The sequence below is a fragment of the Streptomyces sp. C36 genome (assembly GCF_040932295.1).
GTDB lineage: Bacteria > Actinomycetota > Actinomycetes > Streptomycetales > Streptomycetaceae > Streptomyces > Streptomyces triculaminicus.
The window spans coordinates 743,345-834,984 of record NZ_JBFQGI010000003.1 but is presented as its reverse complement, the minus strand read 5'-3'; the positions used below and the strand labels follow the sequence as shown (position 1 = coordinate 834,984).

Annotated in this window: 79 protein-coding genes and 1 pseudogene (1 of these 80 cut by a window edge); 49 read left to right on the top strand and 31 right to left on the bottom strand. The window is 73.7% G+C overall.

The window, feature by feature from the left end; genetic code table 11:
• Window positions 1-152: 152 nt before the first annotated feature.
• The 3 genes from AB4K12_RS13470 to AB4K12_RS13460 all read left to right on the top strand — a co-directional run bounded on the left by AB4K12_RS13470 (window position 153) and on the right by AB4K12_RS13460 (window position 2,941).
• Window positions 153-830: a uracil-DNA glycosylase gene (locus AB4K12_RS13470; RefSeq protein ID WP_368434424.1), complete on the top strand. Its 678-nt coding sequence runs from the start codon at window positions 153-155 to the stop codon at window positions 828-830.
• A gap of 81 nt (window positions 831-911) precedes the next feature.
• The gene (locus AB4K12_RS13465) at window positions 912-1,898 is read left to right on the top strand and encodes an N-acetylglucosamine kinase (RefSeq protein WP_368434423.1); all 987 of its coding nucleotides are present in this window, start codon (window positions 912-914) and stop codon (window positions 1,896-1,898) included.
• Window positions 1,899-2,005: 107 nt separating this feature from the next.
• Window positions 2,006-2,941: a hypothetical protein gene (locus AB4K12_RS13460; RefSeq protein WP_362261410.1), complete on the top strand. Its 936-nt coding sequence runs from the start codon at window positions 2,006-2,008 to the stop codon at window positions 2,939-2,941.
• A gap of 187 nt (window positions 2,942-3,128) precedes the next feature.
• Here AB4K12_RS13460 and AB4K12_RS13455 read toward each other — a convergent pair whose 3' ends face one another.
• The 3 genes from AB4K12_RS13455 to AB4K12_RS13445 form a co-directional block, all read right to left on the bottom strand.
• Window positions 3,129-4,184, bottom strand: a complete 1,056-nt coding sequence (locus tag AB4K12_RS13455) for a lactonase family protein (protein ID WP_368434422.1) — start codon at window positions 4,182-4,184, stop codon at window positions 3,129-3,131.
• 80 nt (window positions 4,185-4,264) lie between these two features.
• Complete coding sequence (locus AB4K12_RS13450) at window positions 4,265-5,770, bottom strand: FUSC family protein (protein WP_368434421.1); 1,506 nt, start codon at window positions 5,768-5,770, stop codon at window positions 4,265-4,267.
• A gap of 220 nt (window positions 5,771-5,990) precedes the next feature.
• Window positions 5,991-6,998, bottom strand: coding sequence for a glycosyltransferase family 9 protein (locus tag AB4K12_RS13445; protein WP_368434465.1), 1,008 nt, complete (start codon window positions 6,996-6,998; stop codon window positions 5,991-5,993).
• 387 nt (window positions 6,999-7,385) lie between these two features.
• On the opposite strand from AB4K12_RS13445, the gene AB4K12_RS13440 reads away from it, so the two are divergent.
• The 10 genes from AB4K12_RS13440 to AB4K12_RS13395 all read left to right on the top strand — a co-directional run bounded on the left by AB4K12_RS13440 (window position 7,386) and on the right by AB4K12_RS13395 (window position 17,261).
• Entirely contained in the window at window positions 7,386-8,348 is a 963-nt protein-coding gene (locus tag AB4K12_RS13440) for a UDP-glucuronic acid decarboxylase family protein (RefSeq protein WP_368434420.1), read from the top strand.
• 92 nt (window positions 8,349-8,440) lie between these two features.
• Window positions 8,441-10,096 carry a carbamoyltransferase gene (locus tag AB4K12_RS13435; protein ID WP_368434419.1) on the top strand — a complete coding sequence of 552 codons (1,656 nt, stop codon included), beginning with the start codon at window positions 8,441-8,443 and terminating at the stop codon, window positions 10,094-10,096.
• Window positions 10,093-11,163: a glycosyltransferase family 2 protein gene (locus AB4K12_RS13430; RefSeq protein ID WP_368434418.1), complete on the top strand. Its 1,071-nt coding sequence runs from the start codon at window positions 10,093-10,095 to the stop codon at window positions 11,161-11,163. The genes AB4K12_RS13435 and AB4K12_RS13430 overlap by 4 nt, the downstream gene beginning before the upstream one ends.
• The gene (locus tag AB4K12_RS13425) at window positions 11,160-11,717 is read left to right on the top strand and encodes a D-glycero-alpha-D-manno-heptose-1,7-bisphosphate 7-phosphatase (protein WP_368434417.1); all 558 of its coding nucleotides are present in this window, start codon (window positions 11,160-11,162) and stop codon (window positions 11,715-11,717) included. Before AB4K12_RS13430 ends, AB4K12_RS13425 begins: the two co-directional genes overlap by 4 nt.
• A complete protein-coding gene (locus tag AB4K12_RS13420; RefSeq protein WP_368434416.1) occupies window positions 11,714-12,748 on the top strand; it encodes a glycosyltransferase family 9 protein in 1,035 nt (344 codons plus the stop codon). Before AB4K12_RS13425 ends, AB4K12_RS13420 begins: the two co-directional genes overlap by 4 nt.
• A complete protein-coding gene (locus AB4K12_RS13415; protein WP_368434415.1) occupies window positions 12,749-13,711 on the top strand; it encodes a glycosyltransferase in 963 nt (320 codons plus the stop codon).
• A complete protein-coding gene (locus AB4K12_RS13410; RefSeq protein WP_368434414.1) occupies window positions 13,708-14,922 on the top strand; it encodes a glycosyltransferase in 1,215 nt (404 codons plus the stop codon). Before AB4K12_RS13415 ends, AB4K12_RS13410 begins: the two co-directional genes overlap by 4 nt.
• On the top strand, window positions 14,919-15,539 hold the full coding sequence (locus AB4K12_RS13405) for an SIS domain-containing protein (RefSeq protein WP_368434413.1): 621 nt from the start codon (window positions 14,919-14,921) through the stop codon (window positions 15,537-15,539). Before AB4K12_RS13410 ends, AB4K12_RS13405 begins: the two co-directional genes overlap by 4 nt.
• Window positions 15,536-16,972: a PfkB family carbohydrate kinase gene (locus AB4K12_RS13400; protein ID WP_368434412.1), complete on the top strand. Its 1,437-nt coding sequence runs from the start codon at window positions 15,536-15,538 to the stop codon at window positions 16,970-16,972. The genes AB4K12_RS13405 and AB4K12_RS13400 overlap by 4 nt, the downstream gene beginning before the upstream one ends.
• A 61-nt stretch (window positions 16,973-17,033) precedes the next feature.
• On the top strand, window positions 17,034-17,261 hold the full coding sequence (locus tag AB4K12_RS13395) for a DUF6480 family protein (RefSeq protein WP_362261385.1): 228 nt from the start codon (window positions 17,034-17,036) through the stop codon (window positions 17,259-17,261).
• A gap of 64 nt (window positions 17,262-17,325) precedes the next feature.
• Here AB4K12_RS13395 and AB4K12_RS13390 read toward each other — a convergent pair whose 3' ends face one another.
• Complete coding sequence (locus AB4K12_RS13390; RefSeq protein WP_368434464.1) at window positions 17,326-18,651, bottom strand: MFS transporter; 1,326 nt, start codon at window positions 18,649-18,651, stop codon at window positions 17,326-17,328.
• A 476-nt stretch (window positions 18,652-19,127) separates the two neighbouring features.
• Between AB4K12_RS13390 and AB4K12_RS13385 the strand changes: the two genes are divergently transcribed.
• Both AB4K12_RS13385 and AB4K12_RS13380 read left to right on the top strand, forming a co-directional pair.
• On the top strand, window positions 19,128-19,613 hold the full coding sequence (locus AB4K12_RS13385; RefSeq protein WP_362261383.1) for an Lrp/AsnC family transcriptional regulator: 486 nt from the start codon (window positions 19,128-19,130) through the stop codon (window positions 19,611-19,613).
• 129 nt (window positions 19,614-19,742) lie between these two features.
• On the top strand, window positions 19,743-20,669 hold the full coding sequence (locus AB4K12_RS13380) for a D-alanyl-D-alanine carboxypeptidase family protein (protein WP_368434411.1): 927 nt from the start codon (window positions 19,743-19,745) through the stop codon (window positions 20,667-20,669).
• A gap of 120 nt (window positions 20,670-20,789) precedes the next feature.
• Here AB4K12_RS13380 and AB4K12_RS13375 read toward each other — a convergent pair whose 3' ends face one another.
• Window positions 20,790-21,212, bottom strand: a complete 423-nt coding sequence (locus tag AB4K12_RS13375; RefSeq protein WP_368434410.1) for a YjbQ family protein — start codon at window positions 21,210-21,212, stop codon at window positions 20,790-20,792.
• A gap of 247 nt (window positions 21,213-21,459) precedes the next feature.
• Between AB4K12_RS13375 and AB4K12_RS13370 the strand changes: the two genes are divergently transcribed.
• The 6 genes and pseudogenes from AB4K12_RS13370 (at window position 21,460) to AB4K12_RS13345 (ending at window position 27,157) form a co-directional block, all read left to right on the top strand.
• Window positions 21,460-22,575: an NAD(P)-binding domain-containing protein gene (locus AB4K12_RS13370; RefSeq protein WP_368434409.1), complete on the top strand. Its 1,116-nt coding sequence runs from the start codon at window positions 21,460-21,462 to the stop codon at window positions 22,573-22,575.
• A 137-nt stretch (window positions 22,576-22,712) separates the two neighbouring features.
• A complete protein-coding gene (locus AB4K12_RS13365) occupies window positions 22,713-23,477 on the top strand; it encodes a (Fe-S)-binding protein (protein ID WP_368434408.1) in 765 nt (254 codons plus the stop codon).
• A complete protein-coding gene (locus tag AB4K12_RS13360) occupies window positions 23,474-24,943 on the top strand; it encodes a lactate utilization protein B (protein ID WP_368434407.1) in 1,470 nt (489 codons plus the stop codon). Before AB4K12_RS13365 ends, AB4K12_RS13360 begins: the two co-directional genes overlap by 4 nt.
• Complete coding sequence (locus tag AB4K12_RS13355) at window positions 24,940-25,620, top strand: lactate utilization protein C (RefSeq protein WP_368434406.1); 681 nt, start codon at window positions 24,940-24,942, stop codon at window positions 25,618-25,620. Before AB4K12_RS13360 ends, AB4K12_RS13355 begins: the two co-directional genes overlap by 4 nt.
• Window positions 25,617-25,751: pseudogene (locus tag AB4K12_RS13350) on the top strand (CoA transferase); the annotation flags it as partial. The gene AB4K12_RS13355 and the pseudogene AB4K12_RS13350, both read left to right, overlap by 4 nt.
• 233 nt (window positions 25,752-25,984) lie before the next feature.
• Window positions 25,985-27,157: an SGNH/GDSL hydrolase family protein gene (locus AB4K12_RS13345; RefSeq protein WP_368434405.1), complete on the top strand. Its 1,173-nt coding sequence runs from the start codon at window positions 25,985-25,987 to the stop codon at window positions 27,155-27,157.
• A gap of 102 nt (window positions 27,158-27,259) precedes the next feature.
• On the opposite strand, the gene AB4K12_RS13340 is transcribed toward AB4K12_RS13345, so the two are convergent.
• The gene (locus tag AB4K12_RS13340) at window positions 27,260-29,056 is read right to left on the bottom strand and encodes an ABC transporter ATP-binding protein (RefSeq protein ID WP_086566246.1); all 1,797 of its coding nucleotides are present in this window, start codon (window positions 29,054-29,056) and stop codon (window positions 27,260-27,262) included.
• Window positions 29,057-29,195: 139 nt separating this feature from the next.
• Between AB4K12_RS13340 and AB4K12_RS13335 the strand changes: the two genes are divergently transcribed.
• Window positions 29,196-29,633: a MarR family winged helix-turn-helix transcriptional regulator gene (locus AB4K12_RS13335; RefSeq protein ID WP_368434404.1), complete on the top strand. Its 438-nt coding sequence runs from the start codon at window positions 29,196-29,198 to the stop codon at window positions 29,631-29,633.
• A 108-nt stretch (window positions 29,634-29,741) separates the two neighbouring features.
• On the opposite strand, the gene AB4K12_RS13330 is transcribed toward AB4K12_RS13335, so the two are convergent.
• Complete coding sequence (locus AB4K12_RS13330; RefSeq protein WP_368434403.1) at window positions 29,742-31,355, bottom strand: peptide-N4-asparagine amidase; 1,614 nt, start codon at window positions 31,353-31,355, stop codon at window positions 29,742-29,744.
• 148 nt (window positions 31,356-31,503) lie between these two features.
• Between AB4K12_RS13330 and AB4K12_RS13325 the strand changes: the two genes are divergently transcribed.
• Window positions 31,504-33,309, top strand: a complete 1,806-nt coding sequence (locus AB4K12_RS13325) for an ABC transporter transmembrane domain-containing protein (protein WP_368434402.1) — start codon at window positions 31,504-31,506, stop codon at window positions 33,307-33,309.
• A 72-nt stretch (window positions 33,310-33,381) separates the two neighbouring features.
• On the top strand, window positions 33,382-35,163 hold the full coding sequence (locus tag AB4K12_RS13320; protein ID WP_368434401.1) for an ABC transporter ATP-binding protein: 1,782 nt from the start codon (window positions 33,382-33,384) through the stop codon (window positions 35,161-35,163).
• A gap of 50 nt (window positions 35,164-35,213) precedes the next feature.
• Here the strand turns inward: AB4K12_RS13320 and AB4K12_RS13315 are convergent, their stop codons facing one another.
• Window positions 35,214-36,005: a metal-dependent hydrolase gene (locus AB4K12_RS13315; RefSeq protein WP_368434400.1), complete on the bottom strand. Its 792-nt coding sequence runs from the start codon at window positions 36,003-36,005 to the stop codon at window positions 35,214-35,216.
• A 73-nt stretch (window positions 36,006-36,078) separates the two neighbouring features.
• Here AB4K12_RS13315 and AB4K12_RS13310 point away from each other — a divergent pair, with 73 nt between their 5' ends.
• A complete protein-coding gene (locus AB4K12_RS13310; RefSeq protein ID WP_368434399.1) occupies window positions 36,079-38,652 on the top strand; it encodes a DEAD/DEAH box helicase in 2,574 nt (857 codons plus the stop codon).
• Window positions 38,653-38,701: 49 nt separating this feature from the next.
• On the top strand, window positions 38,702-39,565 hold the full coding sequence (locus tag AB4K12_RS13305; protein ID WP_368434398.1) for an acyl-CoA thioesterase: 864 nt from the start codon (window positions 38,702-38,704) through the stop codon (window positions 39,563-39,565).
• Between the two features lie 29 nt (window positions 39,566-39,594).
• Here the strand turns inward: AB4K12_RS13305 and AB4K12_RS13300 are convergent, their stop codons facing one another.
• Together AB4K12_RS13300 and AB4K12_RS13295 are read right to left on the bottom strand one after the other, a co-directional pair.
• A complete protein-coding gene (locus AB4K12_RS13300; protein ID WP_368434397.1) occupies window positions 39,595-40,533 on the bottom strand; it encodes a DUF6397 family protein in 939 nt (312 codons plus the stop codon).
• A gap of 66 nt (window positions 40,534-40,599) precedes the next feature.
• Complete coding sequence (locus AB4K12_RS13295; protein WP_368434396.1) at window positions 40,600-41,028, bottom strand: roadblock/LC7 domain-containing protein; 429 nt, start codon at window positions 41,026-41,028, stop codon at window positions 40,600-40,602.
• Window positions 41,029-41,152: 124 nt separating this feature from the next.
• Between AB4K12_RS13295 and AB4K12_RS13290 the strand changes: the two genes are divergently transcribed.
• The 5 genes from AB4K12_RS13290 to AB4K12_RS13270 all read left to right on the top strand — a co-directional run bounded on the left by AB4K12_RS13290 (window position 41,153) and on the right by AB4K12_RS13270 (window position 45,382).
• Entirely contained in the window at window positions 41,153-41,581 is a 429-nt protein-coding gene (locus tag AB4K12_RS13290; RefSeq protein WP_362261347.1) for a PPOX class F420-dependent oxidoreductase, read from the top strand.
• Window positions 41,582-41,696: 115 nt separating this feature from the next.
• Window positions 41,697-42,002 carry a hypothetical protein gene (locus tag AB4K12_RS13285; RefSeq protein WP_242705291.1) on the top strand — a complete coding sequence of 102 codons (306 nt, stop codon included), beginning with the start codon at window positions 41,697-41,699 and terminating at the stop codon, window positions 42,000-42,002.
• Window positions 42,003-42,168: 166 nt separating this feature from the next.
• The gene (locus tag AB4K12_RS13280) at window positions 42,169-43,062 is read left to right on the top strand and encodes an alkaline phosphatase family protein (protein WP_368434395.1); all 894 of its coding nucleotides are present in this window, start codon (window positions 42,169-42,171) and stop codon (window positions 43,060-43,062) included.
• 2 nt (window positions 43,063-43,064) lie between these two features.
• Window positions 43,065-44,348, top strand: a complete 1,284-nt coding sequence (locus AB4K12_RS13275; protein WP_368434394.1) for an MFS transporter — start codon at window positions 43,065-43,067, stop codon at window positions 44,346-44,348.
• On the top strand, window positions 44,345-45,382 hold the full coding sequence (locus tag AB4K12_RS13270; RefSeq protein ID WP_368434393.1) for a TolB family protein: 1,038 nt from the start codon (window positions 44,345-44,347) through the stop codon (window positions 45,380-45,382). The genes AB4K12_RS13275 and AB4K12_RS13270 overlap by 4 nt, the downstream gene beginning before the upstream one ends.
• Here the strand turns inward: AB4K12_RS13270 and AB4K12_RS13265 are convergent.
• Window positions 45,366-46,418 carry a fatty acid desaturase gene (locus tag AB4K12_RS13265; RefSeq protein ID WP_368434392.1) on the bottom strand — a complete coding sequence of 351 codons (1,053 nt, stop codon included), beginning with the start codon at window positions 46,416-46,418 and terminating at the stop codon, window positions 45,366-45,368. The genes AB4K12_RS13270 and AB4K12_RS13265 overlap by 17 nt on opposite strands.
• Before the next feature lie 266 nt (window positions 46,419-46,684).
• Here AB4K12_RS13265 and AB4K12_RS13260 point away from each other — a divergent pair, with 266 nt between their 5' ends.
• Together AB4K12_RS13260 and AB4K12_RS13255 are read left to right on the top strand one after the other, a co-directional pair.
• Window positions 46,685-49,624 (top strand): DEAD/DEAH box helicase, encoded by a 2,940-nt coding sequence (locus tag AB4K12_RS13260; protein WP_368434391.1) that lies wholly within the window; start codon window positions 46,685-46,687, stop codon window positions 49,622-49,624.
• Window positions 49,621-50,865, top strand: coding sequence for an SWF or SNF family helicase (locus tag AB4K12_RS13255; protein WP_368434390.1), 1,245 nt, complete (start codon window positions 49,621-49,623; stop codon window positions 50,863-50,865). The genes AB4K12_RS13260 and AB4K12_RS13255 overlap by 4 nt, the downstream gene beginning before the upstream one ends.
• A gap of 22 nt (window positions 50,866-50,887) precedes the next feature.
• On the opposite strand, the gene AB4K12_RS13250 is transcribed toward AB4K12_RS13255, so the two are convergent.
• Window positions 50,888-51,298 carry a hypothetical protein gene (locus AB4K12_RS13250; RefSeq protein ID WP_368434389.1) on the bottom strand — a complete coding sequence of 137 codons (411 nt, stop codon included), beginning with the start codon at window positions 51,296-51,298 and terminating at the stop codon, window positions 50,888-50,890.
• Between the two features lie 165 nt (window positions 51,299-51,463).
• The gene (locus AB4K12_RS13245) at window positions 51,464-52,321 is read right to left on the bottom strand and encodes a phosphatidylinositol-specific phospholipase C/glycerophosphodiester phosphodiesterase family protein (RefSeq protein ID WP_368434388.1); all 858 of its coding nucleotides are present in this window, start codon (window positions 52,319-52,321) and stop codon (window positions 51,464-51,466) included.
• Between the two features lie 200 nt (window positions 52,322-52,521).
• On the opposite strand from AB4K12_RS13245, the gene AB4K12_RS13240 reads away from it, so the two are divergent.
• The 3 genes from AB4K12_RS13240 (at window position 52,522) to AB4K12_RS13230 (ending at window position 56,885) form a co-directional block, all read left to right on the top strand.
• Window positions 52,522-53,760 carry a phosphodiester glycosidase family protein gene (locus AB4K12_RS13240; RefSeq protein ID WP_368434387.1) on the top strand — a complete coding sequence of 413 codons (1,239 nt, stop codon included), beginning with the start codon at window positions 52,522-52,524 and terminating at the stop codon, window positions 53,758-53,760.
• Window positions 53,761-53,940: 180 nt separating this feature from the next.
• Window positions 53,941-55,353 (top strand): family 2B encapsulin nanocompartment shell protein, encoded by a 1,413-nt coding sequence (locus AB4K12_RS13235; protein ID WP_368434386.1) that lies wholly within the window; start codon window positions 53,941-53,943, stop codon window positions 55,351-55,353.
• A gap of 125 nt (window positions 55,354-55,478) precedes the next feature.
• Window positions 55,479-56,885, top strand: coding sequence for a family 2B encapsulin nanocompartment shell protein (locus tag AB4K12_RS13230; RefSeq protein ID WP_368434385.1), 1,407 nt, complete (start codon window positions 55,479-55,481; stop codon window positions 56,883-56,885).
• A 30-nt stretch (window positions 56,886-56,915) separates the two neighbouring features.
• Here AB4K12_RS13230 and AB4K12_RS13225 read toward each other — a convergent pair whose 3' ends face one another.
• Window positions 56,916-57,110 (bottom strand): hypothetical protein, encoded by a 195-nt coding sequence (locus tag AB4K12_RS13225; RefSeq protein WP_086571502.1) that lies wholly within the window; start codon window positions 57,108-57,110, stop codon window positions 56,916-56,918.
• 230 nt (window positions 57,111-57,340) lie between these two features.
• Here AB4K12_RS13225 and lysX point away from each other — a divergent pair, with 230 nt between their 5' ends.
• The gene (gene lysX, locus AB4K12_RS13220) at window positions 57,341-60,727 is read left to right on the top strand and encodes a bifunctional lysylphosphatidylglycerol synthetase/lysine--tRNA ligase LysX (protein WP_368434384.1); all 3,387 of its coding nucleotides are present in this window, start codon (window positions 57,341-57,343) and stop codon (window positions 60,725-60,727) included.
• A gap of 27 nt (window positions 60,728-60,754) precedes the next feature.
• Here lysX and AB4K12_RS13215 read toward each other — a convergent pair whose 3' ends face one another.
• Genes AB4K12_RS13215 through AB4K12_RS13195 form a run of 5 tightly spaced genes read right to left on the bottom strand, consistent with a single transcriptional unit; the run spans window position 60,755 to window position 65,826 of the window.
• Complete coding sequence (locus tag AB4K12_RS13215) at window positions 60,755-61,432, bottom strand: ABC transporter ATP-binding protein (protein WP_368434383.1); 678 nt, start codon at window positions 61,430-61,432, stop codon at window positions 60,755-60,757.
• Window positions 61,425-62,342, bottom strand: a complete 918-nt coding sequence (locus AB4K12_RS13210; protein WP_368434463.1) for an ABC transporter ATP-binding protein — start codon at window positions 62,340-62,342, stop codon at window positions 61,425-61,427. Before AB4K12_RS13210 ends, AB4K12_RS13215 begins: the two co-directional genes overlap by 8 nt.
• A 38-nt stretch (window positions 62,343-62,380) precedes the next feature.
• Window positions 62,381-63,208, bottom strand: a complete 828-nt coding sequence (locus AB4K12_RS13205) for an ABC transporter permease (protein WP_368434382.1) — start codon at window positions 63,206-63,208, stop codon at window positions 62,381-62,383.
• Window positions 63,209-63,223: 15 nt separating this feature from the next.
• Window positions 63,224-64,192 (bottom strand): ABC transporter permease, encoded by a 969-nt coding sequence (locus tag AB4K12_RS13200; RefSeq protein WP_368434381.1) that lies wholly within the window; start codon window positions 64,190-64,192, stop codon window positions 63,224-63,226.
• Window positions 64,193-64,227: 35 nt separating this feature from the next.
• Window positions 64,228-65,826 (bottom strand): ABC transporter substrate-binding protein, encoded by a 1,599-nt coding sequence (locus tag AB4K12_RS13195; protein WP_368434380.1) that lies wholly within the window; start codon window positions 65,824-65,826, stop codon window positions 64,228-64,230.
• A gap of 263 nt (window positions 65,827-66,089) precedes the next feature.
• Here AB4K12_RS13195 and AB4K12_RS13190 point away from each other — a divergent pair, with 263 nt between their 5' ends.
• Window positions 66,090-66,287, top strand: a complete 198-nt coding sequence (locus tag AB4K12_RS13190) for a hypothetical protein (RefSeq protein ID WP_368434379.1) — start codon at window positions 66,090-66,092, stop codon at window positions 66,285-66,287.
• Window positions 66,288-66,830: 543 nt separating this feature from the next.
• Here AB4K12_RS13190 and AB4K12_RS13185 read toward each other — a convergent pair.
• The 7 genes from AB4K12_RS13185 to AB4K12_RS13155 form a co-directional block, all read right to left on the bottom strand.
• Window positions 66,831-67,541, bottom strand: a complete 711-nt coding sequence (locus tag AB4K12_RS13185; protein WP_368434378.1) for a hypothetical protein — start codon at window positions 67,539-67,541, stop codon at window positions 66,831-66,833.
• A 112-nt stretch (window positions 67,542-67,653) separates the two neighbouring features.
• The gene (locus AB4K12_RS13180) at window positions 67,654-68,340 is read right to left on the bottom strand and encodes a pentapeptide repeat-containing protein (RefSeq protein WP_368434377.1); all 687 of its coding nucleotides are present in this window, start codon (window positions 68,338-68,340) and stop codon (window positions 67,654-67,656) included.
• Window positions 68,341-68,412: 72 nt separating this feature from the next.
• Window positions 68,413-68,607 (bottom strand): multiple cyclophane-containing RiPP AmcA, encoded by a 195-nt coding sequence (gene amcA / locus AB4K12_RS13175; protein WP_368434376.1) that lies wholly within the window; start codon window positions 68,605-68,607, stop codon window positions 68,413-68,415.
• Window positions 68,604-69,758: a cyclophane-forming radical SAM peptide maturase AmcB gene (amcB, locus tag AB4K12_RS13170; protein WP_368434375.1), complete on the bottom strand. Its 1,155-nt coding sequence runs from the start codon at window positions 69,756-69,758 to the stop codon at window positions 68,604-68,606. Before amcB ends, amcA begins: the two co-directional genes overlap by 4 nt.
• 60 nt (window positions 69,759-69,818) lie before the next feature.
• Window positions 69,819-69,983 (bottom strand): hypothetical protein, encoded by a 165-nt coding sequence (locus AB4K12_RS13165; RefSeq protein WP_368434374.1) that lies wholly within the window; start codon window positions 69,981-69,983, stop codon window positions 69,819-69,821.
• Window positions 69,984-70,066: 83 nt separating this feature from the next.
• Window positions 70,067-70,342, bottom strand: a complete 276-nt coding sequence (locus tag AB4K12_RS13160; protein WP_368434373.1) for a hypothetical protein — start codon at window positions 70,340-70,342, stop codon at window positions 70,067-70,069.
• Window positions 70,343-70,485: 143 nt separating this feature from the next.
• Window positions 70,486-70,770: a hypothetical protein gene (locus AB4K12_RS13155; RefSeq protein WP_368434372.1), complete on the bottom strand. Its 285-nt coding sequence runs from the start codon at window positions 70,768-70,770 to the stop codon at window positions 70,486-70,488.
• Window positions 70,771-71,433: 663 nt separating this feature from the next.
• Between AB4K12_RS13155 and AB4K12_RS13150 the strand changes: the two genes are divergently transcribed.
• The 3 genes from AB4K12_RS13150 to AB4K12_RS13140 all read left to right on the top strand — a co-directional run bounded on the left by AB4K12_RS13150 (window position 71,434) and on the right by AB4K12_RS13140 (window position 74,084).
• On the top strand, window positions 71,434-72,432 hold the full coding sequence (locus AB4K12_RS13150) for an XRE family transcriptional regulator (protein WP_368434371.1): 999 nt from the start codon (window positions 71,434-71,436) through the stop codon (window positions 72,430-72,432).
• A 20-nt stretch (window positions 72,433-72,452) separates the two neighbouring features.
• Window positions 72,453-73,028, top strand: coding sequence for an HD family hydrolase (locus AB4K12_RS13145; RefSeq protein WP_368434370.1), 576 nt, complete (start codon window positions 72,453-72,455; stop codon window positions 73,026-73,028).
• Between the two features lie 537 nt (window positions 73,029-73,565).
• A complete protein-coding gene (locus tag AB4K12_RS13140; protein ID WP_368434369.1) occupies window positions 73,566-74,084 on the top strand; it encodes a hypothetical protein in 519 nt (172 codons plus the stop codon).
• A gap of 122 nt (window positions 74,085-74,206) precedes the next feature.
• Here the strand turns inward: AB4K12_RS13140 and AB4K12_RS13135 are convergent, their stop codons facing one another.
• The 3 genes from AB4K12_RS13135 to AB4K12_RS13125 all read right to left on the bottom strand — a co-directional run bounded on the left by AB4K12_RS13135 (window position 74,207) and on the right by AB4K12_RS13125 (window position 77,286).
• A complete protein-coding gene (locus AB4K12_RS13135) occupies window positions 74,207-75,112 on the bottom strand; it encodes a helix-turn-helix domain-containing protein (RefSeq protein WP_368434368.1) in 906 nt (301 codons plus the stop codon).
• 818 nt (window positions 75,113-75,930) lie between these two features.
• Complete coding sequence (locus AB4K12_RS13130) at window positions 75,931-76,092, bottom strand: hypothetical protein (protein ID WP_368434367.1); 162 nt, start codon at window positions 76,090-76,092, stop codon at window positions 75,931-75,933.
• A 144-nt stretch (window positions 76,093-76,236) separates the two neighbouring features.
• Window positions 76,237-77,286 carry a LacI family DNA-binding transcriptional regulator gene (locus AB4K12_RS13125; protein ID WP_368434366.1) on the bottom strand — a complete coding sequence of 350 codons (1,050 nt, stop codon included), beginning with the start codon at window positions 77,284-77,286 and terminating at the stop codon, window positions 76,237-76,239.
• Window positions 77,287-77,435: 149 nt separating this feature from the next.
• Here AB4K12_RS13125 and AB4K12_RS13120 point away from each other — a divergent pair, with 149 nt between their 5' ends.
• From AB4K12_RS13120 to AB4K12_RS13085, 8 genes are all read left to right on the top strand, one after another.
• The gene (locus AB4K12_RS13120; RefSeq protein ID WP_368434365.1) at window positions 77,436-78,731 is read left to right on the top strand and encodes an extracellular solute-binding protein; all 1,296 of its coding nucleotides are present in this window, start codon (window positions 77,436-77,438) and stop codon (window positions 78,729-78,731) included.
• Window positions 78,732-78,738: 7 nt separating this feature from the next.
• Window positions 78,739-79,614, top strand: coding sequence for a carbohydrate ABC transporter permease (locus AB4K12_RS13115; protein WP_368434364.1), 876 nt, complete (start codon window positions 78,739-78,741; stop codon window positions 79,612-79,614).
• Window positions 79,614-80,444, top strand: a complete 831-nt coding sequence (locus tag AB4K12_RS13110) for a carbohydrate ABC transporter permease (protein WP_368434363.1) — start codon at window positions 79,614-79,616, stop codon at window positions 80,442-80,444. The genes AB4K12_RS13115 and AB4K12_RS13110 overlap by 1 nt, the downstream gene beginning before the upstream one ends.
• A gap of 16 nt (window positions 80,445-80,460) precedes the next feature.
• Window positions 80,461-81,705 (top strand): glycosyl hydrolase, encoded by a 1,245-nt coding sequence (locus AB4K12_RS13105; protein WP_368434362.1) that lies wholly within the window; start codon window positions 80,461-80,463, stop codon window positions 81,703-81,705.
• Window positions 81,702-83,807: an endo-beta-N-acetylglucosaminidase gene (locus AB4K12_RS13100; RefSeq protein ID WP_368434361.1), complete on the top strand. Its 2,106-nt coding sequence runs from the start codon at window positions 81,702-81,704 to the stop codon at window positions 83,805-83,807. The genes AB4K12_RS13105 and AB4K12_RS13100 overlap by 4 nt, the downstream gene beginning before the upstream one ends.
• A 59-nt stretch (window positions 83,808-83,866) precedes the next feature.
• Window positions 83,867-86,893 (top strand): alpha-mannosidase, encoded by a 3,027-nt coding sequence (locus tag AB4K12_RS13095; protein ID WP_368434360.1) that lies wholly within the window; start codon window positions 83,867-83,869, stop codon window positions 86,891-86,893.
• 110 nt (window positions 86,894-87,003) lie between these two features.
• Window positions 87,004-89,715 (top strand): alpha/beta fold hydrolase, encoded by a 2,712-nt coding sequence (locus tag AB4K12_RS13090; RefSeq protein WP_368434359.1) that lies wholly within the window; start codon window positions 87,004-87,006, stop codon window positions 89,713-89,715.
• On the top strand, window positions 89,712-90,596 hold the full coding sequence (locus tag AB4K12_RS13085) for an ABC transporter permease (RefSeq protein WP_368434358.1): 885 nt from the start codon (window positions 89,712-89,714) through the stop codon (window positions 90,594-90,596). Before AB4K12_RS13090 ends, AB4K12_RS13085 begins: the two co-directional genes overlap by 4 nt.
• 19 nt (window positions 90,597-90,615) lie before the next feature.
• On the opposite strand, the gene AB4K12_RS13080 is transcribed toward AB4K12_RS13085, so the two are convergent.
• A complete protein-coding gene (locus AB4K12_RS13080) occupies window positions 90,616-91,524 on the bottom strand; it encodes an SDR family oxidoreductase (RefSeq protein WP_368434357.1) in 909 nt (302 codons plus the stop codon).
• 1 nt (window position 91,525) lies between these two features.
• Window positions 91,526-91,640: the 3' end of an SDR family oxidoreductase gene (locus tag AB4K12_RS13075; RefSeq protein WP_368434356.1), read on the bottom strand. 671 nt of this gene lie beyond the right edge of the window; 115 of the gene's 786 nt are visible here — the last part of the coding sequence; its start codon lies off the right edge, out of view — the gene reads right to left on this strand; the stop codon is at window positions 91,526-91,528.

Sequence of the window (91,640 nt, the reverse complement as noted above, 5' to 3'; positions counted from 1 at the left end):
GCACATGATGGGCGCCTAGCACCCCGTGCGGAAACGGTCGGCGGCGCGCACATGATGGGCGCCTGAGCGTACGTCCGGAACCCGGCCCTCGGCGGTTGCCGCCGAGGGCCGGGTTCGTGCGTGTGCGGGGTGAGCCACTAGAGTGACGCTCCGTGGCTGCACGACCATTGAACGAGATCGTCGAACCGGGCTGGGCCAAGGCGTTGGAGCCGGTGGCCGGGCGCGTCGCCGCGATGGGCGACTTCCTGCGGGCGGAGATCGCCGCGGGCCGGACCTATCTGCCCTCGGGGGCGAACGTGCTGCGGGCCTTCCAGCAGCCGTTCGACGACGTGAGGGTGCTGATCGTGGGGCAGGACCCCTACCCCACCCCCGGCCACGCGGTCGGGCTCAGCTTCTCCGTGGCGCCCGAGGTGCGCCCACTGCCCGGCAGCCTGGAGAACATATTCCGTGAACTGCACACCGACCTCGGCCTGCCCCGGCCGTCCAACGGCGACCTGACGCCGTGGACGCGGCAGGGCGTCCTGCTGCTCAACAGGGCGCTGACCACGGCCCCGCGCAAGCCCGCCGCACACCGCGGCAAGGGGTGGGAAGAGGTCACCGAGCAGGCGATCCGCGCGCTGGTGGCGCGCGGCCGGCCCATGGTGGCGGTGTTGTGGGGGCGCGACGCGCGCAATCTGCGGCCGCTGCTGGACGGGGTGCCGTGCGTGGAGTCCGCGCACCCCTCCCCCATGTCCGCGGACCGCGGCTTCTTCGGCTCACGGCCCTTCAGCCGGGCCAACGACCTTCTGACGCGCCAGGGTTCGGCCCCGGTGGACTGGCAGCTGCCCTGACCCCGTCCGGGGCGGTAGGGTGCGCGCCATGTCGCTTCGTACGGGCGCGCACCGCGCCCACGGCCACGGGTGACCGGCGCCGTGGCGGCCGTCCCCGGCGTGGCCGGGCATGTCCTGGGAATCGACTCCGGGGGCTCGGGCCTGCGGGTCGCCCTGGCTCCGGTCGGCGCCGGCGGGCGAACCCTGACCTGGTCCTCGCCGGTGCCGGTGACCACCGGCGAGCGCGGCATCGACGCGCGGTCCCTGCTCGGGCGCGTGCTGCCCATGGCGGACGGACTGCTGCGCGAGGCGGGCGCCCGGGGCTGCGTCGCCGTCTGTGTGGGGGCGGCCGGGATGGCCATGCTCGGGGACGATCTGCGGGCCGTGCTGCCCGCCGCCCTGCGCGACGCGCTGGGGACGGACCACCTCGCCCTGGCCTCCGACGCCGTGACCGCCTACGCGGGCGCCCTGGGGCAGCGATCCGGCGTCGTCGTCGCGGCCGGCACCGGGCTCGTCGCGCTCGGCACGGACCTCTCGACGGGGAGCGGCTGGCGGCGCGCGGACGGCTGGGGGCATCTGCTCGGCGACTGCGGGGGCGGGGCCTGGATCGGCCGGGCCGGGCTCGAGGCGGCGCTGCGCGCGTACGACGGCCGCGCGGGGGGCTCATCGGCGCTGCTGGCCCGCGCGGAGGCGGTGTTCGGGCCGGCTCCCGGGCTTCCCGGGCTGCTCTACCCACGGCCTGACCGGCCCGCGGTGCTCGCCTCCTTCGCCCCGGAGGTGGGGCGCCTCGCCCCCGGCGACCCGGTCGCCGCCGGCATCCTGCGCGCGGCCGCCCGTCACATCGCCGCGGCGGCCGCGGCGGCGTGTCCGGCGCCGGCGGCGGACGTGGCGCTGACCGGTGGCCTGTTCGGCCTGGGCGAGCAGTTGATCACGCCATTGCAAGATGAGTTGCGATTGCAAATTCCACGGGCCCGACCGGTCGCCGCCGAGGATGATCCACTGGCCGGCGCGGTGACCTTGGCCACGGCACTCGCGAGGAACGATCTGAGGCTTCCCGTCGACGACACGCTGCTCCGGGTCGTTTGCTGATCACATCTGCGCTTATCGTATGAGCCATCGAATAAAACCGGACAGACGTTGTTCAGTTACCCCCCGCCCGAACGTCCGAGCTCCATGAACGACTAACATGCGGCGCCATGAGTTCCCCCACTGGGCCCGAGTCCGGCCTGCCTGTACGAATGCCACGTCCCCGCCAGCCAGGGCGGCATCGGCGGCCGGAGCCCCTGGCCGCACCGGTCGGGGCGCCCCCGCTGGTGCTCGCCGTGCCCGGCACCCCCGACCTCGCCACGCGCCGCCTCGCCGAGGAGACCCTGAGCATCGCCCGCTCCGAGCTCCCCGGACTCGACGCGCGCGTCGGCTACGTGGACGCCGAGGCGGACAGCGAGGGCTTCCCGCCCCTGGACGCCGTCCTGGCCTACGCGGCCTCCCAGCGCGCCGCTCGCGCGAGCGAAGCGCGCGAAGAGGAGTCCGCCGAGGACATCTGGGCCCAGGCGCCGGACGCCGTCGTGGTGCCGCTGCTCGCCGGACCGGACAGCGCCGCCCTGCGGCGGATACGTCAGTCCGTCATGAACAGCGGTTCCGCGAGCGAGCTCACGGACACCCTCGGCCCGCACCCGCTGCTCGCCGAGGCGCTGCACGTCCGCCTCTCCGAGGCCGGCCTGGCCCGCGCCGACCGCGCGCGACTGTTCACAGTCGCAACGGCAGCCGACGGAATCGTGCTCGCGACGGTCGGCGGCGACGAGGCCGTGCAGGCCGCCGGCATCACCGGCATGCTGCTCTCCGCCCGCCTCGCCGTGCCGGTGCTGGCCGCCGCGCTCGACGAGGACGGTGCCATCGCCCGCGCCGCCGAGCAGCTGCAGGGCTCCGGTTCGCGGAACCTGGCGCTCGCCCCCTGCCTGATCGGACCCGAGGTCGACGAGACGCTGACGGCGATGGCCGCCAAGGAGGCGGGCTGCGCGGCGGCCGAGCCGCTCGGCGCGTACCCGGCCGTCGGCAAGCTCGTGCTGGCCAAGTACGCCTCGGTGCTCGGGATCGCCACCCAGCCGTCGCCTCAGGGCGCCTCGGCCCACTGACGCCCGCCGCGGCCGGTCCCACCCCGCCGCCCGTGCGCCCGTGAGCCGCGCGGACGCCCAGGAGCCCGGCAGACGCCCGGGAGCCCGTACGTCGCGTGAACGCCCGCCTCTGGAGGGGCCTCCGTCACAGGAGGCCCCTCCAGGCGTTTCGGGCCCGGAAGCTCCCGCCCCGGCGTGCGGGACGCCGTCAGGCGAAGAGCACGCAGGAGGCCGCCGGCAGCGCGAGCGCACCGGCACGCGCCGGTACGCCCGTGTCCGGGTCGACGGTGAACCAGGTGACGTCCCCGGAACGCTCGTTGGCGGCGTACAGCAGCCGTCCGTCCGGGTGAGCGGTCAGGTCACGGGGCCAGTGCCCGCCGCAGTCGGTGGTGGCCCGCAGCTCGAGGCCGTCCCCCGCCGCGTCCAGGGCGAGGGTGGCGATGGTGTCGTCGCCGCGGTTGGCCGCCCACAGGAACCGGCCGTCGGCGGAGACGACGGGCGCCGACGGATGGCTCGGCGAGACCGCTCCCGGGGGCAGGACGCGGGTCCGCGAGACCGGCTCCAGCGTCCCGGCCGAGGCGTCCCACCGGCAGACGGTGACGGTGGGCTCCAGCTCGCCCAGGACGTACACCCGGCGGCCGTTCGGATGGAAGACGAGGTGCCGGGGGCCGGTGCCGGGGCGCAGCGGCGTCTCGCCGTGCGGGCTCGGGGCGCCGGTCACGGGGTCGAGGGCGTGGATCCACACCGAGTCCGTGCCGAGGTCGACGGCGAGCAGCCAGCGCCCGGAGGGGTCGGGCACGACCGCGTGGGCGTGCGGAGAGGCCTGTCGGTCCGCCACCGGGCCGCGGCCGCGGTGCGGGAGCACCGCCGAGGGTGCGCCGAGCGAGCCGCCCACACGGACCGGCAGGGCGCTGACGCTGCCGGAGCCGTAGTTGGCGGTGAACAGCCACGGCCCGGCGACGGCGAGGTGGGTGGGGCCGTCGCCGCGCACCGCGACGGGCACGCCGAGGAGCTCGGGGCGGGCCGGGTCGGCCAGCGAGAACGCGGCGGCGGCGCCCTCGTCCGTCTCGCTGACGGCGTACAGCACGTCGCCGCCGGGCGAGAGCGCCAGATACGAGGGGTTCACCACCGCGTCGGTCGTGTGCACGGGCTTCAGCACGCCCGTGGCGTCGTCGGTCTCGGCGACCGTCAGTCCCGGGCCGCCCGCGTCGGTGAACGATCCGATGTACGCCCACCGGCGTCCGTGCTCCGTCGTGCCTGCCATTGCCCGCCCCTCCCGTCGAACCGGCCCGCCGCACCCGACGCTACAAGGTGCCACTGACCGTCACGGAACGTGGCCCGGGGTCAGGCGTCCGCGAAGACCCCGCGCGGCCGGTCGCGCAGGGGCGTGGCCAGCGAGGCGAGCGCGGCCTCGAGGTCGTGGAGGTGGGCGAGGGCGCGCTCGGCGCCGGGGTGGTGCGGCACGCCGTCCGCCGGGGCGGCCGGCACGGTCTCCTCGGGGGCGGCGAGGGCGAGCAGCGCCGTCTCGACCCGCAGGCAGGCGGCCGTCAGCCGGGCGTCGTGGGAGGCGTCGGGGTCGGCGGCCACCTCCGCCAGGCCGCGGACCTGCCGGACGCAGTCGTCCAGATGCGCCATGACCTCGGCCGCCCGGGCGCGGCGCGCCCGCAGCGGGCTGAGCGGGTGCAGCAGCGGCGCCAGCGACACGCGCACCTTGGCGAGGAGGGTCTCCAGCTCGGCGACGTGCGGGGCGGGGTCGGCGGCGTCGTCCCCCGCGAGCCGGCGCGCGGACACGGCGGTGCAGTGCCGCACGGCCAGCAGCGCCCGGCGGATCCAGGCGTCGGTGGCGGCGTGGGTGGTGACGGGCAGGACGAGGGCCACCGCGAGTGCGGCGGCGCCCGCCCCCACGAGGGTCTGTTCGAAGCGCAGGGCCAGCAGACCGGGGTGGAGCACGCCGAGCAGCCCGTAGAGCAGGCCGGCCATGACGGTCACGAAGAACATCATCCAGCTGTACGAGGGGGCGGCGGTGTAGAAGATGCCGAAGACGCAGACGGCGAGGAGGGCGGCGGTGGGCACGGGGGCGCCGTGCAGCGGGACGGCGACCAGGAGGCCCACGACGATGCCGGCGAGGGTGCCGACGACGCGGCGGAAGCCGCGCACGAGGGTCTCGCCGCGCGACGCGGTGTTGACGAAGATCCACCAGGCGGTGCCGACGGCCCAGTACCAGCGCTCGTCCGAGACGAGCTGGCCCACGCCGAGGGCGATGGCGCAGGCGAAGGTGTTCTGGAACGCCAGCCGGGTGGTCGGCCGGGCGAGGCCGCGTCCCGCGAGCGGTGCGGGCCCCGCGGGCGGCGGGGTGCGGCGCTCCACGCACCACAGACCGAAGCGGACGAGGGCGGACGCGCCGATGGCCATGGCCACGGCCGCGTACAGCCCGGGCAGCCGGTCCGGGACGGCGTGCAGGAACTGCGCGGCGAAGAACATCATGAAGGCGAAGATCCCCAGCGCCTGCCCGCGGGCGCCCCAGCGCCGGGCGTAGACGCCGGCGAGGACGACGGCGAGGAACGCCGCGTCGCGCACCAGGGGGAGGCCGTGCAGCGCCGCCGCCAGGGCGAGCACGGGGAGGCCGACGGCCGGCAGCAGGGCGGTGGTGACCGCCTGGCGCCGTACGGTCGGGTCGCCGACCGTGAACAGGGCGAGGAGCGCGGCGAGGCCGCCGAGGATCACCGCGGGCAGCGGCAGTCCGGCGAGCTGGGCGGCGGCGACGGACAGGCCCACGCCCAGCACGGCGCGCACGCCGGTGCGCAGCCTGAGCCGGCCGGGATCCGGCGCCACGAACAGCCTCTTGAGCACCTCTTCCGGTCCCCCCTCTGTGAGTACGTCTCTGTGAGTACGCGCAATAAAAGAGGCGCCGCGGGGATCCGCAGCGCCATCGACAAGGGACATCAAAACATCCGGTCGCCAGCTGGCTCAACAGACCGCACTTCGACTGTGCCATTGGCTCAGCGGCAGGTCCGCTCGGCCCGCCACCGAGAGGCCAACGGACCAAGGCGCTGACCGGGGGGACGAAGGCTCACCCGCGTACGGCCCGGCGCTCGTCCAGGGCGTCCAAGGCGTCCAGGGCCCCCAGGACGTCCTGAGGGCCGATGCGCAGCAGGAGGGGGTCGGGCACGGGCGCGTGCGGGTCGCCGGGCAGGCCCGGGTGCCACAGCACGCGGTGGCGCGGCGAGGGCGGCGGTCCCCACAGGGCGGGTGCCACCGGACCGAACAGCGTCACGGTGGGTGTGGCGTGGGCGACGGCGAGGTGGGCGATGCCGGTGTCGCCGCTGACCACCGCGCGCGCGGCGGCCACCAGCGCGGAGAGCGCGGCGAAGGACAGCCCTCCGGCGAGGGCCCGCGCGCCGGGCACGGCGACGCGGGCCACCAGCTCCTCCTCGCCCGGGCCGCCGGTGACCGCCACGCGGTGCCCGCGCTCCAGCAGGCCGCGCGCCACCGCGGCGTAGCGCTCCGGGGGCCAGCGGCGCGAGGGTGAGCCCGCGCCGGGGTGGAGGACGACCGCGCCGGGCGCCGGGGAGGGGGTGCGGGGCGGGGCCAGGGCCAGGTCGCGGGGGTCGCCGGGGATGCCGTAGAAGCTCAGCAGGCGGCACCAGCGCTCGCGTTCGTGCTCGTCCGGCCGCCACCGTGGCCCCTGGACGCCGGGCGTGCCGGGGTGGGCGAAGGCCAGGAGCCGGCGGGGGGCCAGGGCGGCCAGCAGCCGGTGGCTGGGCGGGCCGTTGCCGTGCAGGTCGACGGCGATGTCCGGTGGCGGCGCGGCCCAGGGCAGCGCGGAGGGTACGGCCCGGCCGGGAGCGGCGGCGGGCAGCAGGGTGTCGACGGCGCCGCAGGCGGCGGCCGGGCCGGCCAGGCCGCCGGGCGCGGCGAGCACGATCTCGTGGCCGGGGTGGGCCGCGCGCAGCGCCCGCAGCGCGGGTACGCCGGCGAGCAGGTCCCCGAGGCCCAGCGCGCGCAGGACCAGCAGGCGGGGGCGGCCGTCGGCGACGGGCCCGGCGAGGGGAATCGCGGAGGGATGACAGAGCGTCATGTCCTGGGCGGACGAAGGGGGTTCGGCGCGTGGTGAGCGAGGGGCCGGCACACGGCACCTCCTTCCGCACCGGATCGCGGGGACGTCGCCCGCCTCCCCAGGCTGGCCCGCACGGGCGGCGGGGGCAAGCGGGCGCCTCGAGTGGAGGGATCGACGGCCGTGTGCGACGCTGCTGTGTGAGTCGTTTCGGCTACGGGCGGTATGCGAGCAAGGGCTCCGACCGCCCTCGGCGCCACGGACGAAGGCCGCGCGCCGGCCGCCCGGTCACGGACCGGCGGATCCCAACTCCACTCGGTCGAAAGGTTTCTCCCGCCCCGGACGATCCGCGGAAGGGACGAGGCCTGCCCGCAGTGCGCGAAGGAACCGGGGCCCGTAAGGAGCGTGACCATGGACGAGCGACGCTGGAACCGTGCGGTGGTCACCGGCGGGGCCGGTTTCATCGGCTCCCACCTGTGCGAGCGGTTGCTGGCCGAGGGCTCCGAGGTGTGGTGCGTGGACAACCTGGTCACGGGCTCCCGGTCCAGCATCGCCCATCTCGAGGGGCGGCCGGGCTTCGTCTTCGTGGAGGCCGACGTCACCGAGCCCGGCGGGCTCGCCTCGATACCCGGGACCGTGAGTCTGGTGGCGCACCTGGCCTGCCCGGCCTCGCCCGCCGACTATCTGCGGCTGCCGATCGAGACGCTGGAGACGGGCAGCAGCGGCACCCGCGCCGCCCTGGAGCTGGCCCGCCGCGACGCCGCGCGCTTCCTGCTCGCCTCCACCTCCGAGGTGTACGGAGACCCGCTGGAGCACCCGCAGAGCGAGCGGTACTGGGGCAACGTCAACCCGGTCGGGCCGCGCAGCGTCTACGACGAGTCCAAGCGGTACGCCGAGGCCCTCGTCTCCGCGTACCGGCGCACCCACGGCACCGACACCGCCATCGTCCGCATCTTCAACACCTACGGTCCGCGCATGCGGGCCGGGGACGGCCGTGCCGTGCCCACGTTCATCCGGCAGGCACTCGACGGCGACCCGCTGACCGTGGCGGGGGACGGCGGCCAGACCCGTTCCCTGACGTACGTCGACGACACCGTGGACGGCATCGTCGCCCTCGCCGCCAGCGGCCGTCCGGGCCCGGTGAACATCGGCGGCGGCGAGGAGACCACGATCCTCGAACTGGCCCGCCGCATCGTGGACCTGACGGGGTCGGCCTCCACGATCCGCTTCGTGGAGCGGCCGGCGGACGATCCGGCCAGGCGTCGCCCCGACACGGAGACGGCCCGTCGGCAGCTGGGCTGGGCGCCCCGGGTGGACTGCTCGGTGGGCCTCAAACGGACCGTGGAGTGGTTCATGCGCTCCGCCCTCCCCTAGCGCGTTCCCCACCGTTCCCAGCCGTTCCGACGGTTTCGCGGCCCCGTCCCGGCAGCCCCGGCGCCACCGTCCCGACAGACTCGGAGCACGCCATGCGCATCCTCGGTATCAACGCCCTCTTCCACGATCCGGCCGCCGCGCTGGTCGTCGACGGGCGGATCGTCGCGGCCGCGGAAGAGGAACGGTTCTCCCGGCGCAAGCACGGCAAGCGACCCGTCCCGTTCGCCGCGTGGGAACTGCCCGCGCTGTCCGCCCACTGGTGCCTGGAGCACGCGGGACTGCGCCCCGGCGACCTGGACGTCGTCGCGTACTCCTACGACCCCGCGCTGGCCCGGGCCCCGGAGTCCATGGGCCTGCACGACCCCTGGGACGCCATCCGCCAGACCTACGCCCGCGAGGCGCCCGGCTTCCTCGCCGAGGCCCTGCCGGGCCTGGACCCCGAGCGGGTCCGGTTCGTCCCGCACCATGTCGCCCACGCGGCGTCGGCGGGCCTCGCCACCCCCTACCCCGACAGCGCGGTGCTGGTGCTCGACGGGCGCGGCGAGTGCGCCTCCCACCTGGCCGGGCGCTACGCCGGCGGCACCCTGGACGTCCTGGCCGCCCAGCGGCTGCCGCACTCCCTGGGCCTGGTCTACGAGGAACTGACCGAGCACCTGGGCTTCCTGCGCAGCAGCGACGAGTACAAGGTGATGGCCCTCGCCGCCTACGGCAAGCCGCGCTTCCTGCCGGTGCTGCGGGAGCACCTTTACGCCACCGGCGACGGCGGCTTCCGGGCGCACGCGGTGCCGTGGGCCGCGCTGACCGAGCCGCGCGTGCCGGGGCAGGAGTGGACGCAGGACCACGCGGACCTCGCGGCGAGCACGCAGGCGTGCCTGGAGGAACTGCTGCTGGACCTCACGCGGTGGCTGTTCAGCCGCACCCGCGCCGAGTCGCTGGCCATGGCCGGCGGGGTGGCCCTCAACTGCGTGGCCAACTCGCGGATCGCCGCCCAGAGCCCCTTCCACAGGGTCTGGGTGCAGCCGGCCGCCGGTGACGCGGGCACCGCCCTGGGCGGGGCCCTGCACCTGGCGGCGGAGGGCGGCGAGGCGGCGGAGCCGATGACGGGCGCCGACCTGGGCCGGGGCTGGTCGGACGAGGAGCTGCGCGGCTGGCTGGATCGGGCGCGCGTGCCCTACGAACGCCCGCCGGACATCGCCGAGGCGGTGGCCGAGGAGCTGGCGCGCGACGGCATCGTCGCCTGGTTCCAGGGGCGCGGCGAATACGGGCCCAGGGCGCTGGGCCACCGGTCGCTGATGGCCCACCCCGGCCGCGCGGAGAACCTGGAGCGGCTCAACCACGTCAAGGGGCGCGAGGAGTTCCGGCCGGTGGCCCCGATGGTGCTCGCCGACCGGGCGGCGGAGATCTTCGAGGGGCCGCTGCCGAGCCCGTACATGCTGTTCGTGCACGGCGTGGTGCGGCCGTGGCGGGACCGGATACCGGCCGTGGTGCACGTGGACGGCACGGCCCGGATCCAGACCGTGGATCCCGGGCGGGAGCCTCTCCTGGCCCGGACGCTGGCCGCCTTCGAGCGGCGTACGGGCCTGCCGGTCGTCGTCAACACCAGCTTGAACACGGCGGGCCGGCCGATGGTCGACGACCCCCGCGACGCCCTGGAGTGCTTCGGCTCGGCACCGGTGGACCTGCTGGCGATCGGCCCGTACGCGGTGCGGCGCGGCCGGGCGTACGCGGGCGGGAAGGAGTCGGCATGAGCACCGGCGGCTCCCCGGCGTACGCGGTCGTCGTGCCCACGATCGGTCGTGCGTGCCTCGCCGACTGCCTGGCCTCGCTGGCCGCGTCGGCCGGCCCCGCCCCGTGCGAGGTGGTCGTCGTCGACGACCGGCGCGGGCCCGCGGCCGGGCACGCGCCGCTGCCCCTGGAGTCGCTCGGCCGGCTGCGCCCGCGGGCCAAGGTGCTCAGCAGTGGCGGGCGGGGGCCGGCCGCCGCGCGCAACACCGGCTGGCGGGCGGTGGACGCGCCCTGGGTCGTCTTCCTGGACGACGACGTGCGCGTCGGTCCCATGTGGCGCGCCGAACTGACGGGCGAACTGACCTGCGCCGCCGCGGACGTGGGCGGCGTACAGGGGATCATCGAGGTGCCGTTGCCGGCCGGGCGGCGGCCCACCGACTGGGAGCGCGGTACGGCGGGCCTGGCCGTGGCCCGCTGGGCGACCGCCGACATGGCCTACCGGCGGGCGGTGCTGGCGGCCGTGGGCGGGTTCGACGAGCGCTTTCCGCGGGCCTTCCGCGAGGACGCCGACCTCGCGCTGCGAGTGCTGGCCGCGGGCTGGCGGCTGGAGCCCGGCATCCGCGTGATCCGCCATCCGGTGCGGCCGGCGGACCGCTGGGTGTCGCTGCGCACCCAGGCGGGCAACGCCGACGACGCCCTGATGCTGCGGCTGCACGGCCGCCGGTGGTGGGGGCGGGCGGGCGCCCCGCGCGGTCGGCTGCGCGCCCACGCCGCGGTCACCGCGGCCGGGGCGGTGGCGGCGGGCCTCGTGCTCGCCGGGCGCCGCCGCGCGGGCGCGGCGGCGGCCCTGGGATGGGCGCTGGGCACGGCCGAGTTCGCCTGGTCACGGATCGCGCCCGGGCCGCGCACGCCCCACGAGGTCGCCACCATGCTGCTGACCAGCGCCGCCATTCCCCCGCTGGCCGTCTGGCACCGGCTGCGCGGGACGTGGCGGCACCGGGACGCCGGGCCGCTGCCCGGCGCGCGGGGGCCGGCCATCGTGCTGCCGGCCCCCGCGCCGCCCTCGCCGAGGGAAGGACCGGTCTCATGAACGGCGACCGGCCGCCCGCCGCCGTGCTGTTCGACCGGGACGGCACGCTGGTCGAGGACGTCCCCTACAACGGCGACCCCGGCCGGGTGACGCCGATGCCCGGCGCCGGCTCCGCGCTCGCGCTGCTGCGCCGGCACGGGATACCCGTCGGTGTGATCACCAACCAGTCGGGGGTGGCCCGGGGGCTGCTGACCATGGATCAGGTGCGGCGGGTGAACGCGCGCGTGGACCGGCTGCTGGGACCGTTCGACGTCTGGGCGGTGTGCCCGCACGGACCGGACGACGGCTGCGGCTGCCGCAAGCCCGCCCCGGGCCTGATCGTGGCCGCCGCCCGCGAGCTGGGAGCCGACCCCGGCGACTGCGCCGTCGTCGGCGACATCGGCGGCGACATGGAGGCGGCCGAGGCCGCCGGCGCGACGGGCGTGCTGGTGCCCACGGCGCTGACCCTCCCCGAGGAGGTGCGGCGGGCCGGGCGGCGCGCCCCGGACCTGCTGAGCGCGGTCCGGGGGCTGCTCGGGGACGCGGTGCCCGCGGCCGGCGGGAGCGGGCCGTGAGGGCGCTCGTGGCACGCCTCGACAGCTTCGGCGACGTACTGCTCGCCGGGCCGGCGGTACGCGCCGTGGCCGCGCGCGCGGACCGCACGACGATGCTGTGCGGTCCGCGCGGCGCCCCGGCGGCCCGGATGCTGCCGGGGGTCGACGAGGTGATCGTGTGGGACGCCCCGTGGGCGGGCTTCGACCCGCCGCCCGCCGACCGGGCCGGCGTCGACGACGTCGTGCGCCGCGTCGCGCGCCGGGCGCCGGACGTGGCGCTGGTGCTCACCTCGTTCCACCAGAGCCCGCTGCCCACGGCGCTGGTGCTGCGGATGGCCGGGGTGCCGCGGGTGGCGGCGGACTGCGCGGACCATCCGGGCTCGCTGCTGGACGTACGGCACCGCCGGGCGCCGCGCCGGCACGAGGTGTGCGCGGCCCTCGACCTCGCCGAGGCGGCGGGCTTCCGGCTGCCGGAGGGCGACGACGGACGCCTCGCCGTGCTGGAACCCCCCGCGCCCGGCGGGCTCGTGGGCGAGCCGGGGTACGTGGTCGTCCACCCGGGCGCCGCCGTGCCCGCCCGGCGGTGGGGGCGCGAACGGTGCGCCGCCGCGGTGCGGTCGCTGGTGCGGGCGGGCTACCGGGTGGTGGTCACCGGCGGCCCCGGCGAACGCGAGCTGACGGCGGCGGTGGCCGGCGGCGGCGCCCTCGACCTGGGCGGGCTGACCGGCCCGGCCGAGTTGGCCCGGGTGCTGCGCGACGCGGCGGCCGTGGTCGTCGGCAACACCGGGCCCGCGCATCTGGCGGCGGCCGTGGGCACCCCGGTGGTGTCGCTGTTCGCTCCCGTGGTGCCGGCCGAGCGGTGGGCCCCCTACGGCGTGCCGCACGTGCTGCTGGGCGACGAGCGGGCGCCGTGCGCGGGCAGCCGCGCCCGGGTGTGCCCCGTGCCGGGTCACCCGTGCCTCGGCGGCGTCCTCCCCGAGGACGTGCTGGCCGCCGTGGAGAAGCTCACCGGGCGCGTCCCGGGCCTCGACCCCGCTCCGGAGGCGACGTAGATGAGGATCCTGTTGTGGCATGTGCACGGTTCGTGGACGACGGCGTTCGTCCAGGGCCGTCACACCTATGTGGTGCCGGTGACCGAGGACCGGGGGCCCGACGGGCTCGGCAGGGCGCGCACCTTCGACTGGCCGGACACCGTGGTCGAGCTGCCGCCGGAGCGGCTGCGCGACGCCGGCGCGGACCTGCTGGTGCTCCAGCGGCCGCACGAGTTCGCGCTGGCGCGCCGGTGGCTCGGCCTGCGACCGGGAGTCGACGTGCCCGCCGTCTACCTCGAGCACAACGCGCCCGGCGGCCCCGTCCCGGGCACCCGGCACCCCGCCGCCGGACGGCCCGGCCTGACCATCGTGCACGTCACCCACTTCAACCGGCTGATGTGGGACTGCGGTTCCACGCCCACCACGGTGATCGAGCACGGCATCGTCGACCCGGGTCCGCTGTGGACCGGCCGCCTGGCGCGGGCCGCCGTCGTCGTCAACGAGCCGCTGCGGCGCGGCCGTACGACCGGCACCGACCTGTTGCCGTACTTCAGCGAGGCCGCGCCCCTGGACGTCTTCGGCATGGGCACCGACGGCCTGGCCGGCCGGCTGGGCGTCGCGGCGGAGCGGTGCCGGGACCACGAGCTGGTGCAGAGCGCCCTGCACCGGGAGATGGCCGAACGCCGCGTCTACCTGCACCCGGTGCGCTGGACGTCGCTGGGGCTGTCCCTGCTGGAGGCCATGCACCTGGGCATGCCCGTGGTGGCCCTGGCCACCACCGAGGTGTGCGAGGCCGTGCCGGCGCGCGCCGGGGTGGTCTCCAACCGGATCGAGCTGCTGCACGACGCCGTCCGCGCGTTCGTCGCCGACCCCGCCCGGGCCCGCGAGACGGGCCGGGCGGCACGGGCGGCGGCACTGGCCCGGTACGGGCTGCCGCGGTTCCTGGACGACTGGGACCGGCTGATCAAGGAGGTGACCCGATGAGGATCGCCATGGTGTCCGAGCACGCGAGTCCGCTCGCCACGCTCGGCGGCCCCGACGCGGGAGGCCAGAACGTCTACGTCGCCCGCCTGGCGGGGCTGCTGGCCGGCCGCGGCCACGAGGTGACGGTCTACACCCGCAGGGACGACGCGACACTGCCCGACCGGGTGCCGCTGCCCTCGGGGGCCGTCGTCGAGCACGTACGGGCCGGCCCCGAGCGGGCGCTGCCCAAGGACGAGCTCCTCGGCCACATACCGGCCTTCGGCGACCACCTCGCCCGCGCCTGGGCCCGCACCCGCCCGGACGTCGTGCACGCCCACTTCTGGATGTCCGGCATGGCCTCGCTGCCGGGCGCCGGGGACCTCGCGGTGCCCGTCGTCCAGACCTTCCACGCGCTGGGCACCGTCAAGCGGCGGCATCAGGGCGCGGCGGACACCAGCCCGCCCGAACGCCTGGACGTCGAGCGGCGCCTCGGCGCCTCCTGCGCCAGGGTCCTGGCCACCTGTTCGGACGAGGTCCGCGAGCTGGAGCGGATGGGCGTCGGTCCGGAGCGCTGTTCGGTGGTGCCCTGCGGGGTGGACACCGCGCACTTCACGGCCCGCGGCCGGATCGCCCTCGTCCCGGGGCGGCGGTCCCCGCACCGGCTGCTGTGCGTCGGCCGGCTCGTCCCCCGCAAGGGCGTGGACCTGGCGCTGCGGGCGCTGACCCGGCTGCCGGACGCCGAGCTGCTGGTGGCCGGCGGCCCGCCCAGGGACGGGCTCGGCCGCGACCGCGAGGCCATGCGGCTGCTGTCGCTGGCCCGTCGGCTGCGGGTGGCCGAGCGGCTGGTCCTGCTGGGCTGCGTGCCGCACGAGGACATGCCGGCCCTGATCCGCAGCGCGGACGTGGTGCTGTGCACGCCGGTCTACGAACCCTTCGGCATCGTGCCGCTGGAGGCGATGGCCTGCGGTGTACCGGTCGTGGCCACGGACGTCGGCGGCCACCGCGACACGGTGGCGCACGGCGAGACGGGCCTGCTGATCCCGCCGGGCGAACCGGACCGGCTCGCGGGCGCGGTGCGCGCCCTGCTCGCCGCCCCCGGGCGGCTGGAGTCCTTCGGCCGGGCCGGCCGGGCGCGGGTGGTCGCCCGCTTCACCTGGGACCGGGTGGCGGACGGCGTGGAGCGCGTCTACGACCGGGTCGCCGCCCCCGTACCGTCAGGAGCCCCGCGATGACCGTCACCGGAACGACCGACGCCACCGCCGCCGTCTCCGACGGCGACCATTGCGGCCGGCTGCTGACGGCACTGCGACGGTTCCGCGAGGACAACGCCGACACCGCCCGGCGGTGGGGCACGCGCCTGGCGGCCGGCCTCGGCGCCGGCGGGAGGCTGCTGGCCGCCGGCAACGGCGGCAGCGCGGCGCAGGCCCAGCACCTGACCGCCGAACTGGTGGGCCGCTACCGCGAGGACAGGGCGCCGTTCTCCGCCCTCGCCCTGCACACCGACACCTCCAGCTGCACCGCCATCGTCAACGACTACGGCCCGGACGAGCTGTTCGCCCGTCAGGTGCGCGCGCACGCCCGCCCCGGCGACGTGCTCATCCTGCTGTCGACGAGCGGCGCCAGCACCAACCTCCTGCGGGCCGCCGAGGCCGGGCACGCCGCGGCCGCCGACGTGTGGGCCCTCACCGGGCCCGCCCCCAACCCGCTCGCCGAGGCGGGCGACGAGTCGCTGTGCGTGGCCGCCGGCACCACCGCCACCGTGCAGGAGCTGCACCTGGTGGCCGTGCACCTGATGTGCGACGCCTTCGACGCGGCCCTGGCCGCCACCCCCGGAGGGACGACGCCATGAGCACCGGCACTCCCCTGCTGGTCGTCGGCGACGCCCTGCTCGACCGGGACCTGGTCGGCACCGCCGAGCGGCTGGCCCCCGACGCGCCCGTGCCCGTACTGGACGACTGCCGGGAGCAGCTGCGCCCGGGCGGTGCGGCGCTCGCGGCGTACCTCGCCGCGCGGTCGGGACGGCCGGTGACCCTCGTCGCCCCGCTGGGCACCGACTCCGCGAGCCTGCAGGTGCGGGCGCTGCTGGAGCCGTCGGTCACGCTGGTGCCGCTGCCGCTGGACGGCCCGCTCGCGGAGAAGACGCGGGTGCTGGCCGGGGGCCGGCCGGTGGTCCGCCTGGACCGGGGGGCCGGGCGGGCCGCCGGGGCCACCGGACGGGCCCGGCGCCTGATCGCCGAGGCGCCGGCCGTGCTGGTGGCCGACTACGCGCGGGGCACCGCCGAGGTGCTGCGTCAGGCGCTGGCCGCCCGCGCCCCCGGCACGGCGCTGGTGTGGGATCCCCATCCGCGCGGCGGCCCGCCGGTGCCGGGCGCGCGCCTGGTGACGCCCACGAGCGAGGAGGCCTTCCTGTTCGCCGGGGCCGGCGGACAGGAGGGCGAGGCGCTCGGCGCGGTCGCCCACACGGCGGAGGAGCTCGTGCGGCGGTGGCGGGCGGTGTGCGTGGCGGTGACGCTGGGCGCGCGCGGCGCGCTGCTCTCCCAGGGCGAGCGTCCCATGCTCGTCCCCACGGCGGCCCGGCACGGCGGCGACCCGTGCGGCGCGGGCGACTGCTTCAGCGGCACGGCGGCGGGACTGCTGGGGGACGGGGCGCTGCCGGTGGAGGCCGTGCAGGGTGCGGTGGCGGCGGCCACCCGGTACGTCGCCGAGGGCGGCGCCCGGGCCGTGGCCCGCGGCCCCTACCCGGGCCCGGATCGCCGCGGGACCATGGAGGGGGACGCCCTGCAGCTCGCGCGGCACGTCCGGGCGGCGGGCGGGACCGTGGTCGCGGCCGGCGGCTGCTTCGACCTGCTGCACGCCGGGCACGTCGGCCTGCTCCAGCAGGCCAGGGGCATCGGCGACTGCCTGATCGTCTGCCTGAACTCCGACGCCTCCGTCAGCCGCCGCAAGGGTCCCGGACGGCCGCTGGCCCCGCTGGCCGACCGGATCCGGGTGCTGCGGGCCCTGCAGTGCGTCGACGCGGTGGCGGTGTTCGACGAGGACACGCCCCAGCGGCTGCTGCCGTGCCTGCGGCCGCACATCTGGGTCAAGGGCGGCGACTACGCGATGGAACAGCTGCCGGAGGCGGCACAGCTCGCGGAGTGGGGCGGCCAGGCCGTCCTGCTGCCGTACCTCGACGGCCGGTCCAGCACCCTGCTGGCCACCCGGGCGGCGGACAGCCTCGCCGTCGCCCGCCGCACCACCGCCCCCGGTGGTGCGGCCGTTTCCCGCACGAGGCGGAGATGACCGTGCCCGGCGGCGGGGCGGTGCCCCGTCCGCCGGCCCGGCAGGAAGGTCAGGTGGCACCATGACCGCACCCAATCCCGACCCGGACCCGGACCGCACCGCCGGTCTCGAGCCGGGCGGAGGCGTCCCGCCGGGAGAGACGCCTCCCGGTGAGAGCAGCATGTCCGGCGCCGGCCCCCGCCAGCCGGACTACAACCAGCGGGGCTGGGCCACGGCTCCGGTCCTGGTGATCGGCCTGTGCGTACTGGTCTTCGCCGTGACCGTCTTCATCTGGGCCGCGCTCGTCTGAGTGCCGTGGGCCGCGCTCGTCCGAGTGCCGTGGGCCGCAATCGTCCGGGTCCCGGCCCACGGCCTCACGCGGCGGTCCGGAAGGCCGCCCCGGGGGCCGGCAGCACGGCGCTCGTGCGGCCGGCGGGCCTACGCCGCCGCACGAGCGCGCCGGCTCCGATGACGACCGCGATGACGGCGCCGCCGAGGATCAGCGCGCCGCGCTCGCCCGCGCCCTGCACCAGCAGACCCAGCAGGGGCGGCCCGGCCAGGCCCCAGCCGGTGCTCACGCTGCGCCAGACGCCGAGGACGCGGCCGCGCATGTGGGCGGGCGGGTCGGTCTGCAGCACGGTGGTGGTCGCGGTGTCGCACACCGACTCCACGATGGCCATCGGCACGACCATGACCAGCAGCAGCGACAGCACCGGGCTGGAGCCCGCCGCGATCTGCAGCACGCCTCCGGCGGCGGCCAGCAGGGCGACCAGGCGGACCGTCGGCTTCTGCATCCGGCCGGCCAGCACGGCGCCCACGATGCCGCCGACCGCGAGGAGGGCGGAGACCAGCCCGTAGGCGCCGGCGCCGCCGTGCAGCGGGCCGGTGACCAGGGTGGCGAGGGTCAGCTGGTAGTTGCGGCCCAGGACGGCGCTCAGCGCGGCGATCAGGGCGAGCGCGACCAGGCCGCGGCGGCTGAGGAAGAAGGACAGGCCCCCGCGCTCCCGGCCGGCCGCGCCGCGCGGGCGGGCGGCGGCCGCCGCGGCCTCCGCGCGGGCGTGCGGCTGCAGCCGGAGGAAGGGGATGACCGCGGTCACGAACAGGAACGACACGCCGTTGACCGCGTACGCGCCGGCGGTGCCGATGGTCGCGATGCCCACCGCCGCGAGGGCGGTGCCGGCGAGCCGGCCGACGCTGTGCACGACCGAACCCAGGGCGATCGCCGAGGGCACGTCCTTCTCCGGCACCAGGTCGTTGCCGAGCAGGGCCGTGGCCGGGCCGTCGACGGTGGCGATCAGGCCGGTGATCCCGGCGAGCACCATGAGCAGCGGCACGTTGAGCATGCCGAAGGCGACCAGCAGCGCGGTGGCGAAGGCCACCAGGGCCAGCAGCGCCTGGCTGACGGCGGCGGTGAGCTTGCGGGGCAGGCGGTCGACCACCGCGCCGCCCAGGAGGCCGAAGAGCAGGCCGGGCGCGGCCTGGACCGACAGCGACAGGCCCGTCGTGGCGGCGGAGCCGGTGAGCTGCAGGACGAGCAGGTTCTGCACGGTGAGCTGCATCCACGTGCCGAGGTTCGACACGAGGTTGGCGGCGGACCACCAGCGCATGCTGCGGCTGCGCAGGCAGCGCCAGGGGGACCGGTCGCCGGCCGTGCCCGCGGCCGCCCCGCGGCGGGCGAGCAGACCCCGCACCGGCCGCACGACGGGCGCGGCGGTGACGGGCGCTGTGGTGGAGGACGGGGGCGTGGCCGGAGCCGGGGACGAAAGGCGCAAGGGTCCGTTTCCGTGGTCGGGGGTGCCGTGGTCGGGAGCGCGTACCCGGCGCCTCCGGCGACCGTGGGCGCGCCGTCCGCCGGGGGCGGAGGGGCACGACGGCTGTGGGCGTCGAAAACCCCGCCGGGTGGAACCCTCGGGCGGGGGCCGGGGACGTCGCCGGTCCGCGCTTCGCCGCGCCGGTCGCGATGACGTCTCCGCCATCGTCACAAGCGCTTCCCTGCGCTGAGAAGTTCGTACGCTGTGCGGTCGGTCACCATGCGGTGAAATGCGGGTCCGCTCCGTGGTGGGCTGCCTCACACACCGCCTCGCCCGGCCCGCCGACGGGTGAACCGGGGGCCGGAACGGTGGGCCATTGGTACAGTGCGAGGCCGCCGATACCGACCACGAGAGAGCCGGTGCCCATGGCCGTGGACGCGCTGGACGCCAGGATCCTGCGGCTGCTGCTGGAGCAGCCGCGGACGAGCGTGCGCGAGTACGCCCGCCTGCTGGGCATCGCGCGGGGCACGCTCCAGGCGCGGCTCGACCGGCTGGAGCGCGACGGCGTGATCACGGGGACGGGCCCCCGGCTGTCCCCCGGGGCCCTCGGTCACCCCGTGCTGGCGTTCGTCCACATCGAGGTCACCCAGGGCCATCTGGACACGGTGGCGGACGGCCTGGGCGGCGTGCCCGAGATCATCGAGGCCTTCTCGATAACGGGTGGCGGGGACCTGATGGCCCGCGTCGTCGCTCGGGACGCGGCCCATCTGGAGGACGTGATCCAGCGGCTGGTCCAGCTGCCCGGGGTGGTGCGCACCCGTACGGAGATGGTGCTGCGCGAACGGGTGCCGTACCGGATGGTGCCGCTGGTGGACGCGGTGGGCCGGGCGGCTGGCCGGCGGCCCGCCTGACGGGGCGTCCGAAAAGTACGGCCGGACGACGCCGGTCGTGGCGAGGACGACGGACCCGGCTTCTCACCAGGGATGAACTGGTGCGATTATCTGCTCGCTCATCCCAACCAGCGAGAAAAAGGTCCGTACATGGAGCGAAGTGGGAGAAGAACCGCGCGCCGCTGGGGCGTCGCCGCGGTCGCCTCGACCGCGGCCGTGGCCGTCGCACTGCCGGCGACCACGGCCCAGGCCGCGAACGGCCCGTCGGGCATAGCCGCCAAGGGCGCCTTCCTGCTCGACAGCGGCCCCAACCGCACCCTGTGGGGCAAGGACGCCGACACCAAGCGGCAGATGGCCAGCACGACCAAGATCATGACCGCGGTCACGGTCCTGGGCGTCAAGAACGTCGATCTCAACAAGAAGATCACCGTCAAGCAGTCCTACCGCGACTACGTGGCCCGCACCGGCGCGAGCACGGCGGACCTGCGCACGGGCGACCAGCTGACCGTCCGCCAGATGCTCTACGCCCTGATGCTCCCCTCCGGGTGCGACGCCGCCTACGCGCTCGCCGACACCTTCGGCAGCGGCAGCACGGAGGCCGCCCGGACGAAGTCGTTCATCGCCAAGATGAACAAGAAGGCCGCCGACCTCGGCATGAAGAACACGCGGTACGACTCGTTCGACGGCATATCGCGTGCGGGGGACAACTACACCACCCCGCGCGACACCGCCCAGCTGGCCCGCAAGGCCCTGACGAGCAGGACCCTGAGCACGGTGGTGCGCACGACCACCACCAAGCAGAAGGCCGCGAACGTCAACCGCACCTACTACTGGGACAACACCAACAAGCTGCTCGGCTCCTACCAGGGCGCGATAGGCATCAAGACCGGGACCGGCACGGCCGCCGGGCCGTGCCTGGTCTTCGCGGCCCAGCGCGGCAAGCGCACGGTGGTGGGCGTCATCCTCAACGACCCCACGAACCGCTACCCGGACGCCGTGAAGATGCTGGACTGGTCCTTCAAGTCCAAGTCGAAGGTGACGCTGCGCCAGCTGCCGCCGTCGGCCCAGAAGGACTGACCCACCGGCACGCCCAAGGGCTGTGACCCGAGCGCTCCGGCCCGATCGCGGCCGGAGCGCTCGCCGTTGCCGGAGCGCTCGCGGTTGTCGTGACGGCCCCGGTCAGCCCGGTCAGCCCGGTCAGCCCAGGAAGGTCAGCCGGACCTGGCGCTCGGGGTTGTCGCGGTTGGTGTCGACCAGGCACACCGACTGCCAGGTGCCCAGCTCCAGCCGTCCGCCGATGACCGGAAGCGTCGCGTGCGGCGGCACGAGCGCGGGCAGCACATGGTCGCGGCCGTGGCCGCGGCTGCCGTGGCGGTGACGCCAGCGGTCGTCGGCCGGCAGCAGGTCACGCAGGGCCGCGAGCAGATCGTCGTCGCTGCCGGAGCCCGTCTCCAGGACCGCGACGCCGGCCGTGGCGTGGGGCACGAAGACATTCAGCAGGCCGTCGCGGCCCGCGGCGGCCTCGCGCAGGAAGGCCTCGCAGTCGCGCGTGAGGTCGTACACCGTCTCGGCGGAGCCTGTGGTGACGTCGAGGACGTGGGTGCGGAAGGTGTCGGTCATGGCTCCATCCTCGTACGCGCCCGGCGCCCCCCGCACCCGCCCCTAGGGGGTGTCCGATGGGTCGGCGCAGACCCCACGACGCCTGGCACGGCACCTCGCCGCGTTGTCGCATCACCCGAGTACGCCCAGTACGCGGGAGATGCTCCGCCTTGCGATCCACCGCACCAGACGCCGCGGGGCCCGCCCCGACCCATCGGACACCCCCTAGGGCGGGAAGTGATCCACGGCCTCCGGCGTTGGCAGAGGCATGAACGACTCAGGGACGCCGGAGACCCAGGTCGAGGTCGTCGTCGCGGGCGCCGGACAGGCGGGCCTGGCCGGCGCGTACCACCTGCGGCGCGCGGGCTACGCACCGGACCGGGACTTCGTCGTGCTGGACGGTTCGCCGCGGCCGGGCGGGGCCTGGCAGTTCCGCTGGCCGACGCTGACCTACGGCAAGGTGCACGGCATGCACGCGCTGCCGGGGATGGAGCTGACCGGCGCGGACGACCGGCGCCCCTCCTCCGAGGTGATCGGCGACTATTTCGCGGCGTACGAGCGCGCCTTCGACCTGCGCGTCCGGCGGCCCGTGCGGATCCGGGCGGTGCGCGAGGGCGGCGGCGGCAGGCTGCGCGTGGAGACGTCCGAGGGCGTGTGGTCGGCCCGGGCGCTGCTCAACGCGACCGGGACCTGGGACCGCCCGTTCTGGCCCCGCTACCCCGGCCAGGAGACCTTCCGCGGCCGGCAACTGCACACCGCCGGCTATCCGGGGCCCGCGCCCTTCGCCGGGCGGCGCGTGGTGGTGGTCGGCGGCGGTACCTCGGCCGTGCAGCACCTGCTGGAGATCGCCGAGGTCGCGGCCTCGACGACCTGGGTGACGCGGCGGCCTCCCGTCTTCCACGAGGGCCCCTTCGACGAGGCCCGTGGCCGTGAGGTGGTCGCGCGGGTCGAGGAGCGGGTGCGGCGGGGGCTGCCGCCGCGGAGCGTGGTGTCGGTGACCGGCCTGCCCATGACCGAGGCGATGCGGCGCGCCCGCGCCGCCGGGATCCTCGACCAGCTGCCGATGTTCGACCGTCTCACCCCCACCGGAGTGGCGTGGGACGACGGCCGGGTCGTCGAGGCGGACGTCGTCCTGTGGGCCACCGGCTTCCGCGCCGCCCTCGGCCATCTCGCGCCGCTCGGGCTGCGGGAGCCCGGCGGGGGCGTCCGCGTCGAGGGCACCCGCGCGGTCCGCGACCCGCGGATCCACCTGGTGGGCTACGGGCCGTCGGCGAGCACCATCGGCGCCAACCGGGCCGGCCGGAACGCCGTGCGGGAGATCCGCGCCCTGCTCGCCGACGCGCCGGCGCGACCTTCCCAACCGGCCCTCGCTGCGGCAGTATGAGGCGCCGGACGATCAACCGCCGCCCCGTCGACGGGTCGTCCGCAACGATCCGCAGGTCCGCCCGCCGATCCGTGGTCCGGTCGATCCGCCGGTGACCGGCCGGGCGGCCGACGGCCGCCGGGAGGTGCCGAGGTGTCATGCGCGTAGGGCTGTTCGTCACCTGCGTCAACGACACGCTCCACCCGGGCACGGGCCGCGCGGTCGTCACCCTCCTCGAACGGCTCGGCGTACGGGTCGGCTTCCCCGCCGAGCAGAGCTGCTGCGGCCAGCCGCTGTTCAACACCGGCTACCGCCGCCGCACCGAGCCACTGCTGCTGAGGCACGCCGCCGCCTTCCGCGACTACGACCACATCGTGACCCCCTCGGCCTCCTGCGCCGCCATGGTCCGCGAGCACTACCCCCGCATCGCCGCGCGGGCCGCCGCCGAGGGGCGGGGCGGGCGGGAGAGCGTGGCGCTGGCCGAGGCGGCCGCGAGCGTGGTGCCCAGGACGTACGAACTCACCGAGTTCCTTCTCGACGTGCTGGGCGTGACCGACGTCGGCGCGTACTTCCCGCACACCGTCACCTACCACCCCACCTGCCACGGACTGCGCGCGCTGCGCCTGGGGGACCGGCCGCGCCGGCTGCTGGAGCACGTGAGAGGGCTCGAACTGCGCGAGCTCGCCGGCGCCGAGGAATGCTGCGGCTTCGGCGGCACCTTCGCCGTCAAGAACGCCGCGGTGTCGGCCGCGATGGGGGCCGACAAGGCCCGCGCCATCGGGGACACGGGAGCCCGCGCCGTGTGCGCGGTCGACAACTCCTGTCTCCTGCACATCGGTGGCACCCTCGCCCGCGCCGGTTCGCGCGTACGGCCGTTGCACATCGCCCAGATCCTGGCGAGCACCGACGGGAGCGTTCCATGAGCCGTACGTACGTCGGCATGCCCGCGTTCCCGCGCGCCGCCGCGCGGGCGACCGAGGACGCCACCCTGCGCTCCAACCTGCGGCGCGCCACCCACACCATCCGCGCCCGGCGCGCCCGGGCCGTCGCCGAGCTCGCCGACTGGGAGGAGCTGCGCGCCGCCGCGGCCGCCGTCAAGGACCGGACACTGCGTCATCTCGACCACTATCTGACGCTGCTGGAGGAGAACGTCACCCGGGCGGGCGGCACGGTCCACTGGGCCGCCGACGCCGACGAGGCCAACCGCATCGTCACCGAACTCGTCCGGGCCACCGGGGAGCGCGAGGTCGTCAAGGTCAAGTCCATGACCACCCAGGAGACCGGCCTGAACGACGCCCTCGAGCGGGCCGGCATCCGGGCGTACGAGACCGACCTGGCCGAGCTCATCGTGCAGCTCGCCGACGACCTGCCCTCCCACATCCTGGTCCCGGCCATCCACCGCGGGCGCGGCGAGATCCGCGACATCTTCCGCGACCGGATGGCGGACTGGGGCCGCCCCGCCCCCGAGGGGCTCACCGACCGGCCGGCCGACCTGGCGGAGGCGGCCCGCCTGCACCTGCGCGAGAAGTTCCTCACCGCGAAGGTCGCCGTCTCGGGCGCCAACTTCCTCGTCGCCGAGACCGGCACGGCGGTGGTCGTCGAGTCCGAGGGCAACGGCCGGATGTGCCTCACGCTGCCCGAGACCCTGATCTCGGTCGTCGGCATCGAGAAGGTCGTCCCCGCCTGGCGGGACCTGGAGGTCTTCCTCCAGCTGCTGCCCCGCTCCTCCACCGCCGAGCGCATGAACCCCTACACGTCCATGTGGACGGGCACCTCCGACGCCGACGGACCGCGCGCCTTCCACCTGGTCCTGCTCGACAACGGCCGCACCGACGCCCTCGCCGACCGGGTCGGCCGCCAGGCCCTGCGGTGCATCCGCTGTTCCGCCTGCCTGAACGTCTGCCCCGTCTACGAGCGCGCCGGCGGCCACGCGTACGGCTCGCCCTACCCCGGCCCGATCGGCGCGATCCTAACGCCCCAGCTGCGCGGCCCGGCCTCCGCCCTGGAGGAGTCGCTGCCGTTCGCCTCCACCCTGTGCGGCGCCTGCTACGAAGTGTGCCCGGTGGCCATCGACATCCCGGAGGTCCTGCTGCACCTGCGCGAGCGGGTCGCGGAGGGCGGCGAGGTGACGGTCCGTGGGGTGCGCACCCGCGTCCGGCCGGCGAAGCGGCGCGCGGTGGAGCGGACGGCGATGCGGGCGGCCGGCTGGACCTTCGACCACCCGGGGGCCCTGCGCCGGGCGCAGCGCCTCGCGGGGCGCGCCCGCCGGCTGCGGCCCCGGCGGCTGCCCGGCCCGCTGGGTGCCTGGACGGACAGCCGGGAACTGCCCGAGGTGCCGGCCGAATCGTTTCGGGACTGGTGGTCGCGGACCCGGGGGGACGCTCCATGAGCGGCGGTACGAGCAGGGAGCGCGTCCTGGGGCGCGTACGGCGTGCGCTGGCCGACGTCCCGCGCCACGAGCGCCCGCGCGACCACCCCGTACCGCGCGACTACCGGCTCCCGCACGGCACCCGCACCCCGGCCGACGCCGCCGCGCTCCTCGCCTCGAACCTCACCGACTACCGGGCCGTCGTGCACCGCACGGACGAGGGAGGGCTGCCGGCGCTGGTCGCCGGGCTGCTCGGCCGGCGCGGCGCGCGCCGCGTGGTCGTACCGCCCGGGCTGCCGGACGCCTGGCTGGCCCACGAGCTGCTGGCGGCCGCCGGAGTGGAGCAGGTGGCCGACTCCCCCGCCCTGACGACGCGTGCCCTGGACGGCGTGGACAGTGTCGTCACCGGCTGCGCGCTGGCCATCGCCGAGACCGGCACGATCGTGCTGGACGCGGGCCCGGGGCAGGGGCGCCGCGCGCTGACGCTCGTGCCCGACCACCACGTGTGCGTGGTGCGCGTCGCCGATCAGGTGGTGGACTCGGTGCCGCGGGCCCTGGCCCGACTGGCCCCGGACCGGCCCCTGACCTGGATCTCCGGCCCGTCGGCCACCAGCGACATCGAACTGGACCGCGTCGAGGGCGTGCACGGGCCGCGCACCCTGGAGGTGGTCCTCCTCGACGGGACCGGACCCCGGTGACCTCCTCCCCGGGCGAAACCGCGTCGGGGCCGCCCCTGCGCGGCGTCACGGTCGTCGCGCTCGAACAGGCCGTCGCGGCGCCCTTCGCCACCCGGCAGCTCGCCGATCTCGGGGCCCGGGTCATCAAGATCTGAGCGAGCAGAACGACCGAGGTGCCGTGCCAGGCGCCGCAGGGCCCGTGCCGACCCATCGGACACGCCCTACGCCCCAGGGTGACCCCGGCAGGGGTAGGCACGGCGTGCGTAGGCGGCGCACGGGGCTGGGTGGCTCCCCGGCCGCGCGGCAGGCTCTTTCCCGACAGCGAAAACCGTCACGAGACGGCTCGCGGAGCACCTCGCGACGTCTTCAGGAAAGGCCCGCTCATATGACGAACCCGGCAGTCTCCTGGTCCACCGGCTGGTCCGCCCCGGTCCAGCGACCCAGCGACGGCTTCGAGGAGAACTGGTCCGAGACCGGATTCGACGACCAGTCCGTGCGCCAGGTCGTACGGGTCGGCGGAAGCGGCGACGCGGCACGGATCCGCCTGTCGAACCGTTTCGGCACGGGACCGCTGACCGTCGGCGCCGCGACCGTCGCCCTGGCGGCCGGGGGCGCCGCCGTGCGGCCGGGCACGGTCCGGTCCCTCACCTTCGGCGGGGCGGCGTCCGTGGTGATACCGGCGGGCGGTGAGGCCGTCAGCGACGCGGCGCCGCTGCGGGCCGAGCGCTTCGACGCCGTCACGGTGACTCTGTACTTCCCCCGCCCGACCGGGCCCGCGACGTTCCACGCGCAGGCCTACACCGACAGCTACCGCGCGCCCGGCGACCGTACGACCGCCGTCGACGACTCGGGGTTCGACGAGCGGACCCGCTCCTGGTACCACCTCGCCGGCGTCGAGCTGGCGGGGGACGGCTCTTCGCCCCGCGGGACGGTGGTGGCCTTCGGCGACTCCCTCACCGACGGCTTCGGCTCCACCGCCGGCGCCGACCGCCGCTACCCGGACGCCCTCGCCGAGCGACTCGCGGCGGCGGGGCGGGAATGGGCCGTGGTCAACGCGGGGATCGGCGGCAACCTCGTGCTCAACGACTCGCTCTGGTACGGCGAGGCGGCCCTGGCGCGCTTCGAGCGCGACGTGCTCGACACTCCGGGCGTCCGGTCGGTGATCGTCCTCGCGGGTCTGAACGACATCGGCTTCAGCGAGGTCGACCTGCCGACCTACAAGCCCGCCCCGGATGTTTCCGTGGAGGAAGTGACGGAGGGCTACCGGCAGCTGATCAAGCGGGCGCACGACCGGGGCGTCAGGGTGATCGGGGCGACGCTCCTGCCCTTCAAGGGAGCGGAGTACCACACCCCGCGCTCCGAGGAGAAGCGCGCCGCGCTCAACGCGTGGATCCGCACCTGTGGGGAGTTCGACGCGGTGGCCGACTTCGCCACCGCGATGGCCTCGCCGGACGACCCCGAGACGCTCCACCCCGCCTACGACTGCGGCGACCACAAGCACCCCAACGACGCCGGCTACCGCGTCATGGCCGGGGCCGTCGACCTGGGCTCCCTCTGAGCGCTTCTCGCGCAGGCGAGGGGGCGGCGAGGACGCTACGGGACGTGGTGCCGGGCCGCCGGATCGGCCGCCCGGCACCACGTCCGGTCCCGGGCCGCCTCCTCAGACCTTCGCCGTCAGGTGCGTGTCCCGGCGCACCAGCGCGGCGTAGTGCCCGTCGTCGGCGAGGAGTTCCTGGTGGGTGCCGCGTTCGGTGATGCGGCCCCGGTCGAGGACGACGATCTGGTCGGCGTGGCGGATCGTGGAGAGCCGGTGCGCGATGGTGATCGTGGTGCGCCCGGCGGACAGCGCGTCGATCGCCTGCTGCACGGCGTGCTCGGTGTGGGTGTCGAGCGCGCTCGTCGCCTCGTCGAGGATGAGCACCGGCGGGTCGCGCAGGATCGTCCGCGCGATGGCCAGGCGCTGCTTCTCCCCTCCGGAGAAGCGGTAGCCGCGCTCGCCGACCAGGGTGTCGTAGCCCTCGGGAAGGCCGGCTATGTAGTCATGGATCTGGGCCGCCTCGGCGGCCGCCTGGATCTCCTTGTCGGTGGCGTCGGGCTTGGCGAAGCGGAGGTTGTCGGCGACGGAGGCGTGGAAGAGGTAGGTCTCCTGCGAGACCACGCCCACCGCCCGGGAGAGGGTGTCGAAGTCGAGGTCACGGACGTCGACGCCGTCCAGCAGGACCCGCCCGCCGGTGACGTCGTAGAGCCGGGGCACGAGATAGCTCAGGGTGCTCTTGCCGGAACCCGTCGGGCCGACGACCGCCAGGCTGCCGCCGGGCGGGACGTGGAGGTCGATGCCGGAGAGGGCGGCGGCGGGGGGATCGTAGGAGAAGGAGACGTTCTCGAAGCGCACCTCGCCGCGGACGGTCTCCAACCGCACGGGCTTCTCGGGCTCGGTGATGTCCACCGGCAGGTCGAGGTATTCGAAGATCCGTTGGAAGAGCGCGAGGGAGGTCTGCATCTGCACGCCGGTGGAGAGCAGGCTGACGGTGGGCCGGAACAGGCCCTGCTGGAGGGAGACGAAGGCCACCAGCGTGCCGAGGGAAATGCCGGGGCCGCCCGTCCGCAGCGCGATGCCGGCGGCCCAGTAGATGAGGGCGGGCATGGCGGCCATGACGATGCCGATGGTGGACATCCGCCACCGTCCGGCCATGTTGGTGCGCACCTCGAGGGCGACGAGCCGCTCGGACTCCGCGGCGAAGGCCTGGGTCATGGACACCGACCGGCCCATGGTGCGGCCGAGGAGGATGCCGCTGACGGACAGCGATTCGGTGACCATGGCGGCCATGGCCGCCATCTGGTGCTGCCGCTCGGAGGTGATCCTCTTGCGCTCGTCGCCGACGCGGCGGCTGATCCAGACGAAGACGGGCAGCAGAAGGAGGGAGACGACCGTCAGCCGCCAGTCGAGGGCCACCATGGCGACGACGGTGGCGATGACGCTGGTGAGGTTGGAGACCAGGGACGTGGCGGTGGAGGTCACGGTGGCCTGCATGCCGCCGATGTCGTTGGCGATGCGGGACTGCACCTCGCCGGTGCGCGTGCGGGTGAAGAAGGCGAGCGGCATGCTCTGCAGGCGGCCGTAGACCGCGGTGCGCAGGTCGTGCATGACGCGCTGGCCGACGGTGGTGGAGATCAGGGTCTGCAGCACGCCGAAGACGCTGTTGACGACCGCGGCGGCGATCATGCCGAGGGCGAGCAGGCTGAGCAGGCCGGTGCGGCCGTGGGGGATGGCGTCGTCGAGGACCTCGCGCAGCATGAACGGCGAGGCGACCGTGACGAGGGAGGAAGCGGCCACGAGCAGCCCGACGAGGGCGAGCCGGCCGCGGTACGGGTGGAAGAGGCGGAGGATGCGCCGCACCTGGGCGGGCTGGTCCGGGTCCGCGGGAGGTGGTGTCCAGTTCGGTTCGTCGTGAGGCATGGGCTCCTTCAACGAGGTCGGTCCGGTGGGCGAAAGACGTGCGGACGCGCTGAGCGCCCCGAGATTGCCGGCGCCGTATCAGAGCATAGCTCACTGTTACCTATGCTCACAATGGACAGAGTCCTGATACCCTGTGATCATGACGGCCCCCGACACGTCCGGCCAGCTCGCCGAGCAGCTGCTGAGGCTGACCCGCAGGCTCCACCGCGCCCAGAAGCGCTACCTGGACCCGGTCGGCATCACCCCCGCCCAGTCGCGGCTGCTGCGCACCGTCGCGCACTACGACACGCCCCCACGCATGGCGGACCTGGCGGAGCGCCTCGAGGTCGTGCCCCGGGCGGTCACCACGCTGGTCGACGCCCTGGAGGCCAACGGCGCCGTGCGCCGGGTGCCGGACCAGTCCAACCGCCGCGTGACGCGGATAGAGCTCACCGACGAGGGCCGTTCGACCCTGCACGCCCTGCGCAACGCCCGGCGTGCGGCCGTCGAGGAGATCCTCGCCCCTCTGGACGCCGGGCAGCGCGACGTGCTCGAAGACCTGCTGGCCACGCTCCTGTCCGGTCGCGGCCTGGCCTGAGGCGAGGCCCCTCCCCCGCGTCCCCCGCGTCCCCCGTGTTCCCCGCGAAAGACCGGGCGGGCCCGGGGAGCCGCTCCCGGCCCCCGGACCCGCCCGGCGTCGACGGACTCAGCAGCGGTGCCGGTCCTCCGTCAGCTCGCCCTGAGCGGTGGCCAGCGTGTGGTCGTAGCAGGCGCCCGGGCCCTGGAGGCGGTAGCGCTCGCGCGAGACCCCGGTGGCGTGGCGCTGCTCGCGCGGCACGTTCTGGTTGTACGCGGCGTCACCCGTGTAGGTGTCGTCCATACGGGACCAGCCGATGCGCTCGCCGGCGCGCAGCGTGAGGCTGTCGGCGCGGTCGCCCATCGTCATGACCGTCCGCAGGCGGTCCCCCGCGCCGACCGACGTCTCGCCGTCCATGGTGTAGACGCGATGGCTGGCGGTCGTGGTGGCCGGGCCGCGCCCGGCGACGGTGACCTTCTCGTCGTCGGTCCAGCGGGCCTTGAGCGCGTCCACGGACTCGCCGTCGGTCCAGCCGTGCGCGGACGTTCCCGCGACCTCACGGGAGACCGTCGTGGTCACCCGCCCGTGCGAGGTGTTCACATGGCCGGCGACAGTCAGCGCGTGTCCGCCGTCGGACGTCAGCCGGTGCCGGTCGCCGGCCTCGTACGTGGTGGCGTTGGCCGGAGTGCCCTCCCGGTGGGTGGTGAGCGCGCCCGTGACGCGGTCGGACCCGGCGTCCTGCCACACCAGGACGTTGACGGGGGTGCTCCAGCCGCTCTGGCCCTCGGGCACCCCCGCGACGGACACCGCCACGGTGTGCGGCTTGCCGTCGTTGAGCTGTCCGGCGAACGGGGTGAGGTCGTACTCCAGCGGCCGGACGTCGAAGGCGCGCGGGCCCGGGATCACGTACCAGAGGAAGGGGTTCGACCAGCCTCCGGTCCACACGGTCGGGAACGGCGCCGCGATGCCGGCGAGCCGCCCGTCCACCGAGACCCGCACCTCGCGGTAGGGGCCGTCCTTCGCCTTGCACGAGTAGGGCGCCGCGTCCGGCACGGTGAGGTACCAGAACTCCTCGCAGCCGCCGCCCGAACCGGTGGCGTAGACCTCCGCCACGATCCGCTCGCTGTTGGCGGGGGTCGTCAGCTTCCCCTCGTACGCCGCGCCCTCGTGGTGCGCGCCGTCCAGGGTGAGGACCTTGTCCGGGGTCCGCGCGGGCCCGGTGCGGCCCTCGGCCTTGTAGAACGTCAGCGTCACCTTGACCTTGATGACGCCGGTGTAGGTCTCGTTGACGAGGTTGCCGATGAGCATCTCGACGGGCTGCCGTTCCCGCAGGGTGGGGGCGTAGCGGGTGACGTCCTTCTCCACCTTCCAGGTGATGCCCTCGGGCGACGGTTCCGGAGTCGAGGTGCGCAGCACTTCGACCCCGCCTATCCGCAGATAGCCCAGGCGGTCGTACTGCCGTCCGGCCACCGCGCCCTCCAGCCGCAGGACCACCTTGTTCCAGCGGTCGCCGCAGCCCTTGGGCGGCAGATACGTGCCCTTGTAGGGCGTGTAGTCGCGGAACTCCGTCTGGGCGACGGTCGCTTGGCACGAGGTCGTGCCGGGAGCGGCCACGGGCGGGGCCGCGGTGACCGGGTCGTGCCAGTCGGTGCCGAATTCGGGGGGCGCCGCGGCCGAGGCCGGGCCGATGCCCGTCAACAGGCCGAGTGCGGCGGCGCACAGCACGAGAAGCAGTCGTCTCATGGGGCAGGAGTGAAGCGCTTCGCCGCGCGTCACACCAGTAGCGGTCTGGCCTGATCCGCCGCACCGGCGGAAAAACCAGTTGAACCGGACGCTCGCGGAGCGCGAGCCTTGCACGGCCCCGCCCCCACCATGCCGAAGCCGGGATGCCATGCAGATTCGCGATCTTCCGTATGCCGATCCGGGTCGACCGGACGTCCGGTCGGGTCCGCTCTTCCTGCTCTGGCTCGGACGCCGTCAGCTCGGCGGCCAGGTGCGGGCCATGCTGTGGGGCACCCTCCACATGGCGTCCGTGGCGCTGTTCCCGCTGGCCGTGGGCATGGCCGTGCAGGCCGTCATCGACGGGTCGCAGGCCCGGCTGGCCGCGGCCGGCGCGCTGATGCTGCTGCTCGGCGCGCTGACCGCGCTGGGCGACACGATGCTGCACCGCGCCGCGGTCACCAACTGGATCCTGGTCGCGGCACGGGTCCAGCAGCTTCTGGCGCGCAAGACCGCCGAGTTGGGCTCCGCGCTGACCCGGCGGGTGGCCGCCGGCGAGGTCGTCGCGGTGTCCACCGGGGACGTCGAGAAAATCGGCTGGTTCGTGGAGTCCCTGTCGCGCTTCGCCTCGGCCGCGTTCACCACGGTCCTGGTGTGCGCGGCCCTCGTCGTCCACCAGCCCGCGCTGGGCACGGTGGTGGCTGTCGGCGTTCCCGTACTGGCCCTGGCCGTCCTGCCGTTGCTGCCACCCGCCGCCGAACGGGCCGACGAGCAGCGGGAGAAGGCCGGACGCGCCACCGAACTGGCGTCGGACACCGTGGCGGGCCTGCGGGTGCTGCGCGGCATCGGCGGCGAGGAGCTGTTCCTCTCCCGCTACCGGCAGGCCTCGCAGGAAGTGCGCCGGGCGGCCGTGCGCAGCGCCCGCATGTGGGCGCTGATCGCGGCGGTGCAGGTGGTGCTGCCGGGGCTGCTGCTGATCGCGGTGGTCTGGTACGGCGTGACGCTGGCCCGGGACGGCCGGATCGGCGTGGGTGAGCTGGTCACGGTGTACGGCGTGGTGACCTTCCTGCTGTTCCCGCTGCGGCAGTTCGAGGAGATCGCCATGGCCTATTCCTTCTCCCGGCCGTCCGCGCAACGCGCCGCCCGGGTGCTGGGGCTGGAGCGCACCGCGTCCGCGGCGGACGCCGACGGGCCCGTCCCGGCGCTCAAGGGCGATCTGTACGACCCCGCGAGCGGCCTCCTGGCCCCCGCCGGGCGGCTGACGGCGGTGGTGTGCGGCGACCCGGACGCGGCCGGACGGCTCGCCGAACGGCTGGGCGGGCACGCGGCGGACGCCCCGGCCGGCGCCCCCTCCGTGCTCCTGGGCGGGGTCGCGCTGGACGAGGTGCCGCTGGACGCCGCCCGCGCCGCGGTGCTGGTGCAGGACAAGGACCCGGTGCTGCTCTCGGGCACGCTCGCCGAGCTGTTGGACGTACCGTCCTCGGGGGACGTCACGGCCGAGGCGGCCCTCGCCGCGGCGCAGTGCGAGGACGTCCTGGTCTCCCTGGCGCGGAGCTCGGCGGACTCCGCCGACGACCCGGCCCGGGCCCGGATCACCGAGCGCGGCCGCTCGCTGTCCGGCGGCCAGCGCCAGCGGCTGGCGCTGGCCCGGTCGCTCGTGACCGACCCGGAGGTGCTGGTGCTGGACGAGCCCACCTCCGCCGTCGACTCGCACACCGAGGCGCGGATCGCGGACGGGGTGCGCGCCCTGCGGCAGGGGCGCACGACGGTGCTGTTCTCCTCCAGCCCGCTGCTGCTCGACCGGGCGGACCGGGTGGCGTTCCTGCGGGACGGCCGCGTCACGGCGACGGGGACGCACGGCGAACTGCTGCGGGCCGACCCCGTTTACCGCGCGGTCGTCACCCGCAGGACGGACGAGGAACCGGACATCCGGCTCGCGAAGCCCGACGAACGCGAGCCGGCCGAGGAGTCGGCATGAACGCCGGTCTCGGCGTGGTCGTCGATCGGGCGATGGACATGATCGAGAGGTCGGCATGATCAGGGAGTCGGCATGATCGGAGTCACGCCGCCGGCGTACGACCCGGCGGCACCGGAATCCGCGACCACCCTGCCGGTCGGCGGACCGGCCACCGTGCGCGCCTACGTGCGCGACCTGCTGCGCAGGCACCGCACCGCCTTCACCGTGCTGGTGGCGGTGAACGCGGTCGCGGTGACGGCCTCGATGGTCGGCCCGTACCTGCTGGGCGAACTGGTCGAGGACCTCTCGGCGGGCTCGCGGGAGCTCCACCTCGGACGCACGCTCTCGCTCTTCGCGGTCGCCCTGGCCGTGCAGACGCTGTTCGTCCGCATGGTGCGGCTGCGCGGGGCGGTGCTGGGCGAGCAGATGCTGGCCGACCTGCGCGAGGACTTCCTCGTGCGGTCGGTGGCCCTGCCGCCGGGCGTACTGGAACGGGCCGGGACCGGGGATCTGCTGTCGCGGATCACCACCGACGTCGACCGTCTGGCCGAGGCCATGCGGGAGGCCGTGCCCCAGCTGGCGATCGGCTTCGTCTGGGCGGGGCTGCTGCTGGGCGCGCTGACGGTGACCGCCCCGCCGCTGGCGCTGTGCGTGCTGATCGCGCTCCCGCTGCTGATCTCCGGCTGCCGCTGGTACTTCCGGCGGGCGCCGGGCGCCTACCGCTCCGAGGCCGCGGGGTACGCGGCGGTCGCCGCGGCGCTCGCCGAGACCGTGGACGCCGGGCGGACGATCGAGGCCCACCGGCTGGGCCGCCGCCGGGTGGCGCTCTCCGACCGGCGGGTCACCGAATGGACGGCGTGGGAGCGCTACACCCTGTGGCTGCGTTCGGTCCTCTTCCCCGTGATCAACGGGACGCACGCGCTGTTGCTCGCCTCGGTCCTGCTCCTGGGCGGGTGGTTCGTCCTGCGGGGGTGGCTGTCGGTGGGCGAGCTGACGACGGGCGCGCTGCTCGCGCAGATGCTGGTCGATCCGCTCGGGCTGATCCTGCGCTGGTACGACGAGCTCCAGATCGCCCAGGTGTCGCTGGCCCGGCTGGTGGGCATCCGCGAGATCGAGCCCGAACCGGCGGACGAACGCGTCCGCCCCGAAGGCCGCGACGTGCGCGCGGCGGACGTGCGCTTCGGCTACCTGACGGGCGCCGACGTGCTGCACGACGTCTGTCTGGACGTCCGGCCGGGCACCCGCGTGGCACTGGTCGGGCCGTCGGGCGCGGGCAAGTCGACGCTGGGCCGGCTGCTGGCCGGGATCTACGCGCCGCGCACCGGCACGGTGACCCTGGGCGGGGCCGAGCTGGCGCGGATGCCGGCCGAGCGCGTGCGCCGTCATGTGGCGCTGGTCAATCAGGAGCACCACGTCTTCGTGGGATCCCTGCGCGACAACCTGCTGCTCGCCCGCACGGACGCCGACGACGGGGACCTGTGGTCGGCGCTGGCCGCGGTGGACGCCGACGGCTGGGCGCGGGCGCTGGAGAAGGGCCTGGAGACCGAGGTCGGCTCCGGCGGCCTCGCCCTCACCCCGGCCCAGGCGCAGCAGATCGCGCTGGCACGGCTCGTCCTGGCGGACCCGCACACGCTGATCCTGGACGAGGCGACATCGCTGCTGGACCCCCGGGCGGCCCGCCATCTGGAGCGGTCGCTGGCGAAGGTGCTGGAGGGCCGCACGGTCGTGGCCATCGCCCACCGGCTGCACACGGCGCACGACGCCGATGTGATCGTGGTGACCGAGAACGGCCGCGTCAGCGAGCAGGGCAGCCACGACGAACTGGTCGCCGCGGGCGGGGCCTACGCGGCGCTGTGGCGCTCCTGGCACCGGTAGCAGCCGGCGCCGCGCGGGGCCCCGGGCCAGGCCGACCCGTCGGACACCCCCTAGAAGAGGTCCAGGGCCCCGAGCCCGCCGACGCCGCCGAGCAGCATGAACGCCGGCATCAGCACCTTCACCTCCACCCGGCTGCCCGCTCGGAACCGCATGGCCTTGGGCGGGCCGAGCGGGTACCACCGCTTGCGGCCGATGGGCAGCGGCCACAGGATCGGGCAGCCCGAGACGGTCAGGGCGTCGCCGATGTCGTGCACCAGCGCGCCGAGGACTATCGGCAGGCCCAGCCACAGATACTCCTGGCCGGGCCCGGTGAACAGCCATGTGGAGCCGTTGCCCGGCCGGTCCAGGATCCCGGCGAGTATCCACGCGCTCGTCGCGCCCAGCAGCCAGACCAGGACGTCGCTGGAGGTCCGGGCCGCCCGCCACAGCAGCCCCTCGACGGCGAGCACCATATGGACGAAGAGGATGCCGAGCACGGCCCAGCGGTCGCCGGTCACCGCCAGCGCCGACGCCCCGGCCCCGATCAGCACGGCCCACAGCGCGGTGTGGGTCAGGGTGCGGTGACCGCCGTTGCGGCGCGGGTCGCCCTTGGCCCGGGTGGCCTTGTACACCGCGTGCGAGAGCTGGTCGATGATCCCGCACAGGATGCGGGAGAGCGGGCCGAAGGAGCGCGATATCGTCGCCGACTTGTGATCGAGGTCGGGGGCGAGCGCCGCACCGGCGCAGATCAGCGCCCCGGTGACGAGCACGGGCCAGGGCATCGGGTGACCGAAGCCCGCCGCGGCGGCTCCCACCCCCAGCCAGGCTGCGGCCCCGGAGAGCGAGTGCGCCGGTCCCATCATGGTCGTTCCACCCCTTGGTGCGCCGGCGTCCGGCCGTCCTGACGCCGTGTCGGCCACTCAGCGTAATGCCCGGATGATCATCGTTCGACCGGCCGGTTCCCTGATCCGGGCGGGGGACAGGCAGTATGGGGGTGTGACCCTTATCGATCAGATGCCGAGCCATGCCGACCCCGATGCCCTCTTCGAGGCTTTCTCGACCTGGGCCGAGGAGCGGGGCATCACGCTCTACCCCGCTCAGGAGGAGGCGCTGATCGAGGTGGTCTCCGGCGCGAACGTGATCCTTTCGACGCCGACGGGCTCGGGCAAGAGCCTCGTGGCGGCCGGCGCGCACTTCACCGCGCTCGCCAACGACCAGGTCACCTTCTACACCGCGCCCATCAAGGCACTGGTCTCGGAGAAGTTCTTCGACCTGTGCAAGATCTTCGGCACCGAGAACGTCGGCATGCTCACGGGCGACGCCTCGGTCAACGCCGACGCCCCCGTGATCTGCTGCACCGCCGAGGTGCTCGCCTCCATCGCCCTGCGCGACGGCAAGGACGCCGACATCGGCCAGGTCGTGATGGACGAGTTCCACTTCTATGCCGAGCAGGACCGGGGCTGGGCGTGGCAGATCCCGCTGCTGGAGCTGCCGCAGGCGCAGTTCATCCTGATGTCCGCGACGCTCGGCGACGTCTCCCGCTTCGAGGAGGACCTCACCCGGCGCACCGGACGGCCCACCGCGGTGGTGCGCTCGGCGACGCGGCCCGTTCCGCTGTCGTACGAGTACCGCGCGACGCCGCTCACCGAGACCCTGACCGAGCTCCTCACCACCCACCAGGCGCCGGTGTACATCGTGCACTTCACGCAGGCCGCCGCCGTCGAGCGGGCCCAGGCGCTGATGAGCATCAACATGTGCTCGCGCGAGGAGAAGGACGAGATCGCCAAGCTCATCGGCAATTTCCGCTTCACCACCAAGTTCGGCCGGAACCTCTCGCGCTACGTCCGCCATGGCATCGGCGTGCACCACGCGGGCATGCTGCCCAAGTACCGGCGGCTGGTGGAGCGGCTGGCCCAGGCCGGCCTGCTGAAGGTCATCTGCGGCACGGACACGCTCGGCGTCGGCGTGAACGTGCCGATCCGCACGGTGCTGTTCACCGCCCTGACCAAGTACGACGGCCAGCGTGTGCGGACGCTGCGGGCCCGGGAGTTCCACCAGATCGCCGGCCGGGCCGGGCGGGCCGGCTTCGACACGGCCGGATTCGTCGTGGCCCAAGCGCCCGACCATGTCGTCGAGAACGAGAAGGCGCTGGCCAAGGCGGGCGACGACCCGAAGAAGCGCCGCAAGGTGGTCCGCAAGAAGGCCCCCGAGGGCTTCGTCAACTGGACCGACAGCACCTTCGAGAAGCTCATCGGCGCCGAGCCCGAGCAGCTCACCTCCCGCTTCCGGATCACCCACGCGATGCTGCTGGCGGTCATCGCGCGGCCGGGCAACGCCTTCGACGCCATGCGCCGACTGCTCGAGGACAACCACGAGCCGCGCAAGAGCCAGCTGCGGCACATCCGCCGGGCCATCGCCATCTACCGCTCGCTGCTGGACGGCGGCGTGGTCGAGCGCCTCGAGGAGCCGGACGCCGAGGGCCGCATCGTCCGGCTGACGGTCGACCTGCAGGCGGACTTCGCGCTCAACCAGCCGCTGTCGACCTTCGCGCTCGCCTCCTTCGAGCTCCTCGACCCCGAGTCGCCGTCCTACGCGCTCGACCTGGTCTCCGTGGTCGAGTCCACTCTGGACGACCCGCGCCAGATCCTCGCCGCCCAGCAGAACAAGGCGCGCGGCGAGGCGGTCGCGGCGATGAAGGCGGACGGCGTCGAGTACGAGGACCGCATGGAGCGGCTCATGGACGTCACCTACCCCAAGCCCCTGGAGGAGCTGCTCACCCACGCCTACGACGTCTACCGCAAGAGCCACCCGTGGGTCGGCGACCACCCGCTGTCGCCGAAGTCGGTGATCCGCGACATGTACGAGCGGGCCATGACCTTCACGGAGTTCACCTCCCACTACGACCTCGCCCGCACCGAGGGCATCGTGCTGCGCTACCTGGCGAGCGCCTACAAGGCGCTGGACCACACCGTGCCGGACGACCTGAAGTCCGACGACTTCGAGGACCTCATCGCCTGGCTGGGCGAGATGGTGCGCCAGGTCGACTCCAGCCTGCTGGACGAGTGGGAGCAGCTGGCGAACCCCGAGGAGGAGACGGCGGAGCAGGCGCAGGAGCGCGCCGACCAGGTCAAGCCGGTCACCGCGAACGCCCGCGCCTTCCGGGTGCTGGTGCGCAACGCCCTCTTCCGCCGGGTGGAGCTGGCCGCCCTGGACAAGGTCGGCGAGCTGGGCGAGATGGACGCCGAGTCCGGCTGGGACGAGGAGCGCTGGGGCGAGGCGATGGACGCCTACTGGGACGAGTACGAGGAGCTGGGCACCGGCCCCGACGCGCGCGGCCCGAAGCTGCTGCGCATCGAGGAGCGCCCGGAGGACGGGCTGTGGCGGGTCCGGCAGACCTTCGCCGACCCCAACGGCGACCACGACTGGGGCATCACCGCCGAGGTGGACCTCGCGGCGTCCGACGAGGAAGGCCGCGCGGTGGTGCGGGTCATGGACGTCGGTCAGCTGTAGCCTCCCCTTCGCGGGCCGGGGCGCGGGCCCCGGCCGAGGAGGAGTGGCGATGACGAGTCCCGCCGACCGTCTGGTGGGCCTGCTCGACCTGGAGCGGATCGACCTGAACATCTTCCGGGGCCGCAGCCCGGACGAGTCGCTCCAGCGCGTCTTCGGCGGGCAGGTGGCCGGCCAGGCGCTGGTGGCGGCCGGCCGGACCACGGACGGGGACCGTCCGGTCCACTCGCTGCACGCGTACTTCCTGCGCCCGGGGCGGCCGGGCGTGCCGATCGTGTACCAGGTCGAGCGGGTGCGTGACGGACGGTCCTTCACCACACGGCGGGTGGTGGCCGTCCAGCAGGGCCGTACGATCTTCAATCTCACCGCCTCCTTCCATCAGAGCGAGCCGGGCTTCGAGCATCAGGTGCCGATGCCGGACGTGCCGGAGCCGGAGAAACTGCCCCGGCTCGCGGACGAGATCCGCGACCGCCTGGGCGAGCTGCCCCAGGCGCTGGAGCGCATGGAACGCCGCATGGCCTTCGACATCCGCTACGTGGACCGGCTGCGCTGGACTCCGGAGGAACTGCGGGAGGCCGAACCGCGCAGCGCGGTGTGGATGCGCGCGGTGGGTCCGCTCGGCGAGGACCCGCTCGTGCACACCTGCGCGCTCACCTACGCCAGCGACATGACGCTGCTCGACGCGGTGCGCCTGCCGGTCGAGCCGCTGTGGGGGCCGCGGGGCTTCGACATGGCGTCGCTGGACCATGCCATGTGGTTCCACCGGACCTTCCGCGCGGACGAGTGGTTCCTGTACCAGCAGGAGTCGCCCATCGCCACCGGTGCCCGGGGCCTGGCGCGTGGCCTGATCTTCGACCGCGCGGGCAGGCTCCTGGTGTCGGTGATGCAGGAAGGGCTCTTCCGCCGGCACGGCTGAACGGCCGCCGACGTCCCGTCCGCCTTCCGCTATGTCCGGCGCCATGCCCTCGGCCGCAGCCATGCCCGCCATCGCGGTGGCCGCGCCCGTTCACCCGCTCGTTCACCCGCCCGTCCGGTGTCCGTCTCCGGTGGCTTCCTCTCCCCGGCGGGGGCGGCGGGTGCCGGCGGGGCGGTGGGCGGGTGGGCGCGGCCGGGTGCCGGCCGGGCGGTGCGGGCTTGCGCCAGCGCCGCGGCCAGGCAGTGCCGGTACCACTCGATCTCGTCCGGGTCCTCCGCCAGCAGCAGGTCGTCGACGATGTCGCGCGCGGCCGCGGCGTCCGGCCGGGACGGGACGAGCGCGGGGCGCAGCGCGCACAGGTAGGCCCGCTCGTCCGGGTCGGGTACCGCCCGGGCCAGTTCGCCGGGGTCCAGCACGGCGGCGGGCACCGCCGCCCGTTCCCAGGGGTCGCCGGCCTGGGCCGTCAGCTGGTCGAGCCGGCGGGCGCGCCAGCCGCGGGCACGCCGGTCGGGGTGTTTGTCGAGGGCGGCCTTCAGCAGGGCCGGTGTGCGGCCGGTCAGGAGCTCGGGGTTGCCGTCGGCGAAATCCGCCAGGTCGGAAGCCAGGTAGGACCAGACGACGACGCGGTAGCGGTTGACGTAGAAGCGCACCGGGGCGAAGCAGCCGCCCCGGGCGAGGCGGGCGAAGCGGGCGGGACCGATGCCCAGGAGCTCGGCGCCCTCCGTGGTACCCACGACCCACAGCCGGGTGCGCAGGGCCTTGGGGAATCCCTCGGCGGAGCGGTGGCGTTCGATCTCCTGCCGGGGCACCCGCCGCCGGCCGCCCGGCTCCGCGGCGACGGTGCGCACCTCCCCCAGCTGGACGGCCAGTTCGAGCTCCCGGGGCTTGAGCTCCAGCTCCCTGGCCGCCCGCGCCTGCGGCACCGTCTCCTCGGCGACGTGCCGGTCCTGGTCCTGTCGTACCGTCATGACGTCCTCCCCACCATCGGTCGATCACTGACAGTGACGAAGGTAGCGCCCGGGTACGACAGCGCGTCAGGCCTGTGGATAACTCCCGGCCCGCTCCCCCGGCCCGTCATCCCCGGACCCGCCGCCCTCCGGCCGACCATCGATGCGGTTGACCAGCAGCGTCATCTCGTAGCCGATGCGGCCGATGTCGGCGTCGGCGCCGCCCAGGACGCACAGGCAGCTGTCCTGCCCGGCAGCGGTCACGAACAGCACGCCGCCGTCGAACTCGACCATCGTCTGCCGCACCCGGCCCGCCCGGAACTGGCGGCCCGTACCCTTGGCCAGGCTGTGCAGCCCCGACGCCACGGCCGCCAGACGCTCGGCGTCCGACCTCTCCAGGCTCGCGCTCGCCCCCGTCACCAGTCCGTCGTCGGACAGCACCAGGGCGTGTCGTATTTCCCCCACGCGCTCCGTCAGACCATCCAGCATCGCGTCGAGTTCCCTGCCGATCGACATACCCCGCCTCCCCGTTCCGCAATTCCCCGTAAGTGCCGTGCAAGCCTCGCTCACCTCTGTGCTCCCGGCAACCCGCCCGGCCCGTCGGCACGCGTCTGTGCGCCAGTTGGCACAGGATGGGGACATGGCACGGAAAATGAGCAAAGAAGAGTGGCGGGAATTTCTCTCGGCGGACGGCCGTACGGGCAAACTCGCCACGGTGCGGCCCGACGGCAGCCCGCACATCGCCCCCATCTGGTTCGTTCTCGACGGTGACGACCTCGTCTTCAACACGGGCAAGAAAACGGTCAAGGGCCGCAATCTCTCCCAGGACGGCCGGATCGCGCTCTGCGTGGACGACGACAAGCCGCCGTACGCCTTTGTCACGGTGCAGGGACGGGCGCGTCTGAGCGACGATCTGAACGAGATCCGCGCGTGGGCGACGACGATCGGCGGACGGTACATGGGAAAGGAGCGCGCGGAGGAGTACGGGGCCCGTAATGGTGTTCCGGGCGAGCTGGTCGTCCGGGTACAGGTCGAGAACGTGGTGGCGGTCGCGGCGGTCGCCGAGTAGCACCGGGCATCGGGCACGGTCGGCTCCCCGTCATTCGTCGGAGGTTCAACTCCCCTACCACCGGGAACACTTGAACGACCGCAGGAAATGCCGCTCATGGGGGCAGGTGATCCGCGTGTTCGAGAAACTTCGCAGGCGAGTCGAAGAGGCGCGGCAGGCACCCGCCCCGGGACCCTCGGCGAGTCCCGGTTCCGGCCGGGCGCGGCAGCGCAATCTTTTCGAGGCCGCGGCGGTTTATGTGGCGGCCTGCGCCGAGAACGACGTCGAAAAGAGCGCGGAAGCGGCCCGCTGGGTCTCCCCCGAGGCCCTTGGCTTCGGGGTGAACGAGCTGGCGTGCCGGGCCGTCATAGCGCTGGCCCGGGAGCGCGACGAGTCACCGCAGACGGTGGCGCGCACACTCCTGGGGCTGCCCGCGGCCTGAAGGCCGCCTCACCGGACGCGGCGCCGCGCGTGACGCGGCGTCGTCTCCCGCTCGGCGGGCGTTCCCCGATCCGTCATCTTGAAGTCGTGTACATGTCACGTCGTGCGTCCTACGCTGCCATCGCACCCCGCGCGCCCCCACCGACTTCCCTCGCACGGAGGACCTCGTGCCCGCCGCAGCCCGCTCCGACAGCCCCCGCCCGCCCCGCCGCCGCTACTCCCTCGCCCTGGCCACGGCCTTCGGGCTGGCCACCACGTCCCTGGGCCTGTGGGCCTCGGACTCCGCGGCCGCCCCGGCCGTGCCCACCCCGGACCGTGTCGTGGTCGTCGTATTCGAGAACCACGGCTACGGCCAGGTCATGGGCAGCTCCAGCGCGCCGTACATCAACTCCCTCGCCGCGGGCGGCGCCAGCCTGACCGCCTCGTACGCCGAGACCCACCCGAGCCAGCCCAACTACTACGCCCTGTTCTCCGGTGACACCCAGGGCATCACCGACGACAGCTGCGTCGAGCCCGGCTTCAGCGACGAGGCCAACCTCGCCTCGGAGCTCATGGCCAACGGCAAGACCTGGGCCAGCTACAACGAATCCCTGCCGGCCGAGGGGTCGACCACCTGCTCGAGCGGCAAGTACCGCCAGAAGCACAACCCGTGGTTCGGCTTCGACAACGTCCCCACCAGCACCGCGCACACCTTCGGCGCCTTCCCCCGCGACTACGCCACCCTGCCGACGGTCTCCTTCGTCGTGCCGAACATGTGCAGCGACATGCACGACTGCTCCGTGGGCACCGGCGACACCTGGCTCAAGAACAACCTCAAGGGCTACGCCGACTGGGCCAAGACCCACAACAGCCTGCTGCTGATCACCTTCGACGAGGACAACCGCCTCAGCGGCAACCGCATACCCACCGTCCTCTACGGCCAGCAGGTCAAGGCCGGTGCCACCTCCGCCACCACGTACAACCACTACGACGTGCTGCGCACACTCGAGACGATGCACGGCCTGCCGCACGCCGGAAACGCCGCGAACGCCAAGGACATCACCGGCATCTGGAACAACTGACCGTGTACCTCGCGGACAGCCGTACCACCGCGGACACCGCCGGTCGCGACATCGCTCCCGGCCGGCGGACCGCCGCCCTACCGGCCACGGTGCTCACCCTGGGCGCCGTCAGCCTGATCACCGACGTCTCCTCCGAGATGGTCACCGCCGTACTGCCGCTCTACCTCGTCACCGGCCTGGGCCTGTCACCCCTGGGGTTCGGCCTCCTGGACGGCGTCTACAACGGGGTCAGCGCGCTCGTGCGGCTCCTCGGCGGCCGGCTCTCCGACCGCGGCGACGGCGGCCACAAGACCGTGGCCGCCGTCGGCTACGGCATCTCCGCGCTGTGCAAGCCCCTGCTGCTCGTCGCGCACAGCCTGCCCCTGATCGGCGCCGTCCTCGCCGCCGACCGCACCGGCAAGGGACTGCGCACGGCACCTCGCGACGCGATGATCTCGCTGGCCTGCGAACCGGGCGGCCGTGGCCGGGCCTTCGGGGTGCACCGCGCGATGGACACCGCCGGGGCACTGCTGGGCCCGTTGTGCGCCTTCCTCATCCTGCGGGCCGCGGCCGAGGGGTACGACGCGGTCTTCACCGTGAGCGGCTGCGTGGCGGCGCTCGGGGTCCTGGTCCTGCTGCTGTTCGTGCCCGGCGGGCGGCCGAACCCCGCGCACGGTCCGCGTCCCCGGCGCACCGGAGCGCGGGTTCCGTTGCGCGAGGTGCTGCGACGGCCCGGCGTACGCCGGCTGACCGGCTGCGCGATGCTGCTCGGCCTGACCACCGTGAGCGACTCGTTCCTCTACCTCACCCTGCAGCGCCGCCTGGACCTGCCCGAGGCGTGGTTCCCGCTGCTGCCCCTGGGCACGGCGGGGACGTTCCTTCTGCTGGCGGTGGGACTGGGCACCCTCGCCGACCGCTTCGGCCGCCGCCGGCTCTTCCTCTGCGGCCACCTCGCGCTGCTCGGGGCGTACGTCCTGCTCCTCGCTCCGCTCGGCGGCTCACCGGCCCTGGCCGCCGTCGTCCTCGCCCTGCACGGCGCCTTCTACGCCGCCACCGACGGCGTCCTCGCCGCGGCGACCGCCGACGCCGTGCCCCGAGCGATCCGCGGCAGCGGACTGGCCGTGGTGCAGACCGGCCAGGCGGCCGCCCGCTTCGTCTGCTCGATCGCGTTCGGCGCCGCCTGGACCGCCTGGGGCGACCGTACGGCCCTGGGCGCCGCGGCGGCCGGGCTGCTGGTCTCCGCCGCGCTCAGCGCGCTGCTGCTGCGCCCGTCCCCCACCGACGTCACGCCGGAGCACGCACGGTGAACCGCGCCCCCCTCGACCGCAGGAACCGCCTGTTCATCCTGCTCACCGCTGTCCTGCTGCTGACCACCGTGGCCGTCGGTGCCACCCTGCGCGCGGCGGACCGGGCCGGCGAGAAGGACCGCGCCCGCTCCGGCGGCCCGGCCGTGCGCTCCGGCAAGGTCACCCTGGACGCCCCGGGCCGCGGCGTCTTCCGCAACATGGCCTGGGGCCCGCACCGCGACGAGATCGCCTCGGTGTCCGCCGACGACCCCTCCGGCCCGCGCACCGCCTCCGGCGTCCGCTGCCTGCGCTTCCACGCGGCCGGGGGAACGGGCGTCTGCCTCCAGGCGGTGCGCGGCGGACTCCGTGACCGCTACCGGGCCGTCGTTCTCGACGCGCACCTGCGCGAGCTGCGCCGCTACGACCTCGCGGGCATACCCACTCGCGCCCGCGTCTCCCCCGACGGCCACACCGTCGCCTGGACGGTGTTCGTCAGCGGCGACTCCTACGCGGGGACGGCCTTCTCCACCCGCACCTCGGTCCTGGACGTGCGCACCGGAGAGCTGGACCGCGACCTGGAGGCCTACTCCCTCTTCCTGGACGACCGTCCGCACAAGGCCGCCGACATCAACGTCTGGGGCGTCACCTTCGCCGACGAAACCCATTTCTACGCCACCGTCGCGACGGGCGGCACGACCTATCTGGTGCGCGGGGACCGCGGGAGCAGGACCCTGCGCGCGCTGCACGAGAACGTCGAATGCCCGTCCCTGTCCCCCGACGGAACGCGCATCGCCTACAAGAAGCGCGTCCAGGGCGCCTCCTCCGACGCGCCCTGGCGGCTGTACGTACTGGACCTGAGGACCCTGCGCGAGAGCCCCACCGCCGAGCGGCGCAACATCGACGACCAGGCCGTCTGGCGGGACGCGGACACCCTGGTGTACTCGCTGCCCGGCGACTACGGCTCCGACCTGTGGACCGTTCCCGCCGACGGCTCCGGCGCCCCCCGGGTGACCATGGCGGCGGCTCTCGCCCCCGCCTTCACCGGCCGTTCCTGACGGGTTCCCCACCCCGCAGCGGGGCGCCGACCTCGTGCATGTGGCGCAGCGCCTGTGCGTAGGAGCCGAGCAGTCCGGTCTCCGTGTACGGCAGGCCCGTCTCCCGGCAGTGGGCGCGCACCAGAGGCCGGGCGAGCCGCAGGCGGTGCCGGGGCATGCCCGGGAAGAGGTGGTGCTCGATCTGGTAGTTCAGCCCGCCCATGAACCAGTCGGTGACCGGTCCGCCGCGTACGTTGCGGGAGGTGAGCACCTGCCGGCGCAGGTGCCCCCAGCGCTCGCCGCCGGGCTCGGGCATCTCCATGCCCTTGTGGTTGGGGGCGAAGACCATGCCCAGGTGAAGGCCGAAGAGGGCGTGGTGGAGCAGGGCGAAGGCGAGCGCCTTGCCGGGCGACATGGCGGACAGCAGCAGGGTCGCGTAGCCGGCGGCGTGGAGGGCCAGGAACAGCGCCTCGACCCCGCGCTCGCCCGCCTCCTGCCGTTTGAGGTCGAGCACGCCCGAAACCTTCAGATTGATGCCTTCGAGCAGCAGAAGGGGAAAGAACAGCCGCGCCTGATGCCGGGTGAGCCACCGTGCGAGGCCCTCGCGGCGGGCGGCCTGCCGCTCGGTCCACACCAGGACGCCGACCCCCACGTCGGGATCCTTTTCGACGTGGTTGGGGTTGGCGTGGTGGCGGACGTGCTTGTCGTTCCACCAGGCGTGGCTCATGCCGAGCAGCAGATTGCCGTGCACGAGCCCCAGCAGGCGGTTGACGCGGCGGGTGGCGGCTATCTGGGCGTGCCCGCTGTCGTGGCCGACGAAGGCGACACGGGCGGAGAAGACCGCGGCGGGCACGGCCAGGAAAAGAACCCACCACGTGTCGCCGAGGGCCACGACGGCGGCGGCCGTCGTGGCGAGGGAGAGCAGGTCGGCCGCGACGGTCAGGGCGTAGCGGCGCCGGTCGCGCTCGAGGAGGCCCGCCGCCCTGACCTGTCGCAGGAGCGGGGCGAAGTCGCTGCCCGCGCGGGGTTCCGCACGGACGGCAGTGGCCTGGGGCATGAGGTCTCCGATGGCTCGATCAGCGGCTTCCGGCGGTCGGTCCGACCTCAAGGACCGTACGGAGCAGGGCCCTTGGCGGACCATGGCGTCACCACCCGGACCGGCGGGGGGTCATCACCCGTACCGACGGGGGGACAGCCCCCGGGTGCGGCGGGGGCCGAGGGCCCCTCCGGCGGCATGGCGCACATCACATGCTGAATCGCTTCGTCCGGGGCGCCGGACCTGTACCCTCGGCGACTCCGACTCCGGCTAGTCAAATTTGAGGAATGCGCAGCCCTGTGACTCCGCTTTCTGCCGCACCGCCCTCCGATGTCCACCTCCTCGCGCGTTGCACGGCGGTCTTCCTCCCCGAAGACCCCGCCCGCACGGGACGCGTCGCGTTCTGGCTGCCGGACGGCGAACCGCCCGTCGCGGCGGGCGGCGACGCCGGTCCGGCCGTCGAAGAGCTGACCGTCGTCGTCCCCGACGGCCCGGACGTCACCACCACGGTCGTTCGCGCCGTCGTTCTCCCCGTGCGCCAGGCCCTGCCCGTCCTCACCCGCGCCCGCGCCGCCGGCACCGACGAGGCGGCCGCCTTCTGGGGAGCCGCCGCCGTGCTCGCCCTCCAGCTCGCCGCGCGCGGCAGGCTGCTGCCCGGGCTGACCGCCGCCGACCACGACGCCTGGCGCGTCGGCCCGCTCACCCCCGAGGACCAGCACCGGGTGCGCGAACTGGCCGCCGCCATGCCGCCGGCCGCGCACGCCGTCCCTCTGCCGGGCGACGGTCCGCCGCTGCTGGGCGAGCCCGAGTCGCTCGTCCGCGCCTTCCTCGACGCCGTCGCCGACGGCCTGCCCCGCTCCCCGGCCGCCGCCCTCGCCTCCGGCGGCCGCGCCTTCGCGGCACCGGAGCCGCAGAAGCTGCCCGAGCACCGGTCCTGGGCCGCGGACGTCTCCGCCGGCCACGACGCGGGCGTACGGCTGTCCCTGCGCGTCGAGGTCCTCGGCCTGACCGGCCCGGCAGACGCGTCCGGCGACGACGCCGGGGAGCGGACCGCCCACCCGCGCTTCCGGGCCGTGCTCCAGCTGCACAGCCTCAGCGACCCGGCACTCGTCGCGGACGCGGCGGACGTATGGTCCGGCGCCACCCCCGCTGGGAGCGCATGGGGGCGCGGCACGCGCATGCACGCGCTCCTCGCGCTGCGCCGCGCGGCGAGCGCCTGGCCCGCGCTGTCGCCCCTGCTGTCGGCGGCCGTTCCGGACGCCGTCGACCTCGCCGACGAGGAGGCCGGCGAGCTGCTGGGCGCCGCCTCCGTGGCGCTGGACGCCGCCGGCGTCGAGGTGCACTGGCCCCGGGAGCTCGTGCGCAAGCTCACCGCACGCGCCGTCGTCGGCCCGCCCGACGACGAGGACGCTCCCGCGCCCGGCCACCGCGAGGGTCCGCCGTCCGTGCTCTCCGCCGACGCCCTGCTCGCCTTCAGCTGGCGCTTCGCCATCGGCGGCCAAGAGCTGACCCAGGAGGAACTCGACGTGCTCGCCGAGGCGAGCCGCCCCGCCGTGCGCCTGCGCGACCAGTGGGTGCTCGTCGACCCCGAGGCGGTGCGCCGCGCCCGCGAGCGCCGGGACCGCGCCCTCACCCCCGTCGAGGCGCTCGGCGCCGCGCTCACCGGCCGGGCCCGGGCCCGGTCCACCGGCGACGAGACCGTCGAGGTCGAGGCCACCGGCTGGCTGGCGGCCCTGCGCGACCGCATCGCCGACCCCGAGGCCACCCGTGAGCCGGTCGCCCAGCCGGCCGCGCTCGCCGCCACCCTGCGCGACTACCAGCTGCGGGGACTGGACTGGCTGAACCGGATGACCTCGCTCGGCCTCGGCGGCTGCCTGGCCGACGACATGGGCCTGGGCAAGACCATCACCCTCATCTCCCTCCATCTGCACCGCCAGACCCTGCCCGAAGCCGCCGGCCCGACCCTTGTGGTGTGCCCCACCTCCCTCATGGGCAACTGGCAGCGCGAGATCGAACGTTTCGCCCCCGGCACCCCCGTGCGCCGCTTCCACGGTTCCGCGCGCTCCCTGGAGACCCTGGCCGACGGCGAGTTCGTCCTCACCACCTACGGCACCATGCGGCTGGACGCCGAGGCCCTGGCCGGCACCGCCTGGGGCCTGGTCGTCGCCGACGAGGCCCAGCACGTCAAGAACCCCTACTCCGCGACCGCCAAGGCGCTGCGCACCATCGGCGCGCGGGCACGGGTCGCGCTCAGCGGCACTCCGGTCGAGAACAACCTCTCCGAGCTGTGGGCCATCCTCGACTGGACGACACCCGGCCTGCTGGGCTCGCTGAGCGGCTTCCGCCGGCGCTACGCCCAGGCCGTCGAGGGCGGCGCCGACCCGGCCGCGGCCGAGCGGCTCGCCGCGCTCGTCCGCCCGTTCCTGCTGCGCCGCCGCAAGTCCGACCCCGGCATCGCGCCCGAACTGCCTCCCAAGACCGAGACGGACCGGGCGGTCGCGCTCACCAAGGAGCAGACGGTCCTGTACGAGGCGATGGTCCGCGAACTACTCGCCGAGGTCGGCGAGGCGGACGGCCTCGAACGCCGGGGACTGATCGTCAAACTGCTCACCGGCCTGAAGCAGATCTGCAACCACCCGGCGCAGTTCCTGAAGGAACACGCCCCCAAGGACGACACCGCCCGGTTCGCCGGCCGCTCCGGCAAGGTGGAGCTGCTGGACGAACTGCTGGACACCATCCTCGCCGAGGGGGCGAGCGTGCTCGTCTTCACGCAGTACGTCCAGATGGCGCGTCTCCTGGAGCGTCATCTGGCCGCGCGCGGCGTCCCGGCGCAGTTCCTGCACGGCGGCACTCCGGTGGCCGGACGCGAGGAGATGGTCCGCCGCTTCCAGGACGGCGAGGTCCCGGTCTTCCTGCTGTCCTTGAAGGCCGCCGGTACGGGGCTGAACCTCACGCGTGCCGCGCACGTCGTGCACTTCGACCGTTGGTGGAATCCCGCGGTCGAAACCCAGGCGACCGACCGCGCCTACCGCATCGGCCAGACCCAGCCCGTCCAGGTGCACCGCCTGATCGCCGAGGGCACGATCGAGGACCGGATCGCCGAGATGCTCCACCGCAAACAGGCACTGGCCGACGCGGTGCTCGGGGACGCCGGGGAGGTGGCGCTGACCGAACTGACCGACGCGGAACTCGCCGAGCTCGTCGAACTGAGGGGGACCACTCGATGACCGAACGCACCTTTGAGGCGCTGCCGCCCGTGCGGGACCGGGCCTTCGCCGGCAGTTGGTGGGGCCTGGCCTGGCTCCGGGCGCTGGAGGACAGCGCGCTGGACGGCCAGCAGGTGAAGGCCGGCCGCCGTCACGCACGTGCGGGGGCGGTCGGCGCGGTGTCCGTACGCCCGGGCCGGATCACCGCGCTCGTGCGCGACCCGGACGGCACGGCCCACCGCTCCGACGTGCTGGTCCAGCAGCTGTCCGAGGCCGACTGGGACCGCTTCCTCACCCTCGTCGCGGACCGGGCGGGGCACATCGCGGCGCTGCTGGACCGCGACATGCCGCCGCACCTGGGCGAGGACGCCGCCGCGGTCGGCGTCGAACTGCTGCCCGGCATCGGCGACCTGGAGCCGGAGTGCACCTGCGAAGCCTGGGACCACTGCCCGCACACCGCCGCGCTGTGTCATCAGGTGGCGCGCCTGCTCGACCAGGACCCGTTCGTCCTGCTGCTGTTGCGCGGCCGGGGCGAACGCGAGCTGCTGGACGAGGTGCAGGCGCGCAGTGCGGTGCACGCCACCGCGCACACACCCGAGCCGCCCGCCGGCATACCGGCGCACGAGGCGTTCGCGGTGCGCTGGCTCGTACCGCCGCTGCCGGATCCCCTGCCCGCCGTCGACGCGCCGTGCCGCCCGCCCGTGCTCACCGGCGGCACCTCCCCCGCGCCCGGACTGGACGCCGGCGCGCTGGAGTTCCTGATCGCCGACGCGGCCGCGCGGGCCCGTCAGCTGCTGGCCGAGGCCCTGGCGCCCGGCCACGAGCACACGTCACCGCCCGAGGAGCCGACGCTTCGCCAGGACGCCGTCCGCATGGCCGCCTCGGCGCCGCCCGAGCGCGTCACGGCCCGGCTCGCGGCAGGCTGCGGCTACGGCCGGGCGGAGCTGGCCCGGGCGGTACGGGCCTGGGAGTACGGCGGACCGGCGGGGCTGGCCGCCCTGGAGGAGGAGTGGACGCCGGGGCCCGCGGAACTGGCACGGGCCCGCGACCGCCTGGCCGCCGCGTGGCAGGACGAGGACGGCGCCCCGCGGCTGAGGGCGGCCGGCAACCGCTGGACGGCCCTCGGCACGGGCGCCCAGGTGCGCTACGGGCGCGAGGGGCGCTGGTGGCCGTTCCGCAAGGAGGGCGGCCACTGGCAGCCCGCCGGCCCGGGCGACGACGATCCGGCGGCGGCTCTCGCCGGTGTGCTCGCGGGCGACTGACCCGGCGGCCGGAGGGCGCCGTCTACAGCCCGAAGACACCGGTGGGAAAGGCCGACGGCAGGCTCGTGGGCAACCCCGAGGGGAGCCACGACGGCAGACCTGACGGCAGGCCCGACGGCAGCGACGACGGCAGGCCCGATGGCAATCCCGACGGCAGGGAGAAGGACGGCGACGCCTCGCCGCGCCCGCCGGCCGAGGCGTCCTGGCCGGGCGTGCCGTCGCTCCGGTGCCCCATGATCAGCACCGTCCCGAGGCCGAGAGCCGCCACCGCCAGCAGTGCGATGACGGCCAGCGCGATCCGCCGCCCTCCGCCGGGCGGCGGATCGGGCGACCAGGAGGGTCCGCCGGGGCCGAAGCCGCCGGCCGGCGGAGCCGGCGGTCCCGCGGGCGGGCCGTACGGGGGGCCGGGTGGCGATCCGGGTGGAGTGGCCATGGGACCAGCGTCCCCCGCGGGCGGACGACCACGGCCGCGCGGTGACGGTTCCGCTACACGTTCCCCGCTGGACCGCGACATTCCACCGCCGCGGGCCGCGTGGCGCACCCGGCGCAAGGTCGCCGCAACCGTACGATTTGGCCGATGATGAGAGCGATCACCCTGTTAGCGGGCAGCCCGGAGGAAGGCTTCCAGGCCCGCCAGGTCGTCCGTGTTGAGGTAGTCGACCCCCGCGGCCAGCAGCTCCCGCCAGAGCGCCTCGCGCTCCGGGCCGGGCCGGTCCGGCGTGGCCCAGAAGCGGACCTTCCGGCCCTCGCTCCGCGCGGTGGTGACGATCCGTATGAGCGTCTCCCGCTCCCGCTCGGGCATGGGCCCGGCGCCCTGCCAGGTGAAGTACTGCGTCCAGTTGTCGCTGACGAGCGGCGCGAAGGAGGCCGGCGCGCCGCCGAGGTCGGCGAGGCGGCCGTCGTAGAAGGCGTACCGCACCCGCTCCGCCTCCATCGGGATCCGCGCGCCCCGGTCTCCGGAGACGACGGCGGCGACCGCGCCGCGGCGCACCCGCCCGCCGGAGCAGACGCTGAGCATGGCGCGATAGGGGCGCAGGTGCCGGGAGAGCGCCCGATAGGTCGCCTGCCCCTCGGACTTGATGTCGATGAGCAGCTGCAGCGTCAGGTCGTATCCGGCATACACGCGCCCGTGCTGGGCGCGTACCCGGCGCAGGAGCGGGTCGAGATAGAGGGCCTCCAGGGTGCGGGCGGGGTCGAGGTCGGAGGCGTCGTGGCCCACGAGGAGCCGGTCGCCGACCAGCCAGATGTCGGCCTCGACGCTGGAGAACCCGTGCGCGAGCGCGTCGGTGAGGGGGTGCGGATGCGCGTAGTCGTTGTGCGCGTGGGCGTGGCGCAGCGGCGGCCGGGGGCGCGCCGCGTCCGCCGGGGCGTGGGCGGCGGCGCGCGCGGGGGCGGCGAAGGACCCCGCGAGGGCGGCTCCCAGGGTGATGACGGCGGCTCGGCGCGTACGGGGCATCGCGGTGCCTCCCGGCTCGGTGAGCGAATAGGCGCGGCCTGCGCGCGCCGACGTCTGTGAGTATCGGGGCCCATCGGGCCGTGCGACAGGGCCGTGCCGAGAGTTGACGGGGTCGACTCCGGAGCGTTGCCCGCTGTTCTTTCGGGGCATGAATAAGGCCCTTGTGTCATGGCGGAGTTGCCGAGACCTCTGGGGTGACAATGGGTAGACGAGTTCGCCGCGTACGCGCGGTCACCGCGGTGCTGGTGGCCTGGGTCTCGCTGATCGCCGGCGGCCCGGCGTGGGCCGGCACGGAAGAGGCCTCCCCGCTGCGGCTCGAGGCTCCGGCCTCCCTGGGGCCCGGAGTGACGTACCGGGGCCTGTCGTTGAAGGGCTCGCACGGACCGGCGTACGGGCATCTGCTCACCGTCGACCTGCGCGACCCGCACGTGTCGGTGGATCTGCTGCACCCGGGCGCCGTGGCGGAGCGGGCCAGGGTGTCGCAACTGGCCGACAGGCGGGGTGTGGTGGGCGCGGTGAACGGGGACTTCTTCAACATCACCGAGACGCAGCATCCCGGGGTCGAGGCGACGGGCGCCCCGGTGGGACCGGCCATCGCGGACGGTCGGGCGCTGAAGGCGGCGGTGCCGGACAGCCAGCGCTTCGGGCCCGCGATGCCGACGGGCGTCACCACCGAGGACGTCCTCGGCGTGGGGACGAACGGGGTGGGCCGCCTGGACCGGCTCACGCTGGAGGGATCCCTGCGCACGCCGGACGGAGAGCTGCCGCTGAACGGTTTCAATCAGTACGCGCTTCCGGTGGACGGCATCGGAGCGTTCACCCCCGCCTGGGGCCGGGCCTCCCGGGTGCGCGCCACCTGCGGCACGGACACCGACCGGGGTGGTCCGTGCAGCGACAACACCTACGAACTGACCGTGCGGCGCGGCCGGGTGGCGGCGGCGACGGAACGGCCGGGGCGGGGCCCGATCGCCCAGGGTTCGGTGGTGCTGGTGGGGCGGGAGGACGGTGCGCGCGAGCTGCGCAAGCTGTCGGTCGGCGACCGGGTGACGGTGGGGCAGCATCTGCGCGCCCGGCGCCGTGGAGCTCTGTCGTTCGCCGTCGGCGGCTTCCCGGTCCTGCGCGGCGGGCGGACGGCCTCGGGGCTGGACCCGGTGACGGCGGCCGTGCGCACCGCCGCGGGCCTGGCCTCGCACGGGCGTCGGCTGTACCTGCTGGCGCTGGACGGCGACCCGGCCTACCGTTCCGGGCTGACCGTGCCGGAACTGGCCTGGACGATGCGGGCGATCGGCGCCGTCGACGCCTTCAACCTGGACGGGGGCGGTTCCACCACGCTGGTCACCCGCGGCCGGGGCGGCGGGCGTCCGGTCGTGCGCAACCATCCGTCGGGCGGCGCCGAGCGGCCCGTGGCCAACGGCATCGGCGTCTTTATCAGCCCCTGACAATCACACTTCAATCCCATCCGTTTGAGTGATCGCGCCCGGCGAATGCCGCTGCTAGCTTCGAGAGGAGCCACGCGGGAATTCCCGGCAGCCTCCGCCCGGGTATTCCGTGGGGCCCGCGATCGCAATGAACGCAGCCGTTTCGGGTACAGCCGTTTTGGGATGGGTGGGCATTCGCATATGACGACGTCAGTGGAGTCCGGGACGGGCACGGACGATCCGCCGCACCGGCTGAGTCTGGGCACTCAGGCAGCCCGGAATCTGGCGACCACGACCAAGTCCGTACCGCAGATGCAGGGGATCACCTCCCGGTGGCTCCTGCGGCTGCTGCCGTGGGTGCAGGTCTCCGGCGGTACGTACCGGGTGAACCGACGGCTGACGCACACGCTCGGCGACGGCCGGGTGGAGTTCTTCAGCACCGGCGCGGAGGTGCGGGTCATCCCGGCGGAGCTGGGCGAGCTGCCGCTGCTGCGCGGGTTCTCCGACCCCGAGGTGCTCGAGGGCCTGGCGGGCCGCTTCGCCCAGCGGGAGCTGCGGCCCGGCGAGGTGCTGGTGGAGGCCGGGCAGCCGGCCGACCAGGTGGTGCTGATCGCCCACGGCAAGGCCGAAAAGGTCCACGCGGGCGAGTACGGCGACGAGGCCGTGCTGGGCGTGCTCGCCGGCGGCGGGTACTTCGGCGACGGGGCGCTGGCCGCGGCCGAGGCCGGCGAGTGGGACTTCACCGTCCGCGCGGTGACCGCCTGCACGGTCCTGACGCTGCCGCGCCGGGAGTTCGAGGAGGCGCTGGAGCGTTCCGAGGCCCTGCGCTCCCATGTGGAGGCGTTCCGCGCCCGCTCCCTCCGGCCGCAGAACGACCAGGGCGAGTCCGCCATCGACGTCTCCTCCGGCCACAGCGGGGAGCCTGTGCTGCCTGGTGTCTTCGCGGACTACGAGCCCTCCCCCCGCGAGTACGGGCTGAGCGTGGCGCAGACGGTCCTGCGGGTGCACTCCCGGGTGGCCGACCTCTACAACGAGCCCATGAACCAGGTCGAGCAACAACTCCGGCTGACCATCGAGGCCCTGCGCGAACGCCAGGAACACGAAATGGTCAACAACCGCGAGTTCGGCCTCCTGCACAACGCCGACCTGAGGCAGCGCATCCACACCCGCGGCGGCCCGCCCACCCCCGACGACCTCGACGACCTGCTGGCGACCGTCTGGAAGGACCCGGGCTTCCTGCTGGCGCACCCGCGCACCATCGCGGCGATGGCGCGCGAGTTCAACCGCCGGGGCGTCTACCCCGACCACGTGGACGTGGGCGGCCACCAGCTGCCGGCCTGGCGCGGAGTGCCGATCTTCCCGTGCAACAAGATCCCGGTCACCGAGACCGGCGTCAGCTCCATCCTGCTGATGCGCACCGGACAGGAGTCCCAGGGTGTCGTCGGACTGCACCGGACGGGAATCGCCGATGAATACCAGCCGAGCCTCTCGGTGCGTTTCATGGGGATCAGCGAACAGGCCATCATCTCCTATCTGGTGAGCGCCTACTATTCAGCGGCTGTTCTTGTGCCCGACGCTCTCGGAATTCTCGAGAACGTCGAAATCGGGCACTGACGGGGAAAGGCCGGGCGGGCCCCGTTCCGGGGCACAGCCGCCGCCCGGCTCTCCGGCATGCCCTCGCAAGCCCCTCTCGTCTCATGTCCCGTCCCAGCCTTCTCACAGATGGGTGATCACCACCAATGAGCACGTCAGTGGAGCCGGAGAGCTCCGTGCAGCCGGCACAGGACCAGCTGAGCCTCGGCACGGACGCGGCACGCCAGCTCGCGACGACCACCAAGTCCGTACCCCAGATGCGAGGGATCTCCTCGCGCTGGCTGCTGCGCGTGCTGCCCTGGGTCCAGGTGTCGGCCGGCACCTACCGGGTCAACCGGCGGCTGACCTACACCGTCGGCGACGGCCGCGTCGAGTTCGTCTCGACGGGCTCGGAGGTCCGGGTCATCCCGCCGGAGCTGGGTGAACTGCCGCTGCTCCGAGGGTTCGAGGACGCCGAGACGCTCGAGGCGCTGGCGGACGCCTTCGTCCAGCGGGAGTACGCGGCGGGCGACACGCTCGTGGCCGAGGGGCAGCCCGCCGATCACGTCTTCCTGATCGCCCACGGCAAACTCGCCAGGACCGGCACGGGCAAATACGGCGACGAGACCTCCCTCGGCACCCTGGCCGACGGCGACTACTTCGGCGAGCGCGTGCCCCTCGAGCCCGACGCCACCTGGCACTTCACCGTCCGGGCGGTGACCCGCTGCACAGTCCTGGCCCTGCCGCTGCAGGCCTTCCAGGAGCTCGCCGACCGCTCGGAGTCCCTGCGCACCCATGTCGCGGACTTCGCCAACCGCAGCACGCCGCCGGCGAACAAGCGCGGCGAAGCCGACATCGCCGTGACGTCCGGGCACTCCGGCGAGCCGGCCATCACAGGCACCTTCGTGGACTACGAACTCGCCCCGCGCGAGTACGAACTGAGCGTCGCCCAGACGATTCTCCGGGTCCACACCCGGGTGGCCGACCTCTACAACGAGCCCATGAACCAGGTCGAGCAACAACTCCGGCTGACCATCGAGGCCCTGCGCGAACGCCAGGAACACGAAATGGTCAACAACCGCGAGTTCGGCCTCCTGCACAACGCCGACCTGGGCCAGCGCATCCACACCCGCGGCGGCCCGCCCACCCCCGACGACCTCGACGAGCTCCTCTCCCGGCGCCGCAAGACCCAGTACCTGCTGGCCCACCCGCGCACGATCGCCGCGTTCGGCCGCGAGTGCAACAGCCGCGGCCTCTACCCGCAGAACATCGACGTCCTCGGCACGGCGGTGCGCTCCTGGCGCGGCGTCCCCCTGCTGCCCTGCAACAAGATCCCGGTCAGCGAGACGGGCACCAGCTCGATCATCGCGATGCGCACCGGCGAGGACAATCAGGGTGTCGTCGGCCTCCACCAGACCGGCATCCCCGACGAGTACCAGCCCAGCCTGAACGTGCGCTTCATGGGCATCAACGAGCAGGCCGTCTCGTCCTACCTGGTGAGCGCCTACTACTCGGCCGCGATCCTGGTGCCCGACGCGCTCGGCGTCCTGGAGGACGTAGAGATCGGTCGCTGAGCCGTCACGGCCGTAGCCGGCACCGAGCCGTCACGGCCGTACGCCGGCGACGAGGTGCGCGGTGGCGGTGAGCCCGTTGGAGATGGTCGGCGCGATGCTCGTACTCGCCAGAAGGAAGCCGAGCAGGACGCAGACCAGCGCGTGCGAGGAGCGCAAGCCCCCGCTGCGCATGAACACCACCGCCAGGACCAGAAGCAACAGGACCACGGAGATGGAAACGGCCATGGTGTACCTCCTCGGAGGAGCGGCGGTCGACCGCCAGTCTCGCTCATCCCACCGCGGCGACCGGCGCGACGGGCATCCTCCATTCGGGTAGGAAATCACCGATTCGGCCGTGGACGGGCGACAGCCGGGTGCGTGCGGGCGGAACGCGGGCACCCGGCTGTCGCCCGTCTGTCGAAGGGCCCGCGCTCTTCGACAGGCGTACGGCGCCGTGGCATGCCTAGGCTGACGGAATGAGCCGCACTGTCCGGGACCGCGAGGGCGCCCCGGCGCCGGAGGCCGGGGCCCGGGAGGCGGCGGTCCCCGGCACCGGGCGCGACACGGCGTGGCACCGCTTCCTGCACCGCGTGCCCAACGGGTTCGCGATCTTCTTCGGGCTGGTCGGCCTCTTCTGCGCGGTGACCGCGCTGATCCCCCCGTTGCGGCGCGCGGCGGCGCCGCTGACGGACGCGATGGACCTGCTGACCGTGCCCACCGCCCCGAACCTCGCCCTCGCCGTCTTCCTGCTGCTGCTCGCCACAGCCATGGCGGCCCGCAAGCGCGTCGCGCTGTGGTTCGTCCTCGGCTATCTGACCCTGCTGCTGCTCGCGGACGCGCTGCTGGCGGCGGTGGGCTACTGGGACATGATCCCCTCGCTGGTGCTGTGCGTCGCCGCGATGGCACTGCTGATCCTGGCCCGGCGGGAGTTCTACGCCGCCTCGCGGCGCGGCGCGTTCCTGCGCGCCCTGCTCGTCCTCGCGGCCGGGCTCGCCGTGGCCGTACTCCTCGGCTGGGCCCTGGTCTCGGTCTTCCCCGGCACGCTGGAGCAGGGCGGCGGGAACCGGCTGCTGTTCGTCGTCAACAGGGTCTTCGGCGGTCTGTTCAGCGGCCGCCACTTCGCCGGTCACCCGCCGCACTGGGTGTACTTCCTGCTGGGGCTGTTCGGGGCCCTCGCCCTGCTCAACGCGGCCACGGCGCTCTTCCGCTCGCAGCGCCTGGAGGCGGCCCTGCACGACGACGAGGAGCCGCGCATCCGCGCCCTGCTGGCCCGCTACGGGGGCCGGGACTCGCTCGGCTACTTCGCCACGCGCCGCGACAAGGCCGTCGTCTTCTCCCCCAGCGGCAAGGCCGCGATCACCTACCGCGTGGAGGCGGGGGTCTGCCTGGCCTCCGGCGACCCGCTGGGCGACCCCGAGGCGTGGACCCCCGCCGTCGACGCCTGGCTGGAGCTCGCGGGCCGCTACGGCTGGCAGCCCGCCGTCATGGGCGCCGGCGAGGAGGGCGCGCGGGCCTACGCCCGTTCGGGGCTGGGCGCCCTGCAGCTGGGCGACGAGGCCGTCCTGCAGGTGGCCTCCTTCGACCTCGAGGGCCGCGAGATGCGGGTGACCCGGCAGGCGGTCAACCGGGTGGAGCGCACGGGCGCCACCGTGCGCGTCCGGCGTCACTCGGCGCTGTCCGACGAGGAGATGGGCGAGGTCATCCGGCGCGCCGACACCTGGCGGGACACCGAGACCGAGCGCGGCTTCTCCATGGCGCTGGGGCGGCTGGGCGATCCTGCCGACGGCGACTGCCTGCTGGTGGAGGCGTTCGACCGCGAGGGCACGATGATCGCGCTGCTGTCGTTCGTGCCCTGGGGGACCGACGGCGTGTCGCTGGACGTGATGCGCCGCGACCGGTCGGCGCCCAACGGCGTGATGGAGTTCATGGTCACGCGGCTGTGCGCGCAGGCCGGGCGGCTCGGCGTCAAGCGGATCTCGCTGAACTTCGCCGTCTTCCGCTCGGCCTTCGAGGAGGGCGCGCGGATCGGGGCCGGACCGGTGCTGCGGCTGTGGCGGAAGCTGCTGCTCTTCTTCTCCCGGTGGTGGCAGCTGGAGGCGCTGTACCGCTCGAACGTGAAGTACAACCCGGAGTGGCATCCGCGGTTCCTGTGCTACGCCGACGCGGGAGCGCTCGCCCGGATCGGGCTGGCGGCCGGCATCGCGGAGGGGTTCGTCGCCGTGCCGAGCCTGGGCAAGCTGTGGAGCCGGGGCCGCCGCGGGGGCGGGGCGCGTCGCGGGGGCGGGGCGCGGCCGGCCTCCACCGCCGGGCTGCCCTCCCTGTCCGAACTCGGCTTCACCGGCGCCGAGGCCGCGGGCGCGGCCGGCCAGGACGAGCTCGCCGGCCTGCCGGAACAGGTGCGGGTACGGCGGCGCAAGCTGGAGCGGCTGCGCGAGGCCGGCGTCGACCCCTATCCCGTGAACGCCCGCCGCACCCACACCCTCGCCGCGATCCGGGCGGCGCACGCCGGGCTGGGCCCGTCGGCCCGTACCGGCGAGCGGGTCGTCGTGGCCGGCCGCGTGCTGCTGATCCGCAACCACGGCGGGATCGCCTTCGCCGTGCTGCGCGACTGGACCGGCGACCTCCAGCTCGTCCTCAGCCGCGACGGCTCCGGCGAGGACCTGCTGCGCCGCTTCGCGACCCACATCGACCTCGGCGACCACATCGAGGCCGAGGGCGAGGTCGCCACCACGGACCGCGGCGAGCTGTCGGTGTTCGTCACCGCCGCCCGGATGACCGCGAAGTGCCTGCGGCCGCTGCCCGACAAGCGGCACGGGCTGAGCGACCCCGAGGCGCGGGTGCGGATGCGCTACGTCGACCTGGCGATCTCGCCGCGGGCCCGGCAGACCGTACGGGAGCGCAGCGCGGCCGTGCAGGCGCTGCGGCGGGGCCTGCTCGACCGCGGCTTCCTCGAGGTCGAGACGCCGATGCTGCAGCAGGTGCACGGCGGCGCGAACGCCCGGCCCTTCACCACCCACATCAACGCCTACGACCTCGACCTGTACCTGCGCATCGCCCCGGAGCTGTACCTGAAGCGGCTGTGCGTGGGCGGCATGGAGAAGGTCTTCGAGATGGGCCGCACCTTCCGCAACGAGGGTGTGTCCTACAAGCACAACCCGGAGTTCACGATGCTGGAGGCCTACCAGGCCTTCGCCGACTACCAGGTGATGCTGGACCTGACCCGCGAGCTCATCCAGCAGGCCGCCGTCGCCGCGCACGGCGCGCCGGTGGCGGTTCGGGCGGACGCGGACGGCCGGCGCGTCGAGCACGACATCTCGGGGACGTGGCCGGTCAAGACGGTCTACGGCGCGGTCTCCGAGGCGCTCGGCCAGGAGATCGGCGCGGACACCACGGTCGAGGCGCTGCGCGCGCACTGCGACGCGGCGGGCGTGCCGCACCGGCCGGAGAACGGGCGCGGCGACATCGTCCTGGAGCTGTACGAACGCCTGGTGGAGGAGCGGACCACGCTGCCGGTCTTCTACAAGGACTTCCCCACCGACGTCTCGCCCCTCACCCGCCCCCACCGTCACGATCCGCGCCTGGCCGAGCGCTGGGACCTGGTGGCCTTCGGTACGGAGCTGGGGACGGCCTACTCCGAGCTGATCGACCCCGTCGAGCAGCGCCGCCGGCTGACCGCCCAGTCGCTGCTGGCGGCGGGCGGCGATCCGGAGGCGATGGAGCTGGACGAGGACTTCCTGCGCGCGCTGGAGTACGCGATGCCGCCGACGGGCGGGCTGGGGATCGGCGTGGACCGGGTGGTGATGTTCCTGACGGGGCTGTCGATCCGCGAGACGCTGCCGTTTCCGCTGGTGCGGCACCGCTGAGCCGGCGTCATCTCGCGGAACGAGGCCTCACGAGGCATCCGCCGTGCCCGGCACGAGGGAGGCCCAGCGGACCGTGCGGTCGCACCAGCGGTCCAGCAGCGCCGCGTCGTGGCCCACGGCCAGCAGTCCGGCGCCGCTCTCGCGCCGGTAGTCCTCGACGACGGCGACCAGCGCGGCCGTCGTCGACGCGTCCAGCATCGCGGTCATCTCGTCGCAGATCAGCCAGCGGGGGCGCGGCACGAGCGCCCGCGCCAGGCAGGCGCGCTGCAGCTGGCCGTCGCTGACCTCGTGCGGGCGGCGGGCCAGCAGGTCCTCCGACAGGCCGACGGCGGCCGTCAGTTCGTCCACGCGGGCCGCCGCCTCGGCGCGCGACCGCCCCGCCGCGCGCAGCGGCTCGGCGATCACGTCGCGCAGCCGCAGCCGGGGGTCGGCGGACTGGCGGGGCTGCTGGAAGACCACGCCGAACGCCGTGCGCTGCTCCCGCGGGGCGCGGTGGCGCCAGCCACGGGCGGGCTCGCCGTCGATGACGACGGTTCCGGCCGTCGGCCGGTGCAGCAGGGCGGCGACGCGGGCGAGGGTGGACTTGCCGCAGCCGCTGGGGCCGAGCAGCCCCACCGCCTCGCCGTCGGCGACGGTCAGGGACACGTCCCGTACGACGGGGTCGCGGGGGTCGTAGCCGGCGGTGATGCCGCGCAGTTCAAGCACGGGAGGCCTCCCGGGCGGACGGGTGGGGGTGGGGGTGATGGCAGGCGACGCCGTCGGCGAGGCGGGGAACGGCCTGGCAGCCGGCCGCCGCCCGGGGGCAGCGGGCGGCGAAGGCGCAGCCTTCGGGCAGGTCGCCCAGTTCGGGGGGCATGCCGGGGATGGGGGTGAAGGCCCGCTCCGGCAGGGCGTCCAGCAGCCCGCGCGCGTAGGGGTGGCGGGGGCCGGGCCCGCCGAAGAAGGCGGCGGCGTCGGCGACTTCCACGATGCGGCCGGCGTACATCACGGCCACGCGGTCGGCGATCCGGTGCGCCGCCGCCAGGTCATGGGTGATCATCAGCAGGGCGCGGCCCGCGTCCGCGTGCCGGCGCAGCTCGTCGACGGTGCGGTCGACGAGGTCGCGGTCCAGGCCGGTGGTGGGTTCGTCGGCGAGCAGCAGGGGCGCGTCGCCGACGAGCGCGAGCGCGGTGGCCGCGCGCTGGGCGAGGCCGCCGGAGAGCTGGTGGGGGTAGCGGTCCAGGTGCCCGGCGGGGAAGGCGGCCCGGTCGGCCGCCGCCTCGGCGGCCGGCCGCAGGGCGCGCCCGCGGACGCCGGTGAGTTCCCGCACGGTCTCCTCGAGCTGCGAGCGCACGGTGCGGACGGGGGTGAGATGCGCGGCGGGGCTCTGGGGGACGAGTCCGACGCGGCGGCCGCGTACGGTGCGGGCGAGCGTGCGCTCGTCGGCGGCCAGCAGGTCGAGGTCGCCGAGCAGGGCGCTGCCCTCGGTGCGCGCGTTGCCGGGCAGCAGTCCCAGCAGGGCGGAGGCCAGCACGGACTTGCCGCAGCCGCTCTCCCCGACGAGGGCGAGGCACTCCCCGGGGCCGAGCCGGAAGGACGCCTCGGTGACGGCGGCGACCTCCCGGCCGCCGCGCATGCGGAATCGTACGGACAGAGCGCGTACGTCCAGAACGGTCACAGCGTCAGCTCCGATCGGCGGCGCGGGTCGAGCCGTTCGCGCCAGGCGCCGGCCAGGCCCGCCACGGCCAGGGTGGGGACGATGATGAACAGGCCGGGGAAGAGGGTCGGCCACCAGTCGCCCGCGAGGAGGGAGCCGCGGGCGCTGTTGACCATGTTGCCGAGGCTGGCCTGGTGGGTGGGCAGGCCCAGGCCCAGGAAGGACAGGGCCGACTCGTGCCAGATGGCGTGCGGGATCATCAGGACGGCCGCGAGCCCGGCCTGGGGCAGCACCCCGGGCAGCAGGTGCCGCACGGCGACACGCCACCGTGACGAGCCGCCCGAGACGGCCGCGTCGATGTACGGGCGGGTGCGCAGCGAGAGCACCTCGGCCCGGACGATCCGCGCGGTCGACAGCCAGTGGGTGACCGCGACCGAGGCGATGACGGGCCAGACGCCGGGCCGGAACAGGGCCACGACGAAGATGCCGAGCAGCAGGTGCGGCACGGAGGAGAAGAGGTCGACGATCCGCATCAGCACCCGGTCCGCCCAGCCGCCGAGCGCCCCCGCCAGCGCGCCGACCGCCGTGCCGACGACGGTCGCGACGAGGGCCGCGACGACGCCGACCAGCAGCGAGACGCGCAGCCCGTAGACGCAGCGCAGCAGCAGGTCGCGGCCCACCTCGTCGGTGCCGAAGGGGTGGGACGGGCTGGGCGGCGTCAGCTTCGCGGCGAGGTCGACGGCCTGCTCGTCCAGGGGGACGGCGACCGGCACGACGAGGACGGCGAGGACGACGGCGGCCACGACCAGTCCCGAGGCGCGCAGCCGCGTGATCCGGTTACCCATCGCGGTCACATTCCTTCACATTCCTTCATGGGCGACCCTCGGGTCGGCCAGTCCGTACAGCAGGTCGGAGAGGAGGTTGCCGAGCAGGACGGCGGCCGTGGCGAGCACGGTCAGGGCCGCGAGCAGCGGGAAGTCGACCTTGGTGGCCGCCTCGACCGTCGCCGAGGCGATGCCGGGCCAGCTGAACACCGTCTCGACCAGCAGCGCACCGGTGATCAGTTCGGGCACACGGGAGCCGATGAGGGTGAGGACGGGCAGCAGTCCGGAGCGCAGGGCGTGGCCGAGCAGGACGGTGCGCTCGCTCAGCCCGCGGGCGCGGGCGCCGCGCACCGGATCCTCGGCCAGCGCGTCGCCGACGCCCTGGCGTACGTACAGCACGAACCACGGCAGCTGGGTGACGGCCAGCACGCCGGCGGGCAGGGCGAGATGGGAGGCGACCTGCCCGGCGGTGACGACGTCGGCGCCGGTGTCGGTGAGGCCGCCGGCGGGCAGCGCGCCCAGCCGGATCGCGAAGAACCAGATGGCGAGCAGGCCCAGCCAGAAGGGCGGCGCCGCCTCGAGGGCGTACGCCAGCGAGGTGACGACCCGGTCGAGGAGGCCGCCGCGGCGGCGGGCGGCGAGCACGCCGAGCGTCGTGCCCACGACGACGGCGAGCACGAAGGCGACGCCGCACAGCAGCACGGACCAGCCGATGCGCTCGCCGATGACCTGGCTCACCGGCTGGCGCAGGGAGACGGAGTCGCCCAGGTCTCCGGTCAGGGCGGCGCTCAGCCACTCCCACCAGCGGGAGAGGAGGGGACGGTCGGCGCCGAGGTTCTCGCGCAGCTGGTCCAGTACGTCCTGGCGGGCGCCGAGCCCGGCGGAGCCGGCGTAGGCCTGGGCGGGGTCGAAGGGCGAGGCGGCGGCGAGGGCGAACACCCCGAAGGTCACCGCGCCCAGCAGGGGGACGGCGGCCAGCAGCCGCCGCCCCGTCATGCGCGCCATGGGCCCCCACGGGAGGCCGGTGGTGGTGCCGCGGGTCACTTCTTCGGCTGCCAGTCCTCGACGTTCCACCAGGGGCCGGCGCCGAGGCCGTGGTCATGGGGCTCGACCTGGGTGGTGAGGTCCTTCCAGGCGTCGTTCATGACGTAGAGGTGGTCGACGTGGGTGAGGAAGACGTAGCCGGGGTTGTCGGCGAGGCCCCGCTGGACCTTGTCGTACGCGGCCTTGCGGGCGGCCTTGTCGCCGCTGCGGCGGCCCTCCTCCAGGGCCTTGTCGACGTCGGCGTCGGCGTAGGCGGCCATGTTGTTGAAGCCGTCGAGGGCGAGGGAGGAGTGCAGGAGGTTGTAGAGGTCGAAGTCGGGGTCGGCGGGGTTGCCGCCGCCGGCGAGGACCGCGTCGTCCTTCATCCGCGGCTCGATGACCTCCCATGTGCCGCTGCGCACCTCGGCCTTGATGCCGGCCTTCTTGGCGTCGGAGGCGAAGGCGAGGGCGTGCTCCTCGCGGAGCTTGTCGCCCGCGGGGAACCAGAGGGTGAACGCGGCGCGCCGGCCGTCCTTCTCCCGGACGCCGTCGCCGCCGGGCTTCCAGCCCGCGTCGTCCAGCAGCTTCTTCGCCCTGTCCAGGTCGTGGGGGCGCTCGGTGCCCTTGGCGAACCACTCGCTGCCGGTGGGAACCGGCCCGTACCCGGCGCGGCCCGCGCCCTCCAGCAGCTTGTCGACCATGGCCTCGCGGTCGACGGCCAGGTCGAGGGCGCGGCGGACGGCGGTGTCGCCGGTGACCTCGTTCGCGGTGGGCAGGGTCACGCCGCGGAAGTCGGTGGTCTTCGCCGTGATGGTCCGCTTCGCATTGTCGCCCTTGAAGCCCTTGGCGAGGTTGGGCGGCAGGATGGCGCCGTCGAGGTCGCCGGAGCGCAGCCGGGTGGCGCGCACGTCGTCGTCCTTGACGATCGCCATGGTGATCTTCTTGACCGCGGGCTCGCCGCCCCAGTAGCCGGGGTTGGCCTTGAAGGTCAGCTTCTCGCCCTTGCTCCAGCCCGTGAGCACGTAGGGCCCGGTGCCGACGGGCGCGGTGTTGAAGGAGCCGGTGTTGACGTCCTGTCCCTTGGCCACGTGCTCGGGGACGATGGGCAGGACCGTGCGCTCGGCGAAGGGGGCGTAGGGGTACTTGAGCGCGAAGACGACGGTGTCGTCGCCCTCGGCGGTCACCTTGTCGATCGCGTCGAGCTCGCCCTTGGCGGCGTTGTTGGTCTTCTCGTCGAGGATGGTCCGGTAGGTGAAAACCACGTCCTTGGCGGTGAACGGCTCGCCGTCGCTGAACTTCACACCGTGGCGAAGTGCGAACGTATACGTCCGCCCGTCGTCGGTGACCTTGGGCAGCTCGGCGGCGAGGGCGGGCCGGAGCTTCATGGCGGCGTCACGACGCAGCAGCCCGTCGAAGACCTTGGAGTTCCCGTCCTTGCCGTAGCCGAGGAGCGGGCTGAGCGTCTCGGGCTCGTTGGCGAGCCCCACCACGAGCGACTCCTTCCCACCGGAGCCCCCCTCACCCCCGGCCCCGGGCGCCGAGCAGGCCACCGCCCCCGCCGCGAGTACGCCTGCCATGGCCGTGGCGGCCACTCCCCGTATGGACCGGGCCGTCATGCCCTACACCTCTGTTCAAGATCTGTTGCTATTGCGAACGAATTGCAATTAAACAACAGGCAAAGTGGCGCGGAGGCGGCGGGGTGGTGACGGTGCAGGTCAGGGGCGGTGGGGGTGGGGTTTGGGGGCGTCCGGGGAGCCAGATGGGGAGCCGGGGACAGCGGTGGGTGCAATCAGGGAAAAGCGAGCGCCCGCCCTGGCCGGCAATGGCGCGCAGGACGCACGGGGACCTCAGGGGCCGTGCGTGCTCGTATCGTGACGTCGTGCGAAACGAGAAACATGACGAGCCCCTGTCCAAGCAGGAGTTGGAGACCTTCTTCCAGTACCTGCACCGCTTCTGCAGGCACGATCTGGACCTCTTCGCGATCATCGAAGCAGGGGATCCCGAATACCCCGCCTACGTGACGATCGCCAGAGACCCCGCACCGGGAGTCGATCCGGACGCGTACCGCCGGCCGTGAGCCGCGGGGCGGACTCTTCGGAGAAACGGCGCTCCCAGTACGGCCGGACCTCAGTAGCCCCAGGGCAGGCCACCCGCTGGACCTCGACACCGGCCACATGATCTTCCCGCTCCACCTGGAGAGAGCGCTTACGCCTCTCCCACCGCCAGCAGTCACCCTCACCTCAGCCCCGCAGAAAGCCCGCGTGTACCCCCCACGACCAGCCTCCGGGCCACCCCGCTACCGCCTCCCGGTAGCCTGCACCCCACGCCCGCACGGTCCGCCGCAACCACCGTGGACAGCCAGGTCGCCAACGCCTCCAGTGCCTCCGCAGCAGGAGCAAGTTGGGGCGGAAGCAGTGAAGCCAGCTGCCTCGGCTGCATAAGAGCTGACGCGCACGAAGACAGCATCAGCACGATTCCCCGTTCACAGACACGATCACGGTGGATGTTGAACAGTGGCCGCATCAGCGAAGAGTCACTCCAGCTGGGTGGCGGGGCCAGCACAGGGCCCGCTCAAGGTGGAGATCCCGTGCCGGTCACCGGAGATGACGCCGCCCACCGGCTACTCTTGGCGTATGGGGCTCTGATCAGCGGTGTACGGGCCCAACCGCCTTGACGGGGCCGCGCTACTTCCTCCCTGCGCCAGATTGGCCCACCGGCCGAGCCAGAAAGCCGCGGTGGACGGCCACCCCACTCCCGAAGTAGAGCCGTCGTGCGGCAGAAGTTCAGTGGGCGCGATGTAGCCGTCCCCGGGTTCCAGACGGATACGCAGGCATTGCAGGGGCCGCCCCCGGACGACGTACTGCCTCACGTCGTCGGTGTGCGGATAGCGCTGTTCCGGGTCCGGCCGCACGGCTCGGAAGATCTCTTCGATGTCCCGGTCGCCGAGGAGTAGATAGCGGGTTCCAGGGCCGAGGTTCAGGCAGAGCCGACGGCGGCCTTCGTGCCGGGCCCCGTACGGGAGCCGGTCCCAGTTGTCCACATGGAGGCCGAGGCGTCGCCCAGTTGCGGGGTCTTCGGTGGTGGTGCGTGCGTCTTCAGGGTTCGTGGCACAGCCCAAGAAGTCGGCGGGCCAGCGGTCGGCGAACGGGTAGAAGCCGGCGGCGGCCGCGTGAAGATCCCCTGCTGCGCGGGTGACCGGCAGGGTCTGATGTACCAGTTCGACCTGGGTGCTTTCGGGGATGCCCGGCTTGGCCTGAAGCCACTGCGTTTCCCGCGCATTCAGTGGCCGCCAATCGCCGACCGGCACGACGGCTCCTTCGTCGTAGTCCATCTCCCTGCGGCTAATCTGGACGGAGCCGATCTCGCACCGTTCTCGCAGGTTTCCGTTCCGGCTGAACGCCAGGCTCACTGACATGGCCGTCCCTCTCGCTCCTCAGCAGGGGTCAGTCGTCGTCGAGGTCTTCGCCGTAGGTGACCTCCAGCTCGGACGCCAGCGCCTCGGCCAGCTGGGCGACTTGCGCACGGTCGATGAGGACCTTCTTGAGCGCGGCCACACCCCGCAGGGTGCTCAGGTCATTGCCGCGCAGGTCGCAGTCGCGGTACTTGCCGCCTTCGAACTCGGCCAGCCGCAGGTCACAGGCGTCGAAGGCGACCGCACTGAGGTCGCACGCCTTGATCGTCGCCTCCCGCAGGGTGCATTTGGAGAAGATCACGGGGCCGGTGGCGCGGAGGCGGTCGAGGGTGGCGTAGTCGAACTTGCAGTTCTCGAAGAGGACGTTCTCCAGGGCGACATCCTCGAACAGGGCGCCCATGATCTTGCAGTTGCTGAACGTGACGCGGGAGAGCTTGCTGTCTGACCACGTCAGCGAGGACAGGTCGCAGTCGGAGAACTGCACCGAGTCGGCCCGTACCTCGTGGAGCCTGGCGCGCTGGGTCCGCACGCGCTGGATGCGGCCGTCCAGCAGGTGGGCGCCGGCGAGGTCCAGCTCGCGCAGGTCCTGGTCGGCGTACTGGAACTCCGCAACTCTGCCCCGGCCGCCTTCGAGCGACGTGACGTTCGACAGGTACAGGCCCGGCTCGTCCAGGGCGGGGAGGGTCACGCTCACACGGCGTACCTTGCGCGATTCCATGCGCTCTTCCTTCACGGTGTCCAGCGGGTGGCACACCCGCGTCCGTGCGGGCGTGCCACCGGGAGGGGCGGCCTACTTCTTCTTATTCCAGTTGTCCCAGGTCGGCTGATTGTTGAAGGTCACCGCCGGTGTGTTCGACCAGTTGTCCCAGGTGGGCCGGTTGTCGAACTTGGCGTGGACGGTTCCGCCCGGCGGACGTCCGTACGCGGCGATCAATTCGCGCACCACGGCTGCGTCGGTGGTCGTGAGCTGTTCCAGCAGTGTCATACGGCGTGCTCCTTCTTCACGGTGGTGGACAGGGCCATGACCAGGGCCTGGCAGGAGACGCGGCAGTAGTTCGTCTCGGTGGTGGCCAGGCTGCCGTTCTCGAAGTAGCGGTTGCCGGCCTGGGCCCCGCGACAGAAGTCGAAGAACTCGCACTCGGTCCGGCAGAGCTCGAGGCCGGTCAGGAAGTCGCGGACGTAGCGCAGGCGGGGCGCCTGCCGCAGCATCTGTGCGATGGTCTGCTCCCGTACGTTCCCAGCCAGGAAGTCGCTGTATGCGCCGTCCGTGGTGTCCGCCAGCTCCGGCGACAACAACACGACGTCACCGTTCCAGGTCACGGTGGGGATGGGGTCGAGCAGGCGGCTGTGCCACTCGGCCTTGCGCCCGCCTCGGGCCAAGCTGAGGTACTCGGAGAGCCGCTCAAGCTCCCTCAGCACCGGGCCATCGTGCTCGCGGGACCAGGCCAGGACCCGCCGCCAGAAGTCCTCGGCCTGCTCACGGGTGGGCGGGCGGCGCTCGGTGTTGACGCCCTCGGTCTCCTCGATGTTGAAGCCCAGCGAGTGACAGCCGAGAGCAGCGAGGAAGTCCAGCAGCTCCTCCGGGCGGCCGATGCCCTCCTTGCCCACCACCGCGATGACCGAGAACCCGATGCCCCGCTCCCGCAGACGGGCGATGCCCCGCACCGCCCGCTCGAAGGCAGGCCGGCCCCGGCGGTCCACCCGTTGGGTGTTCAGGGCCACCGGGCCGTCGATGCTCACCCCGACGCGGAACTCGAACTCCTCCAGCAGGTCACACCAGGCGTCGTTGAGCAAGGTGGCGTTGGTCTGGACATAGTGCTGAACCCGGCCCTCCCTACGCAGGGTCTCGAACGGGGCCAGCAGAGCCGTGAACTTCTCCGTCCCTAGGGTCAGGGGCTCCCCGCCGTGCCAGACCAGCCCCAGCGGCTGACCGCCGTCGGCCAGCTCGTCGACCGATGCCGCCACGGCACCGGCGGTCACGGGCAGCATGTCGTTCTTCAGGCCCCGATCCCGCAGGTAGCAGTAGGTGCAGTCCATGTTGCAGAAACTCGTCGGCTGGAGCACGACCGTCTGCGGCGTCGATGCGAACCACCGGTCGTACAAGCGGCGTAACCCGTCAGCGGAGCGTTGTGCCATGTGAGCCTCCTCATCTTCGCGATCCGTGCAGTTGCCGCGGACACTGGCCGCCTCCGGCAGTCAGGGACCCTGTGTCGTGCTGCCGAACGTGAGCGTGCCGGTTCCGGTGCCACTGTTCGTGCGCCCGGCGGGCAGGTCGGGCGGGCGCTCGCCCACGTCCAGCACCGCTCCGCCGAGCGCCTGGTAGTCCGTGAAAATCTGGGCACCGCACCAGCAGGTGGCCACCCCGTCCTCGGTAGTGCACGACTCGGGGGGGGTGAAGGCAGCGCACGGGTCCGAGACCGCCCTGTTGGGCTCTGGGGGTCATGTCAGGCCGCCCGGACAAAGGTCCGGGCTTCCCGAAGCTGCCTGGCCTTTGGATGCAGTGGCGTCGCTGTGAGCGACACGTACGGCCCGGTCACGACCAGTTCGACGCGGGCGCCGGCCCGCAGCTCGTCCATGGCCCGCTCGTGCGCCGCGACGTCGGCCTCCCAGATCCTCAGGATCTGGACAGAGTTGCCCTCGCCCAAGGGGCGGCCAGCGGTGATCGCTCCCAGGTGCAACACGTCCTCGGGGGCCGGGTCTATCCGCTGGGCGGCATACAAGGCGTGCCATCTCAGCCACCGCACGGCCAAGGGACGGGTTGTGGTCGGCTCGCCTGCGAGGGGGACGATCCGCGACCGGTCGGCTGCTTCCGCATTCAGCTCGCACCAGTACCGGTGCCCGGCCCGAGGCGCAGGAGTGTGGGTCACATCGGCTCCCCGTCGGCCCGGCCCGCGAGGTATGCCCGGTACAGGCGGCTGATGATCACGTCGTAAGTCAGGTGGCCGGGGTGTTTGGCCAGATGCCCGAACACCCATCGCTGTGTGGCCTCGGAGCTGACGTCGGCCGGGCTCTGCGCCCCGGCCTTCACCGGGTCACGGTCCTGATCAGCGATCTCCTCCATACAGACCACGCAGGTCCGGGCGTGCGTCAAGGGCCGGGCGTCCGGCTCCGTGTCCGGGGTGAGGAACCACCGACCGTGAAACAACACCGACTTGAGGCTCATAGGATTACCCCGCCTCGCTGGTGGCTGGCCGCGTTCGTCTCGGCGACTCTCGCCTTCATCCGGTCCGAGGCCGGGACCTGCTCCATGTCGGCCACGGCGGCCTCCCACTCCCGGCCACCTGCGGGTGGGCGGAGTTGGTATCGGGGACCGACGTTGTCCATGACGATGCCGATGCGGCCCCTGCGGGTGTCGCGGACGACATCGTCCTTCTCGAAATCCCGACCCGCCCGAGGACCCCGGGGCGCCTCTTTCTCACCCGCCTGATCCGATGCCCGGGGCTCCCTCCAAGACACCTCTGTTTCGTCGCGCACGGGTACTCCTCCTCCTGTCCACTGGTGCCGGGGCCGGGCGCACACAACCGCTACTGTGCGCGGTTATGCTTCGACTGTGCGTGCCGTGTGCCCCATGCGTTGAACCTACGGTTGGCCACGGACTCCGGAAACTGACCCTCTGTACGAGTTCCACTCCAGTCGCGCTAGTGGAGAACAGGCGATGACCCCACCGCGCCACAGTCCGGCCACGGGAACACTGACCACGAGTCGGCGTTCCCGTGAGCGAGCCCTCGAAGGGTTAGTAGCAGGGCACCTGTTCAAGATCGTCCGGGAGCGATTGCCCTGCACGCAGCAGCGACTCGCAGAGCTGCTCGGCGTGGACACAACCACCGTGCAGGGCTGGGAAAGCGGGCGGCGGCCCTTGACCGCCATGGCCGCCGGGCAGTTCCTGGCCCTGCGCCGCAGTCTCCTCACCCATGGGGCCGAGCAGGCCCTGCTCACCCTCTTCGATTCCGCGATGGAGGCAGACGCGGTCATCGCCCACGCGTTGAACGACGTCGGCTGTCGCAGCGATCTCACAACGCACCCTCTGGCGAGTTGGGTGCTCACCCGAACCTCGACCCACATGATCGCCTGGGCCCTTACCGGAGCAGCCCCGGCCGCCGTACCGCCCGCCATGGTCGAGCCCCCGCGCCGTCGTGGCCCTGCCCGGGACAGCCCTCTTCTTCCGCCGGCGTTGCTGGAGCAGTTCCACACCCACATGCGCCGATGTGCCGAGCTGGCCGACCACGCGGGAGAGCCCGGCGCGCTGCTCCGCCGCCAAGCCCTGTACTTGTGCAGTTACGACCCCGCCCCGGACACGCACACGTGGCTAGACGATCTGCGCTCCCGACACCCGCTCCATCTCTCCCATACCGCTTGGTCACCGCGGTGGGCCGACGCACGTTCCGTGGCCACGTCCCTGACCCGGTACGGAGAACTGGACGTTCTGCACGGCTTCATCGAGCGCGCTATGGGAGGCGATGCGGGCGAGATCGCCAACCTCAACTACTGGGCGCACTGGCTCGGCCTCGACCGCTCCCCCTATCCCGACGACTCGTTCATGACTGAGCGCTCACCGCACCGCTGGGACGCCGGAGCTCTGCTGCGCGGCCTTGCGGACCGCCTCGACCCGGCGCTGGGCTGCGTCGACCTGAATGTGCACTCCGTGTGGGCACTCATCGCCTCGCGGCCGGGGTCGCTGTCGGCCGACCCGCAGCTCGGAGCAGAGCTCCGACGGCGAGTGACCATCCTCCTGGACGGCAGCCAGATCTCACCACAAGCCCGGCGCGAGCTCGATGCCGTGCACTACGGTCTGAAGCTGAGCAGTCCATGATCCACGGAGGGGTAGGTCGTATGTCTGACGAACAGCACGACAAGGGGACTGTCGGCTACATGATGGAAGTGGGCGCCCTCAAGCGCATGAAGCGCTCAGGGTGGTGGATCGCCGGCGTCAAGGACCCCGAGACGATCGCCGAACACAGCTTCCGCACCGCCGTCATCGGGTCCGTCCTCGCCATGATGGAAGGCGCCGACCCCTCGAAGGTCGCCCTGCTGTGCACCTTCCACGACACCCAGGAGACCCGCGTCGGCGACATCCCGTGGATCGGCCGCAGGTACGTCACCGCGGCCGGCAACGAACGCGTCACGGCCGACCAGGTCTCGAAGGCCCACCCGGCCGTCGCGGCAGGCATCCAGGCCATCGTCCAGGAGTACGAGAACGGCGACACGCTCGAAGTGAGAGTCGCGCGCGACGCCGACAAGCTCGAGTGCATGATCCAGGGCTTGGAGTACCTGGAGCAGGGCTACCGCAACGCCCAGGAATGGGTCGACAGCACCCGCGCCAAGCTCAAGACACCCTCAGCCCTGGCACTCGCCGAGGCCGCGCAGACCATGTCCTCTCTCGAATGGCAGCGCACCTACCTTCCCTGACAAGGTCATGTCGGCCAGCCACACGTGTCGTTCACAGCGGCTGAGTCTGCAACTGAATCACCCCGACTTCCTTGGCTCTCCGAGAGGTATCTGGTCCGCCAGTTCCTTCTCCCCGTAGTCGAGGAGCATGGAACGGAGGGTGTCCAGGAGGTCATCTGCGGGGCTGAGTTTGTCGACGAAACTGGCCGAAATACATACGGAACAGCGAACGCGTTGGTAGCGAACATCGAACTCAGCCGGGCGCGGTACGGCACACTTAGTTGAGCTCGGACCTGCCCGTTTCCCTCCTGCGTCATGCGACGGCCATGCCAATATGGCGACGCAGCGTGAAGGAGAACACGAGGCATCCAGCGCTAGGGTGCACCGAAACCGCCACCCGTGTGGGGTCGTGGTACCACCTGTCCAGCCCTGAACACTCGGCAGCAGACTGCAGTCAGCTCTAGGCGATCCCGCTGGGACATCGGCTGGCTTGCACCTCCTCCCGCAATCTCACAGAAGTTCCGGCGCCGGCGCACCGGCCTGGCTACGGTCGAGCACATGCGCGAGAGCGAATACAGAAGCCATGGGACTCCCCTCGAGGAGTACCAGCTGACCCGGCGCGACCACAGTGGCCAGAAGGTCGCCGACCAGATCCGTGATGCCGTGGGGCGGCAGGCTGCCGAGTGGCGCGCCGCCGAGGCTGCCGACCCAGAGCTCAAGCAGCGTGCAGATGCACGACGGCAGGAGGTTCTGGAACTGATGCTCTCTTTCAAGAACCCTGATCACGAGATCATGCGGTGGCGAGTCCGGTTGTACTGCGGCCACATCACCGAGACCCAGCGGCACTGCGAGAACGATGAGCCCACGAAGCATGGATCGTCCTCCATGCGGTGTCCGGAGTGCGGGAAGGACCCTGCCCGCATCGTGGCCTACGAACCGATCGGACTGGCCGCCGAGCCGCCCAGGGCCCGCAGCGGAACGGTCGCTCCCACCCGGCAAAGGAAGCCCTCTCGGGTAGAGCTGGAACGCCGCGTCGCGGAGCTCGAAGCAGAGAACCGTCGGTTGAGAGGGCACTAGGCGCCAGCCGCCGGGGCCGAGTGACAACGCACCACTTATCGCTCCTGAGCCGGCGTGGCTGCTCTCTGCCCATTTCTGCACTACGCCAAGGCCAGTCGGGGTGACGTGCTGACGAGACCACTTCAAGCGTGGGCAGTGGGAAGGACGCGCCGACCGCGCAATACCGCTCGCAGGGCGGCCACGTGGTCGGTCACGTGTCCCATGCCTCCGACTGCAGCAGGGCCGGAGAGTGCCGCGACACCAGCACAGGCAGCACAGATGCTGCTCTGCTGGCCGCGGGGCAGGGGATCACGGCACTCCCCGCATTCGGCCAGGGGAGCCGCGGGTGCGGCAGCGTCCCGGCGAGTGCGCGGCGCGGGCAGCTTGCGGATCAGGCGGTCGGCCAGGAGGGCTCGTGGCGAGTGGACGGTCGGCGGCAGGCCGGCGGTGAGCAGGTTCCGGATCTCCAGCTCGGACAGGCCGCGCTCCAGCCAGGGGGCGGCCAGGGGAGCCAGGGCGAGCGCTTCTGCCGTGCCTAGGGTGAGCTTCGGCTCGGCGGTCCCGAGCCTCGCCAGCAGCGCGGCTGCGCGGCCCGTGTCGTCAACCATGGAGGCCTCCTCCCCCGCCCGCCCGGCGGGCGCCGGGGTGGGAGGTTCTTCTTCCGGGTTCTTGTTCCCCTTGGGGAACGCTCCCGCCTTCCCGGCCTCCGCCTCACCGGTTCCCGCCGGCACGGGAAACGGGGCCCCGGCAGGCTGCGGGGTGTCGAAGACGTACGTCTCGGTCTGGACCTGGCCCGTCTCCTCGTCCCGAACCGTGCGGCGTACGTAGTAGCCGAGCTCGATCAGCTCCTCGACGGCCTTGGCGACGCCCCGGCGGCCCAGGCCCGGGTTCTTGTCAGCGAGGGTGCGGACGTCCTCCCGGGCACCGTCCGGCAGGGACAGCAGGAAGGCGAGGATCCCGCGGGCGGTGAAGCTGAGCCTCCGGTCCCGTAGGACCTCATTGCCCAGCACCGTGAAGGCACGCTTGCGCGCGCTAAGGTGGATACGCATCGAAGATCTACCTCTTCGGTGTCGGGCCCCGGGGTGTTGGTAGCACCGCCGGGGTCACCTGTTTATGGGGTTGTGATCGGTGAGCGTAGCTTGGCGTCCAACTGGTCATCCAGCTTTGGCCTCAGCCTCCTGGACCGTCTTCCCGAAAGCGCCGGGAATTGCGCCGACAGAGCGTCAGGATCCAGCGTTTGTTGCGGGTCAGAGGCCGTGTCAACGACGCCTCACAAGGCGCCTTCTTAGCGCTTGGGCGGCAGCGGCGAACAGGGCGAGGCCGGCGTCGTGTGCCCTTGTCGTGCCGCTGCTCCACCGGGTATGCGCCCTGGCTGCCGCCTACGCGGCAGGAGGAGAGTTGGCTCTGCGTTCCGAGGTCGGGGCGCCTTGGGGATCGGGCGGGAGGCGGATGAGGGTGGCAAAGGTCCCGCAGCGCTGTGGCGCGCGGACCGGGGCCGGTAAGCCGTGCAAGCTGCCGGTCAGGCGTGGGACTTCGCGCTGTTGGAGGCATCAGGGAGAGTGGACGGCAGGCGGACGGCTTTTGCTTCTTCAGAAGGAATTGAAGGAGGCCAAGGAGAAGCTGACCAAGTCGCGGAAGAAGTGACCGGGACCGGCTCCGGGGAGCCGGGCGAGGTCACGGGACGCGGGCGCGGGACCAGGCGGCGAGTATGAGGCGGCGCTCCAGGAGCGAGCGCGGACGGCCACTGCCGAGCCGGGTGGGCTCTGGCAGAGGAGGACCTTGCCGGTGGGCATCACCACACCGCCCTGGAGGTCGCCCAGGTGCTCGCAGACGGTCTGCACCCCCCGCCGCTGGGCCGGCAGCGGCCTCACCTCAGCACCAGGGCCCGCATGGCGTGGATCCGCGGGGCCCAGTTCCCGTCGGTGATGCCGTACGACACCAGGTGCGCGGCCATGTCCGGCTCGCTGCACGCCCGTTCCCTGGCCTCCTCGCACTCCTTGTGGCCCTCGGACCACAGGAGCGGGAGCATGGCCGCCTCGTCCCCGAATCACTCAGTGAACGATTCCAGCACGCCTGCGACCTCGGACTGCGGGCTGTTGGGCCCGTGCGGCACGGACGTCTTCAGCAGCGCGGACAGCGGGACGTGCCAGGGGATCTGGTGTGTACGTGCCGTTCACCCGTTCGGGGCCGCCGTCCCCGTGCTGCTTCGTCGGCACAGGCGCGGCACCGTGTCCTGGGTGCTGGTCGGGGGGGCGCCGGCGAGGAGGGTGATGAGGTGGTGGGCGGCGTGGCGGCCGAAGGCTGGGGTGTCGCGGGTCAGGGCGGTGAGGGTGGGGTGGGTGTTGCGGCAGAGGGCCGAGTCGTCCCAGGCGACGATGGACAGGTCGGCGGGGACGGCCAGTCCGCGTTCGGCGGCGACCGCGAGGCCGGCGACGGCCATGACGTCGTTGTCGTAGACGATCGCGGTCGGGGGACGGCGGGCGGAGAGGGCGCGGCGGGTGGCCTCGGCACCCTGGGCGTCGGAGTAGTCGGTGGGGAGGGAGACCGCGTCGGCCAGGCCGCGGCGGGCGGCCTCGGTGCGCAGGGAGTCGATGCGGCGGCGGGTGTGGGAGAGCTCCGACAGGCCCGCGATGTGGGTGATGCGGCGGTGGCCCAGGTGGTGGAGGTGGTCGACGACTGAGGCCATGGCGCCGGTGTCGTCGGCCCAGACGGTGGAGATCGGCGCGCCGGGCGGGACGGGCGCGGCGGGGGCGCCGACGATCACGGTGGGCAGGCCCAGCTCGGCGAGGAGGGCGGGGCGGGGGTCGCCGTCGCGGGGGTCGACGACGAGCAGGCCGTCCACGCGGTGTTCGGCCCACCAGCGGCGGTGGACGGCGCACTCGGCGTCCAGGTCCTCCACGACCTGGAAGAGCAGGCCGAGGCCGTGGCCGGCGAGGGTCTCCTGGACGCCGGAGAGGAGCTGGAGGAAGAAGGACTCGACGCCGAGGGTGCGGGCCGGGCGGGCGAGGACGAGGCCGACGGTCGCCGCGCCCTCGCCGGACAGCGCGCGGGCGGCGGTGCTGGGTCGCCAGCCGAGCTGTTCGGCGACGCGGCGGACGCGCTCGCGGGTGGCCTCCGAGACGCCGGGCCGGTCGTTGAGCGCGAAGGACACCGCGCTCTCCGAGACGCCGGCGCGGCGCGCGATGTCCTTCATCGTCGGCCTGCGGGCCGGCCTGCGGCGCATGGCTGTCCTTCCCGCCGGAACGCTTCGGGGACACCGGCGCCACCACACTAAAGCGCATTAGCGCGTGGCGGCAGTATTGACGAACTCCCCTACCGGGTGCAGGTTTTGACCTGCCTCCTGCCGACCCGATCGAAGGAGTTCCTCCCGCCATGCCCATACGCCGGTCCAGACCCGTCGCCGTGCCGCTTCTCGCCGCAGCGCTGCTGCTCACCGCCTGCGGGCCGGGGGACGACGGCGGCGGGGGTTCACGTGCGGACGGAAAGCCGGAGGGCCGCATCACCTTCCAGACCTGGAATCTGCGCGCGAACTTCAAGGACTACTTCGACGGCGTGGTGAGGGATTTCGAGGAGAAGTACCCCGATGTGAAGGTCAAATGGGTCGACCAGCCCGCCGAGCACTACGCCGAGAAGCTCAGCGCCGACGCCGGCGGCGGGACGCTGCCGGACGTCGTCAACGTCTCCCCCGACCTGTCCTATCCGCTGGCCAGGGCCGGGTTGTTGATGAACCTGGACAAGGAGAAGGCGGCGGCGCGGTTCAAGGGCGAGTACACGCCGGAGGCGTGGCAGGGCAATGTGCTGCCGGGACTGTCCGGCGCGTACGCCTTTCCCTGGTATCTGAACACCGGACCGCTGTTCTACAACAAGGCGCTCTTCCGCAAGGCCGGCCTCGATCCCGAGAAGCCCCCCAGGACGTACGACGAGTTGTTCGCCGCCGCCCACCGGTTGGCGGCCGCGCCGGGCGGCAGCGCCGCCACCCTGGCGAGCGCCCCCACGATCGAGGACTTCGGGCGCTACGGCGTGCGGCTGATGAACGACGACGCCACGAAGTTCACCTACAACGAGCCGAAGGGCGTGGAACTCCTCGGCAGATACAAGGAGCTCTACGACCGCGGCGGCCTCGACCCGCAGGCGCTCACCAACACGCCGGAGAAGGCGGGGCAGAAATTCCTCGAGCAGAAGGTCGCCATGAATCCCGGCGGCGCCCATGACCTGGAGACGTTCAAGAAGAACGCGCCCGGCCTCTACCGCGGCCTCGGCATCACGGACGCCCCCAACAACACGGGGAAGCCCAACATGTACGTGATGGGCCTGGCGGTGAGCGAGAAGAGCCGGCACAAGGCCGCCGCGGTCGCCTTCGCCCATTTCGTCACCGGGCGGGAGAAGCAGGAGGCGTTCGCGCACAAGGTCGCCGTCTTCCCCAGCACCCGGGGTTCGCTCCAGGACCCGTACTGGACGCGGGACGACGGCACCGACGCGGGCCGGGTCCGGGTGGCGTCGGCGAGAATGCTCCAGGGAGCGGTCAATTACACGCCCGTCGTGATGAGCGACGAGATGAAGACGGTGCTCAGGAACGAGGTCGCCAAGGCCCTGCAGGGAAAGAAGTCCCCCCGCCGGGCGCTGGACGACGCGGCCGCACAGAGCAACGCGCTCCTCGAGCGGGGCTGACCCCGCCGTGCCGCGACGTACGCACCGGGCGCTCAGTCCCTGGCTGTTCCTGCTGCCGGGGCTCGCCGTGGTCGCCGCCTTCAGTCTCTATCCCTTCCTCAGCACGGTGGGCACGGCGTTCACCGATGCCCGTACGCTCACGCCCGGCCGGTGGGTGGGGCTCGAGAACTTCCGCGCCCTGGCGGCCGACGAACAGTTCTGGGTCGCCCTGCGCAACAGCGGTCTGTACGTGCTCCTCGTCGTGCCGTTCACGGTGCTTCTGCCGTTGCTGCTGGCGCTGCTGGTGCAGAAGCGGCTGCCGGGCGTCGTGTTCTTCCGCTCCGCCTTCTACACGCCCGTGGTCGCGTCCGTCGTCGTGGCGGCCCTGATCTGGGTGTGGATGCTCGACGACCGGGGCCTGGTCAACGGCATTCTGGGCGCCCTCGGGGCCGGGCCGGTGCACTTCCTGGGCGACGCGTGGGCGCTGCTGCTGAGCGCCATGGCGCTCACGGTCTGGAAGGGCCTGGGCTACTACATGGTCATCTACCTCGCGGCGCTGGGCAACGTCCCGCGCGAGCTGCACGAGGCGGCCGCCGTCGACGGGGCGGGCGCGCTGCGCCGCTTCGTCAGCGTGACCGTGCCGGCCGTGCGCTCCACCATGGTGCTGGTCGGCGCGCTGTCGTCGGTGGCGGCGTTCAAGGTCTTCTCCGAGGTCTATCTGATGGCCGGGCCGACCGGCGGGCCGGCCGGGCAGGACACCACGCTGGTGATGCTCGTCCAGCGCACCGGCACCGGGCTGAACGGACGGGTGGGCTACGCCTCGGCCCTCTCGCTGGTGGTCTTCGTCATCACGCTGCTGCTGATGCTCCTGGTGCTGCGCGCCGACCGTGCGGAGGAGGTCTGATGCGGCGCACGCCCGGCTGGGAGAAGGCGCTGCGCTACCTCCTGATGCTCCTCGTGCTGGCCGTCACCGTCGGCCCGTTCCTGTGGCAGCTGTCCACCTCGTTCAAGGGGACCACGGAGGACGTCTACACCTCGCCGCCGCGCTTCCTGCCCGCGCACCCCACGGCGGGCAACTACGCCGAGGTCGCGGACATCATCCCCGTCTGGGACTACGCGCTGAACTCCCTCGAGGTGGCCGTGGCGAGCGTGCTCACCAATCTCGCCGGCGCGTCGATGGCGGGCTACGCGCTGGCGCGGCTGCGCTTCCGGGGGCGCGGGGTCGCCGGTCACGCCTTCGTGCTGGCGCTGCTGGTGCCCCTGGAGTCCGTGATCATCGCGCAGTTCACCATGGTCCGCGATCTCCACCTGAACAACACCCTCACCGCCGTCGTCCTGCCCGGATCGGTCGGCGCCCTGAACGTCCTGCTCATGCGGAACGCCTTCGCCGCCGTGCCCCACGAGATCGAGGAGGCGGCCGTCGTGGACGGGGCGAACGTCTGGCAGAGGTTCACCCGGATCGCGCTGCCGTCGGTGCGGGGCACGCTGGCGGTCGTCGCGATCTTCTCGTTCATGGGGGCGTGGGACGACTTCCTCTGGCCGCTGATCGTGCTCTCCGACTCGGAGAGGTTCACGCTGACCGTCGGACTGAACTTCCTCCACGGCACGTTCGCCCAGAACCCCCGACTGGTGGCCGCCGGCACGATCATCGCGGTCGCCCCGCTCGTCGTGATGTTCGCCTGCCTGCAGCGGTACTTCTTCCGCGGCGTCGGCGAGGGCGCCGTCAAAGGCTGAAGGGACGGAACGCCTCATGCGCTTCGGCGTCAACTACACCCCCACCCGGGGCTGGTTCCACCACTGGCTCGACTTCGACCTGGACGACATCCGCGCCGACCTGGACTCCATCGCCACCCTCGGCGTCGACCACATCCGGGCCTTCCCCCTCTGGCCCCTCTTCCAGCCCAACCGCGCCCTCATCCGCCCGCGTGCCGTCGAGCAGCTCACGCTGCTGGTGGACGCCGCCGGGGAGCGCGGGCTCGACGTCGGCGTCGACGGGCTGCAGGGCCACCTCTCCAGCTTCGACTTCGTTCCCTCCTGGACCACCACCTGGCACCGCCGCGGCCTGTTCACCGATCCCGACGTCGTCGAGGCCCAGGCCGCGTACCTGACCGCCCTCGCCCGGGCGCTCGCGGACCGGCCCCACTTCCTCGGGATGACCGTCGGCAACGAGTTCAACCAGTTCTCCGGTCCCCCGCACCCCGACCCCGACCGGATCGGCCCCGCGCAGGCGGACCGCTGGCTGCGCCGGATGCTCGACGCGTGCGAGAAGGGCGCGCCGGGGCGCGCGCATCTGCACGCCTCGTACGACGCCGCCTTCCACGACGGCACGCATCCCTTCACCCCCGCCCACTCCGCGCGGCTGGGGGCGATGACGGCGGTCCACTCCTGGGTGTTCAACGGCACCGCCCAGCGCCACGGGCCCGGCGGCGCCGCCACCGTGCGGCACGCCGCGTACCTCGTCGAGCTGTCCAAGGCCTGGGCCACCGATCCCCGCCGGCCCGTCTGGCTGCAGGAGGTGGGGGCGCCGGCCCCGCACATCCCGCCGGAGCGGGCGGCGGAGTTCACCGAGGCGACGATCGCCGCCGCGGCCGACTGCCCGGACCTGTGGGGGATCACCTGGTGGTGCTCCCATGACGTCGACCGCGCGCTGGCGGACTTCCCGGAGCTCGAGTACGGGCTCGGCCTGTTCACCAACGACCGGCGGATCAAACCCGCCGGGGAGGCGTTCTCGCGAGGCGTACGGCGGTGGCGGGAGGAGGACCCTCCGGGTCCTGCGCCCCGGCGGACTGCGCTGGCCGTGGACGCGGGCGACGAGGAGACGGCGCCGGCGCGGGCGGTGTGCGCGCCGGGCGGGGCGTTCTTCGAGGCGTGGACGCGGCTGGCCGCCGACGGCGTCCGGCCGGCGGTCGTCCTGGCCCAGCGGGCCCACGACGCCGGGCATCTGGCGGCGCGCGGCATCACCGAGGTGCTGACGGTGGAGCAGGTGGGGTCATGAGCGTGACGCGCCGCGAGGTCCTCGCCGCCGGCGCCGCGAGCGCCGCGGCCGCCCTCGCGCCCACCCCGGCCGCCGGGGCAAGCCCCTCCGCGGCTGTCGGGACAAGACCCTCCGGGGAGGCCGTCACCCGTGCCACCGGTGACCTCCGGCCGTACGCCTCCTACTGGTACCCCGACAGCCTCCCCGACGGCTCGCCCGGCCCCGGGATCGTCTGGCGCGGCCTGGCCTCCTGGACGCCCGAACAGGACCCGGACCTGCCCTTCAACAGATCCACCGTCCCCCTCGCCCCCCGCTTCGCTCCCCTGCCCGCCAACCCCACCGCCCGCGCCGGCCAGGCCCGGATCTGCGCCCTCGCCGCCTTCGCCACCACGTCCGGCAACCCCTCGCAGGGTTCGGAGACGGCCGACTTCTACGCCCTGACGCACTGGGCCTACCTCGACGAGCTGGTCTTCTGGGGCGGCTCCTCCGGCGAGGGGCTGATCCTGGCGCCCAACGCGCCCGTCGTGGACGCCGCCCACCGCAACGGCGTGCCCGTCCTGGGCACGGTCTTCCTGCCGCCCACGGCCTACGGCGGCCGGCTGCGGTGGACGCGCGAGCTGGTCCGGCGCGGCCCGGACGGCGCCTTCCCGGTGGCCGACAAGCTGATCGAGGTGGCGCGGGCGTACGGCTTCGACGGCTGGTTCGTCAACGCCGAGACCGGCGGCGGGGACGCCCGGCTGGGCGCGGACATGCGGGACTTCGTGGCGTACCTGCGGGCGCGCGGCGGCGGGCTCCGCGTCACCTGGTACGACGCCCTGGCCGTCTCCGGCGACGTCGCCTGGCAGAACGAGCTCAACGACGCCAACGCCCCGTTCTTCACCGCCGCCGACACGATGTTCCTCAACTTCGGCTGGGACCGCTCCCGCCTCGTCTCCTCCGGCGAGCGCGCGCGAGGGATGGGGCGCGGCCCGTACGAGCTGTGGGCCGGGATCGACGTCGAGGCGGGCGGCTGGGACACCCGCGTCGACTGGGACGCGCTCGTGCCGGCCGGCGCCCCGCACACCGCCTCGTTCGGCTTCTACCGTCCCGAGTGGACCTGGAAGAGCCTGCCCTCCGGCGGGCGTTCCCCCGGCGCCTTCCACGCACGCGACGACCGCTTCTGGTCCGGGCACGCGCTGGACCCGGCCCGCCCGGACGACGCGGGGCCGTGGCGGGCCCCGGCCGCGTCCGTCGCGGACCGCTCCACACTGACCACGCTGCCGTTCGCGACGACGTTCAACACCGGTCACGGCCTCGGCTGGTACGAGCGGGGCCGGCGCACCGGCGAGAGCGCCTGGAGTCACCTGGGGCTCCAGGACCGGCTGCCCGGCCGCCGCTGGGTGATCCACACGGAGGGCGCCCGGCCGGCCGTCGGCTTCGACTTCGCCGACGCCTGGCGGGGCGGCAGCAGCCTCCTGGTCGACGGCACGCTCGGCGCTCCGGCGACGATCGAGCTGTTCACGGCGCGGCTGCCGCTCTCCGGCCCGGCCGTCGTGCACCTGACCCACCGCACCGACCCCGGCTCGGCGGCCGTCCGCGTGGAGCTGGCGGTCGCGCTCGAGGAGCGGCGCCCGTACCGCTTCTCCTACGTGCCGGCCGGCACCGCCCGCGGGGACGGCAGCGGCTGGAGCACCGTCACGCTGCGCCTCGGCGCGCTCGGGGCCGGCGGCCGGGGCGACCGTACCGTGCGGGCCCTGGGCGTCCGGCTCACGGCCCCGGACGGCGGGGCGGTGCGCTGGCGGCTGGGCGGCCTGGCGGTGCGGGACGCGCCGGTGGCGGCGCCCGGCCGGCCGGGCGCCGCCGGCGTGACCGCGGCCGCGCGCGCCGCCGACGGCGCCGCCGCCCTGCGCGTCGTCTGGGCCCCGCCCCCGTCCCGGCCGGACGTCCCGCCCGTACGCCACTACGAGCTGCACCAGGTGCTGCCCGGCGGGGCGCGCCGCTTCCTGGGCGGCACCTGTGGGCATGCCTACTACGTCCCGGCTCTGCGCCGTACGGCCGACGAGGCGGTCACCCGCCTCGAGGTGCGCGCCGTGGACGAGCTGTACACGGCGTCGGCCCCCGCTCGCGTCACGTACCGCTGGTAGTCCACGGACGACGACACGGACAAGACGACACGCACGAGACGACACGGACAAGGAGAGGCATGCACAACGACCGCGCCATCACCGAAGCCCGGCTCACGAGGGTGCTGGAGGAGCGCATCCGCCCGGCCGTGTACCCCGAGTCCGTGCCGCTGGACGTCTCCGTGTGGCACGCGTCCGGCGAGCCCGTGCCCGTCGAGGAGGGGCTGGCGGCCCCGCGCACGCCCATCGCGGTAGGCGAGCGGTGGGGGCCGGCGTGGGGCACCAGCTGGTTCACGGTGTCGGGGACGGTGCCGGAGCGCTGGGCGGGCCGTACGGTCGAGGCCGTGCTGGACCTGGGGTTCGACGAGAACATGCCGGGTTTTCAGTGCGAGGGCCTGGTCTACCGCCCGGACGGCTCGCCGGTGAAGGGCCTCAACCCGCGCAACCAGTGGGTGCGCGTCGGGGAGCGCGTGGCGGGCGGCGAGCGGGTGCTGCTGCACGTCGAGGCCGCGTCCAATCCCGTGATCATGGACTACCACCCCTTCGTGCCGACCGAGCTGGGCGACCGGGAGACGGCCGACGACGCCCCCCGCTACCGCCTGGCGCGGATGGACCTGGCGGTCTTCGACCGGACCGTGTGGGAGCTGGTGCAGGACCTGGAGGTGCTGGGCCAGCTGATGACCGAGCTGCCGGTGGACTCGCCGCGCCGCTGGGAGATCCTGCGGGCGATCGAGCGGACGCTGGACGCGGTGGATCTGCAGGACGTCGGCGGCACGGCGGAGCGGGCGCGCGGGGAGCTCGCTCAGGTGCTCTCCGCGCCCGCGCACGCCTCCGCGCACCGGCTCAGCGCCGTGGGGCACTCCCACATCGACTCGGCGTGGCTGTGGCCGCTGCGCGAGACGGTGCGCAAGGTCGCCCGTACCGCCTCCAACATGACCGCGCTGCTGGAGGACGAGCCGGACTTCGTCTACGCCATGTCGCAGGCGCAGCAGTTCGCTTGGATCAAGGAGCACCGGCCGGAGGTGTACGCGCGGGTGAAGAAGGCGGTCGCGGAGGGCCGCTTCGTGCCCGTGGGCGGCATGTGGGTGGAGTCCGACACGAACATGCCGGGTGGTGAGGCGCTGGCGCGGCAGTTCACGCACGGCAAGCGCTTCTTCCTGGAGGAGTTCGGGATCGAGACGGAGGAGGTGTGGCTGCCGGACACGTTCGGCTACTCCGCCGCGCTGCCGCAGCTGGTGCGGCTCGCGGGGGCGAAGTGGTTCCTGACGCAGAAGATCTCCTGGAGCCAGACGAATACGTTCCCGCACCACACGTTCTGGTGGGAGGGCCTGGACGGCACCCGCGTCTTCACCCACTTCCCACCGATCGACACCTACAACTCCCAGCTCTCCGGGCAGGAGGTCGCGCACGCGGCCCGCAACTTCCGTGAGAAGGGCGGGGCGAGGCGTTCCCTCGCGCCGACCGGGTGGGGCGACGGCGGGGGCGGCACGACACGGGAGATGCTGGCGCGGGCGAAGCGGCTGGCGGATCTGGAGGGGTCGGCGAGGGTCGGCTTCGACAAGCCGGCGGCGTTCTTCGAGAAGGCCCACGCCGAGTACCCGCACGCGCCGGTGTGGGTGGGCGAGCTGTATCTGGAGCTGCACCGGGCGACGCTCACCAGCCAGGCACGCACCAAGCAGGGCAACCGCCGCAGCGAGCACCTGCTGCGCGAGGCCGAGCTGTGGGCGGCGACGGCGGCGGTACGGGCCGGCTTCCCGTATCCGTACGAGCGGCTGGACCGGCTGTGGAAGACGGTGCTGCTGCACCAGTTCCACGACATCCTGCCGGGCACGTCGATCGCGTGGGTGCACCGGGAGGCGGCGCGGACGTACGCGGAGGTGGCCGCCGAGCTGGAGGCGGTCGTCTCGGACGCGCTGGCGGCCTTGACAGGCGGCGGGGGCCCGGGGACGGTCGTCGTCAACGCCGCGCCGCACGTGCGCGACGGGGTGCCGGCGCTCGGCGGCGTCCTCGAGCCGGCCTCCGGCGGCGGGGGGCGCCTCACGGCCGCCCGGGCGCGCGAGGGCGGCGGGTTCGAACTCGACAACGGCCTGCTGCGGGTCGGGATCGACGGGCGGGGGCTGGTCGTCTCCGTGGTCGACCTCGCGGCCGGCCGGGAGACCGTCGCACCGGGCGCGGCGGCCAACCTGCTGCAGCTGCACCAGGACTTCCCGAACATGTGGGACGCCTGGGACGTGGATTCGTTCTACCGCAACACCGTGACCGACCTGACGGACGCCGAGGTGGTGGAAACGACCGCCGACGGGTGCGGGGTGCGGGTCGTGCGGGCCTTCGGGAACTCCAGGGTCGAGCAGCGGCTCACCCTGCCCGCCGGGGTGCGGCGGCTGGACGTCGACACTGAGGTCGACTGGCACGAGACGGAGAAGTTCCTCAAGGCGGCCTTCCCCCTGGACGTGCACGCCGACCGGGTGGCGGCCGAGACCCAGTTCGGCCACCTCTACCGCCCCACGCACGCCAACACCAGCTGGGACGCGGCGAAGTTCGAGGCCTGCGCGCACCGGTTCGTGCATCTGGCGGAGCCGGGGTGGGGGGTGGCGCTGGTCAACGACTCGACGTACGGCTACGACGTGTCGCGGACGGTCCGCGAGGGCGAGCACGCGGGAACCACGACGACGCTGCGGCTCTCCCTGCTGCGCGCCCCCCGCTTCCCCGACCCGCGCACCGACCAGGGGACGCACCGCTTCCGCTACGCCCTGGTGCCCGGCGCGACCGTGGCGGACGCCGTACGGGAGGGCTACCGCGTCAATCTGCCCGAGCGACGGGTGCCGGGCTCCTGCGGCGTGGAGCCGCTGGTGACGGTGGGGAACGAGGCGGTGGTCGTCTCGGCGGTGAAGCTGGCGGACGACGGCGGCGGGGACGTCGTGGTGCGGCTGTACGAGTCGCTGGGCGGGCGGGCCGTCACACGGCTGACCGCCGCCTTCCCGGTGGCGGAGGCCTCGGTCTGCGACCTGCTGGAGCGGCCCGTGAGCACGCTCGCGGCCGAGGACGGCGGCCTCACGCTGTCGTTGCGGCCGTTCGAGATCGTCACCCTGCGAATGCGGCGGACCTGAGGCGTGCGCGCCCTTCACCGCGGGGCGACGGCGTGACGGCGTGACGGTGCGACAACATGCCCGGCCGGGCGGGCGGCGAGGGGGAAGGCGGCTCCGCTTAGCATTCGAACATGAAGCTGCGTCTCCCTCGCCCGCGCGGGCGGCGGCTGGTGGCCGCCCTGGCCGCCGGCGCCGTGCTCGCCGGCGCCGGCACCTGGACGGTGGCCTCGGCCACCGGCGACGATCCGCCCGTGCACCGCGAGGACCGGCTGATCGCCATGGGCGAAGAGCCCGGCGACGGCAAGGGCGGCGTCCGCGTCGACACCTCGTTCTTCACCTCCGGCGGCCCGGGCCGCCGGCCCGCGGTCCTGCTCGCCCACGGCTTCGGCGGCAGCAAGGACGACCTGCGGGACCAGGCGGAGGGCCTGGCCCGCGAGGGCTACGCGGTGCTGACGTGGTCCGCGCGCGGCTTCGGCCGGTCCTCCGGCCGCATCGGGCTCAACGACCCCGGCCACGAGGTGGCCGACGTCAGCCGGCTCGTCGACTGGCTGGCGCGGCGGCCGGAGGTGCGCCTGGACCGGGCGGGCGACCCGCGCGTGGGCATCGCGGGCGCCTCCTACGGCGGCGCGGTCGCCCTCCTCGCGGCCGGGCACGACAAGCGCGTCGACGCCATCGCGCCGCAGATCACCTACTGGAACCTCGCCGACTCCCTCTTCCCGGGCGAGGTGTTCAAGCGGCTGTGGGCCGGCATCTTCTTCACCACCGGCTCCACCGTCACCGGCTCCCCGGGTGCCGCCGGCAAGGCGTCGGCCGGCCCGGCCGGATCCGGCTGCGGGCGGTTCGAGAAGAGCCTGTGCGAGATGTACGAGCGGGTGGCCGTGGCCGGCCGGCCCGACGCGGCCGCCCGTGAGCTGCTCGAGCGCCGCAGCCCCTCCGCCGTGGCGGACCGCATCAAGGTCCCCACGCTGCTCGTGCAGGGGCAGAACGACTCCCTCTTCCCCCTCGACCAGGCCGACGCCGCGGCCCGGGCCATCCGCCGCAACGGCGCGCCCGTCGCCGTCGACTGGGTCTCCGGCGGCCACGACGCGGGCATGACGAACGAGCGGCAGCGCGTCGAGCAGCGCACGCGCGCGTGGTTCGACCGTTACCTCAAGGACGACGAAGGGGCGGACACCGGCCCCGCGTTCCGGGTCAGCCGGACCGGCGGCATCGACACCACCGACGGCGCGGTACGACTGCGCACCGCGACCGGCACCCGCTACCCCGGGCTGCGCGACGAGACCCGTACGGTCGCGCTGACCGGCCGCCGGCAGTCCTTCGCCAACCCGGCCGGAGCCAACCCGGCCGCCGTCTCCGCCGTGCCCGGCATCGGCGGGGCCGCCGCCCAGCTGTCGGGGCTGGGCCTCGGGGTGTCCCTCGACTTCCCCGGCCAGTACGCCCGCTTCGACTCCGGCAGGCTCACCGAGGGCGTGCACGTCACCGGCTCGCCCACCGCCACCGTGAAGGTGGCCTCGGACACCGGCGAGGCGGTGTTGTTCGCCAAGGTCTACGACGTCGGCCCGAACGGGCAGCAGCAGCTGCCCGGACAGCTCGTCACTCCCGTGCGCGTCACCGGCGCCGAGAAGGGCCGCACGGTCGAGCTGCGGCTGCCGGCCGTCGACCACACCTTCGAGGCCGGCCACCGGATGCGGCTCGTGCTCGCCGCCACCGACCTCGGCTACGCCTCGCCGGTGCGGCCGGCCACGTACACCGTCTCCCTGGCGGGCGACGGCCTGAGCGTACCGACGGCTCCCGGCGTGCGGACGGCCGCGTCCGGGCTGCCGTGGTGGACGTGGGGACTGCCGCTGGGCGGCGTCGCGGTCGCGGCGGTGGTCCTGCTGACGGGCCGCAGGCGCACCGCCACCCCGCCGCCGGACCCGGCGCTGGCCGACGTCCCGCTGCAGATCACCGGGCTGGGCAAGCGCTACGCCAAGTCGGCCGACCGGTACGCCGTGCGGGATCTTTCGTTCCGGGTCGAGCGCGGCCAGGTGCTGGGCCTGCTCGGGCCGAACGGCGCGGGCAAGACGACCACGCTGCGCATGCTCATGGGTCTCATCCGCCCCGACGCGGGCGAGATCCGCGTCTTCGGACACGCCATCCGCCCGGGCGCGCCGGTGCTGTCGCGGGTGGGGGCCTTCGTGGAGGGCGCCGGGTTCCTGCCGCACCTGTCGGGCCGTGCCAATCTGGACCTGTACTGGCGGGCGACCGGCCGGCCGGCCGAGGACGCGCACGTCGACGAGGCGCTGGAGATCGCGGGCCTGGGCCCGGCGCTGGAGCGGGCCGTGCGCACGTACTCCCAGGGCATGCGGCAGCGCCTGGCGATCGCGCAGGCCATGCTCGGCCTGCCGGACCTGCTGATCCTGGACGAGCCGACCAACGGCCTGGACCCGCCGCAGATCCGGGAGATGCGAGAGGTGATGATCCGCTACGCCGCCGCAGGGCGTACCGTCATCGTCTCCAGCCATCTGCTCGCGGAGGTCGAGCAGTCCTGCACCCACCTGGTCGTCATGGACCGTGGGCGGCTGGTGAGCGCCGGGCCGGTGGCGGAGATCGTCGGTTCGGGCGACATGCTGCTGGTGGGCGTCGCGGGCCGGCTGTCGGAGGTGATGGCCGACAAGGTGGCGGCCCTGCCGGGCGTGGCCTCGGCGGTACGGACCGACGAGGGCCTGCTCGTACGGCTCGACGGCGCGACCGCGCCGGAACTGCTGGCGGAACTGGTCCGGCTGGAGATCCCGGTGGCGAGCGTGGGCCCGCACCGGCGGCTGGAGGACGCGTTCCTGACCCTGATCGGAGGCTCGGCATGAGCTCGGCGACCACCCCCGGCACGGCGGCGACCCCGGCCCCGGAGTCCGCCCCCGGCTACCGTGCGCGGCGCACCCTGCCGCTGCGGGTGGAGGCGGCGCGTCAGCTGCGTCGGCGCCGCACCCTGGCGATGGGTGCGGTGCTGGCCGTGCTGCCGTTCGTCCTCATCGCGGCCTTCGCGATCGGCGGGGATCCGGGCGGGCGCAACAACCGGGTGACGCTGATGGACACGGCCACGGCGTCGGGAGTGAACTTCGCGGCCACCGCGCTGTTCGTCTCGGCGGGCTTTCTGCTCGTGGTGCCGGTGGCGCTGTTCTGCGGCGACGCCGTGGCGTCGGAGGCGAGCTGGTCGTCGCTGCGCTATCTGCTGGCGGCCCCGGTGCCGCGCGCCCGGCTGCTGCTGAGCAAGCTGACGGTGGCGCTGGGGTTCAGCGCGGCCGCGATGGCGCTGCTTCCGCTGGTGGCGCTGGCGGCGGGCACGGCGGCCTACGGCTGGGGGCCGCTGCGGATCCCCACCGGCGGCTCGCTGGAGGCGGGCACGGCGACGGGCCGGCTGGCGATCGTCGTGGCCTATGTCTTCGTCGGCCAGCTGGTGACGGCCGCGCTGGCGTTCTGGCTGTCGACGGTCACCGACGCGCCGCTGGGCGCGGTGGGCGGGGCGATGGGCCTGACCATCGTCGGCAACGTCCTGGACGCGGTCACGGCGCTGGGGCACTGGCGCGACCTGCTGCCGGCCCACTGGCAGTACGCGTGGGCCGACGCGCTCCAGCCGCACCCGGAGTGGGGCGGGATGGTGAAGGGGACGGCGGTGTCGGTGGCGTACGCGGTGGTGCTGTTCGCCTTCGCGTTCCGGCACTTCCGGGGCAAGGACGTGGTGTCCTGAGGGCGGGCCCGCCGGGGCGCTACGCCCCGTACACCGGCCGGGCCCGGCGGGCTCCCGCCAGGAGTTTCCGTATCGCCTCTCCCGCCTCGGCCGGTGCCCAGCGTTCGCCCTTGTCGGCCGTCGGCCCGGGGTGCCAGCCCTCCATGACCGTGATGCGCCCGGCCTCCGCCTCGAAGACCTGGCCGGTGACCCCGGCGGAACCGGCGGAGGCGAGCCATACGACGAGCGGCGAGACGTTCGCCGGTGCCATGGCGTCGAAGGTCCCGTCCGGTGGCACGGCCATGGCCTCCGGGAAGACGTTCTCCGTCATACGGGTCCGGGCGGCGGGGGCGACGGCGTTGACCTGGACGCCGTAGCGCCCCAGTTCGGCGGCGGCGACGAGCGTCAGGCCGACGATCCCCGCCTTGGCCGCCGCGTAGTTCCCCTGGCCCACGCTCCCCAGCAGCCCGGCGCCCGAGGTGGTGTTGACCACCCGGGCGTGCGGCCCGCGACCGGCCTTGGCCTCCGCCCGCCAGTGCGCGGCGGCGTGCCGCAGGGGCAGGAAGTGGCCCTTGAGGTGGACGCGGACGACCGCGTCCCAGTCGTCCTCGTCCAGGTTGACGAGCATGCGGTCGCGCACGAACCCGGCGTTGTTGACCAGCGCGTCGAGCCGTCCGAACGTCTCCAGCGCGGCGGTGACGAGGGACGCGGCCCCCTCGTCGGTGGCGATGTCGCCGCGGTGGGCGACGGCTTCGCCGCCGCGCGCCCGTATCTCGTCGGCCACCGCCCGCGCGGGGTGGGCGGACGTGCCCTGCCCGTCGGGCCCGGCGCCCAGGTCGTTGACGACGACGCGCGCGCCCTCGGCGGCGAGCGCCAGCGCGTGCGCCCGGCCCAGGCCCCGCCCGGCCCCGGTGACGACGGCGACGCGCCCGGAGCAGATTCCGGTCATCTCACGGCTCCCCATGGTCGGTGTGCGCGGCGTCCAGGAAGGCCGGGCGTTCGCCGCCGCCGTGGACGAGCAGGCTGGCGCCGGTGATGTACGCGGCGCGGTCGGAGGCGAGGAAC

Bases quoted from the DNA above. Each gene is read 5' to 3' on its own strand.
- AB4K12_RS13090 (WP_368434359.1), top strand. From the start codon at position 87,004: ATGAAGCTGCGTCTCCCTCGCCCGCGCGGGCGGCGGCTGGTGGCCGCC.
- AB4K12_RS13245 (WP_368434388.1), bottom strand. From the start codon at position 52,321: ATGCCCCGTACGCGCCGAGCCGCCGTCATCACCCTGGGAGCCGCCCTC.
- AB4K12_RS13370 (WP_368434409.1), top strand. From the start codon at position 21,460: ATGAACGACTCAGGGACGCCGGAGACCCAGGTCGAGGTCGTCGTCGCG.
- AB4K12_RS13330 (WP_368434403.1), bottom strand. From the start codon at position 31,355: ATGAGACGACTGCTTCTCGTGCTGTGCGCCGCCGCACTCGGCCTGTTG.
- AB4K12_RS13430 (WP_368434418.1), top strand. From the start codon at position 10,093: ATGAGCACCGGCGGCTCCCCGGCGTACGCGGTCGTCGTGCCCACGATC.
- AB4K12_RS13185 (WP_368434378.1), bottom strand. From the start codon at position 67,541: ATGGACTACGACGAAGGAGCCGTCGTGCCGGTCGGCGATTGGCGGCCA.
- AB4K12_RS13300 (WP_368434397.1), bottom strand. From the start codon at position 40,533: ATGACGGTACGACAGGACCAGGACCGGCACGTCGCCGAGGAGACGGTG.
- AB4K12_RS13380 (WP_368434411.1), top strand. From the start codon at position 19,743: ATGGAGCGAAGTGGGAGAAGAACCGCGCGCCGCTGGGGCGTCGCCGCG.
- AB4K12_RS13425 (WP_368434417.1), top strand. From the start codon at position 11,160: ATGAACGGCGACCGGCCGCCCGCCGCCGTGCTGTTCGACCGGGACGGC.
- AB4K12_RS13310 (WP_368434399.1), top strand. From the start codon at position 36,079: ATGATCATCGTTCGACCGGCCGGTTCCCTGATCCGGGCGGGGGACAGG.
- AB4K12_RS13290 (WP_362261347.1), top strand. From the start codon at position 41,153: ATGGCACGGAAAATGAGCAAAGAAGAGTGGCGGGAATTTCTCTCGGCG.
- AB4K12_RS13105 (WP_368434362.1), top strand. From the start codon at position 80,461: ATGCGCTTCGGCGTCAACTACACCCCCACCCGGGGCTGGTTCCACCAC.
- AB4K12_RS13305 (WP_368434398.1), top strand. From the start codon at position 38,702: ATGACGAGTCCCGCCGACCGTCTGGTGGGCCTGCTCGACCTGGAGCGG.
- AB4K12_RS13265 (WP_368434392.1), bottom strand. From the start codon at position 46,418: ATGCCCCAGGCCACTGCCGTCCGTGCGGAACCCCGCGCGGGCAGCGAC.
- AB4K12_RS13395 (WP_362261385.1), top strand. From the start codon at position 17,034: ATGACCGCACCCAATCCCGACCCGGACCCGGACCGCACCGCCGGTCTC.
- AB4K12_RS13140 (WP_368434369.1), top strand. From the start codon at position 73,566: ATGCGCGAGAGCGAATACAGAAGCCATGGGACTCCCCTCGAGGAGTAC.
- AB4K12_RS13125 (WP_368434366.1), bottom strand. From the start codon at position 77,286: ATGCGCCGCAGGCCGGCCCGCAGGCCGACGATGAAGGACATCGCGCGC.
- AB4K12_RS13180 (WP_368434377.1), bottom strand. From the start codon at position 68,340: ATGGAATCGCGCAAGGTACGCCGTGTGAGCGTGACCCTCCCCGCCCTG.
- AB4K12_RS13340 (WP_086566246.1), bottom strand. From the start codon at position 29,056: ATGCCTCACGACGAACCGAACTGGACACCACCTCCCGCGGACCCGGAC.
- AB4K12_RS13400 (WP_368434412.1), top strand. From the start codon at position 15,536: ATGAGCACCGGCACTCCCCTGCTGGTCGTCGGCGACGCCCTGCTCGAC.
- AB4K12_RS13345 (WP_368434405.1), top strand. From the start codon at position 25,985: ATGACGAACCCGGCAGTCTCCTGGTCCACCGGCTGGTCCGCCCCGGTC.
- AB4K12_RS13240 (WP_368434387.1), top strand. From the start codon at position 52,522: ATGGGTAGACGAGTTCGCCGCGTACGCGCGGTCACCGCGGTGCTGGTG.
- AB4K12_RS13235 (WP_368434386.1), top strand. From the start codon at position 53,941: ATGACGACGTCAGTGGAGTCCGGGACGGGCACGGACGATCCGCCGCAC.
- AB4K12_RS13365 (WP_368434408.1), top strand. From the start codon at position 22,713: ATGCGCGTAGGGCTGTTCGTCACCTGCGTCAACGACACGCTCCACCCG.
- AB4K12_RS13415 (WP_368434415.1), top strand. From the start codon at position 12,749: ATGAGGATCCTGTTGTGGCATGTGCACGGTTCGTGGACGACGGCGTTC.
- AB4K12_RS13385 (WP_362261383.1), top strand. From the start codon at position 19,128: ATGGCCGTGGACGCGCTGGACGCCAGGATCCTGCGGCTGCTGCTGGAG.
- AB4K12_RS13205 (WP_368434382.1), bottom strand. From the start codon at position 63,208: ATGGGTAACCGGATCACGCGGCTGCGCGCCTCGGGACTGGTCGTGGCC.
- AB4K12_RS13335 (WP_368434404.1), top strand. From the start codon at position 29,196: ATGACGGCCCCCGACACGTCCGGCCAGCTCGCCGAGCAGCTGCTGAGG.
- AB4K12_RS13145 (WP_368434370.1), top strand. From the start codon at position 72,453: ATGTCTGACGAACAGCACGACAAGGGGACTGTCGGCTACATGATGGAA.
- AB4K12_RS13200 (WP_368434381.1), bottom strand. From the start codon at position 64,192: ATGGCGCGCATGACGGGGCGGCGGCTGCTGGCCGCCGTCCCCCTGCTG.
- AB4K12_RS13260 (WP_368434391.1), top strand. From the start codon at position 46,685: ATGCGCAGCCCTGTGACTCCGCTTTCTGCCGCACCGCCCTCCGATGTC.
- AB4K12_RS13315 (WP_368434400.1), bottom strand. From the start codon at position 36,005: ATGATGGGACCGGCGCACTCGCTCTCCGGGGCCGCAGCCTGGCTGGGG.
- AB4K12_RS13360 (WP_368434407.1), top strand. From the start codon at position 23,474: ATGAGCCGTACGTACGTCGGCATGCCCGCGTTCCCGCGCGCCGCCGCG.
- AB4K12_RS13435 (WP_368434419.1), top strand. From the start codon at position 8,441: ATGCGCATCCTCGGTATCAACGCCCTCTTCCACGATCCGGCCGCCGCG.
- AB4K12_RS13445 (WP_368434465.1), bottom strand. From the start codon at position 6,998: ATGACGCTCTGTCATCCCTCCGCGATTCCCCTCGCCGGGCCCGTCGCC.
- AB4K12_RS13295 (WP_368434396.1), bottom strand. From the start codon at position 41,028: ATGTCGATCGGCAGGGAACTCGACGCGATGCTGGATGGTCTGACGGAG.
- AB4K12_RS13095 (WP_368434360.1), top strand. From the start codon at position 83,867: ATGCACAACGACCGCGCCATCACCGAAGCCCGGCTCACGAGGGTGCTG.
- amcA (WP_368434376.1), bottom strand. From the start codon at position 68,607: ATGACACTGCTGGAACAGCTCACGACCACCGACGCAGCCGTGGTGCGC.
- lysX (WP_368434384.1), top strand. From the start codon at position 57,341: ATGAGCCGCACTGTCCGGGACCGCGAGGGCGCCCCGGCGCCGGAGGCC.
- AB4K12_RS13195 (WP_368434380.1), bottom strand. From the start codon at position 65,826: ATGACGGCCCGGTCCATACGGGGAGTGGCCGCCACGGCCATGGCAGGC.
- AB4K12_RS13225 (WP_086571502.1), bottom strand. From the start codon at position 57,110: ATGGCCGTTTCCATCTCCGTGGTCCTGTTGCTTCTGGTCCTGGCGGTG.
- AB4K12_RS13455 (WP_368434422.1), bottom strand. From the start codon at position 4,184: ATGGCAGGCACGACGGAGCACGGACGCCGGTGGGCGTACATCGGATCG.
- AB4K12_RS13100 (WP_368434361.1), top strand. From the start codon at position 81,702: ATGAGCGTGACGCGCCGCGAGGTCCTCGCCGCCGGCGCCGCGAGCGCC.
- AB4K12_RS13460 (WP_362261410.1), top strand. From the start codon at position 2,006: ATGAGTTCCCCCACTGGGCCCGAGTCCGGCCTGCCTGTACGAATGCCA.
- AB4K12_RS13410 (WP_368434414.1), top strand. From the start codon at position 13,708: ATGAGGATCGCCATGGTGTCCGAGCACGCGAGTCCGCTCGCCACGCTC.
- AB4K12_RS13120 (WP_368434365.1), top strand. From the start codon at position 77,436: ATGCCCATACGCCGGTCCAGACCCGTCGCCGTGCCGCTTCTCGCCGCA.
- AB4K12_RS13110 (WP_368434363.1), top strand. From the start codon at position 79,614: ATGCGGCGCACGCCCGGCTGGGAGAAGGCGCTGCGCTACCTCCTGATG.
- AB4K12_RS13080 (WP_368434357.1), bottom strand. From the start codon at position 91,524: ATGACCGGAATCTGCTCCGGGCGCGTCGCCGTCGTCACCGGGGCCGGG.
- AB4K12_RS13355 (WP_368434406.1), top strand. From the start codon at position 24,940: ATGAGCGGCGGTACGAGCAGGGAGCGCGTCCTGGGGCGCGTACGGCGT.
- amcB (WP_368434375.1), bottom strand. From the start codon at position 69,758: ATGGCACAACGCTCCGCTGACGGGTTACGCCGCTTGTACGACCGGTGG.
- AB4K12_RS13210 (WP_368434463.1), bottom strand. From the start codon at position 62,342: ATGCGCGGCGGCCGGGAGGTCGCCGCCGTCACCGAGGCGTCCTTCCGG.
- AB4K12_RS13320 (WP_368434401.1), top strand. From the start codon at position 33,382: ATGATCGGAGTCACGCCGCCGGCGTACGACCCGGCGGCACCGGAATCC.
- AB4K12_RS13230 (WP_368434385.1), top strand. From the start codon at position 55,479: ATGAGCACGTCAGTGGAGCCGGAGAGCTCCGTGCAGCCGGCACAGGAC.
- AB4K12_RS13255 (WP_368434390.1), top strand. From the start codon at position 49,621: ATGACCGAACGCACCTTTGAGGCGCTGCCGCCCGTGCGGGACCGGGCC.
- AB4K12_RS13375 (WP_368434410.1), bottom strand. From the start codon at position 21,212: ATGACCGACACCTTCCGCACCCACGTCCTCGACGTCACCACAGGCTCC.
- AB4K12_RS13325 (WP_368434402.1), top strand. From the start codon at position 31,504: ATGCAGATTCGCGATCTTCCGTATGCCGATCCGGGTCGACCGGACGTC.
- AB4K12_RS13405 (WP_368434413.1), top strand. From the start codon at position 14,919: ATGACCGTCACCGGAACGACCGACGCCACCGCCGCCGTCTCCGACGGC.
- AB4K12_RS13130 (WP_368434367.1), bottom strand. From the start codon at position 76,092: ATGCTCCCGCTCCTGTGGTCCGAGGGCCACAAGGAGTGCGAGGAGGCC.
- AB4K12_RS13135 (WP_368434368.1), bottom strand. From the start codon at position 75,112: ATGCGTATCCACCTTAGCGCGCGCAAGCGTGCCTTCACGGTGCTGGGC.
- AB4K12_RS13440 (WP_368434420.1), top strand. From the start codon at position 7,386: ATGGACGAGCGACGCTGGAACCGTGCGGTGGTCACCGGCGGGGCCGGT.
- AB4K12_RS13250 (WP_368434389.1), bottom strand. From the start codon at position 51,298: ATGGCCACTCCACCCGGATCGCCACCCGGCCCCCCGTACGGCCCGCCC.
- AB4K12_RS13085 (WP_368434358.1), top strand. From the start codon at position 89,712: ATGAGCTCGGCGACCACCCCCGGCACGGCGGCGACCCCGGCCCCGGAG.